At 68.4% G+C, this 115,343-nt stretch carries 68 protein-coding genes (2 of these 68 running past the window's edge); 46 read left to right on the top strand and 22 right to left on the bottom strand.

Annotated elements, in window-relative coordinates; translation table 11 throughout:
- Positions 1-13,728: the 5' portion of a deaminase domain-containing protein gene (locus AB0H76_RS37190; protein ID WP_357332232.1), read on the bottom strand. The gene continues 6,216 nt to the left of window position 1, outside the view; the window shows 13,728 of its 19,944 coding nt (coding positions 1-13,728); the start codon lies at positions 13,726-13,728; its stop codon lies off the left edge, out of view.
- 174 nt (positions 13,729-13,902) lie between these two features.
- Between AB0H76_RS37190 and AB0H76_RS37185 the strand changes: the two genes are divergently transcribed.
- Complete coding sequence (locus AB0H76_RS37185) at positions 13,903-14,559, top strand: hypothetical protein (RefSeq protein ID WP_357332063.1); 657 nt, start codon at positions 13,903-13,905, stop codon at positions 14,557-14,559.
- Here the strand turns inward: AB0H76_RS37185 and AB0H76_RS37180 are convergent, their stop codons facing one another.
- The 7 genes from AB0H76_RS37180 to AB0H76_RS37150 all read right to left on the bottom strand — a co-directional run bounded on the left by AB0H76_RS37180 (position 14,560) and on the right by AB0H76_RS37150 (position 19,421).
- Positions 14,560-15,063: a YbaB/EbfC family nucleoid-associated protein gene (locus tag AB0H76_RS37180; protein ID WP_357332061.1), complete on the bottom strand. Its 504-nt coding sequence runs from the start codon at positions 15,061-15,063 to the stop codon at positions 14,560-14,562.
- Between the two features lie 11 nt (positions 15,064-15,074).
- Positions 15,075-15,392, bottom strand: a complete 318-nt coding sequence (locus AB0H76_RS37175) for a hypothetical protein (protein ID WP_357332059.1) — start codon at positions 15,390-15,392, stop codon at positions 15,075-15,077.
- A 144-nt stretch (positions 15,393-15,536) separates the two neighbouring features.
- The gene (locus AB0H76_RS37170; protein ID WP_357332057.1) at positions 15,537-15,722 is read right to left on the bottom strand and encodes a hypothetical protein; all 186 of its coding nucleotides are present in this window, start codon (positions 15,720-15,722) and stop codon (positions 15,537-15,539) included.
- 57 nt (positions 15,723-15,779) lie between these two features.
- Positions 15,780-17,303: a hypothetical protein gene (locus AB0H76_RS37165; RefSeq protein WP_357332055.1), complete on the bottom strand. Its 1,524-nt coding sequence runs from the start codon at positions 17,301-17,303 to the stop codon at positions 15,780-15,782.
- Between the two features lie 148 nt (positions 17,304-17,451).
- A complete protein-coding gene (locus AB0H76_RS37160) occupies positions 17,452-18,126 on the bottom strand; it encodes a response regulator transcription factor (RefSeq protein WP_357332053.1) in 675 nt (224 codons plus the stop codon).
- Positions 18,127-18,187: 61 nt separating this feature from the next.
- Positions 18,188-18,619: a D-aminoacyl-tRNA deacylase gene (gene dtd, locus AB0H76_RS37155; RefSeq protein ID WP_357332230.1), complete on the bottom strand. Its 432-nt coding sequence runs from the start codon at positions 18,617-18,619 to the stop codon at positions 18,188-18,190.
- Between the two features lie 13 nt (positions 18,620-18,632).
- Complete coding sequence (locus tag AB0H76_RS37150) at positions 18,633-19,421, bottom strand: class I SAM-dependent methyltransferase (RefSeq protein WP_357332051.1); 789 nt, start codon at positions 19,419-19,421, stop codon at positions 18,633-18,635.
- A gap of 127 nt (positions 19,422-19,548) precedes the next feature.
- Between AB0H76_RS37150 and AB0H76_RS37145 the strand changes: the two genes are divergently transcribed.
- From AB0H76_RS37145 to AB0H76_RS37060, 18 genes are all read left to right on the top strand, one after another.
- Positions 19,549-21,549, top strand: a complete 2,001-nt coding sequence (locus AB0H76_RS37145; protein ID WP_357332049.1) for a hypothetical protein — start codon at positions 19,549-19,551, stop codon at positions 21,547-21,549.
- Complete coding sequence (locus AB0H76_RS37140; protein WP_357332047.1) at positions 21,546-22,337, top strand: ESX secretion-associated protein EspG; 792 nt, start codon at positions 21,546-21,548, stop codon at positions 22,335-22,337. The genes AB0H76_RS37145 and AB0H76_RS37140 overlap by 4 nt, the downstream gene beginning before the upstream one ends.
- Positions 22,338-22,543: 206 nt before the next feature.
- Entirely contained in the window at positions 22,544-22,864 is a 321-nt protein-coding gene (locus tag AB0H76_RS37135) for a hypothetical protein (RefSeq protein ID WP_357332045.1), read from the top strand.
- 21 nt (positions 22,865-22,885) lie between these two features.
- Positions 22,886-23,380, top strand: coding sequence for a YbaB/EbfC family nucleoid-associated protein (locus tag AB0H76_RS37130; protein ID WP_357332043.1), 495 nt, complete (start codon positions 22,886-22,888; stop codon positions 23,378-23,380).
- An 18-nt stretch (positions 23,381-23,398) separates the two neighbouring features.
- A complete protein-coding gene (locus AB0H76_RS37125; RefSeq protein WP_357332041.1) occupies positions 23,399-50,995 on the top strand; it encodes a hypothetical protein in 27,597 nt (9,198 codons plus the stop codon).
- Between the two features lie 3,218 nt (positions 50,996-54,213).
- On the top strand, positions 54,214-54,885 hold the full coding sequence (locus AB0H76_RS37120; protein ID WP_357332039.1) for a hypothetical protein: 672 nt from the start codon (positions 54,214-54,216) through the stop codon (positions 54,883-54,885).
- 137 nt (positions 54,886-55,022) lie between these two features.
- Complete coding sequence (locus tag AB0H76_RS37115) at positions 55,023-56,648, top strand: hypothetical protein (RefSeq protein WP_357332037.1); 1,626 nt, start codon at positions 55,023-55,025, stop codon at positions 56,646-56,648.
- Positions 56,649-56,807: 159 nt separating this feature from the next.
- Positions 56,808-58,466 (top strand): hypothetical protein, encoded by a 1,659-nt coding sequence (locus AB0H76_RS37110; RefSeq protein ID WP_357332035.1) that lies wholly within the window; start codon positions 56,808-56,810, stop codon positions 58,464-58,466.
- On the top strand, positions 58,463-59,242 hold the full coding sequence (locus AB0H76_RS37105; RefSeq protein ID WP_357332033.1) for an ESX secretion-associated protein EspG: 780 nt from the start codon (positions 58,463-58,465) through the stop codon (positions 59,240-59,242). Before AB0H76_RS37110 ends, AB0H76_RS37105 begins: the two co-directional genes overlap by 4 nt.
- On the top strand, positions 59,239-59,592 hold the full coding sequence (locus tag AB0H76_RS37100; protein WP_357332031.1) for a hypothetical protein: 354 nt from the start codon (positions 59,239-59,241) through the stop codon (positions 59,590-59,592). The genes AB0H76_RS37105 and AB0H76_RS37100 overlap by 4 nt, the downstream gene beginning before the upstream one ends.
- A 27-nt stretch (positions 59,593-59,619) precedes the next feature.
- Positions 59,620-59,919, top strand: coding sequence for a YbaB/EbfC family nucleoid-associated protein (locus AB0H76_RS37095; protein ID WP_357332029.1), 300 nt, complete (start codon positions 59,620-59,622; stop codon positions 59,917-59,919).
- A gap of 115 nt (positions 59,920-60,034) precedes the next feature.
- A complete protein-coding gene (locus AB0H76_RS37090) occupies positions 60,035-60,364 on the top strand; it encodes a hypothetical protein (protein WP_357332027.1) in 330 nt (109 codons plus the stop codon).
- Positions 60,365-61,672 (top strand): hypothetical protein, encoded by a 1,308-nt coding sequence (locus AB0H76_RS37085; RefSeq protein WP_357332025.1) that lies wholly within the window; start codon positions 60,365-60,367, stop codon positions 61,670-61,672.
- A 9-nt stretch (positions 61,673-61,681) separates the two neighbouring features.
- On the top strand, positions 61,682-62,011 hold the full coding sequence (locus AB0H76_RS37080) for a PE family protein (protein ID WP_357332023.1): 330 nt from the start codon (positions 61,682-61,684) through the stop codon (positions 62,009-62,011).
- On the top strand, positions 62,012-62,998 hold the full coding sequence (locus AB0H76_RS37075; RefSeq protein WP_357332021.1) for a PPE domain-containing protein: 987 nt from the start codon (positions 62,012-62,014) through the stop codon (positions 62,996-62,998).
- On the top strand, positions 62,995-63,795 hold the full coding sequence (locus AB0H76_RS37070) for an ESX secretion-associated protein EspG (protein WP_357332019.1): 801 nt from the start codon (positions 62,995-62,997) through the stop codon (positions 63,793-63,795). The genes AB0H76_RS37075 and AB0H76_RS37070 overlap by 4 nt, the downstream gene beginning before the upstream one ends.
- A gap of 83 nt (positions 63,796-63,878) precedes the next feature.
- Positions 63,879-64,175, top strand: a complete 297-nt coding sequence (locus tag AB0H76_RS37065; RefSeq protein WP_357332017.1) for a WXG100 family type VII secretion target — start codon at positions 63,879-63,881, stop codon at positions 64,173-64,175.
- A gap of 42 nt (positions 64,176-64,217) precedes the next feature.
- On the top strand, positions 64,218-64,529 hold the full coding sequence (locus AB0H76_RS37060; protein WP_357332015.1) for a type VII secretion protein EsxR: 312 nt from the start codon (positions 64,218-64,220) through the stop codon (positions 64,527-64,529).
- Positions 64,530-64,590: 61 nt separating this feature from the next.
- Here the strand turns inward: AB0H76_RS37060 and eccE (AB0H76_RS37055) are convergent, their stop codons facing one another.
- Positions 64,591-66,399, bottom strand: a complete 1,809-nt coding sequence (gene eccE / locus AB0H76_RS37055; RefSeq protein ID WP_357332014.1) for a type VII secretion protein EccE — start codon at positions 66,397-66,399, stop codon at positions 64,591-64,593.
- A 227-nt stretch (positions 66,400-66,626) separates the two neighbouring features.
- On the opposite strand from eccE (AB0H76_RS37055), the gene eccB (AB0H76_RS37050) reads away from it, so the two are divergent.
- Positions 66,627-68,117, top strand: a complete 1,491-nt coding sequence (gene eccB, locus AB0H76_RS37050; RefSeq protein ID WP_357332012.1) for a type VII secretion protein EccB — start codon at positions 66,627-66,629, stop codon at positions 68,115-68,117.
- A gap of 21 nt (positions 68,118-68,138) precedes the next feature.
- Here the strand turns inward: eccB (AB0H76_RS37050) and eccA are convergent, their stop codons facing one another.
- Positions 68,139-69,962, bottom strand: a complete 1,824-nt coding sequence (gene eccA, locus AB0H76_RS37045) for a type VII secretion AAA-ATPase EccA (protein ID WP_357332010.1) — start codon at positions 69,960-69,962, stop codon at positions 68,139-68,141.
- Positions 69,963-70,275: 313 nt separating this feature from the next.
- Between eccA and eccD (AB0H76_RS37040) the strand changes: the two genes are divergently transcribed.
- The 3 genes from eccD (AB0H76_RS37040) to eccCa (AB0H76_RS37030) are packed head-to-tail and all read left to right on the top strand — an operon-like array spanning position 70,276 to position 77,210.
- Complete coding sequence (gene eccD / locus AB0H76_RS37040; RefSeq protein ID WP_357332008.1) at positions 70,276-71,751, top strand: type VII secretion integral membrane protein EccD; 1,476 nt, start codon at positions 70,276-70,278, stop codon at positions 71,749-71,751.
- A complete protein-coding gene (gene mycP / locus AB0H76_RS37035; protein ID WP_357332006.1) occupies positions 71,748-73,151 on the top strand; it encodes a type VII secretion-associated serine protease mycosin in 1,404 nt (467 codons plus the stop codon). Before eccD (AB0H76_RS37040) ends, mycP (AB0H76_RS37035) begins: the two co-directional genes overlap by 4 nt.
- A 6-nt stretch (positions 73,152-73,157) precedes the next feature.
- The gene (eccCa, locus tag AB0H76_RS37030) at positions 73,158-77,210 is read left to right on the top strand and encodes a type VII secretion protein EccCa (protein WP_357332004.1); all 4,053 of its coding nucleotides are present in this window, start codon (positions 73,158-73,160) and stop codon (positions 77,208-77,210) included.
- A gap of 66 nt (positions 77,211-77,276) precedes the next feature.
- On the opposite strand, the gene AB0H76_RS37025 is transcribed toward eccCa (AB0H76_RS37030), so the two are convergent.
- Positions 77,277-77,654 carry a DUF4254 domain-containing protein gene (locus AB0H76_RS37025; protein WP_357332002.1) on the bottom strand — a complete coding sequence of 126 codons (378 nt, stop codon included), beginning with the start codon at positions 77,652-77,654 and terminating at the stop codon, positions 77,277-77,279.
- 297 nt (positions 77,655-77,951) lie between these two features.
- Between AB0H76_RS37025 and AB0H76_RS37020 the strand changes: the two genes are divergently transcribed.
- From AB0H76_RS37020 to AB0H76_RS37010, 3 genes are all read left to right on the top strand, one after another.
- Positions 77,952-78,761 carry a GntR family transcriptional regulator gene (locus tag AB0H76_RS37020; RefSeq protein ID WP_357332000.1) on the top strand — a complete coding sequence of 270 codons (810 nt, stop codon included), beginning with the start codon at positions 77,952-77,954 and terminating at the stop codon, positions 78,759-78,761.
- Between the two features lie 21 nt (positions 78,762-78,782).
- The gene (locus tag AB0H76_RS37015; RefSeq protein ID WP_357331998.1) at positions 78,783-79,382 is read left to right on the top strand and encodes a GNAT family N-acetyltransferase; all 600 of its coding nucleotides are present in this window, start codon (positions 78,783-78,785) and stop codon (positions 79,380-79,382) included.
- Between the two features lie 129 nt (positions 79,383-79,511).
- Entirely contained in the window at positions 79,512-80,903 is a 1,392-nt protein-coding gene (locus AB0H76_RS37010; RefSeq protein WP_357331996.1) for an FAD-dependent oxidoreductase, read from the top strand.
- Between the two features lie 45 nt (positions 80,904-80,948).
- Here AB0H76_RS37010 and AB0H76_RS37005 read toward each other — a convergent pair whose 3' ends face one another.
- Positions 80,949-83,993 carry an AAA family ATPase gene (locus tag AB0H76_RS37005; protein WP_357331994.1) on the bottom strand — a complete coding sequence of 1,015 codons (3,045 nt, stop codon included), beginning with the start codon at positions 83,991-83,993 and terminating at the stop codon, positions 80,949-80,951.
- Between the two features lie 341 nt (positions 83,994-84,334).
- Between AB0H76_RS37005 and infA the strand changes: the two genes are divergently transcribed.
- The 14 genes from infA (at position 84,335) to AB0H76_RS36935 (ending at position 95,627) form a co-directional block, all read left to right on the top strand.
- Positions 84,335-84,556 (top strand): translation initiation factor IF-1, encoded by a 222-nt coding sequence (infA, locus tag AB0H76_RS37000; protein WP_003418601.1) that lies wholly within the window; start codon positions 84,335-84,337, stop codon positions 84,554-84,556.
- A 135-nt stretch (positions 84,557-84,691) separates the two neighbouring features.
- A complete protein-coding gene (gene rpmJ, locus AB0H76_RS36995) occupies positions 84,692-84,805 on the top strand; it encodes a 50S ribosomal protein L36 (RefSeq protein ID WP_011207363.1) in 114 nt (37 codons plus the stop codon).
- Between the two features lie 236 nt (positions 84,806-85,041).
- Positions 85,042-85,413 (top strand): 30S ribosomal protein S13, encoded by a 372-nt coding sequence (rpsM, locus tag AB0H76_RS36990; protein ID WP_194817380.1) that lies wholly within the window; start codon positions 85,042-85,044, stop codon positions 85,411-85,413.
- 9 nt (positions 85,414-85,422) lie between these two features.
- The gene (rpsK, locus tag AB0H76_RS36985; RefSeq protein WP_209883949.1) at positions 85,423-85,836 is read left to right on the top strand and encodes a 30S ribosomal protein S11; all 414 of its coding nucleotides are present in this window, start codon (positions 85,423-85,425) and stop codon (positions 85,834-85,836) included.
- A 21-nt stretch (positions 85,837-85,857) separates the two neighbouring features.
- Positions 85,858-86,463 carry a 30S ribosomal protein S4 gene (gene rpsD, locus AB0H76_RS36980; RefSeq protein WP_357331992.1) on the top strand — a complete coding sequence of 202 codons (606 nt, stop codon included), beginning with the start codon at positions 85,858-85,860 and terminating at the stop codon, positions 86,461-86,463.
- A gap of 100 nt (positions 86,464-86,563) precedes the next feature.
- Positions 86,564-87,622 carry a DNA-directed RNA polymerase subunit alpha gene (locus AB0H76_RS36975; RefSeq protein ID WP_357300218.1) on the top strand — a complete coding sequence of 353 codons (1,059 nt, stop codon included), beginning with the start codon at positions 86,564-86,566 and terminating at the stop codon, positions 87,620-87,622.
- Between the two features lie 51 nt (positions 87,623-87,673).
- Positions 87,674-88,183, top strand: coding sequence for a 50S ribosomal protein L17 (gene rplQ / locus AB0H76_RS36970; RefSeq protein WP_357331990.1), 510 nt, complete (start codon positions 87,674-87,676; stop codon positions 88,181-88,183).
- 127 nt (positions 88,184-88,310) lie between these two features.
- Complete coding sequence (gene truA / locus AB0H76_RS36965) at positions 88,311-89,327, top strand: tRNA pseudouridine(38-40) synthase TruA (protein ID WP_357331988.1); 1,017 nt, start codon at positions 88,311-88,313, stop codon at positions 89,325-89,327.
- Between the two features lie 20 nt (positions 89,328-89,347).
- Positions 89,348-89,797, top strand: coding sequence for a PaaI family thioesterase (locus tag AB0H76_RS36960; RefSeq protein WP_357331986.1), 450 nt, complete (start codon positions 89,348-89,350; stop codon positions 89,795-89,797).
- A gap of 48 nt (positions 89,798-89,845) precedes the next feature.
- Positions 89,846-90,673, top strand: coding sequence for an LLM class F420-dependent oxidoreductase (locus AB0H76_RS36955; RefSeq protein WP_357331984.1), 828 nt, complete (start codon positions 89,846-89,848; stop codon positions 90,671-90,673).
- A 195-nt stretch (positions 90,674-90,868) separates the two neighbouring features.
- Complete coding sequence (locus AB0H76_RS36950) at positions 90,869-92,230, top strand: MFS transporter (RefSeq protein WP_357332228.1); 1,362 nt, start codon at positions 90,869-90,871, stop codon at positions 92,228-92,230.
- Positions 92,231-92,400: 170 nt separating this feature from the next.
- The gene (locus AB0H76_RS36945; RefSeq protein WP_357331982.1) at positions 92,401-93,060 is read left to right on the top strand and encodes a response regulator transcription factor; all 660 of its coding nucleotides are present in this window, start codon (positions 92,401-92,403) and stop codon (positions 93,058-93,060) included.
- A gap of 28 nt (positions 93,061-93,088) precedes the next feature.
- Complete coding sequence (locus AB0H76_RS36940; RefSeq protein ID WP_357331980.1) at positions 93,089-94,657, top strand: HAMP domain-containing sensor histidine kinase; 1,569 nt, start codon at positions 93,089-93,091, stop codon at positions 94,655-94,657.
- A 61-nt stretch (positions 94,658-94,718) separates the two neighbouring features.
- Positions 94,719-95,627, top strand: a complete 909-nt coding sequence (locus AB0H76_RS36935; RefSeq protein WP_357332226.1) for a TAXI family TRAP transporter solute-binding subunit — start codon at positions 94,719-94,721, stop codon at positions 95,625-95,627.
- A gap of 18 nt (positions 95,628-95,645) precedes the next feature.
- Here the strand turns inward: AB0H76_RS36935 and AB0H76_RS36930 are convergent, their stop codons facing one another.
- Together AB0H76_RS36930 and AB0H76_RS36925 are read right to left on the bottom strand one after the other, a co-directional pair.
- Positions 95,646-95,966 (bottom strand): metal-sensitive transcriptional regulator, encoded by a 321-nt coding sequence (locus tag AB0H76_RS36930; protein ID WP_194817391.1) that lies wholly within the window; start codon positions 95,964-95,966, stop codon positions 95,646-95,648.
- Between the two features lie 106 nt (positions 95,967-96,072).
- Positions 96,073-97,044, bottom strand: coding sequence for a DMT family transporter (locus AB0H76_RS36925; protein WP_357331977.1), 972 nt, complete (start codon positions 97,042-97,044; stop codon positions 96,073-96,075).
- A gap of 104 nt (positions 97,045-97,148) precedes the next feature.
- Between AB0H76_RS36925 and AB0H76_RS36920 the strand changes: the two genes are divergently transcribed.
- The 3 genes from AB0H76_RS36920 to AB0H76_RS36910 all read left to right on the top strand — a co-directional run bounded on the left by AB0H76_RS36920 (position 97,149) and on the right by AB0H76_RS36910 (position 99,788).
- Positions 97,149-97,958: an S-methyl-5'-thioadenosine phosphorylase gene (locus AB0H76_RS36920; protein ID WP_357331975.1), complete on the top strand. Its 810-nt coding sequence runs from the start codon at positions 97,149-97,151 to the stop codon at positions 97,956-97,958.
- Positions 97,959-98,119: 161 nt separating this feature from the next.
- Positions 98,120-99,163, top strand: a complete 1,044-nt coding sequence (locus tag AB0H76_RS36915) for an NAD-dependent epimerase/dehydratase family protein (RefSeq protein ID WP_357331973.1) — start codon at positions 98,120-98,122, stop codon at positions 99,161-99,163.
- 76 nt (positions 99,164-99,239) lie between these two features.
- Positions 99,240-99,788: an NAD(P)H-dependent oxidoreductase gene (locus AB0H76_RS36910; protein ID WP_357332224.1), complete on the top strand. Its 549-nt coding sequence runs from the start codon at positions 99,240-99,242 to the stop codon at positions 99,786-99,788.
- Positions 99,789-99,825: 37 nt separating this feature from the next.
- Here AB0H76_RS36910 and eccE (AB0H76_RS36905) read toward each other — a convergent pair whose 3' ends face one another.
- Positions 99,826-101,484 carry a type VII secretion protein EccE gene (gene eccE, locus AB0H76_RS36905; protein ID WP_357331971.1) on the bottom strand — a complete coding sequence of 553 codons (1,659 nt, stop codon included), beginning with the start codon at positions 101,482-101,484 and terminating at the stop codon, positions 99,826-99,828.
- 112 nt (positions 101,485-101,596) lie between these two features.
- Here eccE (AB0H76_RS36905) and eccB (AB0H76_RS36900) point away from each other — a divergent pair, with 112 nt between their 5' ends.
- Positions 101,597-103,084, top strand: a complete 1,488-nt coding sequence (eccB, locus tag AB0H76_RS36900; RefSeq protein ID WP_357331969.1) for a type VII secretion protein EccB — start codon at positions 101,597-101,599, stop codon at positions 103,082-103,084.
- On the opposite strand, the gene AB0H76_RS36895 is transcribed toward eccB (AB0H76_RS36900), so the two are convergent.
- From AB0H76_RS36895 to eccD (AB0H76_RS36880), 4 genes are all read right to left on the bottom strand, one after another.
- Complete coding sequence (locus tag AB0H76_RS36895; RefSeq protein WP_357331967.1) at positions 103,081-103,551, bottom strand: hypothetical protein; 471 nt, start codon at positions 103,549-103,551, stop codon at positions 103,081-103,083. The genes eccB (AB0H76_RS36900) and AB0H76_RS36895 overlap by 4 nt on opposite strands.
- A 57-nt stretch (positions 103,552-103,608) precedes the next feature.
- Positions 103,609-104,367 carry a potassium channel family protein gene (locus AB0H76_RS36890; RefSeq protein ID WP_357331965.1) on the bottom strand — a complete coding sequence of 253 codons (759 nt, stop codon included), beginning with the start codon at positions 104,365-104,367 and terminating at the stop codon, positions 103,609-103,611.
- A 70-nt stretch (positions 104,368-104,437) separates the two neighbouring features.
- The gene (mycP, locus tag AB0H76_RS36885; RefSeq protein ID WP_357331963.1) at positions 104,438-105,853 is read right to left on the bottom strand and encodes a type VII secretion-associated serine protease mycosin; all 1,416 of its coding nucleotides are present in this window, start codon (positions 105,851-105,853) and stop codon (positions 104,438-104,440) included.
- On the bottom strand, positions 105,850-107,316 hold the full coding sequence (gene eccD / locus AB0H76_RS36880) for a type VII secretion integral membrane protein EccD (RefSeq protein WP_357331961.1): 1,467 nt from the start codon (positions 107,314-107,316) through the stop codon (positions 105,850-105,852). Before eccD (AB0H76_RS36880) ends, mycP (AB0H76_RS36885) begins: the two co-directional genes overlap by 4 nt.
- 172 nt (positions 107,317-107,488) lie before the next feature.
- On the opposite strand from eccD (AB0H76_RS36880), the gene eccCa (AB0H76_RS36875) reads away from it, so the two are divergent.
- Positions 107,489-111,541, top strand: coding sequence for a type VII secretion protein EccCa (eccCa, locus tag AB0H76_RS36875; protein WP_357331959.1), 4,053 nt, complete (start codon positions 107,489-107,491; stop codon positions 111,539-111,541).
- Positions 111,520-113,022, top strand: coding sequence for a type VII secretion-associated protein (locus AB0H76_RS36870; RefSeq protein WP_357331957.1), 1,503 nt, complete (start codon positions 111,520-111,522; stop codon positions 113,020-113,022). Before eccCa (AB0H76_RS36875) ends, AB0H76_RS36870 begins: the two co-directional genes overlap by 22 nt.
- Positions 113,023-113,108: 86 nt before the next feature.
- Here AB0H76_RS36870 and AB0H76_RS36865 read toward each other — a convergent pair whose 3' ends face one another.
- The 3 genes from AB0H76_RS36865 to AB0H76_RS36855 all read right to left on the bottom strand — a co-directional run.
- Positions 113,109-113,399 carry a WXG100 family type VII secretion target gene (locus AB0H76_RS36865; RefSeq protein WP_357331955.1) on the bottom strand — a complete coding sequence of 97 codons (291 nt, stop codon included), beginning with the start codon at positions 113,397-113,399 and terminating at the stop codon, positions 113,109-113,111.
- A 35-nt stretch (positions 113,400-113,434) separates the two neighbouring features.
- Positions 113,435-113,770, bottom strand: coding sequence for a WXG100 family type VII secretion target (locus AB0H76_RS36860; protein WP_357331953.1), 336 nt, complete (start codon positions 113,768-113,770; stop codon positions 113,435-113,437).
- Positions 113,771-114,180: 410 nt separating this feature from the next.
- On the bottom strand, positions 114,181-115,343 hold the 3' portion of the coding sequence (locus AB0H76_RS36855; protein ID WP_357331951.1) for a serine/threonine-protein kinase. The gene runs 442 nt beyond the window's last position; the window shows 1,163 of its 1,605 coding nt (coding positions 443-1,605); its start codon lies beyond the right edge, outside the window — the gene reads right to left on this strand; it ends in the stop codon at positions 114,181-114,183.

Below are 115,343 nucleotides of genomic sequence, written 5' to 3'. Positions count from 1 at the left end.
GAAGTGCGCCACCCGAGCCCGGGTGTTCTGGACCGCGTCGTAGGTCTCGATATCGGCCGTGGTGCGCGCGTAGTCGATGATCGCTTCGATCTGTGCCGCGCGCATCAGGTTCTCGTACCGCAGATTGGCGACCTGCTCACGGGTGACCGGAGAGTTCTGGTCCAGGCCCAAGTCGGAGATCAACCCGTTGCGGGCTTCCGCCAGTTGTTTCGGTGTCAGCGAGTCCAGAGCCTGGTTCCGCTGGCGGTTCTGTTCGGCCTGCTCGGCGGCCGGATCGATCGCGGCCAACGGATCGGGCACGGCTCGCCACTGCTGTCCCTCATCACGCACCACCGTGATCTCGGCATGACGGCCGTCGATGTCGACACTGAGGTGCCGCACCTGCGGCGTCCCCGCCGGCGCGATCCGGATCGACCCTTCCCGATCCACCGCCACGGTGCGACGATCCACCTGGATCTTGTCGTCATTGACCGGCGGCACCAGCTCAGGACGTTCGGTCAGCAGCCGCGCTACCACCGCGTCATGCCCCGAATCGGCATCGAGCACGATCATCCGCATCGGCCGGCCCGGCTCGCCGGGCACCAGGCCGATCTCGGGGGTGAGCATCGTTCCGCCCTGGGCGATGACCCACCCCGCGCCCGCAGCGGCGGCCAGCTTGTTCGACAGCTCCTTGATTCCGCTTTCGACGTCGGTGAATTGCTCTGCGACCGAACGGAAGTCGTTCATCGTTTCGATATGCTGGAGCAAGCCCGCGAACTGCTCACCGAGTGTCCCCCGCAAGGTGGGGGCGTCCAGCGCGTCGAGATCCACACCGAGCTGCTGTGCCCATCCACCGAGCTCGTCCAGGAGCTGGGCGCGGCGCAGCGCATTGTCCAGATACGGCAAGAGACCGTGGTCACGACCAGGCGCCGGTTGCAGGTCGATATTGCTCCAAGCCGGGCCCGGCTCACCCCCGTTGTTGACGGGCTCCCAGTCGAGCGAGCCCAGTTCGCCACCGTTGGCCAGGATCACCTCTTTGAGGAACCGCCCCAGTGGATCGTTATCGAGGATGTTGATCTCGTCGCGGTACGGGACCCACGCGTTGTCGATGTTGAACCGACCGGCCGCACCGGCGATCCCGAGCAACGAACCGAGCCGCCGCGCCTGCATGTACTCCAGGTCCGCCAGCGCACCCGCCAGTGCCTCGGAGGTCAGGTCGGCGGGCAGGTCTACTTCCAGATCAATGGCCATCTCGACAAGCCGCTGCTTCAGCGCGTCCCGCTCGGCCTGCGCCCGATCCAGGTCCTGCAACCACGCCTCCACCTCCTGGGTGGTGTGCGGCAACTGCTCGCCGACCGGCGGCGCCGGCTCCGGCTCGGCTTGTGTCAAGGCGCGCTGCTCGGCCGCCTCCTGGGCGGCCAGGTGCGCCTTGTAATCCTCGAGGCTGAATCCCCATTCCCGCTGGAACAGCTCCGGATCGGCCTCATCGATCTCAGGCCGGTACTCCCGACCGTCCCGGGTGCGCGCCCGCGGAACATCGGCACTCGCATCGCGCGTCCGGTTGGTGAACCGATTCAGGAACGGAAGCAGCTCGGGGCGCCTGACCATGGTCACGCCCTGATTGATCTGACCGGCGCTGGGGATGCCACCCAGGTCGGCCCCGGTGACGGCGCTGATGCCGTCGAGCGCCTCTTTGTGGCCACCGATCCCGTGTCCCATGGGATAGGACGGCTTTTGCCCGGCGTATCCGCTCCGGAACCGGTTCAGCACTCTCTTGACCAACCCCGGCTTCGGTTCCTCGCCAGGAGGCAATGCCGGGCGGTCGGGTATCGCGGGGGCGGCGAGTCGATCACGCGACACCACTCGCCACCCGTTGTCCGCATCGGGGACCAGTCGCACCGGCACCCGTTCGCCGTCCACGTTGGCGTAGCGCAGGACACCGGGTTCCGCGCCGCGTGGCTGACGAAGCACCTGCACGACGTCGGCGAGGTCGGCGACATCATTGGCCGCACGCAGGACCGCCGCACGTTGTTCGGCCAGCACTCGCGCCGGATCGGCGTTCAGCGCGGCGGGACTCACACCCAACCGGCGGGCCCAAGTGTCCCGGGTGGCCGCGATCTGCGCACGCGCCGCCGGATCTGTCGAAGCCAGGTGGCGTCCGACAGCAGCAGCGAGCACCTCGACTGCACCGGCGCGCAACAGGTTCCGCATCCGGAGATCCGCGATGGTGGCGGGAAGGTTGCGGTGGTTCAGATCGGTATCGGTGCGGCCGAACTGGTTGGCGAGTTCGTTGCGCACCTGGGCGGCCGAGGCTACCCGGGGCACCACGTCGTTGTTAGTCGTGCTCGCGGGCGCCACCTCCGCGGGCTTCCCCGGCGCGATCTCCGGCGTGGGATTCGGCGTGGGATTCGGCGCGGGCAGCTGCCCTCTCGCGGCCGGCTCGGCCTCGATCTCCGCCCGCCGGATCGCGGCCAGCTCGGCCTCGATCTCCGCCCGCCGGGTCGGATCCGCTTCGTTCCGCCAGTATTGCTCGGGGCCGTACAGCTTTTCGATGTCGACGGGATCGGTGAAGTCTTTCGGCTGCAGGGTGCGCGTGGGGTCCACGCTGTCCGGGCCGGCGAAAATGTCGCGGACGGCCGCGACTTCGGCCAGCTCCTGCAGCGCGCCGATCGGGTCGGGATGATTGCCCAGCAGGCCATCCAGACCCAGCAGCGCATCCAGGCGCTGCGCGTGCGCCCGATCGGCGTCGGTCACCACCGGTGGGTTCTGTGGGTCGACATAGTTCGGCGTATTGAGGAATTCGCGGATCGCCGCCAGCGGATCCTGCCATGGGGAGGCAGGATCCTGCCGCTGTGGCCGACCGGGGACGGCCTCCGAATCAGGCTGTGCACCATCGGTATCCGGCTGTAAGACGTCGACTTCGTTTTGCACCCGCGCCAGTTGACTGTCCGGGGGCGGTACGGCGGCTTCGGATTCCGGCGATGTCGCGGGCAGCCCGTTGGTGTCCGGCCGGTCGAGCCCGTCGAACCGGTCCGCCATCTCCCGGCGGGTCTGGTCGAGCTGATCCATCAGGCGCTGATGCTCTTCGCGCGCGGCGGCCTCGTTGCGATCGAAGGCCGCGTTCATTTCCGCGAGCTCGCGCTGCAGAGCTGTTTCCACCCGCGGCTCGGGGACGGTCGGATCGTTGGGGGAGACTGCGGCTTCCGCCGCTGCGAGTGGGGTGCCGAGATCTTGCCGGGCTTGCTGGAGCTGGTCCATCAGGCGCTGATGCTGTTCGCGTGCGGCCGTCTCGTTGCGGTCGAAGGCGTCGTTCATCGCGGCCAGCTCACGCTGTAGCGCGTCCTCGATGCGCGACCTGGGATCGGTCGAACCTGGTTGCGGCAGCGCATGTTCGGCGACCACGGGTGGCCGCTGGAGGCTTTGGATGGCTTGGTCCAGCTGGTTCAACACGCGCTGGTGCTGTTCGCGTGCGTCGGCTTCGTTGCGGTCGAACGTTTCGTGCATCGCTGCCAGTTCGCGCTGCAACGCTGCTTCTATCCGCGCGGCCGGGTCGGCCGAATCCGGCGTTTCGATGGGGGCCAGCGGTGTGCCGAGCTCTTGGCGGGCCTGCTGGATCCGGTCCATGGCGCGCTGGTGCTGTTCGCGTGCGGCCGTTTCGTTGCGGTCGAACGTCTCGTTCATTGCCGCTAGCTCGCGTTGTAGTGCTGCCTCGATGCGGGAGAGCGGGTCTTGGTTCGGGCTGTCCATCTGGTCCCAGTCAGGGGCGTCGATGGTTTCCCGGGTTTGGTTGGTATCTGGTTGGTGGACAACAGGGTTGGGTGTGTTGCCGTCGGCCTGTGTGGGTTGGTGGGTGTTCCAGGTGGCGTCGCCGGGCAGGATCGCGGGGGAGTCGGGGCGGTTGCGGACGCCGACGACGTCGGTCGGTGCGGTGACGGGTGCGCCCAGTGCGTTGGCGAGTTGTTGGGCGATGGTGGCGCTGTTGCAGGCGACCAGACGTACGGGGTCGCCTTGGTTGTAGCCGGGGCTGTTTTGGATGGCTTCGGCGAGTTGGTCGATGTCGACACGGTTGCCGTTGCCGTCGGTGGGGTTGCCGTCGGCGTCGCCGTGCAGGATGACGTCGAAAGCGCCCTCGTTGCGCAGGTTTTGGAAGACGCGTTGGGTGGCGGGGTCGGTGCCGATGGCCAGTCGGTCGGGTGCGTGCTGGACCGGCAGATCCGGGGTTGCCGGCAGGTCGGGTGTGTTCGGGTCGGCCTGCTGGACCGCATCCTGGTCGGCCGCGGCGGGATCTGTTTCGGGCCGCCCGTTTTCGGGCGTGTGGGGCGCACCCGGGTCCGGTTGCGGGCCCGACGGAAGCGTGGACGCATCGCCACCGTCGAGTGGGGGTTCGAGGCGGCGCGCGACCTCATCGAGCGCGCGGAGGTTCGCGTCGCGGTCGGCGACCTCGCCGCGGAGCCGTTGCTGGAGTTCGGCCAGTTGGTCCGGGCTCAGGCGTTCGTCCTGTTCGAGCTTGCCGTCGCGGTAGACCTCGTAGACCGCTGCCCACCGCGCGTTGTTCTTCGCGGAGATCTCGGCCTGCGCATCCGCGGCGAGCCCGGCTTCGGCGAGTTTCCTGGCGGCGGCGACGGATTCGGCGTTGGCACCGGGCTCAGCTTCGGCCTCGGCCACCGCTTTGGCGATGGCGTCGGCGTTGGCCTTGGTGTCGGCTTCGGTGTCGACCCGGCCCACGGGAGTGGTGTCGACGCCCATGATCCGGTTGAAGTCACTGCTGGGCCGGGGGCGTTCGCTGTTCGGGTCGGGGAGGGCGGGCAGGCCGTGTTGCATGAACAGGTCGGTGAGTTGGCGGACGTCACCGATCAAGTTCCGCAGATAATCGACAGCCCGCTCGTGCACGGGGAACTCTTTGCCGGCGACCCGCGGATCCAGTGCGTCCGTGCCGTGCTGGACCGGATCGAACATATCCAGCCGCGCCAGCGTCTCGGCGAATTCGGTCAGCGCGGCGATCAGTTCGGCACGCTCGCCGGGACGATTGACCATATTCGCGATCGCGGCCCACAACTTCTTCGGATCGATGGCCTCGGGATCAGGCAGGTATTGCAGATGCTCATCGACGTACCGGTACGAAGCCAGTTCTTCCGGCGTGATGCCGAGCCGGCGGGCCAGCCGATTGTCGTCACCGGTCTGTTTGTACGGGAACAGATCTTCCGGCTCGATCCCGAGCCGGCGGGCCAGCCGATCCCGCGCGGCGTCGACCGCGTCCGAATCGATCCCACGCACCAGATCCGTATACGTGACCAGCGCTTCGACCTGCTGCGCCCGCAAGCCGTTTCGGACCGCCGGATCGGCGAAAGCCTCGGCGAGCCGCTGCGGCGTCAGCTGTGCCGGATCGACCTTCAGGAAGTGCGCCACCCGGTGCCGCGCGTCGGTGAGATCGTTATAGGTTTCGATGTCCCACGCGATGCGCGCGTGATCGATGATGGCCTCGATCTGCGCGGCGCGCACCATGTTCTCGTACCGCAGCTCGGCGATCTGCGCGCGAGTGAGCTGGGTGTCCGGGGCCAAGCCCAGGTCGGCGATCAGTTGGTCGCGCCAGCGCACCAGCTCATCGGTCGGCAGCTCGTCGATTGCCGCATCTCGCCGGCGGTCCTGCTCGGCCTGTTCCGCGGCCGTATCGGTGACCGGTAGCGGATCCGGTACGGCCTGCCAGTGCCCGCCCTCTTCCCGCACCAGCGTGATATCGGCCCGGCGGCCGGTGAGATCGGAACTCATGTGCAGCACCTGTGGCGTGCCACCCTCGGCGACCCGGATCATCCCGTCCGATCCGACGCGCACAACGCGCCGGTCCACCTGGACCGTCTTGTCGTTGACCGCCGCGGCCAGATCGGGATGTTCGGCCAGCGCCTGCGCCAGGACCGTGTTGTGGTCGCCGGCGGCGTCGAGCACGATCAGCCGCATCGGCTGGCCCGGCCCGCCGGGTGCCAGCCCGATTCCGCCGGTGAGCATCGCACCGCCCTGGCTGAGCACCCATTCCGCGCCCGCGATCTCGGCGAGTGCGTGCCGCAACTCCTGCACCTCGCTGTCGGCCCGAACGAATTGCTCTGCCGTCGAGCGGAATTCGTTCATCGCGTCGACATGCGCGAGCAGGCCGGCGAACTGCTCGCCGAGCGTGTCGCGCAAGAGCTGCGGATCCAGCGCCTCGAGATCCACGCCGAGCATCTGTGCCCACACCGAGCGTTCGTCCAGGAGCTGATCGCGGCGCAGCGCGTTGTCCAGGAATGGCCAGAGGCCCTCATCGCGTCCGGGAGGCGCCGCAAGGTCGATGTCGCGCCAAATCGGTCCCGGCTCACCGCCATTGTTGACGGGTTCCCAGTCGAGGGTGCCCGGCTTTCCGCCGAAAGCGATCACCACCTCTTTGAGGAACCGGCCCAGCGGGTCGTTGTCGAGATTACTGATCTGGTCGGTGAACGGGATCCAGGCGTTGTCGACGTTGTACCGGCCGGCCGCACCCGACAACCCGAGCAGCGCGCCGAGCCGCCGCGCCTGCATGTACTCGAGATCGTGCAGCGCGCGCCGTAGTGCCTCGGGGGTCGGATTGTCGGGCAGATCCACATCCAGATCGATGGCCATCTGCCTGAGCTGCCGGGCCAGGTCGTTACGGTCGGCCTGGGCCTGATCCAGTTCTTGCACCCACTCGGCGACCTCCTGGGCGGTCCGCGGCAGCGGCTCGCCGAGCTCCGGCTGCGGTGTGGCGATCGCGGCCGGCTGTGTCGCGCCCTCGACGGGTGGCTGGGTTCCTGGATCCACCGCTGTCTCGGCCGCGCGCTGCGCGGCCAGATGCGCCCGGTAGTCCTCGAGGCTGATCCTGTGCTCACGCTGGAACAGCTCTGGATCGGCCTCGTCGATCCAATACTCGTACTCGCGGCCGTCTCGACTGCGCGGTGCCGGGACATCGGCGCTCGCATCGGGCATTCGGCTCATGAACCGCTTCAGGAATGGCAGCAATTCGCGGCGCCGCCACATGGTTATGTAGTTGCTGACCACCCCGGCGCTGGGGACAGCACCCAGGTCGAGCCCGGTAATGGCGGTGATGCCGTCCATCGCCCGTTCGTGGCCACTGACCTTCTCCTTGTACCCGATGGGATACGCCGGCCTCTGCCCGGTGTAACCGCCCCGGAGCCGATCCCACAGTCGCTGGATCCGGTTCCGCTTCGGTTCGTCCGCCGGAGGCAGCGCCGGACGATCGGTCGACACCGCGGCGGCGGGGAGCCGATCACGCGACTCCACCCGCCAGCGGCCGTCGCCCTCGGGAACCAGCCGCACCGGGACCCGTTCGCCGTTCACATCGACGTACTGCAACGTCGCGGCCTCGCCCTGATCGGCCACCTGCACGACATCGGCGAGGTCCGCGATGTCGTTGGCTTCACGAAGGACCGCCGCGCGCTGTTCGTCGATCACTCGCGCCGGATCGACATCCAGGGCAGCGGGGTCTACGCCCAACCGGCGCGCCCAGGCATCCCGGGTGTTCGCGATCTGCGCCCGCGCTGCCGGATCCGTCGCGGCCTGATGGCGTGCCGCGGCGTCGGCGAGTGCCTCGACGACGCCGGCGCGCACGAGGTTTCGCATCCGGAGATCGGCGACCGTGGCCGGCAGGTTGCGCGGGTTGAGGTCGGTGTCGGTGCGGCCGAACTGGTTGGTGAGTTGTTCGCGGACCTCGGTAACGGAGGCCAGGCGGGGCACCAGATCCTGGCTGGTCGTACTCGCGGGTGCTACCTGTGGCACGGCCGGATCGGTTGCGGGATCCAGTGCGGGAGTCGTTTCCGGGCTCTGCCCGATCTCGGCCAGGTGTGCCTCGATCTCCGCCAGCTGGTCCGGGTTCGCCTCGTTGCGCCAGTACTGCTCGTCGCCATAGATCTGGTCGATGTCGACGGGGTCGGTGAAGTCGCTCGGCTGCAGGGGACGGGTGACATCCGCGCTGTCCGGGCCGGCGAACAGGTCACGGACCGCCGCGACTTCGGCCAGTTCCCGCAGTGCGCCGATCGGGTCGGGATGATTGGCCAGCAGGCCGTCCAGACCCAGCGCCGCGTCGAGGTCTCGGGCATGGGCTCGTTCGGCGTCGGTCACCGTCGGCGGGTTCGCCGCGTCGACAGAGCCCGGTGCGCTGAGGAAGTCGCGAATCGCCTGGAGTGGATCCGGCTGGGTATCGGTGGTGTCCGGCTGCTGGGGCGTGTCGGTCGCGTTCGGCGAATCCGGTTGCGCGGCATCGGGATCGCTCTGCGGATCGTTCGGGTCCGCGACGGCGGCTTCGGACTCCGGTGATTTCACGGGCAGCGCGTTGTCCGGATTCCCCGGCTGCTCTAGCTGGGCGAATCGTTCCGCCATCTCCTGACGGGACTTCTCGAGCTGATCCATCAGTTGCTGGTGTTCTTCGCGCGCAGCGGCTTCAGCAGTGTCGCGCGCCTCGTTCATCGCCGCCAGTTCGCGCTGCAATGCCGTGTCCACCCGCGACTCGGCGACGGGCGTCGCCTGCTGGGACCCGGTGTCTTCGGCGAGGACCGGTGGTCTGTCGAGGCTTTGGATGGCTTGGTCGAGCTGGTCCATCAGGCGCTGGTGCTGTTCGCGTGCGGCTGTTTCGTTGCGGTCGAAGGCGTCGTTCATCGCCGCGAGCTCGCGCTGCAGCGCGTCGTCGATACGCGAGCGCGGATCGGTCGAATCCTGAGAGACCGAGTCTTCGGTGAGCACCGGTGGCCTGTCGAGGCTTTGGATGGCTTGGTCGAGCTGGTCCATCAAGCGCTGGTGCTGTTCGCGTGCGGCAGTTTCGTTGCGGTCGAAGGCGTCGTTCATCGCCGCCAGCTCGCGCTGCACCGCATCCGCGACCCGCGAGGGGGGATCGGTCGAAACATTCTGGGGCACAGTATTTTCAGGAAGGTCCAGCGGACGCTCGAGCTCTTGGCGGGCTTGATCGAGTCGGTCCATCAAGCGCTGATGGTCTGCGCGTGCGGCGGCCTCGTTGCGATCGAAGGCGTTGTTCATCGCCGCTAGCTCGCGCTGCAACGCAGCTTCGATTTGTGATTGTGGATCAGGCGGCGGCGGTTGGTCGTTGTCCGGGCTGTCCATCCGATCCCAGTCGGGGCCGTCGATCGTCTTCGGTGGGACGTTCGTATCCGGCTTGTGGACACTGGGAATCGGCGTTGTGCCGCCGGGCGGCGTGGGCTGGTGGGTGTGCCATGCGGCGTGGCCGGGGAGGATGGCCGGGGAGTCGGGGCGATTGCGGATGCCGACGACATCGGACGGTGCGATCACGGGTGCGCCGAGTGCGTCCGCGAGTTGCTGGGCGAATCCGTTCGCGCTGTTGCAGGATACGAGCCGGACAGCGTCACCGGGGGTGTAGTCGGAGCTGCTGCGAATGGCGGCGGCGACCTGCTCGGGCGTGATGCGGTTGCCGTTGCCGTCGGTGGGGATACCGTCGGGGCCGCCGTGCAGGATGACGTCGAAATTGCCTTCGTTGCGCAGGTTTTGGAGGACCCGGTTCGTGGCGGGGTCGGTGCCGATGGCTAGTCGATCCGGGCCGTGCTGGACGGGGAGGTCGGCGGTCGGGTCCGGGGTGGCCGGTGCCTGCGGCATGTCGGTATCGGTGTCGGCGGCCAATTCGGCTTCCAAACGGGCCGCTTCGACACGAGCCTGGTCCGGGGTGACGCCCCCGAGTGTCTTGAACTCGATCGGGCTCCCGTTGAAGTCCAGGTTGAACTTCGCGATGGTGATCGAGCCGTCCCGCTTGACGTGCACCTTGTGGTACTCGATCTCCAGGGTGCCGTCGGCGAAGGCGCGCAGCAACTGGGCCCGCGCCTCGAGCAGGGCCCGGGCTTCCGGGCTGTTCGGATCGACGCCGCGTGCGGCCATCTCTTGCGGTGTCTCGGTGAGCAGGCGCCCCAGGTTCTCGTCGATATCCGCAGTACGTTGCGCGTAAGGTGCCGAACCCTGTTCCGAGCGGCCGTGATCGGTTTTGGCCGACCCCAATGTGCCACTTTCGCCGCCCTTGGACTCGTCGATGACCAGCCTCGGGGGCGAGTCGTTGGTGCCGGGGACGAACGAGACGACATCGAAGGTGTCATTGCCGTCGATGAAGCCCGGGAACGGGATCATTCGGGTGGCGTCGGGATATTGGCCCGGGTCGACCGAGTGTGTCTTGCCGCCTAGCTCGCCCAGGTCCTTCGATGTCTGTACGACGGTGGGGTTGAGATCGTTGTACTTCTGGGCCGCCACCAGCATGGTGTCGAGCGAATCGAGCAGCCTGCCGGCTTCGGTGGGGGTGATCCGGCCGGCTGCCAGGTCAGCATCGATCTCGTCGGTGCGCTTGTTTCGGACGTTGGTGAGGTCCTTCGGTCCGAGATCGTGCATGTTCTTGATGTTGTGATCGCCGAATTGGGCGGCGGCCGTGGCTCTGTGGGCGGCGCGCGTGGCGTCCTCGGCCTCTGCCCGCGCCACCAGTTGGTCCAGCTGGGCCTGGGCGTCCTGATCCGGCAGCGTGTACGGCTGTTTCGGGCCGAGTTTGGCCTTGTGCTTCACATCCTGGTTGGTGTTCGGATCGGTTGCCCAATCCCCCCGGTTGCTCTCCCATCGATATCCGAATCCCCGGTCGCGGGAGGTGCCCACCTGGTCGTTCTTGTGATGCAAGTCGCCGTTGTGATCGCGATAGGACTCACTGCGGTCACCCTGCATATGCAGGTAGCCGTCTTGCCCGCGGGCCAAGCCGGTTGGAAGGTTCGAGTCGCTCGGCGGGTTGCGCAGGTAGTCCTGTAGTCGCTTCGCCAGCTTCGGGTCGTGCTTGTTGAGCAGTTTACGGACGGTGTCGGCGTGCGCCGGGTCAGTGACACCGATGTGGCGGAGCAAGTCCTTGAGGTCCTGCTGCAGTTGGGGGAGCTGATGCGCGTGCGCGGGCGAGGCGTGCGCTCGGTTGAGCTGGTGCAGCAGCACATTCAGCTCGGCGAAGCGGCCGCCGAGATGCGAGGTCATCTGGGTCGGGCGCTCGGTGGTCGGGTCGGTTTGGATGGTGGGATCGAACGACAGCAGAATCTCGTTCATCTCGTGCGCCAAGGCGCGCGCGATGTCCTCGGGCCGGGCCTGAGGTGAAACGTTGATGTCGAACCCGGTGGCGTTGCGTTGGAAGCTGGCGACGGCGTTGTTCTCGGTGTCGCCGACGCGGATGGTGACGACGTCGCCGTTGGGGAGGGTGAACTGGCGGGTGTCGGCGTCGAACGGCACAGTGTGCGGGGCGATCACCGGGAGAGCGTCCCTGATTTGGGCGCTCAGGTCGCTGTCCTGGATCGGGTTGCCTGCGGGGCGGGCGTCGCCGCGGAAATCGCCGACCGGGCTCGCGGTGCCGCGGTCGGCGCCGACCAGGTCGCGACTGCCAGGGCGGCTCGAGGAGTCGAAGCGGTTGGGGACGCCGGGCCGATTACCTTGCTGCGTCTGCTGATTCGACGAGGAGTCGGTGATCGGCGACATCGGCAGCACGGGCGGAACCTGCTGTAGGTCCGCGTCTTGCTGGGTATTGGTGTCGGTCGACGGAACGGTGAGGCCGGTGGAGGTGGCCTGCACAGGTGCGCCGAGCGGGTTGCCGGTGTTCGGGTCGGTAGCGCCGGCTCGTGGCGCGGCCGGTTGCTGGGTCGGCGGGGTGTTCGGGTTCTGGGTGTTCGGCGTGCTCTGGGTGGTCGGCGCATTCGGGGTTTGAGCACGTGAGGATTCTCCGGTGACCGGACGTGCTTCGGAGACACCAGGATTGGTAGACGTCGTCGACGAGCTGGCCGGTGCGGTGCTTGCCGGATTCGCGGTCGAGGCGGCGACGGGTGCGGCATTCGCGACGGGTCCGGCCGCGACGGTCGGGTTGACCGCCGGTGAACCCGGCTGGGACACAGCGGGGTTCGTGCCATCGGGGCTTGCCGCAAGCGGAGTGCTCCCAGCCGGTGCACTGGTCGCCGGTGAGCCGTTGGGGTTGGTGGTGGAACTTTGCGGATCCCCGACGGAGGCCGGGCTGTTAGGTGAGTTGGTTTGTGCGGGAGCGTCATTCGCGCTGGAAGTGGCGCCGGCCTCGGGGGTGGAGCTGGTAGTGCTCGAGCCCGTGTTCGCCGGACCCGCGCTGGCCGAGTCGGTGTTACCGGTTCCGGAGTTGTTCGAGTTCGTGCTGCCGGCCGGACCTGGGTTGTTCGTGTTCGTGTCGTTCGAGCTGGAACTGCTCGACGTGCTGGTGTTCGACTGGCCGGTATCGGCTGGGGCGTCGATGGTACCCGTGCTGCCGGCGGGGCTGGTGCCGGGCGCGTTGTTGCCGGGGTTCGACGGGTTGTTGCCGGTGTTATCGCTGGTCGATCCAGGATCGGTGCTGGCGGTGGGATCGGTGCCGGCGGGCTGCTGCCCGTCCTGTGTAGCGGTCGGGTCACCGGCGCGAGTGTTCTGCTGTCCCGCACCGGGTTCGCCGGGCTGTTGCTGTTGCTGAGGGTTGTTCGCGGCCGGATCGTTCGCGCCAGGAGCCTGCGGTCCGTCGCCGGGGGCTTGTGGTCCGTCACCGGGAGCTTGCGGTCCGTTACCCGGGGCTTGCGGTCCGTCGCCGGGAGCCTGCGGTCCGTCACCTGGGGCTTGTGGCCCGTTGCCGGGATCCTGCGGCCCGTTGCCGGGATCCTGCGGCCCGTTGCCGGGATCTTGGGGCCCGCTACCGGGATCCTGCGGCCCGAGCCCGGGTGGCCGGGTGCCATCGGGAAGGAGGGGGCTCATCAGGCGGCCGGGTGTGCCGCCGTGTTCGTTGGTGCCCCGGAAACCATGAATGGCGCCGGGACCCGCGCCCGACAACGCGCCACCGGTGAGGCTGCGCGGATCGAAATCCCATTGGTTGTAGATGAGTCCGTTGGCGTAGTAGGCCGCGCCTGCTCCCGCCAAACCGGCGAAACCGCCGTTCAAGGCACCGGCGGCCGCGCCTTTCCAGCGCCCGGCACCCATCGGGAGCACCTTGCCGCCGATGTTGCCCGCCAGGCCGCCGGCGCCGCCCGCGATCGCGGAGATCAGCGCGTTCTGCTTGAGCGCCTCCATGTCGAAGCCGTCGACGTGGCCGTTGGCGTTCTGGATGGCCTGGACAAGCCCTTCCTGAATGGTGCCCTGTGCCGTTTCCTGGGCTGCTTCTTTCAGCGCCGCGTAGGCCATCTTCATCACGATCTTGCCGACCTGCTTGGCCGTGATCTCGCGCAGGTTCCGGACCAGCAGACGCGAGATGACCCGCATAACCGCCTGCATCAGGATTCGGCGCAGGGTCGCGAAGGTAATCCGGCCGACCGCGATGGCAGTGGCGTGAGCGGCGGGCGCGAACGGGCCGGCAAACCATGCCATGGCGAGTTCGGCGATCAGCCAGCCTGCCGCGATGATGAAGTTGAGCTTCGCGGCTTCCAGTTGGTCGCCCATGCCGTCGGCGGAGTCGCCGAGCGCGATCATGTTGTCGGCGAACTCTTCCAGCGTGCCGTTCTTGTCGCCGGCCTTGCCGGTACCGTCGCGCAGCGGTTTGATCCATTCCAGGATCTTCTCGCCGCCGCTGCCTTCGGGATAGGCCTTGCTGAGCCCATCGATGATCCCGTCCAGATCGGGGATCATGGTTTTGATGTCGCCGCCGATTGCCTTGAGCTCTTCGGCCATGTCCCACATGGCGTCTTCGTCGCCCCGTGGCCAGTCCGCGCCGACCAGCCATTCGACGGGTTCGGCCCATTCCGGAAGGTACATTCCCACGGTGGACCTCAGTCCTGGAGTTCGGAAGGCGCCGAAAAGAGCCTGTGCTGTCTAGGAGCACACTTCCGCTGTGGTGCTTGACCTCCCACACCAGCTCCTCACGCACAGTGACACGGTGCCCGGACCTGGTGGCGGGATAGGCAGGGCGGCACGAACTTTCGAACAGACGTGAAGTCGACTCTGACACAACCGGCGAGTGAAGACAACATGAACGCCCGGGGTGAAAGCCTCGAAGGGCGCCGCGGTCGGCTCGGTGGTAGCTTCGAGGCCGTGCCGACCGTGTTACCGCTGGCGCGTACCAACGCCGAGGCTCGCCTGTTCCTGCAACTGCAACCGTGTTCGGGCTGCGGCAAGAGCAAATGTGTCTTCCGCAGCGCCGTCGTGACAGTCGGCGACGACCTGGGTAGCCGCTACACCGGGGTTTGTCCGCAGTGCGGTGTCGAGCGTATCTACGAGTTCCGTATTCCAGCAGAAGTACTGCAACCCCAGGTGAATTCGGTGCAGTTCGGCGCCGACGATCCGTCGCAACTGCTCGATCCCGGTGTGTGGTTGTGGTATTCGGATATATGCGCGCAGAAAGTACCTGAAAGCCCCGCCGGGCTTGGCGAGGCGGAGCGGAGAGCTTGCCGGCACGCGCTGGCCACCGCGCTGGCCGCGGTCGAGGAAACGTTGAAGTTCATCCCGGTATCCGCCACGGCCGTACCGGCTTCGGCATTCATCTCGCTCGATGGCCGCACGGCTTACCGGCGCGAGCCCGGCCGATTCAGCAGGGCGCGGCTGGAAGCGGTGCGCGGGCATTACGCCGAGCAGCTCACCGCCTGGTAGTTACCAGCCTTCTTTTCCGAGCACGCCGCTGCCCCGCTGCTGTTCAACCCAGGCGTCGTGGTCCTCGACCCCTTCGAAACCCGGTGCCGTACCGTCGGTTACCGTGCGTTCAGGAGCATTGGGCGGCGCTGTGGACACCGTCGGGCGCGGCACATTGGTTTGGAAGTCGGGCATTCCGTCGATCAGGTCCGACAGCTTCGGCATCCGGGCACGCTTCTCCACGACCGGCGCCAGCACTTCGGCCGACAGCCGGGCGACCTCGGCCGCGGCCTCCTGCGCGGCGGCGGTGACCGCCTTAGCGACCTCGTCGTAGTCGAGTTCGCTGATGTCGCCGGCGAATTTGGTTTCGATCACCACGCCGTCGGCGTTGACGGTGACCTTCACGCGCTTGCCACGGGCGTACCCGCTGGCTGTCAACTGGGCTCGCTTCTCGGCGGCGACGCCGATCGCCTTCATCTGGTCGGCGAACTCCGCGAGGATCTTTTCGGCGCCCTGACGGGCCAAATCACGGGGCATCAGGCGTTTTTGAAGTCGTGCTCGTTGGCGTCTTCGAAATCCTTGACGTAGGCAGCGGATTCGTCGAGACCCGCGCCGAGATCGTTGAACGACGTCGCCATCTGGCCGAGGTTCGTGGCCATGTTCACGCTGCCCTTGTCGAAGCCCTTTTCCCCCTCGGCGAACTTTTCGCCGGTCTCGTCATCGCCCCAGGCGGACTGTCCGGGCGAGATCGCCGAGTCGGCCCGAGCGGCGAGAGTCTTCAGCCTGCCGCCGAAATCGGAGACATCACCAGCCAGGGCGTACAGCTGAGTCGAGGTCACGGTAACTTTGGCCATGGCTAACCTCCAAGTGCGAAACGCGGTGGTTCGTCGTCGATCACGATCTATCGACTGTGCCACAGCTGGAAACTGAGCGCCAGTGGTACCGGCGGCGCATCTCCGAATGCGCACGCACGGTCCACTACCCGATGGTCAGGAGGCTCAGCGGCCGCGACGCCGCCCACGCCAGGACCGCGCGGCGGTGCCGACGCCGGCGAGATGCAGGGCGATGAGCAGGAACCCGAGGGTGACGAGCGTGCCCGTGGTGATCGTGTCACCCAGCGACTCGTCGATCAGATCGAGCAGTAGTGCGAGACCGAAAGAAACGGCGGCGGCGATGGCCAGCATTGGAACCTCCATATAGTGCTTAGAGGTGCATATACCCGCCGTTTTCAGGTGTAATCGCTAGGTCGTGCCGATCTTGCGAAAGAACAGCACATGATCGTGATCGATGAGCGGCATGGTCTTGCGGACCTGGCGAATACCGCGATCCGGCAGATAAGTGAGGTTGGCGAAGCTGAGGCTGTTGCCGAACGCGGAGCGGAGTTTGGTCTCGGTGGCGCCGCTGGCGCCGTAGGCGGCGAGCACGCTGAAATCCAAGGGCGCCAGGGGTTCCTCCAGCGAGGAGGGTCCGGCCGGGCGGCCCAGCGCGGCGTATTGGATGGCGCGGCCGTGCTCGTACCGGCACAGTTCGTAGGCGATGTCCGAGGTGGCAGTCACGCTGACGACCGGCCACTTCTCGGAAAGGCGCAGTGCCAGTGGATGTTTCCCGACCGGCGCGAGCTCCCAGTTCATCGTCATCACGTTGACCCAGCCGCCGTAGGACAACTCGATCAGCACCACGTCGTCGCCGAGCGTGCTCGCCGCGTTGAACTCGGGTTCGCCGATCACCCAGTCCTTGTCGTCGGCGTTGAGATAGGTGGAGCTGTCGACGCGTTCGATGTCGTCGGCCGCGTAGGCCTCGATGATCGCCGTCCGCAACTGCACGAGGGCGTCGCGATCGGGGCAGCGCACGCCCAGGGCGCCGAAGGTGGGCCCGATCTCGACCGGCGCCGACGGCGGATCCGGATCCTCACCCGGCGTCATCGGACGCAAACCGACCAGCGCGAGCCGCCAGTTGATCTCCTCGACGGTGGACAGATCGCCGGTGGCGGTCCGCAGGATCTGCTGCTGGGTCAGCTTGCCCGCGGCTTCCAGCGTGCGGCATTCCAGCTCGAGCAGTGCGTTGTAGGACTTCGGCGTGAGCTCCAGATCGCGAATGCCACACGCGCGCAACCGAATTGCCATACCGGTCGGCGTGAAAGCGGCGTACCGCTCCCGGTACATCGACAGCGCCTGCTTGCGCGAGCGGCCCACCATGAGGGTGCGCAGCAGCGTGCTCAGACTCTGGAGGTAGCGCCCCGCCAGTTCGGGGTTCGCGACGGCGAGTTCACTGCGAATGCGGGCGGCGTCCTCGGTGGCGGCGACCGCCGCCTCCTGGTCCAGCCGGCCCAGCCAGACACCGCATTTACCGAGCATGTCCGCACACATGCCGGCCACCACCGGATCGGCTTCGGCGGCGGTGCGAATCACCTGGCAGGCATTGCGAATCGTGCTCGTGGCCAGTTCGCGGCGCGCGGTCGCGCGCGTGACCTGCTCGAAGACCCGCAACGCCTCCTGCACCTCACCGGCGGAGCGCGAGGAGACATTGCCCGAGGCGAACCAGTGCAGCCGCAGACCGACCGCTTCCTGCGCGGGAGCGAGGGCTTCGATGGTGCGGTCGCGGCGTGCGTTGCTGTCGGTTCTGGTGGCCAGCATCGCCTTGGCGAGCTCGACGAGCGAAGCGGCCAGCGCCAGCTCGGTTTCCAGCGTCCGCTGCCGTGCCGCGCTGCGATCGGCAGCCACCTGTCGTTCCAGCGTGCCCAGGTCGATCGTGCTCAGCGCGGTCATTAATTCAGCTCCATGGTGAAACTCGGCAGCATCGGCCGAGTCTGTCACACATCGGGCCCCCACGCCCAGGACATCGCTGCGGTGATCGGGTCCTCCGGGCGATCTGTACCGGCGATCCCCGCACGCCTCAGCAATTCTCGAGTTAATATCACTCGCGCTTGGCCTCGACTTCCCACCGATACCCGTAGCCGCGGATGGTAGTAATCAGCCGCGGGCGGCCGAGCTTGGCGCGCAGCGCGGCCATGTGCACGTCGAGCGCGCGGGACACCGCGGCGAAGGCGTCACCCCAGACCTGATCCATGAGTTGCTGGCGGCTCACCGCAGCGCCCGGGCGCTCCACTAGCACGCGGACCAGTTCGAACTCCTTGTTGGTCAGCACGATCGGGACACCCCCGACCTGGACCCGGCGCGAGGTCAGATCGACCCGGACATCGCCGGTGACGATGACGGTTTCGACCGGCACCGTAGGTCTTCGGGTGCGACGGGTGATCGATTCGATCCGGGCGACGAGTTCGCCCACCCGCGGTGGTTTGGTCAGGTAGTCGTCGGCCCCGGCGCGCAGGCCGCGGATGACAGCCCGCTCACCGGCGCGCGCGGTGAGGATCAGCACGGGAACCACCGACACTTCCCGGAGTTTGCGCAGGACATCGAGGCCATCCATGTCGGGCAGGCCGAGGTCGAGGATGACCGCGTCGAAACGTTGGTGGTGCAGGAGCAGATCGGACCCCCGCCGGAAGTGGTCGGCCTGGTAGTCCTTCATTCGTAGTGCGGTGACCAGAGCGTCACCGAATCCCTCGTCATCCTCGACTACCGCAAGTCTCACCAGGTGATCCTTGCAAATCGTGGGTTGCGCCCGCAGCGGTTCTCCGCCACCCCAACGGATTTCACGATTCCAGCAACAACGTGACCGGGCCGTCGTTGGTCGATTCGACGTGCATGTGCGCGCCGAACCGGCCGGTGGCGGTGATGGCGCCCAGCTCCCGCAGGCTGCGGGTGAAGGCGTCGACCAGCGGCTCGGCCGCCGCACCCGGCGCGGCCGCGTTCCAGGACGGGCGGCGCCCCTTGGCGGTATCGGCGTACAGGGTGAACTGGCTGACCACCAGGATCGGGGCGTCGAGATCAGCGGCGGACCGTTCACCGTCCAGGATGCGCAGACGCCACAGCTTGTCCGCCAACGTTGTCGCGGTTGCCTCGGTGTCGGTGTGGGTGACCCCGACCAGGGCGAGTAGACCCTGTGGGTTCGGCCGGATCTCCCCGACCACCGCGTCGTCCACCGTCACCCGGGCGGACGTGACGCGCTGCACCAGTACTCGCATGGTCACGATCTTGTCATCCAGGCGCTCCGCCGCACAGCCGTGCCCGCAGGACCAAGGTCCGGATCGGGAAGTCGAATTCGCCGGCGGCCGTCTCCGGCCTGCCCCGCAGGTAGTCGGTTACCGCGTCGAGCACCTCCGCACGTTGTCGCGCGGACACGACCAGCGTGTGCGAATACGTGCCGATCGTCGCGGTCAGGCTCTCGGCCGAGCGGCGATGGGTGTGGGCGAAGCTCGCGGTCTCGAAGCCGGTGAACAGCGGATGCCGCTCGAGCTTCTCGAGGATCTGCACACCCGGCAGAACCGCCGCTTTCCGCGCGGCCTGCTGCAATCCCGCGACCCACTCGACCGTGGTGTCGTCCTCGTTCCATAAGGCAGCGAGTACACCGCCTGGGCGCAACACCCGTGCGATCTCGGGGTAGGCGCGGGCTTGGTCGAACCAGTGGAACGCTTGACCGGCGACCACCGCGTCAACCGAGCCGTCCTCCAGTGGAATGGACTCCGCCGTACCGGCATACGAGAGGACATCCGGATGGCGTCGCGCCAGCTCGGCGCGCATCTCCGCATCGGGCTCCACTGCGATCACTTCGGCGCCGACCGCGAGCAGGCCCGCGGTGAGCTTCCCGGTGCCCGCGCCGAGGTCCAGCACGGTGGGCTCCGGGATGTTCTCGAGCGCCCACCGGATACCCGCCTCGGGGTAGTCCGGACGGTGCGCGGCGTAGGCGGCGGCGTGTGCGCCGAATGAGCTGGCCCGTTGTGCTCGTAGTGCTCGAATGTCGGGCGCTGGATCTGCAGGGGTCCCCATGGTGACCACGGTATCGCCGGTGATGTCTTGACACACTGCAGGTTTCATCCACGTGTCGTAGACTTGCGATCCGAATCCGGCATAGAGTCTGGCTGACGACTGTCAGTTGTAGTGAGGGAGCGGCGACGTGGGTGGCGATTGGCTGGCTTTGTCGAAATCGGCCAAACTGAAGGTTGATCCGCGAGCGGCGCTGGATGCGGCGAAGTCATGCAACGACATGATTCAAGAGCTCGAGGGCTATCAGAAGATCTTCGGACCTGCGAGCCTCGCAGGCGGCACCAGTAGTGGGCTGACACGTGCGCCCTTCGGAAATCTGGACTCCGGAGAGCGGCTCGCAAACGCATTCAATAAGAAATCGACCGAGATCTATGATCAAATCGAAAAGCACATCAAGAATTTGAGCGGTTTTATCGATTTGTTCAAGGATGCGGGCGATCGATTCGAAAAGACCGAGGACTACTCGGAAGCAGATCTCACGAAAATCAAGGGTGAGATCGGGAGTGTCGACCCGACTCCCGCTGCTCGGGATGTGGGGTACAAGCCAGGTGACCCACACAGAGGTGGGAAGGGCGAAAAAGACGATAGTGAGAAGCTGAAAAAGCTGCCCGACGGTCTGTCGAAAGGTTCGTTCGGTGCGACTGCTGTCGGCGATCCGACGATTTCCATTCCCACCGAGTCTCCAGGAGGGATGAGTGCGGAAGCGCTGGTTAAGCTTCAGGAAGACATCAAGCCGGATCCGATCGGGGAGGGGGCAAAAGCCTGGGGGAAGATGGCGGCGCGGATAGAGACCGGGATCTACAACCTCAATAATGAACTGTCGGAGATCACTGCCGAGAGGTGGAAAGGTTACGCTGCCGAATCGGCCCGTAAAACCGTCTCCGAGTACGCCCAGTCGATGACGGTCATGCGTGGCGAGATGGACATGATGCGGCTGAACCATGAATACACGGTGGAGTGGCTCGAAGAGACAAAGACCGCGATGCCGAGCCGGGATGAACAGAACTATACGTGCAAGACCTGCAGAGAGAATGAACTTCCTAATTGGCAGGGACATTTCAAGGATATCTACGTAGCGGGCTTGAAGAACACAGAGAAGTCTTTCCCCAAGGTTGCCGATCCGCCCACTGTGCCAGCGCCCACCGGGCCGCCTACGGGATCGCCTACCGGGCCGCCTACCGGGCCGCCTACCGGGTCGCCTACCGGGCCTCCTGCGGCAGCGCCGCCGAGCACCCACCCGAGTCAGCCGAGTGGTGGCCCGGGCCCTGGCCCGAGTCCGAAGACCACCCCGCCGCCCACCGCGACCCAGCCGCCGTCCCAGCCGCCGTCCGGGCACACGCCGTCTCCATCGTCGCCGTCCCCGTCGGCGACGCCTACTCCCACGCGGCCCCCCTCGGGACAGCCCTCGCAGCCCTCGCAGCCCTCGCATCCGAGCCCTGGCCCCGGCCAGCCTCCGAGCCCGGGCACGACGCCCGGTCCCGGTCAGTCGCAGAGCCCCGGCCAAGGCGGCGGCCAAGACCTGCTCGGGCAGCTGATGGGTGCCATCACCCAGGCGGTTCCCGCTCTGGCGCAAACACTTCCGCAGCTCGTGCAGGCGCTGGAGAAGCTCAACCCGGCCGGCCTCTTCGGCCAGCCGGACTTCAGGGCGCTCGGTGGCTTGTTCGACAACTACCCGGATGTGAAGGAAGCACTGGCCAAGAACCCGGAACTCCGGGCGCTGATCGAAAGGAATCCCGCACTCAAGCCGTTCGGCGACGCCATCGGTATCGGCGGTGAGTCCGGCGCCAGGGCGGCCGGTGAGGATGGCCGGCCGGCGTGGGCGAACGCGGACGGCAAGGCCGGGCAGTCGTTGTTCCCGCGCGCGTCGATTCCCGGCGCGCCCGTGGTGCCGGGCCTCGCGCAATTCCAAACGTCCCCGGGGATTTTCGATCCGGGTACGACGTCCGGAGCCGGCGTCGCCTCGGCGGAAGAATCCGGTTCGAACGGTTCCGGCTGGAACATCCCGGGCGTGACCGCGGGGCCCGCCGAGTCCGAACCGCTGATACGGCAGACGGAAGACAGCGAAGATGCTCCGGCGGAGGCATCCGCCGACGAAGACCTCCAGCATATGGGTCCGGAGGCCCAGGCGTGACGCAGACGTGGAAGTTCACCGACCTGGAATTCGATGTCCTGTGCGACAGGTTGGCGAAGCATCACATTCCGACGCCGCTGACGTATTTGGTTCGCCATCAATGGATGCACGAATACGAACTCGACGCCATCCAGACCTGGGAGCGAGTGTCCAACACCATCGATCCCGCGTTGCGAGAATTCTTTCGAATTCTTGTGCGGCCAGAGATTTCCGTGCTTCTAAGGGGCTGGTACGACGGGAACGACGAGGATCCGAAGAAGTGGATCAGAGCGCGTGCTGTCCGTTCCGGCATGCATGGCTTTATCGTTTCCCAGATCCCCGGTGAAACCCGCGGCCACAGTGGTGGTTACATAGTTACCGAGTGCGGTCCCCGTGGCCTGGCCCAGGCAGTGGTCGATCTGTTACCTCCGAACGTCGAAGGCGGCCGCCACCGGAGCATTCCGATCGTGGTAAAGCAGATCGAGGGCAGCGAGCATCACGGCTACACCGGATCGTGGGTCAGTGAAGAGACCGATAGCGACGTCACTTCGCGCAGTAGCGAGTTCTTCGCGAGCCCGGCCGACAGAACCGGTGTGATAGCCATCTATCAGGGGCATTCCAAGTTCGGGCCGCGCGGTCTTATGGAGAAGTTCCTGTATTGGCGGGATCTGCCGGACGACGGCCGTTACGTCATCGAACTGCCCTCCTCGTCACCGGTTGCGGTCGGCATGGGTAAGAAGGCGGTACTGTCGAAGCTCGACGACATGATCGAGGCCATGCTCGAACGCGCCGAAACCCATTGGGAGTAGTAGGGAGTCCGGCGATTCTCCCCGGGTGATCCGGCCCTTGCCGTTGCTGCACAGGCAACGGCAAGGGCCATTTTTTTGTGGTCACCGCGTCCACACCGCTCGTTCACTCTCGGGCCACTGTCACGTTCCCCACGCCTGCGATCGTCGACAAGCACGATCGATCTGAGTTGCGGGCAGCCCCGCAGAAGCGCTGGAGGACAACGGGTATGGCCGGCAGGCTCGAGGTTTACGTGGACCGCCTGGAGAAGGCGGGGGGCAAGACCGATGACGTGCGGGACCGGCTCAACACCGTGCTGTCCACCCTGAAGTCCTCGATCGCCGGCCGCGGCACCCCGTGGGGCGTGCCCGGAGACACCATCGGTGATCAGTTCGCCAACGGCGAGAACGGCTATCTGGCTTCGCGTGATGGCTTGGCCGAGAGCACCACGGCGATCGCGGGCACCTTCGGCAAGTTCTCCGAGGGGCAGCTCAAGGGCGCGAAAGATTTGCGAGCCATGGACGACGGGAACGCGGACCAGTACCGATAGACGCGAACTCGCCTGCAGCTCATGGCAAACGAAATAGTGAAAGAGCAGATGGTGGCGGTGCTGGAGGGGGTCCAGCAGCAGTTCCGCACCATCGCCCGTATTCAGCAGAGCCGGGCCGCGCTCACCGCGAGCGCTACGGCGCGCAAGCGGGTGACGGTCACCGTCAACGCCAGCGGCACCATCATCGAGACCAAGTTCGGCTCGGGCATAGAGGATTTGAGCTACTCCGAGATCGCGCGGGCGATCACCGAGGCCGCGCAGCAGGCGCACGCCGAGGTCGGGCGCAAGACCGAGGAGTTGATGGCGCCGCTGCAGCAGCAGCGGGCGCGGCTGCCCAAGCTCAGTGATCTGGTCGAGGGCATGCCCGATCTGAGTCCGCCGGAGCTGCCGCCGGTTTCGCTCGCGCCGCCGGGGTCACCGGAGCGGGCCGCCGCCGATTCGGCGATGACGTTCAGTGCTGTCGATACCCCACTCGTCGAGGCCGACGGCCGCGGAGTCACCGACTCGAGTTGGTGACTCCGATGGTAGTGGCGCATGGCTGAGTTGCCCGGCTGGCTGAGCTGGCTGGAATGGGTAGCCGGGTCGGAATGGCCCTCGGGGGACCCGGAGGGGATGTGGGGTCTCCGCGACGACTGGACCACCGCCGCACAGGGACTGCGGGACATCCTCGACGACGTCGACGACGCCAAGCGACTGTCGCTGGACGCCTACCTGTCCGGCGATGGCATCGAGGAGATGACCAAGGCCTTCGACAGCCTGCGCACCGGCCCGCAGTCGGTGGAGAAGCTCGCCGAGCATTTCGACAAGATCGCGGCCTCGGCCGACGGCGTCGGTACCGAAATCGAGTACGGCCAGGCGATGATGATCACCTCGCTGGCGCTGCTCGCTGCGGAAATCGCTCTGGCCTGGATATTTCCGCCGACAGCTCCCGCGGTGGAAGCCGTCGCGATAGCCGGTACCCGGGTGGCGATCCGCGTCATCGGGCAGAACCTGATGAACCGCGTCATCTCGCTGCTCGCGAGGTTCTTGGGCCGCAAGCTGGCCACCTTCCTGGTCCGGCACGTCGCGATCGACACGTTGATCGGCACGGTCCAGGAAGTGGGCATCCAGGGCTGGCAGGTATCCAAAGGCAGTCGCAAGGACGTCGATTGGGGGCAGGTCGGCGTCACGGCGTTCACCTCCGCGATCGGCGCGGGCGTGGCCAGCCCCTTCGGCGACAAATTCGGCCGCTGGCTCGGCGACAAGGTGCCGACCGGGACGCCGAACTGGGTGGTGGGCGGAACCACCGGCGCCGCGGCGGGTGTGGTCGGCGCCGGTGCGGGTTTCGCTGGTAGCCTCGCGCTTCCTTTCTTGCAGACCGCGCTGACCGGCGATTTCGATTGGGACAAGGCCTGGCAGGAAGCCGGGCAGACGCTCAGCAGTTTCGACCCGCGCATGCTCACCGCCGGCGCGAGCAACGGTGCGATGTCCGGTGCGAACCGGACGTTCTCGGACGCGTTCTGGGAACGCCGCGGGTTCGGGCCCGCGCCGGTGCCCCCGGATCCGCGAATCGGATTCCGCCCGCCGGAACTTCCGCCTGGTCTGGGTAATTTGACGCCGGGCGGGCTGGATCCCGCGAGCTTGCAGCCGGGTGCAACTCAGCCGGGTGCTACTCAGCCGGGTGCTACTCAGCCGTGTGCTACTCAGCCGGGCGCTGCGCAACCCGGTGCCACTCAGCCCGGTGGGCAAACACCCGGTACGAATCCCGCTGCGGGTCAAACACCTCCGGGTACCACCGACGGCACGCAGAACGGCGCGAACGCACCCCAGAACACGGGGGAGAATCCACAAAACAGCGGAGCGTCCCCGCAGACCAACACTCCGGGCGGAAACCAGCCGAGTACGTCGGATCCAACTGGAACCCACGGAGATCCGAGCGCGTCGCAGACCAACGGAAGCTCCACGCCACAGGCCGGCGACGCGAGCACGCCTGCGGACGCTCCGCAGGCGGGGGACCCGAACCAGCCGCAGGCCGGGAGCCCGAATCAGCAGGGCGGGGACGCGAGCACGCCGCAGGCCGGGGACGCGGCCAACCCGCAGCACACCGGGAACGGCCCCGCCCAGCACGCCGGTCCGAGCGACCATTCGCCAACGCAAAACGGGTCCGACAGCGGAGCTTCTCAGCGCCCCGGCGCGGACACAACCGCCGCGCCGGGGCAGCAGGCAGGCACACCGCTCAACGCTGGCGTCGATGCCGGATCGCGCCCGGATACCCCTGGCGCCACCGATGTTTCGCCGTCGAGCCGGATCGATGGCACCCCGGTCGGGGCGGATCCGGTCAGCGCCCAGTCGCCGAATACAAATGCGACCAACCCCGGTCCTGCGATGGCCGGCCCGGGTCCCGCCGTAACCAATGCGGGGCCCGCGACCAACGCCGCCCCGAACGCCGCCGGCCCGGCGAACCAGCACGCCACACCACAAACGGGCAGTTCCGAGCCCACCCGTGGCGACACGTCGTCCCGCCCGCAGACTTCAGACCTGAAATCCGCCGACCCGCGCGCCGCGTCTCCGGACAGTCGTACCGCCACTCCGGATAGTCGCGCGGGAACGTCGGACACCCGAACCTCGGAAACCCGCGCGAGCAGCCCTGATTCCCGCTCCACCCCCGTCCGCGACGGAACATCCCCACACCGTCCGGAAATCCGCGCCGGAGTCACGGACACGTCGACCCGACCCACCAACCCCGAACCCGGCGTACAGACGCAACGCGGCGGCTCCGAGGCTCCGCGCACCGATCCCACCCGCGCCGGCAACGCCGCGCAAGTCCGCCCGGAAGCGACCACACACCGCCCGGATGCTCCCCACCGCGATCAGGTCAACCCTGCGGGCCGCCCCGAATCGCATTCGGCCGCGACGTCACGGAATTCGCCCGATGCCAGCACTCCGGTTCGGAACGGCGAAGGGGCGGCACCGCCTTCGAATAGTGATTCGACCGCTCCGCAGCGCAATCCGGGCGACATTCCGACTCGTACTGGTGAAGGGCTGCTTCCACGTGCGGATGGTGATTCGACTACGCCGCAGCGCAATCCGGGCGACACCTCGCCCCCCGCACGTGACACCACCGATTCCAGCCAGCGTCATGACGCTTCGCCCAGCACACCCACTCGTGACGGAGCGGATTCTTCCGCGCCACAGCGCGATAGCGCGACGGCACCGCGGCACGAACCTGTACCCGCGCCGCGTGCCCGCGATATCGAACCCACTTCGCCGTGGCGGCCCGATACTCCCGATCGTCACAACGCCCCTGCGCAGCGGGACAATTCCGCTGGACGCCCGGACGCGGGGCCCCTGCTGGTTCCGCACCCGGCCGACGCGGCTCCGCCCCGATCCGATCGCGCGGATACTCAGGCCGATCGATCACCAAACCGCGACGGCGAAACTGACAGCACACCAGGTGATTCCAGCACTCCATTCCGACCGGAAGACGCCGCGAACCGTGGCGAATGCGGCCGCTTGGCGCTGACCGAAATCCAGGAGGGCACCGGCAGCACGCACATCCGCCCACCGACTGAACCGGTGGGCGCGGCGGGCATGTCCCGGGCCGAACTGGAGGCAGCGGCCGGTGCGCCGCTTCAGCGGATACCGGAGGCAGATCCGGACCAGTCACCACATCAGCCGATCGCCGACGAACTGCTCAAGTTGGGGGAGGGGGCCCGTGCTCTGGTGGTCGACGCCTATACGGGCCCCGTCGATCAGCACGGCGTCGGCGCGCACGCCTACGTACTCACCGTGCGCGCGCACCCGGAAACGGGCGAACTCTACGTGGAAGTCTCGGATCCGGCGGCGGGCAGGCGCGAGACCTTCCCGCCGACCACGCCCCGCGACCTCAGCAGCGTGCACGCGATTCTCTATGACGCCCAAGGCAATCCGGTGCGTTCGCCCGAGTTCGGCGACGGCACCAGCCTGCGGCCGGGCGCGGACGGCTCGAGTCGCGATCGCGTCGCGGACCAGGTGGACCGGGATCGCGTCGCGGACTCGCTCGACCGCGATCGTGTCGCCGACCCGGCGGATCGCCGAAATCCCGCGGACGCCCCGGAGACCATCCCGCGTATCGGCACCTCGCTGGACCCGATACCGGACGCGGTCCGGAGTCTGTTGCAGGACACCGAAATCGGCCGAGAAGTCCTCGCGATGATGGACCGGCACGGGGCACTGACGCGCTACGAGGACTTCCATCCGGATCGACCCGGACGCGGCGGGGAATACCACCACCACGAACGCAGCGCGGTCATCTTCGGCCAGGGCCGCAATCATCTCGTCCAGGCGATCACCCTGGTGCACGAGGCGCTGCACGCGCAGAGCGCGCTGTCCGGCGAGAGCGCGCACACTCCGCAGCGCGTACTGAATATGGGCCAGGACCACTACGTCCGGGCGATGATCCGGGAGGAAGCCGCGGCTTTCGGTCGTGAGGGCGAGTTCATGCGTGAGCTCGGCGCGGAGTACGGCGTGCAGCCCGGCCCGCGTCAGCAGGCCTACCTCGACAGTTACGACCGCGCCCTGGCCGATCTCACCGCGCAGCGGCCGGACCTATCCGAGGATCTGCGGCGCTCGATGGCCCGGGAAGCGGGCATCGACGCGATCTACGATGACGTCGCCGACAGTCCGTGGGCCGACGGCGGCAACTACCGGAAGTACTACGGCGATCACTGGCAGCAGGTCCACGACACCTCCGGCTATGACCGCAGCGTCCACCCCCTGCCTGCCGAGGTCCAGCGGGAGGTCCGTGAGCACGCCAACCAGGGGATGGCGGATCGGGTTCGAGCCGGCCAGATCGCGCAGGACATCGCGGCGCGGGCCGAACGCCTCGGTCTGGCGCCGGAGGACCGGGGGCCCTACGAGGCGGCCCGCCGAGCCGAGGAGTTGCGCCAGGCAGTCACCAGCGAACGGGCGGAGTTCGCTCGCACGCTCGGGGTCGCGCCGGAGAATCTGGCCGACGCTCCGTTGACCGCGGAGCAGGCCGAGCGGCGGGCCGAGTTGCTGCGCCGCGAGCTCGACATCTTGCAGCTCTCCGATCAGACCGATCGATTCCGGTCGCTCATCTCGCAGACCATCCGGTCGCACGACGCGAGCACCGCGCTCGCGAGCCGGGATGTGCTCGAGGAACGGATGGACCGCGAAGGCGTCACCGGCCACCTGGTCAACGACCGAGTGGCGCTGCTCGACGGCGATCCGCCGCACCTGCTGGTGACCGATGTCCGCGGTGATTTCGATGGATCGCTCATCCTGGCGATTGTCAGCGACTCGGCCGTGCAAGCGGCGGTAGGCAACCCCAACCACACCGTGACCTACCTTCGCGTCGATCTGGACAATGACAACGTCGTCCGGGTCAACAGGATCCCCTCCGATGTTGTCGAGCAGATGCCCAGGGTGCCGGCGGCCGCGCCCGAGATCCCCGCGAACGCGCCGGAATCCCGCGATTTCGCCGGGCAGGAGTCGGCCCGGCGCACCGAGCAGGTCCGGCAGTTGCTCGGCGACACCGAACTCGGCGGCTGGGTCAATGACATGCTCGACCGCGCCGGTGTGTCGGTCGTGCACGAACCCGGCGCCGAGGCACGATTCCTGCCGGATAGTCGCACGATCGTGCTCGATATCGGCGCATCGAATCTCGAGCAGGCAATTGCCCTGGCGCACGCGGCGATTCATGCCGAAGACATTCACCACGCGGAATCGGCGAGTACCAACCGCGACCGGTTGACGATGACGCGGCAGGACTACGTCGACAGCATGCTGGCCGAAGAGGCGCGTGCGCACGCTCTCGAAATCGAGCTGCGCAAGCAATTGCGGGCACTGCTGCTCGAGCAAGGCCACCCCGATCCGACCGCCCTGATCCCGGTCGACCGGTCGGAGCAGGTCTACGACGAGGCTTTCCAGCGGGCGCGCTCGGCGGCCTACCGCGCCGACCCGACCGCGCTGGACCAGCTGTGGGCGGCCGGATTCCTCGGTGGTACAGAGGGTCTCGGGCAAGATATGGCACGTCGTTCCGAGCCTGGCACGCCGAGCTACGCCGAGCTCTACGGCAGCAACTGGGACCAGGCGCACGGCGTACTGCCCGGCGGAGCCGTGCCGCCGCCCTTCGTGCCGGGGCCGCCCCCTGATCCGCAGGGCGCGAACAACACCAACCCCGACGGCTCCGACCCGGACACCGTAGACCTGGCCCTCCCCGATCCGAACGCGACGCCGCCGAACGGGTTCGATCCGAACGCCGGCGGCCCGCCGCGCGAGGAGCCGCCGGCGCCACAACCCGAGGGTGGTTCGCAGAATCCGCCCGAGGATCCACCGAAAGCGCCGCCGACCTGGGCCGATCCGCCTGAGCCGAACCGGCAGCCGTTCGATCGGCAGGTCTGGCCGGATCCGCATGCGCAGGTGGAACCGGTCGAATCCGCCCAGCACCCCGAGGTCGACCCGGGACCTGTTGAACCGCAACCGGATCCGGAGCATCAGGCCACCCCGGAGCAGAAGGCCGAGTACGAGCGCCTGCTCAAGGAGCGCGAGGAACTCGCACGCGAGCGCGAGTTCCAGCGCGCCAAACGGGATGACCGCGCCGCTCGACTCGATATCGGCGACCGCGGAACCGCGTTGAGCCGTGAGGGTTTGGAGCCGACCGTGCGCCGCCTCATGGCGGAAGCGGGCAGCGATCTCGTCGACCGCGCGGGCGGCGTCGAGGAACCGTCCTCGCAGGCGCATCGCCCGGTGTCCGGTGACGAGCTCACGCGCCGCCAGGAGGAGATCCGCAAGCTGACCCAGGCCGCGGAGCGGGTCAATGATCTGAGTGACCAGATCCGCGAAATCGACCATCGGCTGGCCGATTTGGAACGGCAGGGTGCGGCAGCGGGCCGTCCGCCGTCGGCGGAGGTCATCGCCGAACTCGATCGTCTCGCCGCACAGCGTGCGGACGAGCTGCGCAATATCAAACCGTGGCGCGACGTGCTCGCGGATCTGGCGCAGCGCTTGCAGGTCGATCCGGACCGGCTCGGGACGGCTGATCTGGCGGACACGCTGCAAGCGGCGGCCGATCGCACCGTGCGGGCCGAGGACGTGCCCGAGCGCACCCGATTGCTCGACCTGCTCGCCGACGCCGCTGACCGGGTCAACCAGGCGGACAATGCGATCGGCCGAATACAGGACGAGATGGCCGGGGTTGCCGGGGTCTGGCGTTCCATGATCGAGGCCGAGGGCGGCCGGATGGTCACCGACCGGGTCGGCATCATCCCCGGCGCTGACGGTAAGCGTCCGCGGGTTGTGGTGTTCGGTCCGCGTTCGGACTCGAATGCGCCGCGACCGGAGCCGAATACGCCACGCGCGGAGCAGGATCGAAGGCTCGCGGACCATGATCGAGCCTTCGCCGAGGCGTTGCGCCTTTCGCCGGAGGTGGCCCGGGTCCTCACCCGCGACAACGCCGAGGTGGAGTATCGCCGCGTCCTCGCCGACCGTACCGGCCGGACGCGCACCGAACCGATGGCCGGCCCGGCGATCGAGCGGCTGCGCACCCCGTTCGTCGATGGCCGGAACTTCGAGATGGCGTCGTGGCGGGACACCAAGGGCAACTGGCATCCGATTGATTCGACGCGCCCGGAGTGGGAAGAGGGCCGCGGCCATCGCCCCACACAGCGGAAGTTCCTGTCGGACGAGGACCGGGCCGAGGCGGAACAGCGGCGCGGCGAGGAGCAGCGCGACCTCAAAGGCAAGCGCAAGGGTGACCGCGAGGACAACAAGGAAGTCCGCCCGAAGGACCCGCCGGACGGCGTCAGCAGCTGGGCCATGGAGGACGTGATCAACGACGGCTCGCTGGTCGTCGACGACGTGCCCGCGGGCAAGATTCCCGAGAGCTTCCTGGAGACGCACGCGCCGGGTGCGCCCGAGCCGTACCACAAGCCGCCGGATGTCCCAGCGGACGCGATCGAGAAAATGGTGGTCGGCTCCACCGCCTACCACCTCACCCGCCTCATCCTGATGCTGACGCAGGTGCCGAAACATCCGGCAGTGCAACGATTTGTCTGGCGTCATCCCGAAATCGGCCAGTTCATCGAACGACATCCGATCCTGCGGCGCGTCCCGCCGTTCAGTACGTTCATGCGGGACTTCCCGTGGAACGCACCGGCGGAGCGCAATATTCAGCCGGTGTTCCGCGATGGTGATCCGGCGGAGTTCGCACCGGGCTGGGAGCGGGACATCCCCCAGGGCCTGCGCGAGGCGATGGCCCGCGATGCCGCGGCGTGGCAGCGGGTGCAGGACTGGGCCGACGCGCAGTACGACGCCTTCCGCGCCGACGATTCCGATGCCGCGCGCATCGTCGAAGGTCTGGATCAGCAGCGCCGGGAACAGCAGACCGAGCGGGCCCGCGAGGCCGTGGACCGGGTGCGGGACCTGTTGCGCAACGAGCCGGGGGTCGACCCGCGCGGCGATATCGACGCTCAGTTGCAGCGGCAGCAGGAGGCCATCGAGCGGCTAGCCGAGGAGCTGGCGCCACGGTTCGCCAGCGATGACCGCACCGCGATCCAGGACACGCTCGCCGATATCCGCGAATTGCTGACCGACGGCGCCGATCCGCGGCAGATCGCGGATGCCATCGCCGACCGGATGACGCACGGTGTGCCGCGGTTGACCACCGAGCAGATCGCGCAGATCAAAGATCATCTGATGCGTGACGCGCACCTGGTGCGTGATTCCACCGATCCGGCAGGGCCTTTCGTGCGCCGCCCGATGGACCAGCTGGCCGATATCGCCGAGGCCTGGCATCGCCTGATCGCGGGCGAGCCGCTGCCGCAGGATCTCGTGCTGCTGCTGGACGCGCTCGCCGAATCGGAGTTCCTGCGGGCCAATCCGGGCAAGACCTGGCAGGAGGCCAATGCCCACGCCATCGGCCTCGGTTTCCACTGGGACGCGAACCGGCCGCCGCTCACCGGGTGGCGCGCCGACATCCCCTATGCCGTGAACGCGTTGCCGCCGAGCCAGATCTGGGCGGCGCCCCCCACGCCTGAGCTCGGCGCCACCCGCCCGATGCAGCTGCCCGAGGACGGGCAGGCCACCCAGCCGTTGCCGCTGCCAGAGGGCACCCAGCCGCCGAACCAGCCGCGCAACAACGACGGCTCGTGGCGGCCGGACCCGCCGTCGCCCGCCCAGACCGCGTTGCAGCGCGAATCCTCCGCTCTCGACGCGGCTTTGGATCGCAACGAAGCACAGGCCAAGGCCGAGCACGACCGGATGATGGCGGATCTGGCCGCAGCTCGCAGCGAAATGCTCGCCCGGTTCGACACCATCGACGAACGAATGGACAACAGTGTCGCGCCGGACTCCGAAACGGATCCCGCTGCGGGACCGACGGATCCGCGTTCACCCGCCGGTCAGGCCCTGCGCCGCGAGCTGATCGCCCTCGAGGAGGCGGCCCGCCGCAACGAGGCCGCGGCGGAGGTCGAGCATCAGCGCTTGATGGCCCGTATCCAGCAACTCCGTCTGGAGCTCGCGGGACAGGACGACCCCGGCGCTGTGCCGAAGGACCTCGAGAGCCCGGCCGCGCTGCGGCGTGAAATAGCCGCACTGGACGAGGCATTCCGGCGCAACGAAGCGGCGGCCCAGGCCGAGCATCAACGGATGATGGACGACCTGGTGCGCGAGCAGCAGGAGATGTCCGCGCGTTTCGACGCACTGGAGGGCGATCCGGGCGGAATCAACCCGCCGAAGGACCCGCCCACCGCTGACCCTCGCACGCGCGTAGACGAGGCCTTGCAACGCGAATCGACCGCGCTGAACGAGGCTTTCGACCGCCGCGAAGCCGAGGCCCAGGCTGAGCACCAGCGCACGATGGATCGACTCGAGCAGATCGCCCAGGACATGGCGGCCGGTCTGCTCGCTGACCCGGCGAATCTGCCGGAGCCGCAGCCGGATCCGCGCACCCGCGTGGACGAGGCGCTGCAGCGTGAGCTGGCCGCCGTCGACGAGGCATTCCGCCGCAACGAGGAACGGGCCCAGGCCGAGCACCAGCGCATCATGGACCGGCTGGATCAGCTCATCCAGGAAATGGCGGCCCGCCAGGACGGCGACTCCGATGAGGACGGTCCCGCCGCGGCCGGGAAACCCGCTGACCCGCCGTCGAACCCGTCCAACAGCCCGGCGGCCAAGACCCCCGAGACGCAAGCCGACGGCGGCTCGCAGAATCCACCGTCCGATCCGCCGACAGCCAGACCGGCCGCGGCCGAACCGCCGGAGGGGGAGGGCTCGAAGTCCGGCGACGAGCCGAATGCCGAGGGCCGCCAACCGGATCCGGACGCGCCGATCACCGAGGATCAGGCTCGCGCCGAATACGACCGCCTGCTCAAGGAGCGGGAGGAGCTGGCCCGGGAGCGGGAGTTCCAGCGCGCCAAGCGCGATGATCGGGCCGAGCGTTTCGATATCCGCAATCCCGAACGCGCGCTGAGCCACGAGCGCCTGGACCCCACACTGCGCCGGCTCTTCGACGAGGCGAGCCGCGATATCGTCGATCGGCCGGGCGGCGTCGACGAGCCGTCCACCCAGGCCCGCCAGCCGGTCTCCGGTGCCGAACTCGAGCGCCGGCACGAGGCGATCCGCAAGCTCGGCGCCGCCGCCGAGCGGGTCAACGAGCTCGGCGACCAGATCCGCGAGATCGACCAGCGCCTCGACGAATTGGAACGCGCGGGTGTCGCCGAGGGCCGGCCGCGTTCGGAGGAAGTCGCCGCGGAGCTGGATCGGTTGGCCCGCGAGCGCGCCGACCAGCTGCGCGCGATCAAACCGTGGCGCGGGGTCGTCGAGGATCTGGTCCAGCGTTTGCAGGTCGACCCGAACCGCCTCGGGCCCGCGGAGCTGGATCGCACCCTGGCCGAGGTGGCCGATCGCACCGTGCCGGATGGTCAGGTCGCCGAGCGAGCAAGGTTGCTGGATCTGCTTGCCGAAGCCGCCGATCGAGTCAATGAGGCGGACAACGCCATCGGACGCCTGCAGGATGAGATGGCCCGCGTTGCCGGTGTCTGGCGGCGCATGGTCGAGGCCGAGGGCGGCCGGATGGTGACCGACCGGGTCGGCATCATCGAGGGGGACCGCCCGCGCATCATCGTGCTCGGCCCGCGCCCCGACCCGGCGCACCCGCGCGCCGATCACGATCGGGCGCTGGCGGACGCGCTGCGGCGTTCGCCCGCCGTGGCGCACGCGATCACGCGTCCGGAGACCGAGATCGAATACCGTCGCGTGCTCGCCGACCGCGAGGGCGCCGTGCGCACCGAGAACGCGGCCCCGCCGAAGGTGCAGCACTTGACGTCCCGGTTCGGCCCGGTGGATCGCCTGGATCTCACCGCGTGGCAGGACGGCGACGGCGCCTGGCATCCCGTCGATCCGACTCGCCCCTCCTGGGAGGACGGCACCGAACCCGAGGCGCAGGGCTCGAAGAAGTTCTCGCAGAAGGATCTTCCGGACGGCGTCAGCAGCTGGGCGATGGAGGACGGCGTCAACGACGCCGCGCTGGCGATCGACAAGCCGCCGCCGGGCAAGATTCCGGAGAGCATGCTGGAGCTGAACGCTTCGCAGGCGCCCGCGAAGTACCAGACGGGCGACATTCCGGCCGACCTGATCCACGGCGAGCACTGGGGCGGGGACGCCTACAACTTCACGCGCCTGATCCTGATGGCTGCGCAGGTCCCCAAACACCCCATGGTCAAGGCGTGGATCCAGCGGCACCCGGAGATCGGCCGCTGGGTGGAGGCGAATCCGTGGCTGCAGAACATCCCGCCGTTCGGCACGGTGTTCCGCGGTTACGAGTGGTTCGCGCCGCCGGAGCGCTTCGTGCAGCCGATGTTCCGGTCCTACGACGCGAACGATCATCTGCCGGGCGAGTTGCGCGCCGACGTGCCCGCGGAGCTGCGGGCGGCCTGGGACGCGGATGTCGCGAACTGGCAGCGCGTGCAGGACTGGGCCGACGCCGAGTACCAACGGTTCCGGTCCGGCGACTCCGACGTGCGTCCGATCGCGGAGAACCTGGCCGATCATCGATGGTCGCAACAGGCGCAGGCCGCGCGCGATGTCGTGAACCTGATCCAGGACGAGCTGGTGAACCGGGCCTCCGGCATCGATCCGGCCGGCGATGTCCGCGCGCAGATGCAGCGCCTGGACGCCGCGATCGACAGCGTCGTGCACGACGTCCAGGCCCGGTTCGCCGAGGGCGATGACACCGAAGCCCTGCGCGACACCGTGGACGACATCCGCGAGCTACTGCTGCAGGGCATGCCGCCCGGCGTTATCGCGGAGCTCCTCGCGCCGCGCATGAATTCGGATGTGCCGCAGCTGACTCCGGAGCAGATCGCGCAGATCAAGAACCACCTGATGCGCGATGAGCATCTGGTGCGCGATTACACCGATCCGGTGGGCGGCTTCGTGCGCCGGCCGATGGACCCGGTCGCCGACGTGGCCGAGGCCTGGAACCGGCTCCTCGCCGGTGATCCGCTGCCCCAGGACATCGAGTTGCTGCGCGACGCGCTCGCTGAATCCGAGTACCTGCGCGCACATCCCGACAAGACCTGGGAGGAAGCCAACGCGCACGCGATCCGCATGGGCTTCCACTGGGACGCGAACCGGCCGCCGTTGACCGAGTGGCGGGCGGGCATCCCCTACGCCGTCGACCTGCTCGCGCCGCGTGCGGAGGGACAGCCGCCGGGGCCGCGCCCGGTCGCTGGGCCCGCTGATCCGCCACCCCCGGTCGCAGGTCCCCAGCCGGCCGGTCCCGCCGACCCGCCGTCCGCGAGCACCCGCCCGGCCCCGGAAGCACCGACTCGCGCGGACACCGCCCTCCAGCAAGAAGCGGCCGCTCTCGACGAGGCGTTCGCGCGCAACGAGCAGCTCGCGCGAGCGGCCCATGACGAACTGCTGGCACAACTGACCGAGTTGCAGCAGGAGATGCACGCTCGTTTCGACACCATGGACGAGCGCCTCGACGGCAGCATCGACCCGGATGCCGATCCGCTTGCCGGCCAACCGGATCCGCGCTCCGAAGCCGGACAGACCCTGCGGCGCGAACTGGCCGCCCTCGATGACGCGTTCCGCCGCAACGAGGCCGCCGCCCAAGCCGAACACCAGCGCTTGCTGAACCAGCTCGAACAGTCCCGGCAGGAAATGCTGGCACGCTTCGAGGAATCGGCGCAGCGGGGTGACTCCGACGAGGACGGCCCGGCGGGCGCACCCCGCCCGAGTGGTCCACCCTCGGACCCGTCGAACAGCCCGGCCGGGCGCACGCCGGAGTCACCGGTCGCTCGCACGCCGGAGCCGCCTGCCGCCGCCGACGGTGCGGGCAAACCGCCGTCGGATCCGCCGAAGGCGCCACCCGCCGAAACTCCCGAGCCCGACCCGGAATCCGGGAACTCCAGCGAGAAGTCCACGAATCCGCCACCGCCCGAGGCGGATCCGCGGACCCGGATCGATGAGGCCCTGCAACGGCAGCTCGGCGCCATGGACGAGGCGTTCCGCCGCAACGAGGAAGCGGCGCAGGCCGAGCATCAGCGAATGATGGACCGGCTGGACCGGCTCACCCAGGAGCTGGCCGACGCGGCGTGGCGGACCGAAATGCCCGCACCCGAGCCGGATTCGACTCCGGATCCGCGTTCCCGCATCGAGGACGCGCTGTTGCGCGAACGGGCGGCCCTGGATGCGGCGTTCGATCGCAACGAGGAGGCCGCGCAGGCCGAACATCAGCGATTGATGGACCGGCTCGACCAAATCCACCAAGAGCTGGCGGCCGCCGATCCCGAGGCAACACAGCCGGATTCGGACGCGGCGGACGACCGCAAGGCCGAATACGAGCGCCTGCTCAAGCAGCGCGAGGAACTGGCGCGGGAACGCGAATTCCAGCGCGCGAAGCGCGACGATCGTGCCGCGCGCTTCGGGATCGACGGCCGTGCCGCCCGCCCGGACAGTGACGCCCCGCATCCACTCGATCGAGAACACCTGGCGCAGACCGTCGTCGACCTGTACGAGCAGCTGGGCCGGGATCTCGTCGAAAATCCGGGTGGCGTGGATGAAATGCCGACCCGTGCCCGGGCGGCGGTGCACCCGGAGGAGCTGGCGCGCAGGCAGATCGCCGTCGCCAAGCTGGAGGCGGCCGCCGAACGCGTCAACGACCTGGACCGCCAGGTCGGCGAAATAGACCGCACGCTGGCCGAACTCGAACAGGACGGCGTGCGGCCCGACCGCCGCCCGTCGGAGGAGGCGGTGGCCGAACTCGACCGCCTGGCCCGCGCCCGCGCCGACGAACTGCGCCGGATCGCCCCGTGGCGCGCCATGCGCGACGATCTCGCACGGGCGCTGCACATCGACACGAGCCGGCTCGGCCCCGACGACATCGGCCCGGCTCTGCGGGAGGCCGCCGATCGCACGGTCCGCGATGGCGACCTGGACGGCCACGCGCGCCGGCTGGACCAACTGGCGGAGGTGGCGAATCGCGTCGATCAGGCGCACAACCGCATCGGCCGCCTGCAGGACGAGATGGCTCGCGTCGCGGGGGTGTGGCGGCAGATCGGGGAGGCCGAGGGCGCCCGCATGGTCACCGACCGCGTCGGCATCATCGCCGACGGCGAACGCCCGCGCCTGGTCGTGTTCAGTCCGCGACCGGACCCGGGCGCACCCCGCGCCGACCACGACCGGGCCCTGGCCGAGGCGTTGCGGCGTTCACCCGAAGCGGCCGACGCGCTCGCCCGCCGGCGCGCCACGGTGGAGTACCGCCGGGTGCTCTCCGACCGCGAAGGCCAGTGGCGCACCGAACCCATGAATCCGCCCGCGCTCGAACGGCTGAGCACCGGCTGGCAGAACGCCCGGAACCTGGAACTGGTGTCCTGGCGCGACGGCGACGGGAACTGGCACCCCGTCGACCCGACCCGTCCGGACTGGGAGGCCGGCCGCGACACCGACGAGCCGCCGAAGAAGTTCAAGCGCAAGCCGTTCCCGGACGGTGTCAGCGGCTGGGCGATGGAGGACGGCGTCAACGATGCCGCGCTGGTCGTCGACCGGCCGCCGCCGGGGATGATTCCGGAGAGCATGCTGCCGCAGCACGCACCGCAGGCGCCGGACCCCTATCACTACGGCGACATTCCGGCCGGAATGGTCCACAGCGAGCACTGGGGCGGGGACGCCTACAACATCACGCGGCTGTTGCTGATGGCCGCAGAGGTGCCCAAGCACCCGGCGGTCAAGGCGTGGATCCAGCGGCACCCGGCGATCGGCCGCTGGGTGCAGGCCCGGCCGTGGCTGCAGAACATCCCGCCGTTCGGCACCGTGTTCCGCGGCTACGAATGGCACGCGCCGCCGGAACGCAATATCCAGCCGATGTTCCGCAGCGCGGAAGCCGCGGAACTCGCACCCGGCTGGGAACGCGATATCCCGGCAGGTCTGCGCGCCGAGATGGACCGGGACGCGCAGAACTGGCAGGAGATCCAAGATTGGGCCGACAAGCAGTACAACGGTTTCCGCGCCGACGACTCCGACATCCCGCGCATCGCCGAGGGATTGGACGACCACCGCCACAAGCAGCAGGCCGAGGCCGCCCGCGAGGTGGTGCAGCGGGTGCGCGAGGACCTGGTGCGCGGCGATCGCGGTGTCGACCCGCGCGGCGACGTCGACGGTCAGCTGCGACGTCAGCAGGATGCCCTGGATCGAGTCGCCGGCGACCTGGCGCCGCGCTTCGCCTCCGACGACGCCGAGGGGATCCGCGACACCGTCGACCACATTCGCGAACTGCTGGTCGCGGGCGTGGATCCGGCGCTGATCTCGGCCGCGCTGGCCGAGCACATGCGCGACCCGGTGCCGCCGGTGACCCCGGAGCAGCTGGCCCAGATCAAGGATCACCTGATGCGCGACGCGCATCTCGTCCGCGATTTCGAGGATCCCGCCGGGCGCTTCGTGCGCCGCCCGATGGACCAACTCGCCGATATCGCCGAGGCCTGGCAGCGCCTGATCGCAGGCGAGCCGCTGCCGCAGGACCTCGTGCTCCTGCAGGACGCCCTGGCCGAATCCGACTACCTGCGCGCCAATCCGGGCGCCACCTGGACCGATGCCAACGCCCATGCGATCGGTCTCGGGCATCACTGGGACGCGAACCGCCCGCCGCTCACCGATTGGCGCGCGAACGTTCCGTACGCCGTCGCCCCGCTCGGCGCCGACCCGGCCTGGGCGGCGCCCGCGACGCGCCCGGACCCGGATGAACTGCCGAACGCGGGCGACACGCTGCCGCTCGACGGCGCACCGACCCGACCGGAGCTGCCGGCCACCCGGCCCGATCTGCCCGCAACGGCCGCCACCCGGCCCGAGACGGTAGCGCCGAATCAGCCACGGCGCGGCGATGGTTCGTGGCGGCCCGCCGAACCGCCGTCCGCCGCGGATCGGACGGCGACGGCGCTGGACGACGCGTTCGATCGCAACGAGCAACTGGCCCGGGACGCGCACGACCAGGCGATGGCACGTCTGAGCGGATTCCGCGCGGAAATGCACGCCCGATTCGACGCCATGGACGAGCGTTCCGACAGTGCGACAACGCCGGAGACGGAAGCCGATCCGGCTGTTGCGCAACCGGATCCGCGCTCCGAGTCCGGCGCGACACTGCGCCGCGAACTCGGCGCGCTCGAGGACGTGTTCCGGCGCAACGAGGCGGCGGCGGAGGCCGAGCATCAGCGCCTGATGGACCGGATCGAGCAGGCGCGCCAGGATCTGCGGCGGGCACTGGACGATTCGGACAGCGTTCGCCCGGAACCGAATCGGCCTACCGAATCGGACGGTTCCTGGCGGCCGCCCGGGGTCGATCTGCTCGCCGACACCACGCATACCACCACCGACGCCAACCGTGGCGAGTGTGCGCGGCTGGCACTGGACGAGATCCAGGCGGGCACCGGAAGCTCGCATATCCGTCCGCCGGAGCATCCGGTGGGCGCAGCCGGTATGTCGCGGGCCGAGGTCGAAGCTGCTGCCGGTGCGCCCCTGCAAGAGGTGCCGCCGCCGACCGGTACGCAGTCGCGGCATCAGCCGATCGCCGACCATCTGCTGACGGTGGGGGAGGGCGCCCGGGCGCTGGTCGTCGATGTCTACGGCGGCCCGGCGGATCGGCACGGCGTCGGTGCGCACGCGTATGTGCTGACCGTGCGCGCGGATCCGGACACCGGGCGGTTGTATGTCGAGGTCTCGGATCCGGGCGCGGGTCACCGCGGGCCCTTCCCACCGACCACGCCCCGCGAGCTCAGCAGTGTCCACGCGATTCTGTATGACGCACAGGGCAATCCGGTGCCGCACGATTTCGGTGCGCAGGACGGCACTACGCGTTCGGCCGATTTCGAGGTCCGGATCGGTCGATCCCTGGACGAGCACTCCGATCAGATCCTGGATCTGCTGCGTGCCACCGACACCGGCCGCGAGATCCTGCGACTGGCCGAAAATGGGCCGCTCCGTATCGATTACGAGCACCTGCCCGCCGAAGACGGCCGGGTGGGCGAGTTCCGGCGGCGCGAGCTCGCCGCCATCGCCTACACCGCCGAGGCGAGCCAGCTGCAGCAGATACTGACCCTCGCCCACGAGTCGGTGCATGCCGAGCGGTTCCTGGACGGCAGTTCGGCACTGGCGGACAACCGGATTCGCACCCTGACCGAGGCCGAGTACGTGCGGGCGATGGTCGAGGAGGAGGCCGCGGCCACCGGGCGACGGTTCCAGATGACCCGGGAGCTGCGGGCGCTCGGCTTCGAGATCACCCCGCATCCGCTCGAGCAGATCTACAACGACGCCTACGACCAGGCGGCGGCCAGCTTGGCGCAGTCCGATCCCGATCTCTCGCCGCGGCAGGTCCGGGAAATCGCCCAGGACGTCGCGGTCGACCGGCTCTACGACGGACTCGCCCAGACCGCGTGGGAGAACGGCCAGAGCTACACCGATTTCTACGGCCAGCACTGGAATCAGGTGCGCGCGACTTCAAATCTGTCGCCGGCGGGGATGTTCACCCACTATCCGCCCGATCCCGCCGTCGCCGAAGCGCTGCGGGTGGCGGCTATTTCGCGCCAGGACGCGATATTGCAGCTGCGGGCGGCCGAGCAGCAGTTGAACGATCTCACCGGCCGGTTCGACCTGGATCCCGGGCTGAGTCGTGCGGAGTTGCAGGCCGCGGCCGCCGACCGCCTCGCGCAGGTGCGCGCGGAACTGGCGCGGCCCGAGACCACGCCCGAGCGTGCGGCCGAATTGCGCAGGACCGCAGACGATCTCCGTACCCTGTCCGATCTGGCCGCCGGCCGCGATCGGGCCCAGTCGGTCTTCGACAACCGCTATGCCGACCTGGCGGCTATCGCCTCCCGGGACCTGCTCACACACGAGTATCCGGGCGCGCAGCCGCTCACCGATCATGTCGCGGTCATCCGAGGGGAACAGGATCGGCTGCTCGTCGCCGCACCGCCGGGTGACCACGATCGCCTGCTCGCCGAGGCCCGTCGGAATCCCGCTGTCGCCGAGGAACTCGCGCGCATCGACGCCGATCCCGAGCACCTGGCTGTGGATATCGACCGCAACGGCCGGGTGCTGGTGCAGGCCATCGACGAGCCGGGGCCGGCGGCGCCCGACCCGATGACCGACCCGGGTCCACAAGATCTGGCCGGCGACGCGGCACGCGCCGAAATCGGGCGGCTGCGGCAGGAACTGGCGAATGTCGACGTCGGCGCCTGGGCGGACGGGGTGCTGACCCGGCTCGGTGTCGAGGTCGGCTACAGCTCCGACGGCGTCGACCGCTATCTGCCCGGGCGCAATCGCCTCGAACTCGATCCCGGCGGCACCGATGCCCAGCAGCTGGCGGCGCTCGTGCACGGCGCCATCCACGCGGACCTGGCCCGGCAGGCGGAGGACTCCTCGCCGGCGCGGGATCGCCTGCGGCTTTCGCGCGAGGACTACGTCAACCGGATGGTGGACGAGGAAGCCCGCGCGCACGCCATGGAGTTCCTGGCGCTGTTGCAGCTGGCCGGCGCGGGCTACTCGGTTCCCGAATCCGGCCTGCGGCGGACCTATGTCGCGGAGTTCGAGCAGGCCCGTGCGACCGCGGCGCGCGACTTCCCGGACGCCCCGGCCGCCGACCTCGATCGGATCGCCAACGACGCGGCGCTGGCCGAGCTGCGTCCCGAAATCGCCCGGCACACCAGCGAAGACACCGGCCGAACCTACGCCGAGGACTACGGCAGGGCCTGGGACGCGGCCCACGGCATCCGCCCGTTCGACGATATCGTCTCGGCCGCACTGGCTTCCGGTGAAGCATCGGTGCGGGTCCTGGGCCCGGATACCCCATCGGTGCACAGCGCGCGCCGCGTCGAACTCGTCACCTTCAACAATGGTGTGGCCCTTATCCGGGAAACGGTGAGCAATGTCCGGCACGCCGACGCGCACGAGCTCGCCTCGGTGCTGGGGCGTGCGGTCGGCGCCGAGGTGCCCCAGATATTCCGGGCCGCACCGAATGTCGTTTATCAGCAGGTGATGTCGGGGACCACTGCGGCCGAGCGGCACAGCGGCTTCACCGACCCGCACGAACTCGGTTACCTCGATACTCCGGCGGGCCGGGCACTCGGCCTGCTCGACGCGCTGACCGGAATCCCCAGCCGGGACGCGAGCAGCTGGATGACCGATCGCAATCGCGAGGTCTACGGCATCAGCAATCGGCGCGCCTTCGAGGGCACCGTCACCCGGGACACCGTCAGTCCCTTTGCCCAGGAACACTTCCTGCGCATCGCCGAGGACGGCACGCTGGAATTCCTGGACCACCCGCTCACCCGGCCGGAGATCGAGGCTGTGCGCGAGCGCGTCGCGGCGCTGGAACCCGAATTCGCGCGACTGGGCAGGCAGCGCTGGTTCGGGGAGGTCATGCAACGGCTGGACGCCATCGCGGAGCATGCGCTCGCCGACACCGGACCCGAACCCGGATTCGCCGAACCGCGAAACCCCTTCCCGGAAAAGGCCGTTCACGGCTACGTCAACCGGTACGGCGGCGACGACCGGCACGGCATCATCGGCCACGTCGACGCCGAGGGTGTGCTACACGTCGAGGTTCGGGTCGGGCCCGGCACGCCGTCCGGCCGGGACATGTTCGCGGACATGATGCGTGAGCTCGGCCCGCATGCCCACACCCTCGAATCCGAATGGAGCTCCAGCGGTGAACTCGCCGACAACCTGGAGACCTTCAACGCGGGCATCCAGGACCTGTTCCTCACCCGCGAGGATGCCGCGGCGCGGACCTACAGCGGCCGGCTCGCCGCGGAATTCGGGTTCACCGAGGTCACCTTCCCGCCCGGCGGGCTGACCGGGCGTTCGGGCGAATACGAGGACGCCACTGTGTGTTTCGCGCGTCCGGACGCAGATGTGCCTGAAAGTGCTCAGTCGCAGCGAGTTTCGGGTGATGTCCGAGCTCCGGGCGAGACCCGGGGTGTCCTGCCCGAAGGCTCAGCTGCTCTCCCAGAGGACGGTGCGTCGAAGAGCCTCTTGCGCCGGACTACGGGCCAGCTCCCGCTCGGCGGCCGTCCAGAGGGCGGCAGTGAGCTGAATCCGCCGGAGTTCCCGCCTGCTCGGCCCGACCCGGGTGCGGCCGATCGCGCCGCCGAGCAGCGGCGTCGCGTGGTACTCGATCAGCTCGCCGCCGCGGGCGCGGATGCCGTGCGAGAGCGCGACATCGCCAGGGCCAGTGGTGATACGGAGTGGATCGCGCGCGCCGAGCAGCGCGTCGACCGGCTCGACGAGGCCTTGGCCAGCGCGCTTGAGCAGGACATGCTGTTCCGGGCCGGCGCGGAGCCACTCGCTCCCGGGGTCGGCGTGATCGACGGTCCGTCGCCGGTCGTCCTGGTCGTGGTGCACTCCGGTGCGGACGCCGGCCAGGTTCTGGCCGATGCGGTCGCAGGCAATCCTCGCCTCGGCGAGTTGGTCGACGGACCCGGGGCAGTGGTCAAGGAGCTGCACGTCGACGAGAACGGCAACGTCGCTGTGGTCCGCCCGGACCGAGACAGCCAACCGCCTGCTCCCGCTGCGGCCTCCGATGGCGGCGCGGGCGACCCCCCGTCGCGGCCACCCGCGCGACCGAGTGCGGACGAGCCGGAACCGGATCCGTTCAGCGCCGCGGTAGCGCGCGAGCTGGCGGCCTATGACGAGACCGCTCGCAAGCTCGAGGAGCGGGCGCAGGGCGAGCACAAGGCGCTGCTGGAGCGGTTGGAGCAGGCAGCTGCCGAGCAGCGGAGGGCTGCCGAGGAGCTGCGCAGGCCGCTGGAAGAGGTTGACTCGCCGCCGGATTCGGGTGATCCGTTCGCCGCCGCGGTGGCACGGGAACTGGCAATCTATGACGAGACCGCTCGCAAGCTCGAGGAGCGGGCGCAGGCCGAGCACAAGGCGCTGCTCGAGCGGTTGGAGCAGGCAGCTGCCGAGCAGCGGCAGGCTGCCGAGGAATTGCGCCGGCCATTGGAAGAGGTTGACCCGAAGCCGGATTCGGATGACCCGTTCGCGGCCGCGGTGGCTCGCGAGTTGGCGGCCTATGACGAAACCGCTCGCAAGCTCGAGGAGCGGGCGCAGGCTGAGCACGAAGCGTTGCTGGCGCGGTCGGAGCAGCACGCGGAGGCGGCGCGAAACGCGATCGGCGAGCCGTCGGGTGACCGGTTCGACGCTGCGGTGGCGCGGGAACTCGCCGCTTTCGACGCGCATGCGCGCAGGCTGGAAGAGCAGCGCGAGATCGATCATCAAGCTCTGATGGACTATCTGGAGGCGCTCGGTAAGCAATGGGCGGCCGAGGCCGAAGCGCGGCAGCCACAGGAGGTTGGCGCAACTGGGTCCGATCCCGATGCTTCGCCCCCGGGTGGGCAGCCTCCGGTGGGCGACGACCCGGGCGCTTCCGCTTCGGGCAGGCAGCCCCCGGTGGGTGGCGATCCGGTCGCTCCCAGCCCGGGTGAGCAGCCTCCAGTGGTTGGCGACCTCGACCGCGGTGGCAACCAACCTCCGGAGGGCCCGCCTCCGGAGACACCCGACGACCCGGCATCGGGCGGCGAGTTGCAACCGCAGCCGGAGCAACCAGGCGCCGACCACACGAACACCGTCGACGTGCTGGCGGTAATCAGGGAGTTCCTCGCCAACCCCGGCTGGGTGGATGTGGACAACCCGCCGACCGTCAGCGACGCCGACCGGGCGCATGCCCGTGCGCTGGACGAGACGCTCGGCCTCGGCGGACTACTCGGCGAGCATCCGGATCCGATCCGGGCGCTGCGCGAACTGGCCGAATTCGCGGAACTGCGCGGTATTTTCGCGAATCCGGACAGTGTCGAACCGAGCCGCCCGCTCCGGGCCGCCGATTTCACCGATCCGGTCGACGTCGATCAGATCTACGGTGGCGAGCAGTACTGGCGCAGCGAGGTCGACCCTCGCACGCTGGCGGAGGTCGACGCGGAGCTCCGCGAAATCGGTCAGGAACCGCCGCCCGATACGACGCCGGCGCTCGCGCCCACTCCACTCCTCGGCACCTCTGATCCCGATGCCGCGCAGCCGGTTCGAACGCCGCGCGTGGAATCCGTTGCCGCCGTGCGTGATCAACTGGCCGCCCAGTTCGGGCGAACGGACGCCGACCTCAACCACCGCAACCTCGCCGCCACGATCCCTGAACTTCGGCTGCGAAATCTGTTGCGCGCCGGTGTCGTCGAAGCACTCGGCGATGCGATGGCCAGGCACGCGGACGCCGACCCGGCCGGGCGACCGGAACGGGCGATCCACCGTGACGCGTTGGCCCGTCGACTGGGTATCGACCCGGGCCGTTTGGACGCCGATCCTGCCAGGGTGCTCGAGGAGCAGCGGGCGGCGGTCCTGCGCGAGGCTCAGGACATCGCCGACCTCGCCGACGCGGTGCAGGTGGTACGTCAGCAGGTCACCGATGGCACACCGGCCGAACCCGGCGCGGCCCGCTACTACAGCGTCGACGTCAACGGCGAACGTGCGCCCGTGCGGTTGGTCGCCGACGCGGACGGCGTCTGGCGGGTGGAGGCGCGAGAGCGTTTGGCAGCACCGGAAGTTCGTACCGAGACCGCGGTACGGCCCACCGACGAGCAGCCGAAGAAGGGGCTGCTGCGCCGACTGTGGGAACGCCTCAAGGGCGGCTACACCGGCGACGCCCCGAAGTACCCGTCCGGTTCCGGCAACGACGAGGACGGGCAGGCGCTGCTCATCGCCAGCTACGGCACCCTCGCGGGCGTCGAATCAGCGCCGGACCTCGCCGGGAACTACTTCCGGATCGCCAAAGAAGTCGCGACCATGTGGAAGCGGCGCGAGCTGATTCCGTTCCTGCGCAGGTTGACCGGGCGCATCAACAGCGAGGCAGCCGACTACCAGGTGCCGCGCACCCGCGACGGCGCCGAGTACGAATACTGGATCGACGAGGCCGATCCGGAGCTGTTCCAAGCCGAATTCGGGTTCACCCTCGACGAATACAAGGCCCACTTGGCGGCGCAGCGCACCGCCGAGCAAGCCGAATTGCTTAGCAATACAACGGAAATCGGGCAGCCCACACCGCAGGGCGAGGAACTGCCCCGCACCACTCGCGAAATGAACGAGTGGATGCAGGAATTGGGCCAGGCCCACGCCGATCGTGACGCGCTGGCGCAGCAGCTCCGCGACCTCGCGACGCGGCTGGATATCGACCTGCCCGCCGATCTCACACCCGAAGCGCTGATGCGGGCCGTGCGGGTGCTCGAATACCACCAGGCCCGCCGCATCGGCGCGCTCACCGGCCTGGCCGGCGCGGCCGCGCGCTTCAATATCGAGGACGGTTCGATCCCGTTCAGCGACCGGATCAGCGCCTTCGACTCCGACCCGCTCGGCCGGTTCCTCCGGGAGGTCGTCCGCGCTCGCGGCGGCGACCCGACCCTGCTGAACTGGGAAGGCGTGAACAACGGCGGTGAGCCGGGCCGCGACTGGGGTGACCTCTACGACAGCGACCAGCCCGGCCGCGACGACGGCCGCTGGGACTACCTGGACAACGCGCTGCGCCGCGACCAGCTCAAGGACGAGCGCGCCGTGTGGGCGCAGTTGCTCGGCGTCGACCTGGAGAACTTGAGCCCGCAGCTGTTGCGGCAGGCCCTCGGCGAACAGTTCGCGGGCTTGCTGGAGCACCTCGACGGGCTCGCGGAATTCACCGACATAGCACGGGATTTCGTGCGCGCGGACGCCGAGGCGCGCGAACTCACCGATGTGCTGGCCGATCTGGCGGGCGCGGACTGGGTCCTGACCCAGGGCGGCGCGATGCTGACCGGCGGAATCGGGCTGCTCCCCGGCGATCCGGACGGCCCGATGCGGTTGATCGTGCTCGACGCCGCGCTGGATCACGACGCGGTGCTGGCGCGCGCACTGGCCGAACACCCCGACCTCGCCGCGGCGGTGAACGACGGTCTGCTCCAGGTGGATCGGCGGATCGTGGTGGTCGAGCCCGGCGAGCCGATCCGTATCGGGCCGGGTGGCACACCGGAGGTCCGGCATTTCAGCGGGGACATCGATGGCCGCCACGCCGAGATCACCCTGGTCCGGGACGAAGGGGAGCGTTGGAACGCGGTCCCGGAACCCCAGCCGGAACACGATTCCACCGCCGAGCAGGTCGAGGAGAACGATCGGCGCAACCAGATGCTCGACGCTCTCGCACGCGATCAATTGCTCCAGCTGCGTGATGAATTGGTGCGGCAACTGCACATCGGTGTGGACATCGCGGCCACCCCGGACCGCCTGGCCGCGCATCTCGCCGAGTTGCGGTACGAGAACTTCGTGCGCGCCACCCAGATCGAAGCCATCATCGATTACGCCCGCACCGCGTGGGACATCGATACCTATCACGCGCTCACCGATGCCCGCGCCGGCCTGGCGCACTTCCTCGGCGTCGACCCCGCGCAGCTGACACCGCAGGCGCTGGCCGAGGCGTTCGCCGACGACGGAGTGCCGAACTCACGCCGGCTACAGCAGGCCGAAGCGCTGGTGAAGTACGCGAAACTGTTGCGAGATTTCGATCCCGCGGCGGTCGACGCGGCCCGCGACCGCCTCGCCCAGCGGCTGGGCCTAGCGCCCGAGGACCTGCTTCCGCACAAATACAGCAAGGGTGATCTGCGGTACGAGCTCGACAAGAAGGGCATCGACCCCCTGAAACTGCGTGACGCGGTGGCGAATTCGCTGCGTCCGCAAGACCGTGCGCAAGCGCTCGACGCACTCGCCGAATTCGCCAGCACGCTGGCCGATCTCGATCCCTACGACCCGCTGCGGCACCCCGACGCCCCGGACCCACGCGTGGCGGACATCGAATTCCCCGCCCACGATCGCGCGGTCGCCCACCTGCTCGGCCTCATCGGCGATGTCGGCGACCTCACCGACCTGTTCCTCAACCACGGTCTCCCCGAAGGTCCGGACCCCGCGGCCGGACCGCCGCGCCCCGGCGCGGACTGGGCCCGCATCATGGGCATCGACCTGCGGATCGCGGACGCGGAACGCTGGGCCGAGGTCTACGAGGCCTACCGCGACGGCAAACTCGACAAACACGAACGCCTCAGCCCCGACGAGCTGGCACAACTCCAGCAGCAACTGCGCGACGAAATCAGCCGGGTCGACGCCCACATCCGCGTTCTGGGCGAAGTCCTGCGCCGCCTCGAACCGCCCCTCGAAGGCGCCCCGCCCCCCGCCGTCCCACCCCCCTCCGATCCCGGCGGCGGCACCCCACCCCGCCCGGCGGCCGGCGAACCCTCGAACCCGGGCGACGTCCTGCAATCACCCGTGCCGCCCGAGGCCGCGATGCCACCCGAGGGCGATGCAAATAGTGTCCGCTCTGAGCAGCCCGAATCTGCTGCGGAGCGAGCTGGTTTGCAGCGTCCCGACAACCATGCCCCCGCGCGCCCGGAGCAGGGTGAAGACCCTGAGCAGCCCAGCTCACCGCAGCCCGAACCCGAGCAGCCCAGCTCACCGCAGCCCGAACCGCAGCAGCCCAGCGCATCGCAGCCCGAACCCGAGCAGCCGAATGGCGCCCGCAATCAGCCCGCTGCACCGCGTGCTGATCAGGAGCTCCCCGCCGCATCGCCGTCAGCCGCGAAACCTGATGCGGGGACGACTGACCCGCAGCCGCGCACCGACACCCAGTCGGTGCGACCGGACGGGGAAGACGAATCGAAGCCCTCGAACGGTGCCGTCGACCCTGCGCCGAACACGACACCGCCAGCGAGCGGAGACCTCGAACGTGTCGAGGTGCAGGCGCGCCCGGAGCCCGAGGGCGGTTCCAAGGATCCAGCGGGCATCTCTGTTCAGCGTCCGGCACAACCGTCCGGAGATCAGGACCCGACCGGGATCGAGCCGGAGCCTGAAGCACTGACTGGTGATTCGCAGCGCCGTCCAACGGTCGATGGTGGACCGGAGCGTCCGTTGGCGGGGAATGACCCGGCGCCTGAGGCCGCCACCGATGATTCGCAGCGTCCGCCGACGGCTGATGGTGGACCCGAGCGCCCGTTGGCGGGGGATGACCCGGAACCTGAGGCGGCGACCGGTGATTCGCAGCGCCCGTCGACGGCTGATGGTGGACCGGAGCGTCCGTTGGCGGGGGATGACCCGGCGCCTGAGGCGGCGACTGATGACTCGCAGCGTCCGGCGACGGCTGGTGGTGGGCCACCGAGGCCGCCCACCGGCGATGGGCCGGAGTCTCCGGATGCGGCAGGCGATCTCGAGGGTGACCCGGACTCGACGCCGACTGATGATTCGGATAACGGCGATGACCGGGTGCCGCCCGCGCCGGACGCCGACGGGCGGAGCCGACCGCCGCTGCCGGCTGGGTCTCGGACGCGGTCGCGTATTCCGCACCCGCCGAAGGAGTACGAAGTCCTGGAGATGGGCGCCGTGCACATCCCGGAGCGGGATTACGGGCCGTGGCCGTTGCCGCCGGTGACGCCCACTCCACAGCCGCCGGTGCCGCCGAGCAACCCGCCATCGCCGGGACATCCACAGCCGCCGACCCCACCTTCTCCTCGGGTTCCGCAGGTGCCGTCGATGCCGCAGGTGCCACCGGCGCCTCAGGCGCCGCAGATCCCGCCGATGCCCCCGGTGCCGCCGTTCCCTCAGGTTCCGCCGTTGCCTGAGGTTCCTCCGGTGCCGCAGGTTCCGCCGTTGCCTCAGGTCCCTCCGATGCCGCAGGTTCCGCCGTTCCCGCAAGTACCTCAATGGCCGCAGGTCCCGCAGCCTCCCCAGTGCCCGCCGACGCCATCGGTGCCGCAGATTCCACAGGTGCCGCAACCGCCGTCGTTCCCTCAACCGCCCGAAGGCTGGCGGCCGCCGACGAATCCGGGCATGCCGCAGCAGAATCCGCCCGGTGGACCGAACGGGCCCGGATCACCGAACTGGCCCGGTCAGCCAGGTGGCGGGCCGGTGGCGCCTGGCTCGCCGACGCCGGGTGGCGGTGGGCGACCGGGTTACCCGAGCGAGGGCGGTGCACCGCGAGACGGCTGGCCGCCGAGCGCGCCCGGCGAGGGCGGACGACCCGGCACGCCTGGTCATGGTGGCTGGAACAGCGCGCCGCTGTATCCGGGCGGGCAAGGCAACGGCTCGGTACCGTCAGGTCCGCCCGGCTCCGTGCCGCCGCCGATGATGCCGCCGATGTCGCCCCCGGGTGGCGGTGGCGCTCCCGCGAACGGCGGGCGCGGTCGGCCCAACCGGCCCGGTCCGAACGGTGAAAGCAACACCGGCGCACCGCTTGTCCTGAGCCCGTATGACGGGATGGGTCCGTTCGCCGAGTTCGATCCGGCGTCCGGCTTGATGCAGCAGACGGCGATGACCGGGCTGCCCACCTCCGGCGTGTACGGCGAACTCGGCGGTGTCCAAGTGATCTTCTACCGCGATCGCGGCAGGCTTGGCCTGCGAGTCGGCGACCGCACTTTCGACCTGGACGAACATTCGGTGTCGGTCGGCTGGGGCCACGTCGACTCGCGCCGACTGCGATTCGGCGTCGCTGTCGGCGGCACGGTGGTCTGTCAACTCGAGTACCACGCCGCGGTACCGGAGTTGGATCTCGGCAAGCTGATTCGCGAGGTGTGTGGCGACCCGAACCGCCAGGCGACCATCTTCGCGCACTGACCGCGGCCCGCGTACCTGCATCGACTGCGCCGCACGCGCGGATGTGTCAAGGTTATCCAGTGCGCCAGGATCACAGCGCAGAGCAGCGGGGCCCGCGCGTGCCCGCCGCCGGGGCGAGAGGCAAGCCCGCGCGACTATCCGGCACAGCCGGTACCGTCCCGCTGCCGCCGTTGACGTCGGCCGGGGGAGATGGTCCGCTGCCCGCACTCCCACTCGACACCGACGATGAGCCCGCCGACGTACAGTCACCGGACCAATCGGCCACCGCCGACCCAGATCCAGTCCCCGGCACCGAGTCGGCCCGGATACCCTCCGCCCGCCGCGACCTTCCGCCGGCCCCCTCGGCCGCCGACAGCAGCGGGCGCGACCCTGACTCGAGCGCCCGACAACCTTCGGAATCTTCGGCACCGGACCTCCCGCCCGGCACGGCTGCGGGCGGAAGTAGCGCGCTCACACCACCATCCGCGCCGACCCGCAGGGCGGAAGGCCGAAACAGCCCGCCCACAGCATCATCTGGCAGCGCCGCGCCCTCGGCGCGACGGCCCGGCGCCGCCGGTGCCGGATCCAGCGCGGGTACAGCGGCCGGCTCGAAGGCGAAGCCGAACAACCGCCCACCCCTTCCGCCACCACCCCCGCCCGCGGGTGCGACGAGTACGGACGCACGGCGACCGCTGCCGCCCTCCGAGGATGTAGCGAACGCGGATACGCGGCTCCCGTTGCCGATGTCCGAGAGCGCAACGGGCGCCGATGCGCGTTTGCCACTACCGCCCTCCGAGGAGGCGACGAGTACGGATGCGCGTTTGCCCCTGCCGCCGTCTGCGGGCGCAACGGGCGCGGATGCGCGTTTGCCCCTGCCGCCCTCCGAGGGGCCAACGAGTGCGGATGCACAGCAGTCGTCGCAGCCGCCCGCGGGGGCGGCAAACACGGATGGGCGGATGCCACTACCCCCCTCTGGCGGGCAGGCGAACACCGATGCGCGGTTGCCGCTACCGCCTTCCGCGGGTGCGACGAGTGCGGATGCACAGCTGCCGCCACAACCCCCAGCGGGTGCCGCAATCACGGACGCACAGCTGCCGCCATGGCCGCCCGCGGAGACGACAAACACGGATACACGGCTGCCCCCACAGTCCTCCCCGAGTGCGACCAGTGCGGAAGCATCGAAGCCGCAGCCGGATTCCGGGTTCTCGACGGACACCGGCGAGCGGTATTTCGCGCTGGGTGACGAATCAGGTACGCCTGCTTCACCATTGGAATCGGGCACCGGAAGTCGCCGGCCAGCACCCGAGTCGATCGGCGCCGCGCCGGAGCGCGCGAACAACCGTCCACCATTGCCGCCGCTGCCGCCGGCCCCACCACGGTCCGCGCGCATCGAGTCACCGGAACAACACTCGCTCGATTCGGCGACTGACGACACGGAGCTCTCCGGTTCGCCGGAAGCAGCGGATCCCATTCCCGTCGCACCGCAACGCAACGATGCCGAATCCAGCGGGCCGGGCGAACCCAGTGCGGCCCCCGATTCCACACCTCCGGTCAGTGAATTCGCAACGCCGCCCGCAGCTACCGCGCGACCGCCGGCCGCACCTGCCCAGCCCCCGAGCCTGCTGCCACCGTTGCCGCCGTGGCTCCTCGCACAGACGCCACAACCCCCGATGCCACCCGGATTCACCCCTGGGCACACAGGACCACCTCCGGGCTGGGTTGGCCCACAGGGCCCCTCGGGTCCGCCGAATGGTCCGAACTGGTCCGGACCCGCGGGTCCGCCTCCGGGTTGGGTTGGTCCACAGGGTCCTTCGGGTCCGCCGAATAGCCCGAGCTGGTCGGAACCCACTGGTCCGCCTCCTGGCTGGGTTGGTTCACAGGGCCCTTCCGGACCACTGAACGGCCCGAGTTGGTCGGGACCCACCGGGCCGCCTCCGGGTTGGGTTGGTCCACAGGGCTCCCCGGAACCAATCAACGGCCCGAGCTGGTCTGGAGCCACCAGTCCGCCTCCGGGCTGGGGTGGCCCACAAGGCTCTTCGGTACCGCCGAACGGCGTAAGTCGGTCAGGGTCTGACGGTCCGCCTCCGGGCTGGGTTGGCCCGCAAGGCTCCCCGGGGCCGCCGAACGGCCCGAACTGGTCGGGACCTGACGGTCCTCCTCCGGGTTGGGTTGGCCCGCAAGGCTCCCCGGGACCAACGAACGGCCCGAACTGGTCGGGGTCTGATGGCCCTCCTCCGGGTTGGGTTGGCCCGCCGGGCTCTTCGGGGCCGCTGAACCGCTTAGGTTGGTCGGGGCCGAACGGTCGACAGCAGCCGCAGGGCTTTCCGCCGAACAGCATGCCTTCCTATGGCATGTCCTCGGATAGCGTTCCGCAGCAGTCGATACCGGCCAACGGCATGCCCGTGGGCCCATCCACTGGCATGCCTCCACAGGGCGTTCCTGGCGGTATGCAACCGCAGGGTCCGCCCAACGGTGTGCCACCACAGGGGTTTACACCTGGCGGAATACCACCTCAGGGCTTCTCGCCGAACAGCGTGCCACCCGGCATGTTCCCGAATGGTGGCCCACTGCAACCGATGCCGCCCAATGGCATGGCACAGGGCTCGTCGGCGGGTGGGACCCCGCAGGGCATGTCGTGGGTCGGTGGGCCGCCGGCCATGTCGCCGCGGGGTGCGCCCAATGGGCGGCAGTCCCAGGAGTTCTCGTCCAGCGGTACGCCGCCGCATGGAATACCCCAGCAAGGTTTCGCGCCCGGTAGCGGACCGCCGCCGGGGTGGGGCCCCAATGGCATGCCACCAGGTGCAGGCCCGCTCCAAGGCATGTCTCCACAGGGATTTCCGCCTACCGGCATGTCAATGCAGGATGGTGCTCCGCTCCAAGGCATTCCGCCGATCGGAACTCCGCCGCAAGGTATACCCGCCGTAGGCGCACCGCCGCCCGGAGCGCCGCCGCAATATGGCATGTCACCCAGCGGTGTTCCGCCACAGGGAGTGTGGCCGGATGGAACTCCCCCCGAAGGAACGCCCACCATCGGTGCACCTCTGTTCGGTGGGGCACCGCAGTACGGGATGCCGCCCCAGAACGGAACGCCCCAAGGTGGGTCATCGGGCGCGATGTCGCCGCAAGGCGGGGCATCGGTTGGTATGCAGCCGCAATCCGGGCCGCCCGGTGCTGCTGAGTCGTCGGGTGGTGGGCAACGGCCGGGCGCCGGCGGACCGTCGATGCCGCCACAGGCTTTGGTGCCGACCGCCTTCAGCTGGTCGAACTCGGTTCCCTCGCCTGCCGAGCATGCGTTGCTCGATGATGACGACGACTCAGCGGTACCCACCGCTCGGGTGACTCGCACCGATTCGAGCCCGCCCGCGCCCAGCGATCCCGGCCCCCTGGTGTTGCCCCGCGACGACCAGGATGACGCCGTCGCGGGGCAGGTCGCGCGTGCCCGCACCGCGAAGCCCGCACCGCTGGAAGCCGCACCTCCGGCCCCCGGTCCGGCGGCGGTGGATCGCGGATACTCGAGGGGCGGCAGTGGCATTTTCGTGCGCCCGTACGCGGGGCTCGGCGTCCCCGCCGAGTTCGACCCGGAATCGGGCGCATTGCAGGCCTCCAGGGCTGCCGGTGGCCCACCCGATGGTGTTTACAGCAACCTCGAAGGCATCGTCGTAGTCCTCTACCGTGCGCACGGCCGACTGGCGGTGCGCATTTCGGGCCAGGCGTTCGATCTCGACGACCCCGCCGTGTCTGTGGTGTGGTCGCAGGTCGCCCGGCGGGTGTCGCGATGCACGATCCTCGTGGATGGCGAGGTGGCCGGTGAGGTGGATTACCGTTCCGTGCCCGCGGCGCTCGACCTCGGTCTGCTGATCCGCAACACCTGGGCCGACCCGGCGCAGCGGGCGTCGATGTTCGCGCATTGACCAGGTCGCGCAATTGGGTCGCCGTTCATCGTCTCGACACCGGAGGGCGGCGAAGTTGTCATTCGCCGAGTGGGCCGCTGTGCCAGGATGGTTCGGTATCGAGGCTGGAAGTTGCCAGATGAGGAGATAGTTGCGTCGTGACCAGACCAGATGACGAGACTCGTGGCGAGTCTGCTCCGGATCACGCGCAATCCGCCGATCAGGCGCCCGCCGGTCAGGCTTCGAACACCGACGACGCCACCCCACCCGAGCCCGCGGAAACCCCCGCCGATCAGGCGGACGACTCGGAGGCCGGCGCACCCGAGGATGACGTCGCCGAGGAGCCCGATCTCGGCTTCGCCGTGGAAGGCGAAGAGCGGCAGCCCGATCCGGCCGAGCGCGCGACCGCGCTCATCCACGAGATCGCCCGCACCCTCGCTGTGGCCGGCCCGCCGGGCTGGCGCCAGCTCGAAGCGGTATTCAAGCTGACCACCAACGCCGAGCTCGCGACCATCTCCTTCTCCGACGACGAGCAGCGTTCGGCCCGGGTACAGCCCTCGCCGGAAGTGCTCGGTCTGGTGCGCCGACTACGTGAACTCTCCGCGGAATTCAGCGACGGTCCGTGGTGGCGGCTGTTGCTCTCGCTGAGCAGCGTCGGCGCGATCGAGGTCGACTACGACTACGGCGACGAGCCGTTCCCCGACGATCAGCTGTTCCCGCCCGAGGCCTATGTGATGGACCTGGCGGTGTATCCGCGTGCGGCCCTGCCGGTGTGGCTCGGTGCCTATCTGCGCCACGGTGACCGGCAGTCGCGTCCGGCGCCGCGCGCGGCCGAGCAGGCGCGCGAAGATCGCGCCGAGGGTGTGCGAGCGATTCTGTCGGAGAGTGATTTTCCGCCGTTTCCGGTGCTGTGGGCCCGCTGGTCGGTGATGGCGGCGGCATTCGTGGCCGCGGGTTCGCAATGGGGCCCGCGGGTGCTACCCGCCTTGGGCTTTTTCGAGGGCAGCAGGCGCAGCGGGTCGACGCTGTACGCGCTGCCAGGCGGGCGGGCTGTGCTCTCGGGCGGTGTGTGGAACGCGCCGGAGCTGGACCGGGTCTACAACTCCGGCGCCCCGATGCCGCGGCTGTACGCGGGCGCACCCGAGTGGGTGGCGAATCCAGTGCTGAACTCCCGCGCCGCGGCCGGCGCGCTGTCGTTCTGCTACTGGTGGCAGGCGGGGTACTGGTATCGCGGCGAATCACCTTCGGCGGGTGCGCTTGCCGAGGCGGTGCCCGGTATCTGGACCGCGGAAACAGTGGTGGAGGTGGTGTCCGGCCTGGTCTCCGAGGTGCCGTCCGATGCGCAGCGCGCGACCGTCGCCACCTTGGTATCCGCCGCGGAAGCCGGTGTGGTCACGCGCGAAACGCTGACCGAAGTATTCAGCGCCGAAGCGGGTTTCGATGTCGACAGCGCCTTCTACCAATTGACCATGGCCGGTGTGGCTTTGACGCTGCCGGAGCCGATGGTGCCGGAGGAGGCCATCTTCCGGGTCCGGCAGTTCGCGCTCGGCCGAAACCTGGACACCGGCGATTACCCGCTGGAGAACCTCACCGCGGAGCGCATCAGTGTGGGCTGGATGGTGTTCGTGCCGACCGCGCCGGGGGAGATCGCGATCGGCCGGATGATCTTCTACGTTGCCGATGACGGTGTGCTGGAGCAGTCCTCGTCTTCGGTAGCGCCGTCGGTGTTCATCACCGAATTCGAGCGCCGCTACCAGCAGCGGCACACCTCGGCCGATCGGTAGGACGAATTCTCGCTGCGAGCGCGGACTGTTCCGCAGTATCGTGAGATGATCGTCGGGCTGTTGGAGGATGAAAGTCGATGTGCTGTGGTTGATCTGACCGACGGGAGTGCATCGTTGAGCAGTTCAGGAGCGTGATCCATGCCAGAACCCTGGGACAGCATGTCCAACGAGGCGAAGACCGGCAAGACGCTGACCGTGAACTTCGAGGTGGGCAAAGACCTCGCGCTCGCCACCTCCGACCTCTACGACTCGATCGAAGCGTTCGAACCTCTGGTCAATCAGGTCTCCGGGCAGGGTTTCGACGACGCGATGTTCGGCGGGCTCGGCTCCGGTAACCGACTAGCGGGCAAGTTCTTCAACGCGGGCCGTGATTACACCGGCATCATCAAGGATCACAAAAGTATCCTCGAGAGCTTGATGAACACCTTCATCGCCGCGGGACACCTCTACAAAGACAACGACGAAACCGGGAAAGAAGCCTTCGACCGGATTCGTAAGGAAAATCCGCGCGATCGCGGTGACGCCCCGGATAAGACCGCCCTTCCGGATTGGTCGAAACCCGCCGGGAGCAATCCGGCGGCGCCGCCTGCTCTGCCTACCGATCTGAACAAGTTCGCTACGCAGAATCCAGGTACCAAAGGCCACGACTGGACTCCGGTCAAGCCTGAGGGCGGCAATGAAATCAGTCTCGAAACATACAACGACATGAAGACCAAGCTGACCAGTGGCGCCCAGAACATCGCGAATTTGGGCGGCCTGTGGAAACACATGGGCAAGCAGCTAGCGATCGACGCCAAGATCTTCACCGAGACCGTGAACCAAAAGCTCGAGAACGGGATGTGGAACACCCCGGCGGCGCACAAGGCGAATACCGCTATCAAGGGTTACGTCCAGAACGTCAATGAGCTGAGCGGCCGGATGAATCTGATCGCGTCCAATCTGGAACACACTTCTGGCCGACTCTCCATCTTCGGCGCGAACCTGCCCGAGCCACTCAGTCAAACCGCGGTACCGGAAGATCGCAAAACGGCCCGGAACAACGCCATTACCGCCTTCAACAATCAATACGTGCCCGCTGTCAACGCGGCCAGCAATGCCATCCCGGTGCTGCCGGACCCGGTGCCGCCGACGACCCAGGACCCCGGTAGCCGCCCCGGGCCGGGCAGCAAACAGACTTCACCACAGCCGAGCCCGGGTCCGGGCCCGCAGCACAAGCCACAGCAGCCCAGCAATCCGTCCACGCCGTCCGAGCCGAGTCAGCCGTCGCCATCGCAGCCCAGCCAGCCGTCCACACCGTCCCATCCGAGTCAGCCGTCGCCATCACAGCCCAGCCAGCCGTCCACACCGTCTCAGCCCAGCAAGCCGAGTGGCGACGACCTGAGCAAGGCGCTGCAGAATGCGCAGAATGCGCTGAAGAACGGGATCGATCCGACGACGGGACTGCCGCTCACCCCGGCGCAGAAGGCGGCATTGGAGAAGGCGACGCACGGCAAGGGCGCCGGCCCGGGCGGTAAGGGTGGGCCCGGCGGCGCGGGCGGTGGCGGTGCCCCGTTGAAAGATGCTGCGACACAAGCAGCATCGAAGCTCTTTCCTCGCGCCAGTGCCGCTACCGCGGGCATGACCGGCCTGGGCCGGGCCGGTCTCGCGGCTGCGGGTCAGCCGGGTACGCCCGGCGGCATGGGCCCTGCGGGCCAGGGCGGCCAGCAGGGCGGCGGCAGCAAAGAGCACAAGCGAGCCGATTACCTCGACTCGACCGAGCATTTGGACGAGGCGCTCGGTGACGCACCCGTTGTCGCCAAGCCGGTAGTGGAGCGATGAGGCAGAGCTGGACGTTCACCGACCTGGAATTCTTCACGCTGTGGGAGGCGCAGCGGCAAGAACTGTTGCCGCTGCCGTTCACTTTCACCAGCCGGGTTCTCGGGTTCGAGGAGTTCGCCGAGGCCAAGTACCACACGTGGGAACGGATGGCCCGCACGCTCGATCCGGACTTGCGCAGTCTGGTCGCGGGCGCCGTGCAGCCGGATATTCGGGTGGTGGTCGATGCCTGGAATCAGGCGGATCTGGACAAACCCGAGGGGATTGTGCGACTGCTGGCCACCCGGCACGGTGATCGTGGTTGTGTGATCAATCAGGTTCCGGGCGAAACATACTGGTACAGCGGCGGTTTCACGGTCACGCAGTGCTCGGCGATCGAGCTGGCGGACGCCGTGACCGCGGCCATCCCGGATCTGCCCGCGGGCAGCATGGCGGACGTGGTCCTCGCGACCAAGATCGACGACGACATGGACTACTCCTATGGCCAATCCTCGGTGCACGATTCGTTCCACGATTCGGTCGCCGAGCGCTCGGATTCTTTCCTCCAGGCACCGACCGATCGCGTCGGCTATATCGAGATCCAGCAGGCCCGTTCGATTTTCGGCCCGCGCGGCCTGACCAAGCACAGGCTGGAGTTGCGCGATCTGGCCGGTGACGGGCGCTACATCGTCGACGATCAGACCCCGCCGGTCGCCCGGGGAGTCGATCGCCGCCAGCTGCGCGACCTCATGAACACCCGCATCGCCGCCGTCGTGCGATCGATCAAGGACGAAGGGTGAACGCCGTGGACGAACAACAGCAGCCCGAGCAGGTGGAATGGACCGCCGCCGCCCGCAGCGGCGCGATCTCGGTGCGCACCACCGAGCAGGGCTTGCCGCTCGGCATCACCGTCGAACCCGCTGAGCTGCAGCGGGATCCGCGCGGCCTGGCCGAGGAGGTGCTGCGGTTGTGCAAGAGCGCCGCGGCGCAGGCCGGGCTGGCTCGGCGGGCCGAGCTGGAGGCTCGCGGGGCGAGCAAGGAGGCGCTCGCGCTGATGGGTCTGCCGACCCCAGAAGAGGTGTCTCGCCAGGAGTACGTCGAGGAGCAAGAATACGAAACCGAGCAGCAGAGCTGGCTGCGGCCGATCTAACGCTGGTAGAGAGGAGATCTCGGGTCGATGTACGAAACGATGGATGAACTCGAAGCCAGTGTGCAGCGCAAGCTGTACCGGATTCGGGATCTGGTCGATGACATGGGTGCTGTCAAAGTGCGGGAGACCTCGCCCGACGGTAGCATCACCGCAGAGGTCGACGGCAACGGTGCGTTGCTGAATCTGGAGTTCTCCCAGGAGATTTCAAGACTCTCGCCGGAGGATTTCGAAGCCACCCTGACCGCGACCGCGCGTGCCGCGGCGGCGGCCGCATTTGCCCGGCGGGCGGATATCGTTACGGCCTTCAACGAGGAAGTAGCCGAATAGACATCGGATGTTCACAGGACTTGTGCAAAGTTTCTGAAAACTTCCTGTCGATGCTACGGCATCGCTTGGTACATTCGATGGGTTCGTGAATTGTGCTATTTGAGCGGGGATTACGATGAGTGACCTGGTAGCAAGCCCGGAAGCGATTCGCGGTTACGCGGCGGCCTCGGTTGCGATGGCGACCAGCGTGGCCACCGCGGGTGCGTTCGATCAAACAGCGACGATGGCCGCTGCGGCCCCGGTGTTCGGCCTGATCGGCCAAGACTTCCTGTTCGCCTTCGGTGTGGCGCAGGCCAATCACGCTTCGTCGACGATGGAGCTGGCCGCGGTGCACGCGGCCACGGCGGCCGCCGCGACGGCAGGCGCCGCGGCCTACGACGCCACCGAAGAGGTCGGGAGCGCGGAATTCGCCGCGACCCAGAGCAAAATCGGCCACGGGCGCTAGATGAATCCGCAACTCGATCCGGCGATCCAGGAGCTGCTGCGCGGAAGCGCGCTCGCTCCGCTGATCGATCGGCCGGTCAACCAGATTCTGCAGGATATGGGTTTGCCCCTGCCGCCGGATCTTTCGGCGCTGCCGCCCATGCCCGGCATGCCGCCGATGCCGCTGATCGATCTATCGGCGCTGCTGCGGCCCTTCACCGATCTGGCCAGCAGCTTCGGCACCGGTGATCTCGGTGCCGGCGCGATGAGTGTCGCGGCGGGCGGCGGCCTGGATCCGACGAAGGCGCTCGGTGACGTGAACTCGGCGCTGCAGCAGGCCATGCAGATGGCGCCCCAGGCGCTGCAAACGGTGATGAGCCTGTGGCAGAGCGCGGCCTCGATGCTGGCCGCGCAGAAGCAGGGCCAGGCCCAGCAGGACGCCGGCGAGCTGGCCGCGCAGAACACACAGGAAAAAGGCGTGCTGCTCGGTGGCGCCACCTCGGTCGCGACCGGTGGCGCGCTGCTCGCGGCCTGCATCACCAGGTACATGGCCACGGTCGCCGCGACCGCTCCGGCGCTCGCCGCGCCGGGTGGGCAGGCGTTTCTGGCCGCGGCGACGGCCGAGGCGATCGCCGAGGCCACGGCCATCGTGGCCAAGACCCGCGGTGAGCTGACCGGGCATTCGGCGAACATGACCCAGGCGGGCCAGAAGGTCGACGTCACCTCCGCGCCCAAGAGCACCGACCAGATGCAGCAGATGATGCAACTGCTCCAGCCGCTGATGCAGCTGGCGCAGACCGGGATTCAGTCCGCGAGCCAGCTCGCCGAGCAGACCCAGTCGTTGTCGGCCAAACCGCTGCACGACGTGGCGGGCAAGGCGCCGGACGGCACCGACCTCCCGAAGTCCGCCGAGCCGGGAGCCGGCGTGGGCGCGGGCGGTGGCGGCGGTTTCGGTGGTGGCTTCGGTGGCGGCGGTATTTCGCCGGCCGCGGCGCCGCTGAACGCGTGGTCCGGAACCAAAGTCGCCGCGCTGGGCCCGGTCTCGCCGGGCGTTCCCACTGGCAGTTCCTCTGCCGCAACGGAATACGAGGCGACCTCACGGGGCGCGGTGTCCTCGGGCGGTCCGGGCATGATGCCGATGGGCGCCGGTGGCGCCATGGGTGGCACGCCGATGCGCGGTGCCGGTGACGGCGGCGACATGCCGGCGATGCTGGTCAACGCGGAGCACACCGACGAAGTGGTCGGCGCAATCGAGGGGGTCTCGCTGCCGGTGGTCGGCGCGACCGAGAACGCTTCGGAACCACCGCCGGACAAAGCACTGACTCTGTAGGAGGTCGTCATGGTTTCGAATGTGGATTTCGAGGGCGTGCAGTTCGATCCGACAGCTGCCCAGAACGCGGCGCAGCGGCTGGACGTGCTGGCCAACCGCCTGGAGGAAAGCTTGCAGGGCGCGCAGCAACCGCTCGCGGTGGCGCCCGCGGGCATCGACGAGGTGTCGCTCCGGGCCGCGCAGACCATGACCGATGTCGGGACCTCGTACCTGACCGGCGGCGATACCGGAGTGCACGAGTTGCGCAAGCTGGCCGCGCAAATGCGCTCGCAGGTGGTTCAATTCGGTCAGGCCGAGGACGAGAGCGCCAGCGAGTTCACTGCTGGGGGCGGACTCTGAATGATCGAACCACCACTACCGGGCTTCACCGGCGTGGTGTGGGAGGCGCGTGAGGCCGAACGGCTCGCGCGTGAACTCACCACGGGGCCGGGTGCGATCCCGATGGCCGAGGCGGGTGTCGCGTGGGCGAGACTCGCCGCGGACTTCGGCGCCGCGGCGGTGGAGTACGAGTTGATCATCGCCGCGGTGCGCACCGCGTGGCAGTCCAACACCAGCAATCTCGTGCTGGAACGGATCGCCAAGCTGCGCGATTGGATGACCGAGGCCGCGGCCGCCGCGTCGGAGAACGCGCTCAAGGCCGAAAAGCAGGCGGCCTCTTACGAATTGGCCCGCTTGACCATGCCCAACGGCGGCGATATCGCGGCCATCGAGCAGGTGCAGCGTTTGCTACAGCAACTCGGGGTCATGGTCGGCGCGCCGATTCAGGCGATCGCCGCCGGTACCGACGAGCAGGCCGATGTCGCCAAGGCGGCGACTTCCCGGGTGATGCGTAACTACGAGTCCTCCACCGAGCCGTTGGCGCAGGCCTGGGAGCAACAGCCACCGCCGGTGCTCGCCTCCTCGGCCGCCCTGGACTCAGAACGCTCCATGACGATCGCCAAATCCGCTCCGGCGCCGATGTTTCCGGGTGGAATGCCCGCTCGTTTCACGCCACCCGCGCTCGGCGGGTTCACGGCGGCGCCGCGGGAGAAGACGGCATACCGGACCCCGGTCCTGGCGCACACGGACGCACCAGAGACTGTGGAAACAGTTGCGCCCCAGGTGGTTCCGAATACCCATCCCTCGTCGTCGCTGCCGTTCCTACCCGCCGGCGCGGCCGGCGCCTTGGGCGCGGGGGACCAGCAGGAAGAGGAGTACCAGAGCAGAGCGGGCGACGCGGGCGACCAGATCGGCGCCGATCTCGGCATCGTGTCTGCTCCCGCCGTGCTCGGCGTTCCGGAGGCGCCCACCTCGAACAGCCGCACCGGCAGCGGAGGTGCGGCGTGACGGTGGTGACGAACGACGGTCTGCTCGCGGTCGCGGACCGGCTCGGTGTGCAGACCCTGCCGCTGGTGCTGGCCGTCGGGCCGCAACAGGATTCCTTCGACGAGTGGACCGCGGCCCAGCGCCGCGCGGTCACCGAGCTGCGCGGCTCCGGCGTCCTCGACGAGGAGGGCGAGGTGTCCCATGATCTGTCGGACGCCTTGTTCACCCTCGCCCAGCCCGACCGTGAACTGGTCGCCCGCGTTTTCACCGGCGCCGACACCGTGACCAGGATCTGCCTGGCACGCCGCGGTGAGCAGCACGCCTTGGCCGTGCGCAGCGGCGACTCCTTCGATATCACCACCGTGTGGTCGGACAGCACCGGCAAGGCGCTGCTGCGGCCGCTGGCCGACGCGCTCGGCGCCTGCCCGCCGGCGGAGGTCGCCAATTTCACCGCACTCGCCGGTGACCTGAGCGAAAGACTTTCGGCCGCTGAGACTTCCGCGGATTACGCGGACGCGCTGTACGCACTCGGCGCACCCGACCGGGACGCGACCACCTACGGAATGGCCTTCGCGTCCTGCCATGCCTACGCCGAAATCGTGGCTTATGCCCACGAGGACGGCGTATCCACCCGACCGCCCGGCGCGGTCGCGGTATACGACACCGGACGCGGCCGCATCGTGGTCGCGCCCGGCATCGCGCCGGATCAGCAGGTCTGGTCCACCGTCACACCGGGCACCGATCACCGTATCGCGCAGGCGATTGCGGCACTGATCGAGTCTTTGCCCGGGGGAAGGTGGCTGCCGCACCAGAGCTGAACGGCGTGCGTCCGCTCGCCAATTCTGCGGCGATGCCTCCCGGCATCGTCCGGCAATCTTTTCACCGCAAGGAAGGTAGATAAATGGCTGGGAAAACAGTTGACGAAGCCGCCGCCGCGCAAGCGAAGGGCGATATGGCCAACGCTGTCGAGGGTATGAAGTTCACGATCAAGGCGATCAGTGACGAAGTCACCCAGGCCAAGGGCTGGCAGGGGCGTTCGCGCGTAGCGTTCGACGCCGCCTGTGTCGAGTGGGACGGCGAAGCCAAGCGGCTGAACGTGCTGCTGGATCAGCTGCAGGAGCAGGTCGGCGAGGGCACTGCCAGCTTCGTGCGTCAGGACGAAGAGGGCGAAAGCGAATTCCAGTACATCCGTCTGTGACTCGCGCTCCACTACACATAATTTCGATCGGAGGATCTTGCAATGGCTGGTACCGGCGATGTACAGGAATATGACGAGGGTGCGATCACCACTCTCTTCCACGACTTGGTGGGCTTTCGTAAGGCCCTCACCGACTTCGCGGGGGAGATGAAGGACGCGGGCGGCAAGCTGGAGATCGCGTGGGAAGGCACTAACGCCTACACCGGATTCCACACGACCCATCAGAAGTTCGACGCGGAGTTCGAAGACACCCTGGTGATCATGGACAAGGTGGCCGCCGCTGTGGAGACCGCGCTGCAGCGCGCGCTCGGCACCGACGGCAAGATCGGTGACGGCTTCGCCGACATCGGCTGAACACGCTGTCCACACAGCAATGGCCGGCAGGTGCGCTACGCACCCGCCGGCCATTCGTGTATTACCTGGCGGCGGCCAGTGATTCGCCGATGTAGCGCATCTCGTCCGGCGTGGTGACCATCAGCAACGTGGTGGTGACGGCCGAGGTCCGCACGGTGATCATGTTGGGCCGCTCGGTGTCCTGCATCAGCACCACGTCCGCGTCGAAATCGCCGCCCGGTTCCCACGGTGCCCGCACGTGCACGATGGTCGCGCCACCGGTCAGCGTGGTCGGCGGAACTCCGTCGAAGACCACCAGCGTGGCGTGGGGGAACGGGGCGTTGACCGGCGGTGCGGGCGGCTGCGGCGGATGATGCGTGGCGCCCGCCGAGCGCGGTGCCAGCCAGAGTGCGTGTGGCGCGTCCACATTCGCCACCATCGAATGCCAGGCCTCGGGGCGGTCGGTGTGCACGATGGCGCGCGCGCCGACCGCGATCGCCCGCAGGATCACCTGCTGAGCCAGATCGAGTTTGCCGACCACCTCGAGATGGCGGGTGCCGTCACCGACCAGCGGAACCGCGATGCCCTGCCCGGTGGCGTCCGCGCCGATCAGCTGGCCACAGCCGGCGGTCGGCACCGCGACGCCGGCGAGCGCGGTCAACGGACCGTGGTAGGCACCGGCGCTCTGGCGCACGGCTTTTCGTGCGGGCAGGCAGTCCAGCATGGCGCGGAACTGCTGCCCCGGCAGGGTGCGCAGCCCCGCGATCGGGGGCTCGCTGGGTTCGAAGTGCGTGTCGAAACGGACCAGCGCGCCCACGGTGATGGCATCGAGGGTGCGGTTGTGGCGCTGCCCTTCCTGGTCGGCCCCCGGTCGCAGGCGCAAGGTGATCGTGGTGTTCGCGCTCGGTGTCGCCCAGAGCTGCGCGAACCCGGCCGACCCGATCAGGTCGGGGCCGATTTCATAGCTGGTGAGGTGAACCGTGCCGTGCACCAGGGACTTCGGCGTCTCCAGGAATTCGTCGAGCGGCACGCCCCGGGTCAACTGCCGTACCGCGCTGTTCATTTCGCCCGCGGTCAGCACCGACACCGAGATGTCCAGTGCGGCGAGGCGATTGGCTACCCGGCGGGTCGCGATGAGCGCGGTGCGCAGGGCACCGGTAGCGCCGCCGCCCCGATTGTCGACGGCCTGAGCGTTCGCCAGCGGATCCAGCCGCAACACCAGCCACACCGTGCGATGCGCGATCGCGGGCAGCGGGCCGATGATGCTGTCGTACAGCTCGGCGATCACGCCGTTGCCCGCGGTCCGCGCCCCGGTGCTGATGACGTCCACCGCGGACAGGTTGATATCGAATTGGCCCAGGCACTTGGCGATTTCGGTGAGCGGGAGCATCTGGTCGGTGCTCAACCGGCCCGGGCGCAGCAGCGTCAGCGCGTCCGGCGGCGGGTCGATCCGCAGCATGGTGATGAGTAGATTGCCGTCCCAGCGCATGCCGTAGCCGCCGCCCTCGGGCAGCGGCACATCGAAGGCCGCGCCGGTCGAGGGCTCGCCGTCGCCGCCGCCGGTGAGTTCCGGGCCGGGCCGGGCCCGGCGCCAGCGGTAGGCCAGCGCCATGGCCAGCATGCCGACGAGGTTGTGCGGGAACCGTCTGCGCACCGGCATCGCGCCCAGCACGAGCACCGCCGCGCCGATCGTGATCACCGCCCACAGCGGGAGATCGAAAACCAATGCCACCCAGGACGCGAGCGCGGCGAACAAGGCGAGCGGAATCAGCAGATGCAGCGGCATCTCGCGGAACAGCCAGAACTCCGGATCACGCAAGGTGGTGTCCACTCGGTCCGGCGCGGAGCCGGCAGCGGGGGAGTTCTCCCGTTCGTTCACCGTCTTGTTCACCACAATTCAGCCAAGGGTTCGAATACCTGCGCGGTGGAATCCACCGACCCCGAACCGCCCCGATCACCGTACCGTGCTGTCCGGTGGCGGGCGTGCCGGTAATTCCGCGGGCCGTCGGATTGACAGTGAACCCAGTGCCGTTACTGTAATTTCGGCGGCGCCGGTCCGGATCCCGGTACAGCGTCGTGCGTTCGGTTCGCGATGAAGTGACGTTCGATGGAGGCCACGTGCCGGCTCAGCTGACCACCCGGGCCCAGGTCAATGGATACCGCTTCCTGCTCCGCAGGCTCGATCACGCGCTGGTGCGCCGTGACGTGCGGATGCTGCACGACCCCATGCGTTCTCATTCGCGCTCGCTGCTAGTGGGTGCGGTGCTCGGCTTGCTGATCACGGCCGGCGCGGCGATCATGGCCTTCCTGCGCCCGGTGGGCGCGATCGGCGACGCGCAGATCGTGATGGGTAAGGAATCCGGTGCGCTGTATGTGATCGTCGCCGACCAGGAAGGCCGTCAGAAGCTGCACCCGGTGCTCAACCTGGCCTCGGCCCGCCTGATCAGCGGCAGCAGCGAGTCACCCACCTCGGTCAAGGACAGCAAGCTCGCGCCGATGGCCCGTGGCTCCCTGGTGGGTATCCCAGGTGCGCCCTCCTCGTTGCCGGGCTCGGGGTTCGGCGCCACCTCGGAGTGGTCGCTGTGTGACCGGGTGAAGCTCTCGGCCGGTGGCAGCGCCGTCTCGGCGACCGGCGTCGACACCACGGTCATCGCGGGGAATCCCGAACTGAATCAGCGCATTCGGCGTACCGGCGCGGAAGAGGCCATCCTGGTGCGCCGGGAAGACAAGACCTATCTGCTCTACGAGGGCAAGCGCGCCGAGGTGGACATGACCAACTCGGTGATGACCCGCACGATGCAGCTGTCCGCGCACCGTCCGCGCCCCGCGGGCACCGGGTTCCTCGACGCGGCCGCGGCGGTGCCGCCGCTGGCCGCCCCGACGATCCCGCTGGCGGGTTCGCCCGGGCCGGGTCGACTGTCGGATGTGCCGATCGGCGGTGTCATCTCGGTGGCGGGCAACGGCGGTTCCCGGGAGCTGTACGTGGTGCTCGCCGACGGCGTGCAGCGGATCACCGAATTCGCCGCCGATGTCCTGCGCACCGCGAATTCCCAGGGCATGCGCGACATCAAGGCGGTGACACCGGACGTGCTCACCGGTATCGCGCAGGTACGCCAGTTGCCGCTGCAGCACTTCCCGGAGCGGGCACCCAAGATCCTGTCCGCGGAAGACGCTCCGGTGGCCTGTATCTCGTGGTCCAAGCAGCAGGCGCCGAAGGGCGCCGTGGACGGGCCCGCCGACCGGGCCGCGATCAGCCTGTTCGTCGGTGCGCAACTGCCCCTGACGGATTCGCAGAAACCGGTCGAGCTGGCGACCGCCGACGCCGGCGGTGACCGCGTCGACGCCGCCTATCTGCGGCCGGGAACCGGCGAGTTCGTCCAGGTGACTGGCATGGAGCCGGGCAGCCCCCGGCGCGGCAGCCTGTTCTACGTGGCCGACAGCGGGATCCGCTACGGCCTTCCCGACGTGGAGACCGCTACGACGCTGGGGCTGGGGGACACTCCGCGCTTGGCCCCGTGGGCCATCGTCGGCCAATTGGTCCCGGGCCCCACGCTTTCCGCCAAGGAAGCCCTGGTCGCCCACGACATCCTGCCGACCACCTGGAACTGACCGGCGCCGCCGCGCTCGGGGTCAGGAGACCCCGAGCGAAGCCAGGACCGTGGTGAGTGCGGCCTGCATGTCGGCCTCCTCGATCCGGCGCAGCATCGTCTCGTCGATGGCGTCCAGATCGAGGGAATCATCGTTGGCCAGCCGGAATTCCCGCTCTTCCTCGGCGGTCTCGATGATGTTCCGGATGAAGCGGCCGTTGCCGGCCAGGTCGATGCCGCGGCGCGGCATGCCGCTCTGGTCGGTCTTCTCCGAGTTGTACAGACCCTCGCAGGCAATGATCAGCTGGGCGAGCGCCTCGTCGGACAGCTCCGAATCCCGGGCCGTGGAGATCACCTGACCGATCCGGCCGAGCTCCTCGGGCGTGTAGGAGGGGAACTGCAGGCGCTTGGCGAAGCGTGAGGCCAGACCATCGTTGGCGGCGAGCAGGCGGTCGATTTCGCCGTCGTAGCCCGCGATGATCACCACCAGGCGATCGCGGTCGTTCTCCATCCGGGCCAGCAGCGTGTCCACCGCTTCGCGGCCGAACGCGTCACCGCCGGACAGGCCGGTCTGGATCAGCGTGTACGCCTCGTCGATGAACAGCACGCCGTCCATCGCGGTGTCGATCAGCTTGTCGGTCTTGATCGCGGTACTGCCCAGATGCTGGCCGACCATATCCATGCGCTTGCACTCGATCACCTTGTCGGTCTTGAGCAGGCCGACACCGCAATAGATCTTGGCGACCACGCGGGCGATGGTGGTCTTGCCGGTTCCGGGCGGGCCGGTGAACGCGAGGTGATTGCCGCGCGCCACGTTGGTCATGCCCTTCTCGGCCCGGATCTTGGCGAGCTGGGCCGTGGCCTGCAGCTTGGCGACCTGGGTCTTCACCGCGGTCAGACCGATCTGGCCGTCCAGTTGCGCGCGCGCCTCGGCGAGAATGATCTTCGCCCGATCCTCGTGCTCGGCCGCCTGCATCTGCGCCATCGACGGCGCCGAAGCCGGATCCCACTTGTCGGTGCGGGATTCGATGGACTCCGCGGTGGTCACCGTGATCCGGTAGGTGCGGTCGCGCATGGCGGCGGCGTTGGCCGTGAAATCCGGTGCCTGCGTGAACACCTGCTCGAACAGGCGCTGTGCTTCGTCTTCCTTGCCGGTCTCGCGCAGGCACAGGCCGCGGCAGAACATGGCGGTACTGCGCGCCGCTGGAATCGGGCCGGCCTCGGCCCGCTCCATCCGGCGGATCGCCTCGCCGAACAAGCCCAGCTGGGCACAGGCCGAGCCGACCATTACGTGCGCACCGGTGGCCAGGTAGGGGTCGTCCCATTCGGCCGAGCCGTTCAGCACCGTCATGACATCCGGCCAGCGCTGCGTCGAATAGTGCAGCACGCCACGGATATAGGCGCAGATACGGTTGTCCGCCTCGCGGTCGGGATCCTGGGTGAGGGACTTACGGTGCTTGTCGAGGGCGTCGAGCAACCGCTCGGCCTCGTCGAACTGCTTGTCCTGGATCAGTTGCGCGGTGTATGCCAGCCAGATCTCGGTGTAGCTGGACAGGGGGTAGTCGATATAGAGCCCGGCCAGAAAGCGGCCCGCCATCACGCGCGGGGCGAGCCCGAGCCTGCGCTGCTCGCGATACAGCGTGGTGGTACTGGTCTTCCACAGGTTGTGCAGTACCTCGGTGGTCATTTCCCCGGCCGCGGCGCGGCCGAGCCACGCGTCGCACATGCCGGTATCCCACTCGGTGGCACGCTGGAACGCGAGTTTCGCGTACTCCAGGTCGCGTGCTGATTCCTGCCCATCGATGGTCAATCCGAGGGACAGGACTCCGGCGTCGAAGGCGCGCTGTGCTTGGCGATTGCCGGTCATTGCTGTCGAACCCCGAAATCTCTCTCAGTGCTGCTGAATGCTTCAGAGCCATTGCCCACGTTTGTCTTCCGCCAGCTTAGAGGGTGTGGCTGTTCCGAGCCGGACTATCGTCCCGCGGGCAGCGCGGCGATGGCAGCGGGACGTCGCTTGCGATCGCGTGGGCAAGGTCTGTCGGATACATTAGGTTTCGCTGCCGGTAGGTTGCAACGTGTACGAAGCCGTGCCCGCACGGTCGATCGTGAGTTGGTTCGACAGGTAGGTTGCTGAGGCAAGTGTTGGCATTGTTCGGAATTGAGCCGAGGGCGCTGCGCCATTGACCGAGTCGTTGAGCAGCGGCTCGAGGGTCGCTGAAGTTGATCTGTGCCGAGTTTCGGTGATCGGCGGCAATACCCAGCTCGATGTGGGCCTGCCCGCCAATGTGCCGATCGCCTCGTTCATCTCGGATCTGGTGTCGCTGATCGAATCTCGCAATCCCGATCCGGTGGAGAGCGAGGACGGCGGCGCGCCGCTGAAGACCGAGCACTGGACCCTGGCCCGGCTCGGCCGCGACGCCATCGCGCCCAGCCGCACGCTCACCGAGGCCGAGGTGTTCGACGGCGAGCTGCTGGTATTGCGTGCGGTCAGCGCCAAGGAAGCGCCCGCGCTCTTCGACGATGTCATCGACGCCGTATCCCGGCTCACCGCGGACGATTTCCGCGGGTGGTCCCCGGCCGCGGCGCGCTGGACCGGTTTGATCGCCGCCACGTTTACCGTGGTGCTCGCGCTGATGCTGCTGTTCCTCGGTCGTGGTTCGGGTCTCGGCCTGACCGCGGGCTTCCTGGCCTTCGGCGCGGGTATCGCCGCCGCGGTCGGCGCGGCCATCGCGGCGCGCCGGTATGCCGATCCGCTGACCGCGGTCTGGTTGACGCTGTGCGCGCTGCTACTCGGGTTCGGCGCCGGCGTCCTGTTCGTTCCCGGAGACCTCGGCAGTCCCCATCTGCTACTCGGTTTCGCCGTACTGCTGGTGGCCACGATCGTGCTCTACCGGGTCACCGCGACCGGCGCCACGCTCTGCGCCGCGGCGGTCACCATCGCCGTCTACGGCGGCGGCGCCGCGTTGATCCGGATGATCTGGGAACCGTCGCTGCTGCAGATCTCGGCCGGCCTGCTGGTCGTCGGAATCCTGCTGATCTCCGCCGTTCCCCGCTTGGCCGCGGTGCTGGCGCGACTACCTGTTCCACCGGTGCCCACCGCGGGCGGCGCGATCGACCCCGCCGACCACGAACCGCGCCCCACCATCGAGGGCATCGGCGCGATCGGCGCGACCGCGTTGCCCTCGGCGGTCGGACTCGGCCAGCGTGCCAAGGCCGCCAACCAGTATCAGACCGGCATGGTGTTCGGTGCCACGGTCGCCGCCGTGCTCGGCGCGCTCGGCACCGCCGACCCACTCGGCGAGCCCCGCTGGCAGGGCCTCGCGCTCGCGGTCATCGCCACGGTGATCCTCAGCTTGCGCGGGCGAGCCTTCGCGGACCTCGCGCAAGCCGCCATCCTGATCTCCGGCGGGGCCGCTGTCCTGGTCGGCCTGCTGACCGGACTGGCGCTCGGTGACGCCGACTTCGTCTTCGTCGGCAGCGCGTTGCTGCTCGCGTGCGCGACCGTCGTCGTCGGCTTCGGCGTCATCGGCCCGCACCTCGAGGTCACGCCCGTGACCCGGCGGATGGGCGAGATCTTCGAGTACTTGCTGATCTGCGCGGTGATTCCGCTGGTGCTGTGGATCATGGGCGTGTACGCGATGGCCAGGAATATATGACCTGGCGCGGTGTCGGAATCCTCGGCGCTGCTTGCGTTCTGGGGGTGTCGGTGCTCGGCTGGCCGGCGACGGCCAGTGCGCTGAATCCGCCCACGGTGCACGACGGCGCGCTCGGCGCGGCGCAGGCGCTGAGCGGTAGACCCGCGCCGATGGAGCCGACCGAACAGCGCACCGTGTGCTCGGAACCGAAGCTGGCCGGCGCGGCCCCGGTCGAACCTCCGATGGCGCAGCACGTGCTGAATCTGCCGACCGCGTGGCAGTTCAGCCGCGGGGCGGGACAGAAGGTCGCGGTCATCGACACCGGCGTGACCCGCCATCCCCGGCTGCCCGCGCTGCAGCCCGGTGGCGACTACGTCTCCGATTCCGACGGCACCTTCGACTGCGACGGGCACGGCACCTTCGTCGCGGGCATCATCGCCGCTCAGCCCAGCCCGGCCGACGCCTTCACCGGTGTCGCGCCGGAGGCGGAGATTCTCAGCATCCGGCAGCTCAGCTTGGCCTTCGAGCCCAAAGACCGGCGCGCACAGGCCGATCCCGGCGCGATCGTCGATTCCGGTTACGGCAATGTGCTCACGCTGGCCGGCGCTGTCGTCCGCGCGGTCGACCTGGGCGCCACCGTCATCAATATCTCCGAGGTCGCCTGTACCGCCGCGTATGCGAACCCCGCCGACGACGCCCTCGGCGCCGCCGTGAAATACGCCTACGAGCGCAACGTGGTGGTGGTGGCCGCCGCCGGGAACGTGGCGAGCCAGGGCGCGTGCGCGACGCAGAACGAGAAGAGCGGGTGGGACTCGGTGTCCACCGTGGCCAGCCCCGCCTGGTTCACCCCTTACGTACTGGCCGTCGGGTCCATCGATGCCAGCGGGGCGCCGTCGGCGCTGTCGCTGAACGGGCCGTGGGTCGGTGTGGCCGCGATCGGCCGCAATATCGTCTCCCTGGACAGCCGGGCCGGCGGCACCGGCGTGGTCGACCGCGTCCAGACCTCCGACGGGCCGCAGCCCATCGAGGGCACCAGTTTCGCGGCGCCCTACGTGTCCGGCCTGGCGGCGCTGGTGCGCTCGCGCTATCCGCAGCTGACCGCGGCCCAGGTGATCGACCGCATCAAGCGCACCGCGCACGCGCCCGGAATCGGCCGCGACGACAAGATCGGGCACGGCCTCATCGACCCGGTCTCCGCGCTGACCGCTTACCTGCCGGACCAGCCGGCGGCCGAGGGCGGCCCCGCGCCGCGCGCGATCGCCCCGCCGTTCCGCCCGCCCGCCCCGGACCCGCTGCCGCGCCGGGTCGCCGTGTTCGGCGCCGCCGGATGTGTCGCACTGCTGGTAATCGGTGCGGCCGTGGCGATTCCGTTCCGGCGCGAGCGCGACGACGACCTGCCCGACTTCGATTCAGAGCTGTAAGGATCCATGGTTACCGAAGGTTTCGTGCGCCGTCCCCGCATCGCGCCGCCGCGGGCGCCGGGTGGTGAGGTCGCGTTGAGCTCGCCGCCGGAGATCCAGCGGCCGATGCCGACTCCGCTGATGATGAAGCTGATGCCGGTGATCATGGTGGTCGCCGTCGTGGGCATGATTGCGATGATGGCCATGATGGGGCGCAACCTGTTGCAGAACCCCATGATGATGATGTTCCCGATGATGATGCTGATGTCGATGGTCGGCATGATGATGGGCATGCGCGGCGGCGGCCCCAAGAGCGCGGCCGAGCTGAACGAGGAGCGCAAAGACTACTTCCGCTACCTGGATCAGATGCGGAAGGACGTGCGCCGCACCGGGATCAAGCAGCTGGAAACGCTGATCTGGAGCCATCCGGAACCGGTCGACCTGCCTTCGATCATCGGCACCCGGCGGATGTGGGAACGGCGTCCGGCCGATCCGGATTTCGGGCATGTCCGGGTCGGGATCGGCAGCCATCGCCTCGCCACCAAACTGGCCCGGCCCGAGACCGGTCCGCTAGAGGACCTGGAACCGGTATCCACCGTGGCGCTGCGTCGTTTCGTGCGCACTCACTCGGTGGTGCACCAGCTGCCGACCGCGGTGTCGCTGCGCGCCTTCCCCGCCGTCAATATCGGCGGTGACCGGGACGAGGCGTACATGCTGGTGCGCGCCATGCTGATGGAGGTCACCACTTTTCACGGCCCCGACCACGTCGCGGTCGCGATCGTCTGCGAGGACCCGGACGCACCGGCCTGGGGCTGGGCGAAGTGGCTTCCGCACCTGCAGCATCCGGCCAATCGCGACGGCATGGGCACCGCCCGGATGATGTACGGCTCGCTGGCCGAACTGGAGACCGCGCTCCAGGACGAACTGCTCGAACGCGGCCGCTTCATGCGCAACCCGCAGCAGACGCAGGGCCGGCTGCACCTGGTGGTCGTGATCGACGACGGCTATGTCAGCGGTTCCGAACGTCTGATCAGCGAATCCGGCCTGGATTCGGTGACCGTCCTCGATCTCACCGCACCCGAGAACGGGCTCGCCGCCCGGCGTGGCCTGCAACTGGTGATCAGCGGCGGCGAGGTCAGCGCGAAAAGCGCGACGGGCACCGAGAAGTTCGCTACCGCAGACGCCGTCAGCATCGCCGAAGCCGCGTCGTTCTCCCGCAAGCTCGCCCGTTTCCGGATCGCGACCGCCGCGCAGATCGTCAGCCTGGGTGACGAAACCCGCGCCGACCCCGGCCTCATGTCACTGCTGAAGATCCCCGACGCCGCGCAGATCGAACCCTCCCGGGTCTGGCGGCCGCGCACCGCGCGTGAACGGCTGCGCGTGCCGATCGGCATCACCCCCGACGGCAATCCGGTCGAGATCGATATCAAGGAATCCGCCGAGAACGGCATGGGCCCGCACGGCCTGTGCATCGGTGCGACCGGTTCGGGCAAGTCCGAATTCCTGCGCACGCTGGTGCTGTCGCTGGTGGTCACGCACTCACCGGACGCGCTGAACCTGGTGCTCGTCGACTTCAAGGGTGGTGCGACCTTCCTCGGTCTGGACACCCTGCCGCATGTCTCCGCGGTCATCACCAACCTCGAAGAGGAACTCGCACTCGTCGACCGTATGAAAGACGCGCTGGCCGGTGAGATGAACCGCCGCCAGGAGCTGCTGCGTTCGGCCGGTAACTACGCCAACGTCACCGACTACGAGAAGGCGCGCGCCGCAGGTGTCGCCCTCGACCCGCTGCCCGCGCTGTTCGTCGTGGTCGACGAATTCTCCGAACTGCTCTCCCAGAAGCCGGATTTCGCGGACCTGTTCGTCATGATCGGCCGCCTCGGCCGCTCGCTGCACGTGCATCTGCTGCTCGCCTCGCAGCGCCTGGAGGAGAACAAGCTGCGCGGCCTGGACTCGCACCTGTCCTACCGCATCGGCCTGCGCACCTTCTCCGCCAACGAATCCCGCGCCGTGCTCGGCATCACCGACGCCTACCACCTGCCCGGTGTCCCCGGCGCCGGCTATCTCAAGAGCGACGCGGACGACCCGCTGCGGTTCAACGCTTCCTACGTCTCCGGCACCTACATCGCGCCGGTCGGCGGGACCCGGACCGCCGACGGCACCATCGTGGCCGGCCAGGCGCCGACGGTGTTCACCGCCGCACCGGTCGAGATGCCCGACCTCCCGGCCGTCGAAGCCGACGCCGACGATCCGCTCGGCCTGCTCCCGCCGCCGCCACCGGCCGCGGGGGAGGGCGGCGTGCCCGACACCCTGCTCGAAGTCGTGGTGCGCAGACTCACCGGACACGGCCGCCCGGCGCACGAGGTGTGGCTGCCGCCGCTGGAGGAGTCCCCGACGGTGGACATGCTGCTGCCCGACCCGGATTGGCGTTCCGCCGCCAACCGGCACGGCCAGCTGTGGATGCCGATCGGCGTCATCGACAAGCCGTACGAACAGCGCCGTGACGTGCTGACCATCAACCTGGCCGGCGCGGCCGGCAACGTCGCGGTGGTCGGCGGCCCGCAGTCCGGCAAGTCCACCACGCTGCGCACCATCATCATGGCCGCCGCCGCCACGCACACCCCGGAACAGGTGCAGTTCTACTGCCTGGATTTCGGTGGCGGTTCGATGGCGGGCCTGGTCGGCATGCCGCACGTCGGCTCGGTGGCCGGCCGCCTGGACAGCGATCGGGTGCGCCGCACCATCGCCGAGCTCACCACGCTGATGCGCCAGCGCGAGGAGCGCTTCGCCGAACTCGGCATCGAATCCATGGTGGAGTTCCGGCGGCGCAAGTTCGCCGGGATGGAAGCACGGCGCATCACCGGCGCCGCCGCGTCGGCCGACGATCCGCTGGCCGACGACCAGTTCGGTGACGTCTTCCTTGTCATCGACGGCTGGGCCGCGCTGCGCGAGGAGTTCGACTCGCTCGAGGGTTCGGTCAATACGATGGCGCAGCAGGGACTTTCCTACGGCATCCACGTCATCCTCGGCGCTTCGCGCTGGGCCGAGATCCGCCCGGTGATCAAGGACCAGATCGGTACCCGGCTGGAGCTGCGCCTCGGCGATCCCTCCGATTCCGAAATGGGCCGCAAGACCGCGGCTCTGGTGCCGATGGGCCGTCCCGGTCGCGGCCTCAACCCCCAGGAACTGCACATGCTCGTGGCGCTGCCGCGGCTGGATTCGGATTCCGATCCCGCCACGATGGCCGACGGCGTCTCCTCGGCCCGCGAACAGCTCAGCCAGATGTGGGGCGACCGCCGGGCGCCCGAGGTGCGGATGCTGCCGCTGCAGCTCAGCCGCGAGGAAGTGCTCGCGCTCGCCGCCGAACGCGGCATCGAGCAGAGCGCGACCAAGGTGGTGCTCGGCATCGGTGAGAGCGAATTGGAGCCGTTCGTCATCGATTTCGCCTCCGATCCGCACTTCATGGCCTTCGCCGACGTCGAATGCGGCAAGACCACGCTGCTGCGCAATATCGTCATGGGGATCACCGAGAACTCCACGCCCGAGCAGGCGCGGATCATCATGGTCGACTATCGGCGCACCATGCTCGGTGTGATCGAGGGTGATCAGCTCGCGGGCTACTCCACCTCCTCGCAGACCTGCGGCGGCATGATCAGCGAGATCGGCCGCTACCTGTCCAAGCGGGTGCCCGGCTCCGACATCACGCCGCAGCAGTTGCGGGAACGCTCCTGGTGGAGCGGGCCGGAGATCTACGTCATCGTCGACGACTACGACATGGTCGCCGCCGGCTCCAATCCGCTGCTGCCGCTGATCGAATACCTGCCGCAGGCCCGCGATCTCGGCTTCCACCTGATCGTCACCCGCCGCACCGGCGGCGCGTCGCGGGCGCTGTTCGACCACGTGGTCGGTGGCATGAAGAACATGTCGGTGGACGCGCTGCTGATGAGCGGCCCGCGCGATGAAGGCAAGCTGTTCGGTGACCTGCGGCCGCAGAAACTGCCGCCCGGGCGTGGCACGCTGATCTCGCGGTCCAAGGGACTGGAGATGGTGCAGATCGCCTACCTGCCGCCGCTGATGTAGTTCGCGGTAGCGGCCCCGCAGGCCACGGAAACGGCTGCGGGGCTTGCTCACCCGGTCAGGGGCGAGCTACCACTCCGGCAGCCGCCGGCGGCCCGCGACGATATCGCGGACCAGATCGTCGTAGGCGTCGGCCAATTCGGCCAGGTGATGCCAGGCGCCGTGCAACATCTCATCGTGCGCGTCCAGGGTCATCAACGCGTGATGCGCGCGGACCGAGGATTCGGCCAGCCGATCGATGACCGACCCGACGGTCTCGGTATGCAGGGTGGCGCCGAGGCGGTGCTGGGGCACACTGCGCGTCACCCAGTCGTCGACCGCCATCACCAATTCGGTTCGGCGCCGCTCGATTTCGTGGACGGCAGCCGGATCCGTGTCGATCGAGCCACCGCGGCCAACGATGCGGCGTTCGTGCAGCACCGCGAGATCGCGGGCAAACCACAGCAACGGGCCACCGACTACGCGGTGCCCGCGGCACGCTCTCACGAGTAGATCCGAAGTCGGCAGTTGCCCCGAATTCACGGGCTGCGCCGCCGAATCGGCGCAGCGGGCTGCGCCGGGAAGAGCCATGACTACTGTTGATGAATCCGAACCTGCCACGTTGCCTCGCCGTTCATCGCCGCACAACACCGGATCAGGACGTTGATTACAATAAACCTCTGAAGGCACCTGTCAAGCGTTACCGGGCCGTAGAAAACGACGAAGAGTACACTTCGTTACCTGCCCGACCAACCGAGGAGCACGATGGCGGACGGTCCGACATACCACCGGATCGCAGACCTCCTCCGCGAGGAGATCCGCGGGGGCAAGTGGAATCCTGGCGATCGGCTTCCCAGCCACACCGAGCTTGCCGACCAGATGCAGGTCTCGATCACCACGGCCCGGAACGCTATTCAAGTCCTGGTCACCGAAAACCTGGTCTATACAGCTACTTCCCGCGGCACCATCGTGCGAAACCAGGAGGTCCTGGAGTCGGTCGTCACCGACCATATTCGCCCGGACCGGCCGCGTGCGACCCACGATATCTTCGAGGAGATCGCGCGGGCCGCGAATCGCGAGCCGACCAAGGAATTCAGTGCCCGGATGGAGCCCGCCACGACGGAAGTCGCGCTCTGGCTCGGTGTCCCGGAGGACTCCTGGGTACTGGCCCGCACCGTTGTCCAGTATCTCGACAACGAACCGTGGTCCTGGGAGGTCAGCTTCTATCCGCGCGACCTGGCCGAAGCCACCGGCATCGATTCACCGCACGATATCCCCGAGGGCACCACGCGCCGGCTCGCCGACCGCGGCCATGCCGAGACCGCCCATCGCGACACGCTGTGCGCGCGCCCGGCCACCGCGGAGGAGGCCGGTGTGCTCGGGGTCGGGACGGGAACCATTCTGCTGGACCATCTCCGGATCGGGTCGAACCATCGGCGTGTCACCCGTGCCACCCGGCACCGTGCCCTCGCCACCCGCAACCGTCTCTCCTACGAGCTCGGCGACGACGAAGGGATCGCCGTAATCCGCGACACGCTGGGCAGCGCGTACCGGCGTGGCATCTCCCTCCCTTGACGAAGAGAACACTGTGTTGCCATGAATACCGTGATCCGTCAGGCAACCTTCGGCGACCTAGGTACGATCTGTCGCCTCCGCCTCCAGCGCACCGCCTGGCTCACCTCCCGTGGCTCAGACCAGTGGACGGTGGCCGGCCGTGGCAAACCCATAGAAACCTTCGCCCATGCCGTCGGCCGATCCCTGGAAGCCGGTGAGACCTGGATCGCCGAGTGCAACGGCGAGGCCGCGGGCACCGTCACCGTCGACCATCGGGCCGACCCGAATCTATGGTCCCCCTGGGAACTCGGTGACGCCGTCATCGTGCACTACATGATCGTCGACCTGCGCTTCGCCGGGCATCGCCTCGGGCATCGCATGCTCGCCCACGCCGGCCGTCTCGCTTACCAGCAGGACCGCAGCTGGGTGCGCCTGGACGCCTGGACCACCAATGCCGACCTGCACGACTACTACCGCCGCGCCGGTTTCCATCTGACCCGCATCGCCGGGCCCATCGCCAGCGGCCCGTCCTGCGCGCTCTTCGAACGCCGCACCGACTCTTGGCATTTCAGTTATCGCACCCGGCTGCCCGAGCCGGTTCTCACCGCCTACCGCGCGACTCCGGGGCTGTCCGCCAGCTGAGACCCGCCGCCGATTACGGCGATTCCACCGGCTATGACCTGGGGCGCACTGCTCCGCGCCGCATCCTCTATGCTACAGCATCGCAGTTGTGCTGCAGTACATGAAGGCTTTGCTGGAGGAAAAATGAATATGGGTACAGGACCGCGGGTTTCCCGGCGTTCGGCGATGGCGCTGCTCGGCGGAGCGGCGCTCGGGATGACAAGCGGCCTCGCGACTCCCCAGTCGAGTACAGCGCACGCGAGCGGAGTGCCCCGGGTGGCCGTGATCGGTGGCGGCATGGCCGGGGTCATGACGGCGTGGCTGCTGGACGGGCACTGCTCGGTGACACTGCTGGAGAGCCTGCCCGAGCTGGGCGGGCATGCCCGCAGCGTGGCCTGGAACGGGTACAAGATCGATATCGGCGCCCAATTCTTCGGCCCGCGCACGCATCCCGGCTACTGGCGGCTGCTCAACGACGTGCTCGGCGTGCCGATCGTCCCGACGCCCATGGGCATCACCGTGGCCCAGCAGGGCGTCAGCCAGCCGATCTTCGTCTCGCCGGCGCCGAATCGGCTGTTCCCCGTGCAGGATCCGGCCTACAGTGCGCCGCTGGTAGCGATGGGGCTGTTCACCCAGGCCGCCCGGGACCTGGAGGCGAGCGGCGACTGGAACAAGACGGTCCATCAATTCGTGGACGAGCTGATGGTCGGCGCCGACATGAAGGAGCGGCTGCTGTACCCGCTGTGCGCGACCCTGGCCGGAGCGTCGATCGCGCAGACCATGCCGTTGTCGGCCCGGGCCACGGTCGCTTTCGTGTCCCGCTCGCGCTCGATCGCGGACGACCTGCTGGCCGCACCGTTCGACTACTACAACGCCGCGCGTGGTCTGTCCGATGTCGTCGACCATATGACGGCGCAGTTCTCCACTGTCACCACGCGTTTGGGCGCGGCGGTCACGAGACTGGCTCGGCAGGGCTCCGAGTGGACGGTGTGGGCGGACGACGGCGCCGCGCCTGTCACCGTGGATCACGTGGTGCTGGCCTTGCCGCCCGAGCCCGCGGTGGGACTGGTGCAGTCCATCGGCGGCGGCATCTGGTCCGACCTCGCCGAGATCTACCGGAACTTCCCCTACTTCACCGCTCGGGTCACCCTGCACACCGGACCGGCGACGTATATGGCGGCCGGAGAGCGCAATTGGTCGGCGTACAACACGATGCTGCAGGACGGGAAGTACTCCGAGGGCACGATGTGGCTCGGCGACTGCCGGGAGTTCAACGTCTTCAAGAGCTGGACGACCAATCGGCCGCTGCCGCCCGCAGCGGAGATCATCCACGACGCCAGCTTCCGGCATCCGCTGCTGACGCCCGGTTTCGTGGCGAATCAGGGGACGTTGCGGCAGTGGCGGGAGACGAACAGCGCGGCGAACATGTGGTTCGCCGGGACGCACACCGTCGACATCGACAGTCAGGAAAGCGCGCTGGTCTCGGCGGTGCGGGTGGCTCGCGAACTCGCGCCGAACTCGGACCGGCTGGCCCGGTTGTGAAACGGAAGCCCCGCAGCCCTTTCCCGGGTCTGCGGGGCGTTCCGATCAGTCGTGGTAGCGGCGGTGCTCGATGTTGAACTGGTCGGCGACTGTGGCGGCCAGTTCGACGTAAGCGCGTTTGGCCTGCTTGCTCAGGCGGTGCAGGTCGATTTCCGCGCCCTCGGAGAGGTGATCGTCGAACGGGATGATGTGCACGGCGCGGCAGCGGGCGAGGAAGTACTCGCGCAGCTGCTGGATGCCGACGTTCACCGAACCCTCACGCGGGAGGTTGATCACGACGACCGCGTTGCGGACCAGGTGATCGTGGCCGTGCAGCGACAGCCAGTCCAGCGTGGAGGCGGCGCTGCGGGCGCCGTCGATGGCGGCCGAGGAGATCAGCACCAGCGAGTGCGCCAGGTCGAGCACGCCGCTCATCGCCGAGTGGGTCAGGCCGGTGCCGCAGTCGGTGAGGATGATGTTGTAGTAGCGCTGCAGGATGCGCGCGACGGCCCGGTACTCGTGCTCGGTGAACTGCTCCGAGGCGGCCGGATCGCGTTCCGAGGCCAGCACTTCCAGCCGGCTGGTGGCCTGCGAGGTGTGCTTGCGGACATCGGAGTAGCGCTCCACGTTCGGGTCCAGCAGCAGGTCGCGCACGGTGGAGCGGGTCTGCAGCGGAACGCGCTGGGAGAGCGTGCCGAAGTCGGGGTTGGCGTCGACGGCGATCACCCGGTCACCGCGGATCGAGGCGTAGATCGAGCCGAGACCCATGGTGGTGGTGGTCTTTCCGACACCACCCTTCAGCGACAGCACCGCGATCCGGTAGTCACCGCGCACCGGCTGCCGGATCCGGGCGACCAATTCCTGCAGCCGCAGCTCCTCCGCGGACATGCCGGGATTGATCGTGCCGCCGGACATGTGGTGCACGGCCTTACGCCAGCCGCCGCCCGGCGCCTTCTTGGCACGGCGCAGCGGGACATCGTCGAGCGACGGCGGCGGACCGCTCGGCCGCGGGCCGTTGTTGTTCCACTGGCCGCCCTGCGGCTGCTGATAGCCCTGCTGGTACTGCTGGGCGGCCTGCTGATCCCAGCTCGGTGGGCGCTGGGCGGTGCCCTGCGCGGGGCCGCCTTGGCCGCTCGCCGGCGGCGCGTAGGGGTTGGGCTGGCCGTTGAACGGCTGGCTCTGCTGGTTGAAAACCCCCGGGTCGCGGCGCTCGACCGGCGCGGGCTGGTCGCCTACGGGGGCGCGCTGTTCGTTCGCGAAAGTGCCAGGAGCGCTGGACTGTCCGTTGAACGGCTGATTCGGCTGGTTGAAGACGCCGGGGTCGCGGCGTTCGCCGGGTGCGGGCTGGTCGCCGATCGGCGCGCGATGGTCGTTCGGTGCGAACGTGCCTGGGGCGCTGGACTGTCCGTTGAACGGTTGGTTGAAGACGCCGGGGTCGCGGCGTTCGCCAGGGGCGGGCTGGTCGCCGATCGGTGCGCGGTGGTCGTTCGGCGCGAATGTGCCCGGGGCGCCGGCTTGTTCGTTGGGCTGGCTGTAGAGCCCGGGGTCGCGGCGTTCGCCCGGTCGGGGCTGATCGCCGATCGGCGCGCGGGTGTCGGCTCCGGCTGCCGCGAAAGTGCCCGGTGCGCTGGGCTGTTCGCTCGGCTGGTTGTAGAGGCCGGGGTCGCGGCGTTCGGCCGGGGCGGGCGGGTCGCCGATCGGTGTGCGCGGATCGCTTGCGGCCGGGGCGAAAGTGCCGGGCTGACCGGTGAAAGGCTCACTCGGCTGGTTGAAGACGCCCGGGTCGCGGCGTTCGCCCGGTGCGAGTTGATCGCTGACCGGCGCGCGCGAACCAGTGGCCGGGGGAGCGAAAGCGCCGGGGATCCGGCGGCCGTCGGGCCCGCGCTGATCGCCGACCGCGGGCTGCGCCGGATTCCGGGGCTGCTCCGGTGCGGATTCGCCACCGGTGGGCGGGCTGAAAGGCGGCGCGTTCCATGACTGTTCGGGTTGCGGCGCGGCGGCTTCGTCGTCCGACGGCAGCCAGTGCCGCCCGCGCGGCGGAATCGCTCCGGAGACGGGTTGTGCCGGTTCGCTGGAAGCCGTTGCGCCGCCGCCGGTTTCGCCACCGGACCACGGGGGCTGCCCGGAGCGCGGTGCTTCGGCGACCGGAGGCGCTACGGGCGCTTCGGGGTTCGAGCCGAGGTGCGCCGGATCCGAGGGGCCGGCCAGCCACGGCGGCGGGCCGTCGACCGGCGGCGCCTGTTCGGTTACACCCGACGGCGGGTCGGGCAGCGGCGGGCGAGTGCTGGATGCCGGTGGGGCACTGTCGAACTCACGCGTGCTCGGGGGAGGACCGGGTAGATCGGGGCGGGCGGCAGCGGGCCGCCCGTCGAACGCGGGCGGCGGTCCGGGCAGTTCCGCCCGGCTGTCGAACGCGGGCGATTCCGGCAGTTCGGGACGCGGCCCGCGCGGCTCGGGAGTGCTCGGCTGTCCGCCGATCACCGCGGATTGCGCGCCGGTGGCACCCGGCGGCGGGCCCGGCAGATAAGGGCGATCGCCGGCGACCGGCGGCTCGGGCAGGCGCGCGGGCGGTTCCGGGAGTCGGGTGGGCGGTTCGGGCAGGCGGGCGGCCTCCGGCTCGGGCCGGGTGTACCGCGTCGTCGCCTCGTTCGACGGCATCGGCTCCGGCGCGGCACCCTGCTGGCCCAGCGGCTGGAACGCGCCGCGATGCTCACCCGGCTGGCGGGTCGGTAGCCCGGGCGGCGCCGGCTCCCGGCTCTGCGGGCCGGACGGGCGCGCGTCGGCCGGATCTTGCGGCGCGGGGCGCTGCTGCTGTGACCGGCCGCGCGAGTCACGTGACGGTTCGGGCTGATCCCAGGAATCGTCGGCGCCGGACCACGTGGTGGGTCGCTCATCGGTCCGCGCCTGCGGCTGTGACCAGGAGTCGGAGCGCGGCTCCGGAGTCGGTTCGGCGGCGGGCGCCTCTTTATCGCGCCCGAACAGGCCCTTGCGTTTCTTCTTGTCCCGGCGCCTCGGGGAGTCGTCGATCAGATCTTCCTGCGGCAGATTCTGGACCGGTTCCTCGTACCCGGCGCCACCACCGTCGGACTCGGCCAGCCACGGCGGCAACATGGGCAAACTGTCGTTATTGCGACTCACGACTTAGCCTCGCTGAGCAGAAGGATGGCGTTCGACTCGGTACGCTTCACACATCCCCCTAGACCTGCTCGATCGATTTCTGGATCGCGCCCAGTTTACGCGACACTCCCGGCCCCCCGTGGGCCCGGTCACCTCGCCGGACTCCGACCCGTTTTTGCCTGATCGGACGGCTCCCGGTAGGCTGGAGCGGCGGTGCACCTATGCGCCGACTGTCTGCGTGCCTACCTCTCACCGAGGTTCCTCATGCAGGCAGACACCAGGCAATCAAACCAGGTTCGTGCGAAAACGCTCGTCGAACCGGGATCGCGGAGGACATGGCGAAGAAAGACGGGGCCATCGAGGTCGAGGGTCGAGTTGTCGAACCGCTGCCCAATGCGATGTTCCGGATCGAGCTCGAGAACGGTCACAAGGTTCTCGCGCACATCAGCGGAAAGATGCGGCAGCACTACATTCGTATCCTTCCCGAGGACCGGGTGGTCGTTGAGCTTTCCCCCTACGACCTGAGTCGCGGCCGCATCGTTTACCGCTACAAGTGATCGTTCGTTGATCACCCGGACGGCGTCCAGCACGCCGTCTGCCCGGCGAGACCGGGCTCACAGACTTCCCCAGTCTTCCGGCTGGGGAAAAACTGTGTTCACACCCGTGTGAACCACCAGAAAGATTGGACGGACGTGAAGGTTCAGCCGAGCGTCAAGAAGATCTGCGAGAAGTGCAAGGTGATCCGCCGCCACGGCCGGGTCATGGTGATCTGCGACAACCTGCGTCACAAGCAGCGTCAGGGCTGATTCAGCCTGATTGGGTCCTCGGGCCCTGATCACCAGCCAAGCACCGACGCAGTTCGGATTGGCTAAAAGAAGAACTCCCAGCTCCAGCCGCACACTGCGGAACAATCCGGCGCTTTTGAGATGTCTCAATTGCCCGGGAGTGTGTGTGCCAACCACCGGTTACGGAGGCCGGTGCCCCGCCAAGACGAGGGGAACGGACAGGGAGCAGACCTCCGCGACATTAAGGAACCTGCCACATGGCACGTCTCATGGGCGTTGATCTCCCGCGCGAAAAGCGCATGGAGATCGCGCTGACCTACATTTTCGGTATCGGGCGTACCCGCGCCAAGGAGATCCTGGAAGGCACCGGCGTCAGCCCGGACCTGCGCTCCAAGGACCTCAGCGATGACCAGGTCACGCAGCTGCGTGACTACATCGAGCGTTCGGACCTCAAGGTCGAAGGTGACCTGCGCCGCGAGGTGCAGGCCGATATCCGTCGCAAGATCGAGATCGGCTGCTACCAGGGCCTGCGCCACCGTCGTGGCCTGCCCGTGCGTGGCCAGCGCACCAAGACCAACGCGCGTACCCGCAAGGGCCCGAAGCGCACCGTCGCCGGCAAGAAGAAGTAGGGATAACCGATGCCTCCGAAGAGTCGTACCTCGGGTCCTAAGAAGACCCAGAAGTCGCGTCGCCGGGATAAGAAGAACGTCCCGCTGGGCCACGCGCACATCAAGTCCACGTTCAACAACACCATCGTGTCGATCACCGACCCGTCGGGCAACGTCATCTCCTGGGCGTCCTCGGGTCACGTCGGCTTCAAGGGTTCGCGTAAGAGCACCCCGTTCGCCGCGCAGCTCGCTGCCGAGAACGCTGCCCGCAAGGCGCAGGAGCACGGCGTCAAGAAGGTCGACGTGTTCGTCAAGGGCCCGGGTTCGGGCCGTGAGACCGCGATCCGTTCGCTGCAGGCCGCAGGCCTCGAGGTCGGCACGATCTCCGATGTCACCCCGCAGCCGCACAACGGCTGCCGTCCGCCCAAGCGTCGTCGCGTCTAGCGGGAAAGGAACAGATAAAAAATGGCACGTTATACAGGCCCCATCACCCGCAAGTCGCGTCGTCTTCGCGTCGACCTCGTCGGCGGAGACCAGGCGTTCGAGCGTCGTCCTTACCCGCCCGGCCAGCACGGCCGCGCGCGGATCAAGGAATCCGAGTACCTGATGCAGCTGCAGGAGAAGCAGAAGGCTCGCTTCTCCTACGGCGTCATGGAGAAGCAGTTCCGCCGGTACTACAACGAGGCCAACCGCCTCAAGGGCAAGACCGGTGACAACCTGCTTCGCCTGCTCGAGTGCCGTCTGGACAACGTCGTGTACCGCGCCGGTCTGGCTCGTACCCGTCGTCAGGCCCGTCAGCTCGTCTCGCACGGCCACTTCATCGTCAACGGTGTCGCGGTCAACGTCCCGAGCTACCAGGTCACCCAGTACGACATCATCGATGTCAAGGAGAAGTCGCTCCCGACGCTGCCGTTCCAGGTCGCGCGCGAGACCGTCGGCGACCGCCCGGTTCCGGGTTGGCTGCAGGTGATCCCGGGCCGTCTGCGGATCCTGGTGCACCAGCTTCCCGAGCGCGCTCAGATCGATGTGCCGCTGACCGAACAGCTGATCGTCGAGTACTACTCGAAGTAATCAGTGCCGTGCGTAATCGCCTGCCCCGCGGGCGATTACGCACAACCCCCATAACGTGGGCATCAAATAGTGGGTGCCCGTACAGGAGGATGATCCAACAATGCTGATTTCCCAGCGCCCCACGCTGACCGAAGAGGTCGTGGCGGAGAACCGCTCGAAGTTCACCATCGAACCCCTCGAGCCGGGCTTCGGTTACACCCTCGGCAACTCGCTGCGTCGTACCCTGCTGTCCTCGATCCCGGGGGCCGCGGTCACGAGCATCCGCATCGACGGCGTCCTGCACGAGTTCACCACCGTTCCCGGTGTGAAGGAAGATGTCACCGACATCATCCTGAACCTCAAGGGTCTGGTCGTGTCCTCGGAAGAGGACGAGCCGGTGACCATGTACGTGCGCAAGCAGGGCCCGGGCACCGTCACCGCCGGTGACATCGTGCCGCCTGCCGGTGTTGTGGTGCACAACCCGGACATGCACATCGCCACCCTGAACGACAAGGGCAAGCTGGAGATCGAGCTCGTTGTCGAGCGCGGTCGCGGCTACGTCCCCGCCGTCCAGAACAAGGCCTCGGGTGCGGAAATCGGCCGGATCCCGGTGGACTCGATCTACTCGCCGGTGCTCAAGGTGACCTACAAGGTCGAGGCCACCCGTGTCGAGCAGCGCACCGACTTCGACCGTCTGATCCTGGACGTGGAGACCAAGAACTCCATCAGCGCCCGGGACGCGCTCGCCTCGGCGGGCAAGACCCTCGTCGAGCTCTTCGGCCTGGCCCGTGAGCTCAACATCGAAGCCGAAGGCATCGAGATCGGCCCCTCGCCGGCCGAGGCGGATCACATCGCCTCGTTCGGTCTGCCGATCGAGGACCTGGACCTCACCGTCCGGTCCTACAACTGCCTCAAGCGCGAAGGCGTGCACACCGTGGGCGAGCTCGTTGCCCGCACCGAGTCGGATCTGCTGGATATTCGCAACTTCGGCCAGAAGTCCATCGACGAGGTCAAGGTCAAGCTGCACGCGCTTGGTCTCTCGCTCAAGGACAGCCCGGCCTCGTTCGATCCCTCTTCCGTGGTGGGTTACGACGCGAGCACCGGAACGTGGAGCGACAGCGGCACGTTCAGTGACACCGATGGCGGCGAGCAGGACTACGCCGAGACCGAACAGCTTTAGGCCAATCGGGGTTGGCGCCCCGGCTCGGCCACACACACAGGAGAACAAACAATGCCCACTCCCAAGAAGGGTCGCCGGTTCGGCGGGTCGTCGTCGCACCAGAAGGCGATCTTCGCCAATCTGGCCACGGCGCTCTTCGAGCATGGCCGGATCACGACCACCGAGTCCAAGGCCAAGGCCGTGCGCCCCTACGCCGAGAAGATCATCACCAAGGCGAAGGGCGGCACCCTCGCCGACCGTCGCGAGGTGCTGAAGGACATCACCAACAAGGACGTCGTGCACACTCTGTTCGCAGAGATCGGCCCGTCGTTCGAGGGTCGTGAGGGTGGCTACACGCGCATCACCAAGACCGTCCCCCGCAAGGGTGACAACGCGCCGATGGCGATCATCGAGCTGGTTCGCGAGAAGACCGTGACCAACGAGGCCGATCGCGCCCGTCGCGTGGCCGCTTCGCAGCAGGCGGCTCCGGCTGCCGATGAGGTTGCCGAGGAGGCCCCCGCGGCCGAGGCGACCGACGAGGTTGCCGAGGCTCCGGCCGACGAGGACAAGAAGGACGCCTGACGGTGCTCCCCGCACCTGCGGGGACGCTCTGGCAGCCTGATTCGTCAGGAGTTCTCGAACGAGCCCGCCACCCTCTGGGTCGGCGGGCTCGTTTGCGTTAACCCCAGCATTGAGTGAGGTGGACCGCGTGCAGGATTCGATGATGTTGCCCGAGGGTGAGCTGCCGGCGCCGGTCGAGGCCTCGGCGCCGGTGGTTCCCGCCGAGGTGCCCGACCCGGTCGAGCCCGCGCCCGGCGCCGAGCCGATCGCACAGATCGTCTCCGAGTTGCCGCCGGAGGCCGGGCCCGAGGAACTCGCGGCGCCCGCCCCGGCCCGCGAGCAGATCCGGGTGCGGCTCGACATCGCCTACGACGGAACGGATTTCATCGGCTGGGCGCGACAGCCCGAGTTGCGGACGGTGCAGGGCGTGCTCGAGGAGGCACTCAGCAAGGTCTACCGCGAGACGATCCAGCTCACGGTCGCGGGCCGCACCGACTCGGGTGTGCACGCCGAGGGGCAGGTTGCCCACTTCGACACCACCGCAACGGATTTCGACGGTGCCAAGCTGGTCCACCGGATGGCGCGGTTCCTGCCGAAGGACGTCCGGATCAAGGCCGCCCGGATCGCGCCGCCGGAGTTCGACGCGCGCTTCTCGGCGATCCGCAGGCACTACGTGTACCGGCTCACCACCGCCCCGTACGGCGCCGAACCCCTGCAGGCCCGCAGCGTGGTCGGCTGCCGCAGCACCGTCGACCGCGAGGCCATGCGTGAGGCCTCACAGAAGTTGCTGGGGCTCAACGACTTCGCGGCCTTCTGCCGCCGCCGCGAGGGCGCGACCACGATTCGCGAGTTGCAGCGCTTCGACTGGGAACGCCGGGGCGATCTGCTGGTCGCCTACGTCAGTGCGGACGCCTTCTGCTGGTCCATGGTGCGCAGTCTGGTCGGTGCCATCCTCGCGGTGGGTGAGGGCCGCCGGACGCCCGAGTGGGCCGGTGACCTGCTGAGCGAGACCGAACGTTCCAGCTCGGTGACCGTAGCGCCCGCCCACGGCCTTTCGCTGATCGCCGTCGACTATCCGGCCGACGGCGAACTCGCCGCCCGCAATCTGCAGACCCGGGAGACCCGGACCGTGCCGCCCGTCGATCCCGGCTGCTGCGGCGACTGACCCCGGAGTAGCTTCGAGGCATGCGTGCCGACCTTCACGAAATGCTCCCGGGCAACCAGGAGACGCACTGGAAGGAGTTCTTCAATCAGGACTCCGCCCAGTTCTTTCCGCAGTTCGTCGGGCTGATCGCGGAGGAGGTCCGGCTGGACTACGCGCGGATGCGCCTGCCGTATCGCCCGCTGCTCGATCAGCCCGCGGGCGTGGTGCACGGTGGGGCCATCGCCACCCTGATCGACACCGTGGTCGTCCCGGCCGTGGCCAGCCGCTACGACGCCGTGCCCACGATGTTCACTGTCGACATGCAGATCCGGTATCTCGGCGCGGCGCGCGAACAGGATCTGATCGCGGAGGGCTGGATCACCAAGCGCGGCAAGTCGACCGTGTTCTGTCAGGCGGAGGTGCGTACCGCCGGTGACGACGAGGTGGTGGCCGAGGGTTGGCACGTCTACCGAGTGATGCCGCCGCGCTGATCGGGCCCGGCGCGGAACAAGGCGCGGCCGTGTGGCGTTGGGTGGGTCATGGCATTCGACCAACTTGGACGGTACGGAGTTTGGCTTCCCTTCAACGCGTTCGGCCCCGAGGGCGCGCGAGAACTGGAGGAGCTGGGATACGGCACGCTGTGGCTGGGTAGCTCGCCGGGTGCGGACGAACTCGTCGTCGCCGAAACACTCTTGGCGGCAACGTCATCCATCACGGTGGCGACGAGCATCGTGAACATCTGGAAGTCGCCGGCGGCCGAGATCGCCGAGGTCTTCCATCGGCTCGAGGCCGCCCATCCCGGCCGTTTCCTGCTCGGTATCGGTGCGGGCCATCCGGAGGCCAACGCCACCTACACCACGCCGTACGAGGCGCTGGTGGCCTACTTCGACGAGCTGGACGCCGCGGGCGTGCCCAAGGAGCGGCGTGCGCTGGCCGCCCTCGGCCCGCGCGTCCTGAAGCTGGCGCGCGAGCGCTCGCTCGGCGCGCTGCCGTACCTGGTGCCGGTGGAGCACACCGCTAGTGCCCGGGCGATTCTCGGCGACGGCGCGCTGCTGGCGACCGAGCACAAGGTCGTCATCGACGAGGATCCGGCCCGCGCCCGCGTCACCGCGCAGCCGCGCACCTCGTTCTACCTCGGACTGCGGAACTATGTCGCGAACCTGCGCCGCTTCGGTCTCACCGACGAGGATCTCGCGCAGCCCGGCGGTGACCGGTTCTATGACGCCGTGGTGGCGCACGGCAGCGCCGAGGCGGTCGCCGAGAAGCTGGGCGCGCACCTGGTGGCCGGGGCCGACCATGTGGCCATCCAGCCGCTCGCGGACGACCCGCTGCCCACGCTGCGCACCTTGGCGCCGCTGCTGAAGTAGGCGTTCACTCGGTTGACCGGCCGTACCCGTCCGCGGATGCGGCCGGTTTGCTGGCGGGCTGCTACGGCATCGTCCTAAAGGACTGTTAGGAAGCGAACGGCACACTTCCGTAACAACTGTGGTCACCGACACACTCGACTCCGATGGCGCGAAGAAGCGTCGAAGGAGGTAGGTGTGTCCACCGCAGTGAGCAAGATGCCGGAGCCCGATTCGGCTGCATTATCGGCGCCGACCAGTACCCGGCGCGCGATTCTGAACACGCTCAAGGGTTCTTCGGGAAATCTCGTCGAGTGGTACGACGTCTATATCTACACCGTCTTCGCGACTTATTTCCAGAATCAGTTCTTCGCGCCGGAGGACGAAAACTCCACCGTCTATGTTTACGCGATATTCGCGGTCACCTTCTTGATGCGCCCGATCGGCTCCTGGTATTTCGGGCGCTATGCCGATCGGCACGGCCGCCGCTCCGCGCTGGTGTTCAGCGTGACGCTGATGGCGGTCTGTTCCTTCGGCATCGCGATCATGCCCACCCGGGAGAGCATCGGTGTGGCCGCCGCGGCGATTCTCATCGTCTTCCGGCTGGTTCAGGGCTTCGCCACCGGCGGCGAATACGGGACCTCGGCGACCTACATGTCCGAGGTGGCGACCAAGGGCAAGCGCGGCTTCTTCTCCTCGTTCCAATACGTCACCCTGGTCGGCGGCCATGTGCTGGCGCAGTTCACCTTGCTGATCATGACCACCTTCCTGGAGAAGGGGCAGATCCAGGACTGGGCCTGGCGCATCCCGTTCGCCATCGGCGGACTGGCGGCGATCGTGGTGTTCTGGCTGCGGCGGGACATGGACGAGTCGCTGTCCAAGGAACACCTGGATGCCGCCCGCTCGGGCGCCGACCGTTCCTCGGGGTCGCTCAATGAATTGCTGGTCCGGCACTGGCGGCCGCTGCTGCTGTGCTTCATGATCACCATGGGTGGCACGGTGGCGTTCTACACCTACAGCGTGAACGCGCCCGCGATGGTGAAGAAGGCGTATGCCGACGATGCCACGGTGGCGACCTGGGTCAACCTGATCGGCCTGATCTTCCTGATGTGCCTGCAACCGGTGGGCGGCTGGATCAGCGACCGGGTCGGCCGCAAGCCGTTGCTGGTGTTCTTCGGGGTGGGCGGTGTGATCTACACCTACTTCCTGATCACCTTCGTGCCGAAGACCACCAATCCCTTTGCCACTTTCGGATTGCTGGCCATCGGATACATCATTCTGACCGGATATACCTCGATCAACGCGCTGGTCAAAGCCGAATTGTTCCCGGCAAACATCCGGGCGCTGGGCGTGGGACTGGGTTACGCGCTGGCCAACTCCGCCTTCGGCGGGACCGCGCCGGTGATCTACGAAGCGATGAAGAAGGCCGATATGGTGCCGCAGTTCATCGCCTATGTCACCGCGCTGATCGCGGGCTCGCTCCTGGTCTACATCTTCTTCCTGAAGAACAAGTCCACCACCGAGCTCGACCGCGAGGCCGGTCATGCCTTCGAGTCGGCCACGCCGGTTCGGGTCTCGTAGCTCATGACGGCGAGGCGGAAGCGGCCCGGCGGCGAACGCCGCATGGTTGCGAATGTGTTGCGCGGGCCCGTCGGCAACCCGGTCGAACGGTTCGGAGCGTGACCTCGTTTCCGCAGGCCGATCCACCGGCCGCCGCCGCGCCGATTCGCCCGCTATGGGAGGATCGGCGCGTGCGGCTTGCGGTTGTCGAAGATGATGATGGCGTCGGGGACGCCTTGGTCGAGGCCCTCAACGCCCGCGGCTACCGCGCCGAACGTAAGCGCCGTGGCAGTGACCTGCTGCTCGATCACCGCGGCTTCGACGCGGTCATCCTCGATCTGGGTCTGCCCGATGCGGACGGCCTGCAAATCCTGCGCCAGCTGCGCGCGGTGAGTTCGGTCCCGGTGCTGGTGCTGACAGCCCGCAGCGACGAGCGCTCCATCGTGCGCGGCCTGCGTGGCGGCGCCGACGACTACCTGGTGAAACCGCCGCGCATCGCCGAGTTGATGGCCCGTCTGGAGACCGTGCTGCGCCGGGCCGCTATCGCTACCCAGCCCACACCGCCGGTGGTGGTCACGGGTGACGTGCGCGTCGACCTGGCGACCCGCGTCGTCGAGGTGGCCGGGAAGCCGGTCGCCTTGACTCCCAAAGAGTTCGAACTGGTGGAGGCGCTCGTCGAACGGCCCGGCTCCGCGGTCAGCCGCCAGCAGCTCATGGACCGGATCTGGGGCGACGCCTTCGTGGCGGTCTCGCGCTCCCTCGACGTCCACATGACGGCGCTGCGCGCGAAGTTGGGGCGGCCCGGCTTGATCACCACCATCCGTGGGTACGGCTACCGGTGGGGCGAATGACCGGGGGCAGTGTCGGAAGGGAAGTGCGGTGCGGCGCAGGCTCCTGTTCGCGCTGACGGTTTTCGCGGCGATCGCGGTGCTGGCCTTCGCGGTGCCGCTCTCGCTGACGTACGCGACTAGCCGGACGCAGGAGCTGGTGCTCGGCCGCAACGGTGACGCCGACCGGTTCGCGACCATCGCCGACGCCGCCGTGGCCGACAAGGATCCGCGGGCGCTGATCGAGGAGATCGTGCGCTATCACGAGCTGTACGGCGAGAACGTACTGGTCGTGGACGCGCGCGGTGCGACAACCGTGAACGCCGGAGTCGACATCACCGACCCGGTGATCGCCGCCGCGGTGGCCGGCGCGCGCCGCAACCTGCGGCCGCATCCGGTCGAGCGCCTGAACCCCTGGGACGACTCGACCATGCTGGTCGCGCGGCCGGTGGGCACCGGGGTGCAGGTCAACGGCGCGGTGGTCATCGAGGCCTCCACGGAGCGTGCGCGCGGCGATATCGCCAGGGCGTGGGGGTTGATCGGCGCCGGGGGTGTGGTCGCGATGGCGGTGTTCACGCTGCTCGCGCTGACGCTCAGCCGCTGGGTGCTGCGCCCGCTGGCGGCGCTGTCGGCCGCGGTGGCGGCGCTGACCGCGACGCTGCCGAAGCCGCGCACCGGCGCGACCGCGCCGGTGTCGATCGCCCGGAACTACGGCGGCCCACCCGAAATGCGAGCGGTCGCTGAATCTTTCGACGCCATGGCGCTGGCTGTCGCCGACTCCGTGGACGCGCAACGGCAACTCGTCGCGGACACCGCGCACGCCATGCGGAATCCGCTGGCGGCGTTGGCGATCCGCCTGGACTCGCTGGAGCTGGATATCCCCGACACCGCCGCCCCGATCTTCCGCCGCGCCAGCGCCGAAGTCGACCGGTTGACCGCGCTGCTGGACGGACTGCTCACCCTCGCCGTGGCGGAGACGCCGACGGCCTTCGATCTCTCCGCCCACGATCCCGAGAACCATTGCGATGTAAGGCAGGTCGTGGCCGATCGGATCGACGCCTGGCACTCGGCCTTCGAGAGCGCGGGCATGGAGTTGCGCTCGGAGACCGTTCGACGGGACGCCGTCGAGACCGTCCTGGCCGGGTCGGAATCGGCGCGTGGCCACGGCGGGGGACTCGCCCTGCGCGCCGAGCCGGACACCGAGCCCGGCGCGGACTGGGAATCGTGTCCCGACGGCGCGGAAACCTATGCCGGGGACAAGACCCGGCCCACCGAGGTCGCGTTGCCCGCGGACGTCCTCGCGCAGATTCTCGATGTCCCCCTGAGCAATTCGTGCCGCTACGCCGGCTCCGGCGCGCACACCACGGTCACCGTGGCGACCGAGCCGCGCTGGGTCACCATCACCGTGCGCGACGACGGCACCGGCGTCCCCCGCGAGGAGATCGACAAGCTGACCACCCGCTTCTTCCGCGGCTCCGCCGCACCGGCGGGCGGTTCCGGCCTCGGGCTGCCGATCGCCACCGCGCTGGCCCAATCCCGGGGCGGCACCTTGACCGTCGAACCGGCCCGGCCCAGCGGGCTCGCCATCATGCTCCGGCTGCCCGCGGTGGTTTCGGCATGACCTCGTCGAGATCCGCCGTACGAGTGACACACTCGGGACTTGTCGAGGGGGTGTGCGCGTGATGGATCGGCGGGGATTCCTCGGTCTGGCGGCCGCCGGGCTGGCGGCGGGAGTGACTGCCGGGTGCGGGGGAAGTTCGAACGCCGGTACGGTGCGGCTCGGATCGGGCGAGCCGGGCGGGTTCTACAACGCGTTCGCGCGCTTGCTGGCCGACGTCGCGGACGAGGCGGGCACGGTGCGGATCGACCCGATCGACACCTACGGATCGCGGACGAATCTGACGATGCTGGTGCGCGGTGAGGTGGATGCCGCACTGGCGCTGGTGGATTCGATCGAGGGCGGGGAGCACGTCCTGGCCCTGGGCCGGGTCTACGAGAACTATCTGCAATTGGCGGTGCGGGCGGACAGCCCGATCCAGCGGATAGCCGATCTGCGGGGCGCCCGGGTGAGCCTGGGCGCGGTCGGGTCCGGCGCCGCGATGACCGGCGAGCGGCTGCTCTGGGCGGCGGGTTTCGAGCCGGGTGTGGATATCGTGATCGAACACCGCGGGCTGCGAAACGCGGTGGCGGCGTTGGACTCCGGCGGCGTGGACGCGCTGCTGTGGGCCGGTGGCGTACCGACGGCCGCGCTCGCCGTGCCGCGCCTGCGGCTGCTGGATCTGGACGAACTCGCGACGCCGCTGCGTTCGCGCTTCGGGCACGTCTACGACCGCGTGCAGATTCCCGCCGACGCCTACCCGGGCGGTTCCGCGGTGCACACCATCGGCGTCGCGAACCTGCTGCTCGCCGCGCCCAGCATGCCGGATGCCGCCGCGGCCGCCATCGTCGATCTGCTACTGGGCCGCGCCGATGCCCTGGTTCCGGCCGAGGCCGCGGGCACGCAGTTCCTCGATGCTCGCTCGCTCACCGGTACCGGCTCGATCGCGCTGCACCCGGGTGCCGCCGAGGTCTACCGCCGCCGCCACGGCTGACGACGCCGGCCACCGCTGTCAGGAACGGACCAGGCGCGCGATGGCGTCGGTGGCTTCCTTGATCTTGGCCTCGGCTTCCGGGCCGCCGGCGACGGCGGCATCGACGACGCAGTGGCTGATGTGGTCCTCGAGCAGGCCCATGGCCACGGCTTGCAGGGCCTTCGTCATCGCGGAGACCTGGGTGAGGATGTCGATGCAGTACTTCTCTTCTTCGACCATCCGTTGCAGGCCGCGGGCCTGACCCTCGATCCGGCGCAGCCGCTTGAGGTAGTCGTCCTTGGCGGTGATGTAACCGTGGGCGGAATGGTCGTGTCCGCCGGTTTCCGGGGTGGTTGTCACCGGTGTTCTCCTCGTCCTAGCAGTGGCCGGGTTGAATCTTCGCAGATGCGGGGTGCACCGGTCGTGTCGTTATACCCCCCTAGGGTACATTCGGCGGGGCGGGTTGTCAGGTACGCGGGACGGCGGGTGTCTCCAGCGCGTCGGTGAGGCCGTGTGGATCTAGGTCCGCGCCGCGGCCGCGCTGGGCCAGCATGATCCCGCCGAGCACCACCACGCTGCCCGCCAGCTGGATCGGCGTCACCGTCTCGCCGAGCAGCAGCCACGACAGCGCCACCGCGAACATGACCTCGCTGAGCAGGATCAGCGACATCAGCGTCGATCCGATCCGCGCCGCGCCCGCCACGCCGCACAGGTAGGCGATGACCGTGCTGATCAGGACCAGCAGGGCCAGCGACAGGAACGCCGGAATTCGATGATCGGCCAGCGTGACCGTGCCGGCGCCGATGTGCACCGGCAGTACCTGCACGGCGGCGAGCAGCCAGCTGGTCGCGGCCGCGACGGTCAGTCCGGTGCCGAGCAGCACCACCGGGCGCACCTGCGCCGTCGTGCGCTCGGACAGCAGGAACAACGCCGCGTTGCACACCATCGACAGCCCGGCCCAGCCGAGCCCCGGCAGGCTCAGTCCGCCCGCGCCGAACACATTGATGACCAGCGCGGCGCCGCCGATCGCGAGGGCCGCGCCCAGCAGCGTCGCCGCGCCCGGTCGTTGCCCGCGCACCAGCCAGTTCCATCCGATCACCGCGATCGGGGCCAGGAACTGGATCATCAGCGACACTCCGACCTGCAAATACTCCAGGGACAGAAAGAAGGTCGCCTGCACGCCGGCGATCGCGATCACACCGAACGCGATGATCGCCCGGGTGTGCCGCACGCTCGCGCGCAGCCCGGCCGGATCGCGCCACGCCGCCAGGAGCAGCAGTACCGCCGCGGCGGCGGTCAGCCGGATCGCCAGCACCGCGCCCGGCGACCAATCGGCGCCGAGCACCGATTTCGCGAACGAGCCCGAACTCGCGAACGCCAGCCCGCTCGCCACTGTCAGCCATGCACCTGCCCGCGCCCGCGTCACAACCCACCTCATCCGAAATTCAAGTCATCCCATCTTTGCTCAGCCGCAAGGTTTCGGATCGGCCGGGTCGGAACCCGGATGCGCGGGCCGGGAAGTGAAACGAGAGAATCGCATGCATGAGTGCGCATCCCCGGCCTGCCCTCGCCGTCATCGGTGGCAGTGGTTTCTATGACTTCTTCGACAACGACGCGATCCACGTCGAGGTCGACACCCCGTACGGCAAGCCGAGCGCGCCGGTCGCGATCGGCGAGGTCGAGGGCCGCGCGGTGGCGTTCATCCCGCGCCACGGCAAGCAGCACGAGTTCGCGCCGCACACCCTGCCCTACCAGGCCAACATGTGGGCGCTGCGCACGCTCGGCGTGCGCCGGATCTTCGCCCCGTGCGCGGTGGGCAGCCTGCGTGCCGACTGGGGGCCGGGCACGGTCGCGGTGCCGGACCAGCTGGTCGACCGGACCTCGGGCCGCCCGCAGACCTTCTTCGACGGTGGCGGCGTGCACGTCTCCTTCGCCGACCCGTACTGCGAGGACCTCCGCACCGCCGCGGCCAAGGCCGAATCGGCCGAGCTGACCGTGCAGGCGTCCGGCACGATGGTCGTCGTGCAGGGCCCGCGCTTCTCCACCCGCGCGGAGAGCCGCTGGTTCGCCGGGCAGGGCTGGGATCTGGTCAACATGACCGGTCATCCCGAGGCTGTCCTCGCCCGTGAACTCGAAATGTGCTACGCCGCAGTGGCTTTGGTCACGGATCTGGATGCCGGGCTGGAAGAGGGCGATGGAGTGCACGCGGTGGACGTGTTCGCCGAGTTCAAGCGGAACCTCGATCCGTTCAAGGAGTTGATCCGCGGTGCTGTCGCCGCGGTCGATGGCACCGATACCTGCGATCGTTGCCGCGTGCACGCCGGGGTCACGCTGCCGTTCGAGCTGCCGTAGGCGGCGTTCTCGGGCGGAAGTGGCGGTCCGGCGAACTACCATGATCCGGTGAGCTGGCCGGAAGGTTCCCGGCAGCCGGGATGATCGCCCGCGCGGCGGAATGCTGTTGCGCGGGAGCCGAGTTGGCCCTCGGTGGCAATTTCGAACGCGGGTGGACATTGATGAAGGTGCTGGTAACCGGGGCGGCCGGGTTCCTCGGATCGCAGGTGCGCCGGGTGCTGTCCGAAGCGGGTCACGATGTGGCCGGGATCGATCTGATGATCGAGGCCGTGCACGGTGCGGGCGCGGAGCCGCCGGACGGTGTCGTGCGGATCGACATTCGTGACGCGGAGGCACTGGCCCCGGTGTTGCGTGGCGTCGATGTCGTCTGCCATTTCGCCGGGGCCACCGGAACGGATTGTGGTCCAGCGGATTACGCGTCCAGCAACGATCACGGCACCGCCGCTCTGCTGGCGGCGATGGGCGCGGCCAAGGTGCGCCGCCTGGTGCTGGCCTCCTCGGTCGCCGTCTACGGCGAGGGCCGATACCGCACCGTCCGCGGCGGCCCGTTCTTTCCCGGTGTCCGCCCGCGCGCCGAGTTGGACCGCGGCATGTTCGATCACCGCGCGCCCCGCACCGGCGAGATTCTGACCTGGGAGCCGGTTTCCGAGGACGCCCCGTTGCGCCCGCGCGGTTTCTACGCGGCGAGCAAAGCGGCGCAGGAGAATTACGCGTTCGCCTGGGGCCTGTCCACCGGTGCCGCGGTCACCGTGCTGCGCTTCCATTCGGTGTACGGCGCGGGCGCGCACTCCGGCCTGCCCGCCCAGTTCCGCGACGCCCTCGCCGCCGGTGCCGCACCGCACGTCTACGAAGACGGCGGCCAGGTCAGAGATTTCGTGCACGTCAGCGACGCCGCCGCGGCCACCCGCGCCGCGGTCGAACGCGCCCTACCCGGGTTCCTTCCCCTGAACATCGCCTCCGGCCACCCGATCACGATCTGGGAAGTCGCGTCCATCATGTCCAAGGCCCGCTCCGGTCCCACTCCTATCGTCACCGGTCAATACCGCCTCCCTGACATCCGCCACTTCCTCGCCTCCCCGGAGCGAGCCCGCCAAGCCCTCAACTTCACCGCCCTCACCACACCTCGAATCGGCCTGACCGAATTCGCGACCTCCCCAACCCCACCCCCTGTCGAAACCACCACCCCGGTCACGAGCGAGCCCTGAAAGACGGCAGACGCCTCGGTGATGTCCTACCTGTTCACGAGAGGGGCCGGGCTAGGCTCGCGGGGTGGATGAACCGATGCGGCTCGAGGTGATCGTCGCTAGTACGCGACCCGAGCGGTTCGCGCCGGTGGTGGCCGATTGGTTTGTGCGGGCTGCGCGGGGGAGGGGTGAGTTCGATACCGGTGTCATCGATCTCATCGATGCGGGGCTGCCCGAGAATCTCGTCGATACGCCCGAGGTCGAGGCCTTCCGGGCGCGGTTGGCGGGCGCGGACGCCTTTGTCGTGGTCACTTCCGAGTACAACCATGGCTATCCGGCGGCACTGAAGACCGCCTTCGACAGTGCGAAGCACGAATGGCGCGCCAAGCCGATCGGGTTCGTCTCCTACGGCGGTCTGTCGGGCGGGTTGCGTGCGGTCGAACAGCTGCGGCAAGTGGTGGCCGAGCTCCATATGGTGTCGATTCGTGAGACCGCCAGCTTCCATCAAGCCAAGAAGCAGTTCGACAAGGCCGGTAACACCCAGGATGGCGCCGCGATCGATGCCGCCGAGCGCCTTCTCACCCAACTCGCCTGGTGGGCAACGACTCTCCGGTCGGCCCGCCTCGCGAATCCCTACCCGGGCTGAGCCGGCCGTACCTGCCGATGCGTGGCCACGCCGCAGATCAGCGCACCGGCCCCGCACCCTGCATCTGCCGCTGCCGCCCACGCGGCTGACCGATGTACGTGGCTTCGCGCGGAATCGAGACCAGCGTCAGGTCGACCTGGGCCGTGCCGGTTCGCAGGATGACGTGGTTGCCGATGGCGCCGGGCTGGTGGATGGACAGGTCGGGGCGGGTGGCGGGCCAGCCCATCGGATCGCCGGTGACGTAGATGGTGGTGACGCCGGCGTGCGGCGCGGGCGCGAGGACGCCGTCGACCACGGTGGCGGTGAAACCCGCGTCGGACTGGTGGGTTTCGACGGCGATGGTGAGGCGCTCGGGGTTGCCGACGGTCTGCACCAGCTGCTCCCAGGCGTGGGCGCGGTCGGTGCGGATCAGGATGCGCTCGCCGACGGCCAGCGCGCGGAACACCAACTGCTGGGCCAGGTACAGCTCGCCGGCCACGTACACCGTCGAGATGCCCTGGCCGATGATGCGTACCGCGACGCCCTGGTTCTCCTCGTCGGAGCCGATCAGCTGACCGCATCCCGAGGACGGCAGGTGCAGCGCGCCGATCACATCGATCGGGTATTCGGTCATCGGGACTGTGTCGTCGACGCCGGGCGCGGCCAGCGGCATGTGCGCGAGCAGCCCGTCCCGGTGCCGTCCGGCCATCGAGATCATGCCCTTGAGCTTGGACCGCTCCGGCAGTTCGCGTGCGGTCAAACGCCAAGCGGCGCCGATGCTTACGGTTTCGGCGGAGCTGCCGGGCCGCAGCCGCACGGCCACGGTGGTGCCGCGCGACGGCGCCACCCACAGCTGCGCGAGCAGGTCGGAGCCGAGCCGCTTCGGGTCGACCGCGGCGCCGATGTTCACGGCGTTGCCGATCTCGGCGTAGCGCCAGCGGTGCGTCAGGTTGCGCGGGTCGAAGCCCGCGGTGATCTGCAGGACGGCCTTGCGGATTTCCGGGGCGGTGAGAATGCGGGCGCTGCAGTCGCCGTCTTCGAGTGCGCGCATGATCCGTTGCGTCGCAATGGTTACCGCGCGGGACGCGCCTTCGGTGCCGCCGCCGCGCCGGGCCGCGGCCTCGGGGCAGGTGATGGCGTCGAAGCTGATGGCGAGCCAGACGGCGCGGTGCGCGGTGGCGGGCAGCGGGCCGAGCAGCGATTCGTAGATCTTGCCCGCGGGGGTGCCGGCGCGGCTGCGGTGACCGTGACTGATGATGTCGATGCCGCTGAGCAGAATGTCGTGCTGGTTGAGGCACTGCGCCAGCTCGGGCAGCGGCAGCAGGTGCGAGGCGTGCACGGTGGAGGACGAGATCCGGGTCAGCCCGCCGCGCGGGGGCAGCACCTCGACGACGGTGACGACGCGGCTGCCGTCCCAGTACAGGCCGAGGGAGCGATCGTCGGGGCCGCGGAAATCGACGGTGTCACCGATTTGATAGTCGGTTTTGGTGACGTAGCGCCACCAGGTCGCGATCCAGTCGAGCAGGGTGCGCTTGGCGATCGGGATCAGCGGAATCAGTGCCGCCACAACGGCAATGCCGAGGGCGATCCACTTGTCCAGCCCGGCGATCAGCGCGACCAAGCCGAAGACCAGGGCGATAACCTGCGCTACCAGCAGGTTCTGCAGCGTGATCCGGCCAAAAAGTGGACGCGGTCCTGCCCCAGTGGATTCGGCCATCTTTGTCCCCCATGCACCCGATATCGACCGCTTTCCACCGGTCGAGCTGAACAAGACTCCCCGGGAACTGTACTGTGTTGCCCGAACGAGAGCACTGTTCGGGGGAGGAAAGATGCCTTCAAAACCCACTACGCGCTGGCAGGTGAGCGGTTACCGCTTCCTGGTGCGCCGGATGGAACACGCCCTGGTCCGCCGGGATGTGCGCATGCTGCACGATCCGATGCGATCCCAGTCGCGGGCCTATGCCGCCGGCTTGGTGCTGGCCATCGTCGTGCTGGCCGGCTGCGGCATTCTCGCGCTGCTGCGCCCGCAGGACAAGATCGGCAACAACACCCTGCTGATCGGCAAGGAGTCCGGCGGCGTCTACGTGGTGATCGACAATGTCGTGCACCCCGCCCTGAACCTCGCCTCCGCGCGCCTGGCCTCCGGCGAATCGGGCAAGCCCGCCACCGTGAAGGAATCCGAGCTCGGCAAGAAGCCGCGCGGCCAGCTGATCGGCATTCCCGGCGCGCCCGCCGCGCTGCGTTTCGACAAGGACGGCAAGGGCCGCAGCTGGACCGTGTGCGACGTCCGAACCGGCGCCGGCAGTACCGATCTCGCCACCAGCGTCATCGCCGGCAATCCGGATCTGGGCGCGAAGGCCTCGGTCATGCCGACCGAGAAAGCGCTGCTGGTGAAGGCCAAGGACAAGACCTACCTGGTGTTCGACAACAAGCGCGCCGAGGTCGATCTGAACGAGCGCGCCGTCACCGACGCACTCGGCATCACGGGGGAGAAGCCGCAGAAGGTCAGCGAGGGTCTGCTGAACGCGATCCCCGAGGTGCTGCCGCTGAAGTCGCCGAAGTTCGACAACCGCGGTGGCTCGGTCAGTTACACGATCAACAACCATCGCATCGGCGACGTCGTGCAGGTGCCGTCCGAGAAGGACGTGTACTACGTGGTGCTGGCCGACGGCCTGCAGCAGGTGTCGAAGCTGACCGCCGACATCATCAAGAACTCCAACCCGAACCAGTCCGACGACACCCGCATCAGCCAGGCCGAACGCACGGCGGCGAATGTCTCCAAGGCGCTGCTGGTCGAGGACTACCCGAAGCTCGCGCCGAAGCTGGTCTCCCAGGATGACCAGCTGGTCAGCTGCCTGTCCTGGAAGCCGATTCCGGAAGCCGCGGACAACAAGGACGGCAAGCGCGCCGACCTCACCATCCTGAGCGGGGTGAAGCTGCCGATCCCGGACAACGCCAGGACCGTCTCGCTGGCCCAGGCCGACGGCTCCGGCCCCAACGCCGACTCCGTCTACATCCCGCCGGCCAGCGGCGCCTTCGTGCAGACCACGGGCATCGAGCCCGACAGCCGGCGCAAGGACAGCATGTTCTACATCGCCGATACCGGCGTGCGCTTCGGTATCAAGAACTCCGACGCGCAGAAGGCCTTGGGCATGGACACCGATTCCGGCGTGAAACCGGAGCCGGCCCCGTGGCCGATCGTCGGATTGCTGGCCAACGGACCGACTTTGGGCCGCGAGGAAGCCATGGTCGCCCACGACGGCGTCTCGGCGGATCCGGCCCCGGCGAAGCAGACGGTCGGTAAGGCCAGCGGTTAGCCGTTCGCTCTGGTGCGTCCCGCGACGCACCAGAGCGTGATCAGCGGGCAGAGCATCAGCAGTTCGGCGCCGGCGAAGCTGGACGGGGGACTGTAGAACGCGTCGTATCGCAGCAGCGTCAGGATCAGCACGACGGTCTGGCCCAGCAGGACGAACACGCACGCCGTGGCCACCAGGTAGCGGCCGATCCCGGAGCGCCGGACCATGATCAGGAGCGCGCCGAGCAGCAGCAAGGCGGCGACCAGCCCGAACGCGTAGGTCGCCACGACCAGCACCCGATAGGGGCTGAGCGCGAATGCGCCCAGGTGAATGTAGGTGCCCGCCTGGAACTTCGGCCGGGTGGATTTGTCCCAGGCTTCCATGGTCTCGAATCCCCAGAGCAGCGCCCCGAGAACGGCCAGCGTGACCCCCGCCGCCTGCCGACCGGCCAACTGGCCGCGCCCCACGCTTACCGCCACACTGCTCATGTCGAACCTCGCTCGCTAGCACTCACCTCGATCGTGAGCCTGCGTTATCGTCGCACCTCAGGAGGCGGGCTGCTCCTCTTTCGCGCTGCCGCGCAACTCCGCGACCTCCGTGCGCAGCGCGCGCACCTCCTGCACCAGCAGCCCGATTTCGCGGTCGGTGGCCTCGGCGGTGGCTTCGACGGCCTTGAGCTGATCCATCACCCAGCTCGTGGTGGTGCCGATCGCGAAACTGATCAACCCGATGCCGAAGGTCATCAGCACCAGCGAGATCAACCGGCCCTCGGTGGTGACCGGGTAGACGTCGCCGTACCCGACCGTGGTCACCGACACCGCCGACCACCACAGCGCGTCGCCGAAGTTGGCGATCTTGCTGTCCGGCGCACCGTATTCCGCGTCGAAGAACGCCAGACTGCACAGCAGCAGGATCAACACCGAACTGGCGCCGACGAATACGGCCATCCGGGCGCGCGTGCGGGTATTGCGGTTCAAGGTGTCCAGCAGCAACAGCGCGGCCCGCAGCAACCGCAGCGGACGGAACGGCGGCAGCACCACGATCAGCAACTCGACGGGATGGTTGCGCAAGAACTGCCACCGATTCGTGGACAGCCACACCCGGATCGCGAAGTCCGCCGCGAACATCGCCCAGATGGTGATGTCGATGCGGGTCAGCCACGCGTCGAGCACCGGGGACGACCCGGTGTCGAGCACATGCCAGGCGTAGACGCCGAGGAAGGCGACCGCCAGCGCCATCATCGGAATGCTGGTGGCCCGCTCCCACGCTTGCCGCCGACTGATCAAGGGTTGTGCTTCGGCCATGGCGAACTACCTGCAATCGATCCGGCGCGACGCCGTTCGCGCCGCGCAGCAGACGCTACTGCCCTCGGCGCTATTCGTCCCGGCTGACCCCGAACCTGCGCCGAATCGGGAACGACGCCAGGTAACCCAGGATCAGCGCGGCGCCGATCACGCCGGTGCCGATCAATGCGACGTTGCGCGCCGTATTGTCCGGCGGCGGAGGAGCTTTCGGAACCGCGAGCTGCTGACTCTTGGCCGGTGTCGGCAGCTTGGGCGGCAACTCGCCGGTGACCACCTCGGTCAGGGCCGCGATCGGATCGACCGAGCCGTAGCCGATGTACTTGTTCCAGCCTTCGGCCGGGGCGTGCGCGGTCGCCTGGATCCGCTTCATCACCTCGCGGGCGCTCAGTTCCGGGAATCGGGCCCGGACCAGCGCGACGACGCCCGAGACGATCGGCGCCGCGAAGCTCGTGCCGCTGATCGGCTGCTGCTCGCCGCGGTCGGTGAGCTTGCCGATGGCGGTGCCCCACTGGCCCTTGTCGTCCAGGATCGGGTTGAGCGAGGTCATGTTCTCGCCGGGTGCGGCCACACTCAGCCAGGGGCCGGCGACGGTGAACTTGGACGGCGCACCGCTGGCGTCGATAGAGCCGACGGACAGCACGTAGTCGTCCCAGCGGGCCGGGGCGACATTCATGGTGACATTGCTCCAGGGATCGGCTGTGGGATTCAGCGGATCGATGACCTTGTTCTCGGTCTTGCAGGTGTCGGTATTGCCTGCCGCCGCAACGACAACCACGTCGCGGTCCACTGCGTACTGCAATGCCGCGCCGAGCACACCGTCCGCATCGTTCTGCGGGCCACACCAGACTTCGGAGATATTGATGATCGTCGCGCCCTTGTCGACCGCGCGCACAACGGCCGACGCCATGGTGCTGACGTAGCCGTAGCCTTCCGGCAGCGCGTCGGGGGCTTTGTCCCGCGACGCGCCTTCCTTCTGGTATTTGGTGCTGGTCTGCCGAATCGTCATGATCTGGGCTTCCGGTGCGACACCGGCGAAGCCTTGGCCATCGACCTGCGAGGCCGCGATCAAGCCCGCCACGAACGTGCCGTGCGCATCGCAGTCCTCGGTGCCGTCACCGGGATTGGCCACGAAGTCGCCCTCGGCCATCAGGCCCGGCAACCGCGGATGCCGCACGACCCCGGTGTCGATGACCGCCACGACCTGGCCCGCGCCTTTGGAGAACTTCCAGGCCCGATCCAGATCCAGCGATCGCTGCGCGGTCGGGATCGAGGCGCCTTCGCCACCCTTGACGGTGCTGTTGCAGGTACCGCTGGAGGGGCGCTCGGTCTTGTCCGGGGGCACTGCCGGATCACCGGCCGGACGCAACGCCGGATTCACCGCGGGCGGCCGATCGGCCTGCGCCACACCAGCATTGGCGCCGATACCGAACGACGCGCTCAGCCCGAGCGTGGCCGCGACCGCGGCGACCCGTAGGGGCCGCTTCACAGCCCGCGGACGAGCGAGTAGAGCGAGGCGACCCAGAACACCAGCGGCAGCACGGCGGCCACGAAGGCGTATTCGAGCAGCTCTACACCGCGCCGCATGGGCGGGGTGGCTTCCTGATTCGGGATGATGATGCCCAGGATCAGCGCCACGATCAGGATCAGCATGGCGGCGCCGAAGATCGCCAGCGGCATCTCCATCTCGATGCCGGCGCCGACCAGCATGAGCAGCACGATGGACGCGCCGCCGACGATCAGCACCACGGCCTGCTCCGCGCCCGCGTAGGTGCGGCTGCGGAACATCAGCACGGCCGCGCAGACCAGCGCCAGCGAGATGCCGGGCCAGTACGCGCCCTTGGGGCCCGGGTCGGTGCCGGCGAGCGCGCCGACCACGGTGACCAGGGTGGTCGCGGTGACCAGGCCGCCGAGGTACATCCGGGCGCGTTCGGACTTCTGGCGCAGCGCCTCCATGGTGGGCAGCGCGCGGTGGTCGTCCGGGTCGTCCTCGGTCGGGTCGATCGGGGTGCCGGGGGAGGGCACCGGCGGCAGCGGCAGCTTGGACAGCGCCATCGAGATGCGCGGGGAGAGTGAGAGACCCGCGAGGCCGAGCGCGGCGGCGACCGCGCCGATCGCCTTGGTCGACTGATCGGTGAGCAGGCCGACCAGCGCGGCCGGGACCGCGTACATGGCCAGGGTGGCCGCGCCGATGAACAGGGCCAGCCCGACGCCGGTCACGCGCCACGCCAGGATGGCGGTCGCGCCGAGCAGCATCGAGCCGAGCAGCAGATGCGCCCAGCCGTAGTGATCGGGCACGTAGAGCATGCCCGCCGTGAACGCCGGGGGCAGCGAGCAGCCGCCGAGTACCAGCGCCGTCGAGGTGTCCCCGTACATCCGGCTGAGCACCATGCCCGCCACGACCAGCAGGATCGCCACCCCCAGTGGGATCGTGCCGCTGACCCATTCGGGCATCGCGTCCGGCGACAGCAGCAGGCCGAGGCAGCCGGCGATCATCGTCAGCGCCGCGAGCACCGAACCGGTGATCCGGGCGGTCTTGGGTGTCCAGCTGCGGTAGTGGTCGGTGTCGGCGATCGCGACGTTGTACATGATGTCGTCGAACAGCGGGACCGGGGCGGTGTGCGAGGCCGATTCGAGCATGAGTAACTCGCCGTCGCGGACGCCGTGCTCGCCGAGGCTGAGCGAGTTGGAGAACGGGGGATGCCCGATGCGGGCCAGCACCCATTCGGCGGGCTCGAAGCGCTCGCCCTCGTTGTCGAAGTCATTGGAGCGGCTGTGCTGTGCGACCATGTCGACGACGCTGGGAATCACCAGGGCCACCGGAACGTCCACCGGGATGGCCATATCCACCTGGGTGTGTTTGGCCAGAATGGTGACCCGCGCCAGATCCGGCGCACGGACGATACCGCGCGAGGAATCTTCTTCGATGTGGTCAAGTCGCGCGTGCGTCAAGCTTCCCCCAAATCGGTCTAACCTCTGTCTTTCCGCCCGCTCGCGCGCAGAGGCGAGCTTGCGAACCCATCATCTGGGCAGCAGAATGCTGGTCGAACTCTACGACATGTCGGCGGTGGCCTCTACACTGAGGCCGAAGTTGTAAGCTTTCAAGAGGGGGATTCGCTTCAGCATGAGTACGGTGAGGTTTCAGAGGCGTGCGCGTCGCGAGATGCCCCGCACGCCCGGCGGCGAAGTCACGCTGCAGCCACCACCCGAGATCCCCCGGGTGACACCGGGCAATCTGCTCATGAAGCTGATGCCCGTCGTGATGATCATCGGCATGGTCGGCATGATGGCGCTGATGATCACCAATCAGGGTGGTCTGGGTTCCATCGGCTCCAACCCGATGACCATGATGTTCCCGCTCATGATGATGTTCTCCATGGTCGGCATGTTCGCTGGTCAGGGCGGCGGCAAGGGCCAGAAGGCGGCCGAGGCCAACGAGGACCGCAAGGATTACCTGCGCTACCTCGATCAGGTTCGCCGCGATGTCAACGAAACCGCCACGCAGCAGCGCGCTTCGGTCGAGTGGAGTCACCCCGAACCGGCCCTGATCTGGATGCTCGCCGGCACCAGCCGCATGTGGGAGCGGCGCGCCGGGGACAAGGATTTCTGCCACGCCCGCATCGGCATCGGCGGCCAGCGCCTGGCCACCCGCCTCGTCGCCCCGGAGACCGGCCCGGTCGAAGAGCTGGAACCCATTGCGGCGGTGTCGCTTCGGCGCTTCGTGCGCGCGCACTCCACGGTGCCGGACCTGCCCACCGCCATCGCGGTGAAGGGTTTCGCGACCATCGCCCTGGACGGCGATCGCGCCGAGGCCCGCGACATGACGCGCGCGATGCTGTTGCAGCTGTGCATGTTCCAGGCCCCCGACCAGGTGCTGGTCGCCGTCGTGGCCGGCCCGGACACAGCCCGCGAATGGGAGTGGACCAAGTGGCTCCCGCATACCCAGCACCCCGATGCCCAGGACGGCATCGGCACCCAGCGCATGTTCTACGGCTCCATCCGCGAAGCCATGGCCGGCCTGCATCCGATGCTCGCCACCCGGGTGCGCTACTCCCGTAACCAGCCCGCGAACGCGAACCTGGTGCACATCGTCGTCGTGGTCGACGGCGGACTGCTCGAGGCCGAGGAAGATCAGCTCCGCGAGTCCGGCTACGAGGGCGTCACCATCATCGACCTGTGCGGATACGCTCCGCGCCTGGCGGTTTCGCGCGGCATCAAGATGGTCATCGAGAATGGTGAATGCATCGGCCGCGGCGCCACCGGCAATCAGGAACGCTTCGCCACGATCGACCGGATCAGCAGCCAGCAGGCCCAGCAGGTGGCCCGCCGCCTGGCCCCGTACCGCGCCGCCACCCAGAAGTCCAGCGACGTGGAATCCAATGAGGCCGAGGTCATTTCGACCTGGTCGCAGCTGATGAACCTGGGCGACATCGGTTCCTTCAACCCCGAGCACGCCTGGCGCCCGCGCTACGGCCGCGAGCGGCTGCGCGTCGCGTTCGGCGTCGGCGCCGACGGTCTGCCGGTGGAACTCGACATCAAGGAAGCCGCGGAAAGCGGTATGGGCCCGCACGGCCTCTGCATCGGCGCGACCGGTTCCGGTAAGTCGGAATTCCTGCGCACCCTGGTGCTTTCGCTGCTGGCCACGCACTCCCCGGATCAGCTGAACCTGGTCCTGGTCGACTTCAAGGGTGGCGCGACCTTCCTCGGTCTGGACGGCGTGCCGCACGTGGCCGCGGTCATCACCAACCTCGAAGAGGAAGCCGACCTGGTCGACCGTATGCGTGACGCCCTGGCCGGCGAGATGAACCGCCGCCAGGAAGTCCTGCGCCAGGCCGGCAACTTCGCCAACGTCTCCGAATACGAGAAGGCCCGCGCCGCCGGCGCCGACCTGGATCCGCTGCCCGCGCTGTTCGTGGTGCTCGACGAGTTCTCCGAATTGCTCACCCAGCACCCGGATTTCGCGGAGCTGTTCGTGATGATCGGCCGCCTGGGCCGCTCGCTGCATGTGCACCTGCTGCTCGCCTCGCAGCGCCTGGAGGAGGGCAAGCTCAAGGGCCTGGAGTCGCACCTGTCCTACCGGATCGGTCTGAAGACCTTCTCCGCCAACGAATCCCGCCAGGTCCTCGGCGTCCCCGACGCCTACAACCTGCCCGGTATCCCCGGTGGCGGTTACCTCAAGTCCGACTCCGGCGAGATCCAGCGCTTCCAGGCCTCCTACGTCTCCGGCCCCTACGTCGGCGGCGGCTCGCAGCGCGATGTCACCCAGGCCGGTGTCGCCGGCGGCGAGATCGACGTCAAGGCAAGGCCTTTCACCGCCCACCACGTGGATTTCCGGGCCATCGACCGGGTGCCGCTGCCGACCTCCTCCGAGGACGACGAGACCGAGCACATCAACGAGGACGGCGAGCAGATCTCCAACGTCAACATGCTCGTCTCGCGGATCCGCGGGCACGGGCGGCCGGCGCACGAGATCTGGTTGCCGCCGCTGGACGAGGCGCCCACCCTGGACTTCCTCAACCCGCGCTCCCTGCTCACCGGCGAGTACTCGGCGATCGCGAACCTGCGCGCGCCGATCGGCATCGTCGACCGCCCCTACGACCAGCGTCGCGACAACCTGATCGTCGACCTGTCCGGCGCCCGCGGCAACGTGGCCATCGTCGGTGGCCCGCAGTCGGGTAAGTCGACCGCGCTGCGCACCCTGATCATGTCGATGGCCATGACCCACACCGCCGAGCAGGTGCAGTTCTACTGCTTGGACTTCGGTGGCGGCACCATGTCCAGCCTGCAGGGCCTGCCGCACGTCGGTTCCGTCGCGGGCCGCATGGACGAGGACAAGGTCCGGCGCACCATTGCCGAGATGACCTCTATCGTGCGCGCCCGGGAACTGCAGTTCCGTGCGCTCAACATCGAGTCGATGGCGGAATTCCGGCGTCTGCGCTCCATGGACCCCGCCAGCAGCCCCGCCGCCGCGGGCGCACACGAGGACCCGTTCGGCGATGTCTTCCTGGTGATCGACGGCTTCGGCTCGATCCGCCAGGATTTCGACCCGCTCGAGCAGCCGATCATGAACCTCGCGGTGCAAGGCCTTTCCTACGGCGTGCACGTCGTCATCGCGCTCGCCCGCTGGGCCGAGGCTCGCCCGGCACTCAAGGACCAGATCGGCACCCGCATCGAGCTGCGCCTCGGTGACCCGATGGACTCCGACTTCGGCCGCAAATTCGCGGCGCTGGTTCCGCAGGGGCGGCCGGGTCGCGGTATGACGCCGGAGACGCTGCATATGCTGACCGGTCTGCCGCGGATCGACGGCAGCTGTGACCCGACCACCCTGGGTCAGGCGGTCACCGAAGCGGTGTCGACCATTGCTCGGCTCACACCCGGTCGCGCCGCGCCGGCCGCGCGCATGCTGCCGGACGTGCTGCACCGCGAGGAGCTGATGGAGGCGCTCGGCAATTGGCCGCCCGCACCGCAGCCCGGCCGGGCGAACCTGCGAATCCCGTTGGGTGTCAACGAATCCGAGCTCGCGCCGGTCTTCATCGACTTCAACGAGAGCCAGCACTTCATTATCATCGGCGACACCGAATCCGGTAAGACCGCGCTGCTGCGCTCCCTCATCGACGGGATCGCCGCGACGAACACGCCGAACGAGGCGCGTTTCATCATCGGCGACTACCGGCGCGGCCTGCTCGGCCAGATTCCGGAGGGCTACCAGGCGGGCTACGGCTCGACCTCGCCGAAGTTCACCCAGAACATGAACGATCTCGCCGCTTACGTCTCACAGCGGCAGGCCCCGCAGGATGTCACGCCGCAGCAGTTGCGGGATCGGTCCTGGTACAGCGGCCCGGAGCTGTTCGTCATCATCGATGACTACGACCTGGTCGCTACCTCCATGGGCAACCCGACCTCGGTGCTCGTCGAACACCTGCCGCACGCACGGGATCTCGGCTTCCACCTGATCATCGCCCGCCGCTCCGGTGGCGCGTCCCGGGCGATGTACGAGGCGACGATGGCGCGTATGAAGGATCTCGGTTCGGCCGGCTTGATCATGAGCTGCAGCAAGGACGAGGGTGTCCTCATGGGCACCGTGCGCCCGAGTCCGCTGCCGCCCGGCCGCGGCACCCTCATCACGCGTAACTCCCAGGAGCTCATCCAGCTGGCGTGGCAGCCGGGCGTGGAGTGATGTCGGCCGTCGAACTCGTCGTCACCGACACCCGCATCTGGGCGGTCGGCCCGACCACGCATTGGACCGTGCCGCCCTCGGTTGTCCTGGGCAGCAACGGAAATCTGGTCGTCGGCGAATCGCTGACGCCGCCGACCCAGGTGTCCTCCGCGGTGCAGTTCGTTCCGGCGAACCGCATCGCGCTGCTCCCTCGCGTGCCCTCGGTCGTCGAGGCGCTGACCAACGTGGTCGGCACCATCTTCGACAATCTCGGCATCGCGGTGCCTTGCGACCAGGTGACCGTCGTCTGTCCGACGGAGTGGGGTTCGGGTCGCCGCGGCATGCTGGACGACGCGGTGCGCCGCTTCACCCACGATGTCGTGTTCGAGGACATGGCATTTCGTGCCGTGTCCGCCGACGAGGGCACCGCCCGCAGCCGCCGCACCGTGGTCGTCGAATTCGGCCTGGTCTCCACCACCGCGACCACCGTGGTGCGCAGCCACGAGGGTGTGCACATCGAATCCACCGAATTCGAACCGGAACTCACTCTCGCGGGCACCGGTGTCGAACCCAACGCCCTGGACCGCCTGCGCGCGTTGCTCGAGCGCCTGCTCGACGGGCGCCCGGCGGATGTCGTGCAAATTCTGGGCGTTGCGGACCGTTCCAAGCTCGACCTGATCCGGTCGGTAGCGCACCAAGTCTGCGGTCCCGAGGTGGATCTGCGGCCGATCACAGGAGTCGACTTGGTACGGGGGCCGCAGCAGGTCGAACCGGAACGCCGGCCGGAACCACCGGCCGCGCCGGTGATGCCGTCCAACGAGTGGATGCAGCCGCTGCGGGAGCGCGCCGCCGCCCAGCAGGCGCCGGCCCGCCGCAAGACCGCGCTCGTCTTCGGTTCCGCCGCAGCGGTTCTCGTGGTTGTCATCGCGGCGGTTACCGCGGCCGTGCTGATGAGCGGCTCCGATGACGACAAGGGCGGAACCGTCGCCGCGACGACTTCGATCGCCGCCACCAGCGCGGCCCCGCCGCCCGGCCCGTCCGGCAAGCCGGGCCCCTCCGACAATCCCGCACCGCCCGGCCCCGAAGGGCAGGAGAAGTTCGGCAGCGTCACCTTCGTCGGCCCGGACCTGTGGACCATCAAACCCTCCGCCGACGGCAACCGTGTCGAACTCACCCCGTTCGACGGCACCAAACAGCGTCTCGTCGTCACCCAGCGCAAGATCGCCCCGGGCGCCGGCTACGTGCAGATCGCGGCCGACCTCGAGAACCAGATGAAGACCAAGCCCACGCTCTCGGAATTGAAGCGCGACTACGTCTTCGGTGGCCGCTCCGGCCTCGGCTATACCGAAAAGCCCGGCGACGGCTCAGCGGTCCGCTGGTTCGTGTTGGTGGAGTACGGGAATCAGGTCAATATCGGATGCCAGTACAAGGATGATGGTTGGGACGATCTGAAGGAAACCTGCGAGAAGTTCGCGGGCTCTGTGCACGTGATGCCGCAGTAGTACGGCGGCGGTCGCGAATTCGACTGCGGCGCAAATGATTCAGGCCCCCGGCGCGAGCCGGGGGCCTGAATTGTTCTGAGCAGCTGTCAGAAGAGGTTCGACAGAGCGGTGTCGGTGCTCTGCAGCTCCGAGTTGCCCGAGCTGACCAGCGAGGCGGCGCCACTCAGGGTCTGCTGCAGCGAGGCAGTCTGCTGCTGCCAGGTCGCCTGCATGGCCTGGAAGGCGTCGTTCGCGGCACCAGCGCCGTGATCCTGAACGTACTGCTCGACCTTCTTGTGGAAGGCCTCGAGCTCCTGGCTGACGCCTTCGGCGCGCTTGATGATCTGCTGGGCACCGGCCTCGACGCCCGAGAAATTAGCGGAAATCGGCTTGGACATAATTTCGGCTCCTTGTACTGAGTGGTTCGGAAGTCTTAGACCGCGGGCAGATCGAGGCTGGAGACCTGGGCCTGGAGCTTCGAGGAGAAGTCAGTGTCCTGATCGCTGAACGAGCCGCTCATCTTGACGAGCTTTTCCGACGTCTCCGCCAGCTTGTCGTTCATCTTGTCGGCCTGGAAGTAGTAGCGCTCCATGAACGAGTTGAACGCGTCCCGGGCCTGGCCGTTCCAGTTGGCGCCGGTGGTCACAGCGTCTTCATCTGCCTTCAGCGACTTGATCGCCGCCGCGAGCGAGGCGTGCTGCTCCTGAAATTCCTTCGCCTTCTGCGCGATGATTGTCGCATCAGCCTTGACATTATCCGATGTTGCCATTACGGCTTCCTCCTCCTGCTTACCGTCAACGTCCGAGGTGTCAGTTGACCCGTTCATATGGTTGGACGCGTCCTGGGCCCGATCGGTTCCACTCAGTTTCGAAGAAATCTGGTGGTGTTTGCCGCGTCTCGTAGGCCCGGCGCGAAAGTCGACCAGCTACACCGAGGACGGAGGGTCTAGATGGAGATCCCCCCGGACATCTCGACCGCGGTGCCGTCGCATCGGTCGCTAGCCAGCGTGAACCCCTCCTTCCCCCTGCTCGCCACAACTTGTCCGCGAGTGGGCTGGCTGGGCATCACCCTACCCAATGCGATCTCCTCGCGCTACAGCGATTCCCGAGCGCAATAACAGCAATCCCCAGGTCACCGAGTTGCGGAGCGGGCCGGGGTGCGAGGCCCGGCGGGAGAGTTCTACTTCACAACTTTGGCGATTACCGGAACCATCTTCCCGACCAGCGCCGCCTCGGATTGACCGGTCCAGACCTGGAAGGCCTGCACCGTAGAAAGATCGTCCACGACGACGATCTTGGCCGTGCTGTTGGCGATGCCGCTGGGCAGTCCGCGAAAACCGCCGTTTCCAGCGTCTTTGTCCGTGCGCAGCACGATCACCACCTCGGAGTCGATATCGGAAGAGCTAGTGGTGACCGACAATGAACGCGGTGATCTCTCGTCGCCGACCGCTTTGTATTTGGGGCTGTAGCGGAAGCCGATTTGCTGGAGAAAATCGGCTTGCGAGCTCGGATGCAATACCGCGGAGAGTGTCGCATTCCCATAGTTGAACGCGGTGATCGTCTTGCCGTCGAACGCCGGATTCTGCTTACGGACATCGGCCAGGGTCGTGCCGCCGGTAGGTTCGCCGGGTGGCCGGGTCAGGAAGAATGTGCCCGCGGCAATGGCGACTGCCACAACGACACCGACGACGGCCGGCATTACCCAGCGCCGAGACCGCGCGGGCTGGTTATGGTTTCCGTTTCTCGCGGTCTCCACCAAGCCCTGGTCGGTACGCTCCGTGGCCCGCGAATCGGTCGGATACGGGCTCGAATTGTACGGCGGGATCGGTGTGTGTGGCTCGGTCTGATAGCCGGCGGCGGGCGTGTGCGGTTGGGCCGAATAGCCGTGGCGGGTGGCCCGCGGATCGGTCTCGAAGCCGGGTGCTCGCAGCTGCGCCGGAGTTCCGTACAGCGCGGCCTGGGCGGCGAGCACGAACTCCCGGCAGGTGCTGTAGCGGTGCGCGGGATCCTTGGCCATGACCTTGTCGATCACGGCGTCCAGCTCGTGCGGCAGGCCGGGCCTGGCGGCGCTGATCCGGGGCGGCGGCTCGTGCAGGTGACCCATCATGACCACCGCGGGCATGGTGGAGGGATACGGATTCTGGCCGGTGACGAGCTTGTAGAAGGCGCAGCCCAGGCTGTAGATATCCGCACGCGGATCCAGGCTCGTGCCTACCAGTTGCTCCGGCGGCGCGTAAGCCACGGTGGCCATGAAGTTTCCGGTTTGCGTGAGATCCTGGCCGTCCTCGGCGGACTTGGCGACGCCGAAGTCGGTGAGCAGCACCCGCTCCTCGTCGCCTTCCT

It is taken from the genome of Nocardia sp. NPDC050712 (assembly GCF_040654295.1).
Classification (GTDB): Bacteria; Actinomycetota; Actinomycetes; order Mycobacteriales; family Mycobacteriaceae; genus Nocardia.
The sequence above is the reverse complement of the archived record's forward strand: the minus strand, read 5'-3'. Positions and strand labels throughout refer to the sequence as shown.

Coding starts and splice junctions, on each gene's coding strand:
- AB0H76_RS37175 (WP_357332059.1), bottom strand. CDS start 15,392: ATGGCCAAAGTTACCGTGACCTCGACTCAGCTGTACGCCCTGGCTGGT.
- AB0H76_RS37170 (WP_357332057.1), bottom strand. CDS start 15,722: ATGCTGGCCATCGCCGCCGCCGTTTCTTTCGGTCTCGCACTACTGCTC.
- AB0H76_RS37165 (WP_357332055.1), bottom strand. CDS start 17,303: ATGACCGCGCTGAGCACGATCGACCTGGGCACGCTGGAACGACAGGTG.
- dtd (WP_357332230.1), bottom strand. CDS start 18,619: ATGCGAGTACTGGTGCAGCGCGTCACGTCCGCCCGGGTGACGGTGGAC.
- AB0H76_RS37150 (WP_357332051.1), bottom strand. CDS start 19,421: ATGGGGACCCCTGCAGATCCAGCGCCCGACATTCGAGCACTACGAGCA.
- AB0H76_RS37135 (WP_357332045.1), top strand. CDS start 22,544: ATGGCCGGCAGGCTCGAGGTTTACGTGGACCGCCTGGAGAAGGCGGGG.
- AB0H76_RS37130 (WP_357332043.1), top strand. CDS start 22,886: ATGGCAAACGAAATAGTGAAAGAGCAGATGGTGGCGGTGCTGGAGGGG.
- AB0H76_RS37125 (WP_357332041.1), top strand. CDS start 23,399: ATGGCTGAGTTGCCCGGCTGGCTGAGCTGGCTGGAATGGGTAGCCGGG.
- AB0H76_RS37110 (WP_357332035.1), top strand. CDS start 56,808: ATGTCCAACGAGGCGAAGACCGGCAAGACGCTGACCGTGAACTTCGAG.
- AB0H76_RS37105 (WP_357332033.1), top strand. CDS start 58,463: ATGAGGCAGAGCTGGACGTTCACCGACCTGGAATTCTTCACGCTGTGG.
- AB0H76_RS37095 (WP_357332029.1), top strand. CDS start 59,620: ATGTACGAAACGATGGATGAACTCGAAGCCAGTGTGCAGCGCAAGCTG.
- AB0H76_RS37090 (WP_357332027.1), top strand. CDS start 60,035: ATGAGTGACCTGGTAGCAAGCCCGGAAGCGATTCGCGGTTACGCGGCG.
- AB0H76_RS37085 (WP_357332025.1), top strand. CDS start 60,365: ATGAATCCGCAACTCGATCCGGCGATCCAGGAGCTGCTGCGCGGAAGC.
- AB0H76_RS37080 (WP_357332023.1), top strand. CDS start 61,682: ATGGTTTCGAATGTGGATTTCGAGGGCGTGCAGTTCGATCCGACAGCT.
- AB0H76_RS37075 (WP_357332021.1), top strand. CDS start 62,012: ATGATCGAACCACCACTACCGGGCTTCACCGGCGTGGTGTGGGAGGCG.
- AB0H76_RS37065 (WP_357332017.1), top strand. CDS start 63,879: ATGGCTGGGAAAACAGTTGACGAAGCCGCCGCCGCGCAAGCGAAGGGC.
- AB0H76_RS37060 (WP_357332015.1), top strand. CDS start 64,218: ATGGCTGGTACCGGCGATGTACAGGAATATGACGAGGGTGCGATCACC.
- eccA (WP_357332010.1), bottom strand. CDS start 69,962: ATGACCGGCAATCGCCAAGCACAGCGCGCCTTCGACGCCGGAGTCCTG.
- mycP (WP_357332006.1), top strand. CDS start 71,748: ATGACCTGGCGCGGTGTCGGAATCCTCGGCGCTGCTTGCGTTCTGGGG.
- eccCa (WP_357332004.1), top strand. CDS start 73,158: ATGGTTACCGAAGGTTTCGTGCGCCGTCCCCGCATCGCGCCGCCGCGG.
- AB0H76_RS37020 (WP_357332000.1), top strand. CDS start 77,952: ATGGCGGACGGTCCGACATACCACCGGATCGCAGACCTCCTCCGCGAG.
- AB0H76_RS37015 (WP_357331998.1), top strand. CDS start 78,783: ATGAATACCGTGATCCGTCAGGCAACCTTCGGCGACCTAGGTACGATC.
- AB0H76_RS37010 (WP_357331996.1), top strand. CDS start 79,512: ATGGGTACAGGACCGCGGGTTTCCCGGCGTTCGGCGATGGCGCTGCTC.
- AB0H76_RS37005 (WP_357331994.1), bottom strand. CDS start 83,993: ATGTTGCCGCCGTGGCTGGCCGAGTCCGACGGTGGTGGCGCCGGGTAC.
- infA (WP_003418601.1), top strand. CDS start 84,335: ATGGCGAAGAAAGACGGGGCCATCGAGGTCGAGGGTCGAGTTGTCGAA.
- rpsM (WP_194817380.1), top strand. CDS start 85,042: ATGGCACGTCTCATGGGCGTTGATCTCCCGCGCGAAAAGCGCATGGAG.
- rpsK (WP_209883949.1), top strand. CDS start 85,423: ATGCCTCCGAAGAGTCGTACCTCGGGTCCTAAGAAGACCCAGAAGTCG.
- rpsD (WP_357331992.1), top strand. CDS start 85,858: ATGGCACGTTATACAGGCCCCATCACCCGCAAGTCGCGTCGTCTTCGC.
- AB0H76_RS36975 (WP_357300218.1), top strand. CDS start 86,564: ATGCTGATTTCCCAGCGCCCCACGCTGACCGAAGAGGTCGTGGCGGAG.
- rplQ (WP_357331990.1), top strand. CDS start 87,674: ATGCCCACTCCCAAGAAGGGTCGCCGGTTCGGCGGGTCGTCGTCGCAC.
- AB0H76_RS36960 (WP_357331986.1), top strand. CDS start 89,348: ATGCGTGCCGACCTTCACGAAATGCTCCCGGGCAACCAGGAGACGCAC.
- AB0H76_RS36955 (WP_357331984.1), top strand. CDS start 89,846: ATGGCATTCGACCAACTTGGACGGTACGGAGTTTGGCTTCCCTTCAAC.
- AB0H76_RS36950 (WP_357332228.1), top strand. CDS start 90,869: ATGCCGGAGCCCGATTCGGCTGCATTATCGGCGCCGACCAGTACCCGG.
- AB0H76_RS36935 (WP_357332226.1), top strand. CDS start 94,719: ATGGATCGGCGGGGATTCCTCGGTCTGGCGGCCGCCGGGCTGGCGGCG.
- AB0H76_RS36925 (WP_357331977.1), bottom strand. CDS start 97,044: ATGAGGTGGGTTGTGACGCGGGCGCGGGCAGGTGCATGGCTGACAGTG.
- AB0H76_RS36920 (WP_357331975.1), top strand. CDS start 97,149: ATGAGTGCGCATCCCCGGCCTGCCCTCGCCGTCATCGGTGGCAGTGGT.
- AB0H76_RS36915 (WP_357331973.1), top strand. CDS start 98,120: ATGAAGGTGCTGGTAACCGGGGCGGCCGGGTTCCTCGGATCGCAGGTG.
- AB0H76_RS36910 (WP_357332224.1), top strand. CDS start 99,240: ATGCGGCTCGAGGTGATCGTCGCTAGTACGCGACCCGAGCGGTTCGCG.
- eccE (WP_357331971.1), bottom strand. CDS start 101,484: ATGGCCGAATCCACTGGGGCAGGACCGCGTCCACTTTTTGGCCGGATC.
- eccB (WP_357331969.1), top strand. CDS start 101,597: ATGCCTTCAAAACCCACTACGCGCTGGCAGGTGAGCGGTTACCGCTTC.
- AB0H76_RS36895 (WP_357331967.1), bottom strand. CDS start 103,551: ATGAGCAGTGTGGCGGTAAGCGTGGGGCGCGGCCAGTTGGCCGGTCGG.
- AB0H76_RS36890 (WP_357331965.1), bottom strand. CDS start 104,367: ATGGCCGAAGCACAACCCTTGATCAGTCGGCGGCAAGCGTGGGAGCGG.
- eccCa (WP_357331959.1), top strand. CDS start 107,489: ATGAGTACGGTGAGGTTTCAGAGGCGTGCGCGTCGCGAGATGCCCCGC.
- AB0H76_RS36865 (WP_357331955.1), bottom strand. CDS start 113,399: ATGTCCAAGCCGATTTCCGCTAATTTCTCGGGCGTCGAGGCCGGTGCC.
- AB0H76_RS36860 (WP_357331953.1), bottom strand. CDS start 113,770: ATGGCAACATCGGATAATGTCAAGGCTGATGCGACAATCATCGCGCAG.